The organism is Rhodothalassium salexigens DSM 2132 (assembly GCF_004341375.1).
In the GTDB taxonomy this organism is placed as follows: domain Bacteria; phylum Pseudomonadota; class Alphaproteobacteria; order Sphingomonadales; family Rhodothalassiaceae; genus Rhodothalassium; species Rhodothalassium salexigens.
This window is the reverse complement of record NZ_SLXO01000002.1, coordinates 400,806-489,660: the sequence shown is the minus strand read 5'-3', so window position 1 is coordinate 489,660 and position 88,855 is coordinate 400,806. Positions and strand designations below refer to the sequence as shown.

Here is an 88,855-nt window from a genome sequence, read left to right as displayed (position 1 = left end):
GCCACGCGCTATGACAAGAAACCCGAGAACTTCCTCGCCGCCGTGAAACTCGCTTCAACGCGGATATGGCTGCGAAATTATGAGTCTACGGCCTAGCCTTTTTCGCCCGCGCATCGGGGCGACGGTCGAGGCTCGGACGGCGCCGCCGCCGGCGCCCGGCCGCCGCGGCAGGACTGGGCAAGGGCCGCTGATCCGAGCCTTTTTGTGCGCTGCACAAAACGCGTCTTGACAGCGGTTGTGCGGCGCAACATATTAGGCTCATGAGAGCGCGGTGGGCCGGCGCCGTCGGGGCATGAAAAAGCTGCCCCCAAAGACCGGATGAAACCGAACCGAAAATCACCGGGCGCGGCGGCGCCACGGCCCTTTCGGGTCAACCAGACCGCAAGGAGACGGACGATGAGCACGACCAAGTCGACCAACGGCGGCACCACGGCCGCGACCGATTTCTTCAGCGACATGTTCAAGACCACCATGGACATGGACAAGATGATCGAAGCTCAGCGCAAGAACGTGGAAGCGCTGGTCGAAGCGCAGCGCGTGGCTTTCGAAGGCTATAAGACCGCCATGGAGCGGCAGGTGGCCCTGATGAAGGAAGCCATGAACGAATATTCCAACATGACCGGTGATCTGTTCTCCGGCAAGACGCCCGAGGCCAATGCCTCGAAGCAGGCGGAACTGGCCCAGAACGCCTTCCGGAACGCGTTCGAGAACAGCCGCGAGATCGCCGAGATCACCACCAAGACCAACCAGGATGCCTTTGCGGTGCTGCAAAAGCGCTTCACCGAGGGTGTCGAGGAAATGAAGTCGGCGACCACCGCAGCCAAGAAGTAAGGCCGGTCTGCCGATTGCCCCCGGTCCTGCGGGGCCGGTAGCGGTCCGATCATCGAAGCCCGTCGCGCGACCCGTGCGGCGGGCTTCGGTGCGTTAAAGCCGGGGACGACATCCGGCCCAGCGTGTTCGCCGCCCGTGTCCACCGCCCGTGGTCGCCGGCCCGGCGCGATGCCGGCGGCCGGCGTGCGTCTCCGGCTGCGGACAAGGCCGATCCGGTCGGCCGTCGTCCCGGTCCCGCACCGCGGGCGTTTCGGTTCCGGTCAGGCGCCCCGGTCGCCGCCCGGGCACCAGTGGGGCGACGCCAGTTCGAACCCGTCGAACTGGAACGCCGGCGTCAGACTGCAGCCCACCAGCACCCACCCATCGAGAGCCTCGGCGCTTTGCCAACGCCCGGCGGGCACGACGATCTGCGGGCGCTCGCCGGCCACCACGTCGGGGCCCAGCCGGTGCCAGGCCGGCGGCGTCCGGTCATCCGGGCTGATCCCGAGGCGGAGCGGGGCGCCGGCGTAGAAGTGCCAGATCTCGGTGGTGTCCAGGCGATGCCAATGGCTGCGCTGGCCCCGTTCCAGCAGATAATAGATCGCCGACCCGAGCCCGCGCGGGTCGGTCTCGGTCTCCTGCGGCGGCGCCTCGCGCCAGTGTTCGGCAAACCAGCCGCCTTCGGGGTGGGGTTGCATGTTCAGGGCGTCGATCACGGCGTTGGGGTCCATCGCTCTCCTCTTTGCGCATGCACAAACGCGGCGGTACCGGTCAGGGCGTCCCGTTGGGTCGAGTGTGGTCTGATGTCCCCAGGCTGTCCAGAATCTGCGTCACGGTCGCTTCGAGCCGCGGCCAGCCGCCCAAGCGCAGGCCAAGCGCCTCGATCCGGTCGGTGGCCAAGACCACCTGGGGCAGCGTCGCAGGGGTATCCGGCAGCGGTCCGGCGGCCCCGGTCAGGCGCTGGACGATCCGCGCCACGTCGCGGCTGGTCACATAAAGGTCGCTCAGGTTGAACACCCGGCCGGCCACCTGCGCCGCCGGCGCGCTCAACAACAGCCGCACCGCCTCGCCCAGGTCGGCGCCGTGCACCTCGGTGCCGCCGCGCACCAGCGGCCATGGCTGGCCCTGGGCGATGGCGGCGATGCCGTCGCGCCACTTGGTGCGCCGGGCCGGGTGGACCAGGCCGTAGACGCCGGTAGCCCGCAGGCCGGCCACGCACCAAGGCTTCCCCGCCGCGCCCTGACCCCACGCCTGGACGAACGCTTCGAGGGCCGCCTTGACGGCGCCATAGCGGGTGTCGGGGTTGGTCGGATGGTCTTCGTCCACGGTGCCGCCGGCGGACCGGCCGGGCACGCGCCGGGCGATTACCGCCCGGCTCGACAGCACCACCGCGCGTGCCACCCCGGCGGCCCGGGCGCGTTCCAGAAGCGCCAGCGACGCGCCCAGATTGGTGTCGATGAAGCCCAACGGGTCGTCGCCCTCGCCGCCGCGATAGCGCCCGGGCAGATGGGCGAAACCGGCGTGCACCAGCGCCTGCGCGCCGTCGATCAGCGCGGCTTGGGCGGCGGGGTCGTCGAACGAGCCCTCGATCCAGTGGACCGGGCCGGCGAAGCCGGTGCGGTCGCTGGCCGGCCGGGCGAGCGCGCGCACCCGCCAGCCCTCAGCCGCCGCCATCGCCTCGACGAACCGGCCGACGATGCCGGTCGCTCCGGTCAGCGCCAGGGTGTCGCCGGGCCGCAGCGGTGGGGCGGCGACGGTCATCGGCTCACGCCTCGGCGGGCTCGGCGAACGGCGTGTCGACCCGCTCGGGCAGGGTGCCGTGGTCGTTGACCTGGTGCCACAGGTCGATCAGCGGTTGCAGCTTGTCGCGCTTGGGGTGGTCCGCCTGCCAGGGCTTTTCATACTGGTAATGAACCAGCCGGATCTGCCGCCAGTCCCACAGATGGGGCAGATTGAAGAAGATGTATTGCAGGGTGTTGAAGCACCAGGGCAGGCCGTACCAGTCGGGGAAGAAATCCTGCAGAAAGGTCTGGTCGGTGCGCGGCCAGAAGTGATCCGGCCGGTCCAGGTGGCGCAGCATGGCGGCATAGGTGTCGCGGTCGGGCCGGGCCACGAAGACGCCCGAATTCATGCGGTGAAAGTCGGTCAGGCTTTCATAGACATTGGGCGCGGCGGAAAACTCGGGATAGCCCATCAGCTTGTCGATCGGCTTGACCACCAGCGTGTCGGCGTCGAGGAACACCACCCGGTCATAGCCGTCCAGTTGCCACAGCCGCAGCTTGCAGAAATTGTCCAGCGGATCGTGGAACTTGGGTTTCGAGCCCTTGAGGAACGGTTGGGCGGCGTGTTGCTTTTCGCGGGTGTGGCGGCTGCGGAAATCGTCTGACAGCGCGGGTTGTTCCACCGGCACGATGCGCGCGCCTTCGGCCGCCAGGGCGTCGAGGGCGCCGGCGCGCTCGGTGGCCAGAACCACCAGCGGAAAGGCGGTGCCGACCATCTTCAGCGAGCGGGCCAGCGCCAGCGCACCGCGCCCATACTCGGCATTGGTCACCAGCGTGACATAGGCACCGCGGCTCATGGGCGCACCAGTCTTTGGGGCTGGGATGGTTTGCAGAACTGCACCTGATGCCTCCGTGAAACGATCGGGCGGCCGGGCCGCGTGCGCCCTGAGCACTGCCCCAGGGCGCCGCCCAATGCAAGGGCCGTCCGGCGAAAACCGGTGCGCAATGATGCGTTGCGGCAAGAGGGACGAAAGATTGTCCAGCCTAGGGCGAGCATAGGGGGCGGCGACTGAAGGTCTGGGTTGCGAGCGTGGGGCGTTACGAGCGTCCGGTCAGGCGTTCGATCTCGTGAAGAATCGTCTCCAGGTGCAGCGGCTTCACCAACATGCCGTCGACCCCGGACGGGTCGCGATCGATCTGGGCGGCGTGTGTCTTGTCGGCGGTGATGGCCAGGATCGGCACCCGGCCCGCCGCGCCGGGCAGGGCACGAATGGCGCGCGCCGCCTCGCTGCCGCTCAGGCCCGGCATACGCTCGTCCATCAGAATCAGGTCGAACGAATGGCGGCGGGCGGCTTCCACCGCCCCCGCACCATCGTCGACCACGGTGTAGCGCCAGCCGGCCTGGTCCAGAAGAGCGGCGATCATACGCTGGTTGAGCATATTGTCCTCGGCCACCAGAATCCGGCCCTTGAGCGGCAGGGCGTCGACCGCGGTCGGGCTGGTCAGCGCGGCGCACGGCGGTGCCGGTTCGGACCCGGTGTCGAGATCGGCGGCGTCGGCGGCCGATGCGACGCGCCGTGCCGGGACCCGTACCCAGAACCGCGCGCCTTGGCCGGGCGTGCTGTCGACGCCGATCGTGCCGTCCATATGGCTGGCCAGTTGCTGGCAGATATGCAGGCCGAGCCCGGTACCCTCGCCGGTCTGGCTCGCTCGGGTGTAGGCGTCGAAGACCTGCGCCTGATCTTCGGCGGACAGCCCGGGGCCGGTGTCGGTCACGCTCAGCGTCAGGTCGACCGTGTCGCTATCGCCGGCGCCATCGGTGTCCGGTGCGGCATTTGGGGCATCGGCGGGGACGCAGGACGCGCTCAAGGTGACGTCGCTACCCGGCGCGTAGCGGATGGCATTGCCCAGAAGGTTGCCGAGGATTTGCTGGATCCGCTGCGCGTCGGCTTCCAACGCCTCGGGCAGGTCGTCGAGGCCCGCCAGATGCAGCCGCACCCGGCCCTCAAGGGCGCGCAGGCGCCACAGGTCCTTTTGACGTTCCAGCAAGACGCGCGGCGAAAACCGCTGCGGTTTGATCGAGAACCGGTCCGTCGCGACCAGCGTCTCCACATGCAGGTCGTTCAGTTGCCGGGCCAGACTTTGGCCGGCGGCGGTCAGGGTTGCCAGATAGCGCTGCTGGTCGGCCGACAGCGGCGTGCGGCCGAGCATTTCGGCCATGCCCATGATGCCGTTGAGCGGGGTGCGCAGATCGTGCGCCACCATCGCCAGCAGATCGTCGCGGCTGCGGGTCCGGTGCGCCAGATCGGCCAGCGCGGCTTCGGCGTCGGCGCTTTCGCGGCGGGCGAGGCGACGATCACCGCGCAGCCCGGCCCGGACGTGCCACAGCGCTCCCAAACTGCCCGCTGCGACGGCGCCGCCAAGCCATATCAGCCAGTCAACCAGTCCCACCGCAATCGCCTTTCCGCGCCGGACGGCGTGGGTATCGATCAAACCGGCTGGGGCTGCCCGCGGCAGCACGACCGCCCCGGCGAGAGCCGGGACGATCGTGTCCATCAAAACCAATCCCATCCGGCACCACGGTCGAGTGACCGTGTGACGACCCGCCAAAAACCACGCTGTTACACTACTCAATCGTCGCTACCACTGCGCAGCAGACTAGCGTCGGCGGCTGAAAGATCGGTTAATCGCGCGGCGGTGTCGGGTCGCGGTTCGGGGCGCCGGCGACGGCGTCGAAATCGGCTTGGCGTCCGGCCTCGCACGCGGCGATAGCGCGGTCCAGGCGCGCCAGCCAAATCGGGTCGTATCGCTCGGCAAACCAGGTGCGCATACCGGCGGCGCGGGCGCGAAAGGCGGCACGGGCCTCGGGACTCAACTCGTGCACGGTGCCGCCGGCCGCCTCGAAGGCGCGATAGGCGTCCACCTCGGCGCGGATCGGCAGCGCGCGGGTCACCAGTTCGAGTTGCTGGAAGCCGTCATGGACGATCCGCCGCACCGGCTCGGGCAGCATCTGCCAGCGTTGTTCCGAGACCCACCACAGCGCCCCCATATAGCTGTGCCGGTCGAGCGCGATGTGCTTGAGGTGCTCGTGAAAGCGCATGCCCACCAGGTCCTGCACACCGTTCTTGGTGCCGTCCACCACCCCTGTGGCCAGCGCCGTGTAAAGCTCCGACCAGGTGACCGGCGTCGGTCGGGCGCCCAAACGGCGGACCAACTCTTGCTGGAGCGGTGCGGGCGTGGTGCGGATCTTCAGGCCCTCGAGATCGTCGGGGTGGCGCACCGGGGTTGCGCGGGTGGCGAAGTTGCGCCAGCCGCCGGTGTTCGATGCGGCCATCAATCGCATGCCCAGGCCGGCGTCCAGCACCGCGTCGCGCAGTTGGTCGATCAACGGGCCGTCGAACACGCACTGTGCGACGCCATCGTCGGCGAAGGCATAGGGCAGGTCGAGCACCTGAGCCGGGCCGAACAACAGTCCCAGGCCGCCGACGGTGGTCATGTGAATGTCCAGTGTGCCGGTCTGCAGGCCCTCGATGCACTCGCGGCCATTGCCGCAAAACTGGCCCGAGGGGAAGATCTCTACGGCGATCCGGCCGGCGCTCTTCCGTTCCACATAGTGCTTGAATACCAGCGCGCCGTCATAGTCCTCGTCGTCGGGCGAGGCCAGGAAGCCGATGCGCAAGGTGTGCGCGGCACTCTGGGCCTGGGCCATCCACACGCCCATGGCGCAGACGGCGGCGATCGCGGCGAAGATCAGGTTGAGCAGGGCGTTGCGGCGCATCGGGGCTCCGGCGGCGGGGCTATGGGGTCGGTCAAGCAAAGCCGAGCAGGCGCGGCAGGGTCAAGGACAGCGCCGGCACGAAGGTGACCAGCGCGATGACCGCGATCTCGGCGGCCAGGAACGGCAGCAATTCGCGCGCCAACGCCTCGACCCGCTCGCCCGACACCGACGCGGCGACGAACAGCACCAGCCCCATGGGCGGGGTCGCCAGGCCGATGGTCACGTTGACGCACATGACGACGGCGAAATGCAGCGGATCGACGCCCAACTCGGTGAAGACCGGGCCGAGCACGGGACCCAGGATCAGGATGGCCGGGCCGGCGTCGAGCACCATGCCCACCAGCAGCAGGAACAGGTTCACCAACAGAAGCAGCAGCAGCACATTGTCGGTGCTGGCACGGATCGCGGTCGTCACGTCGGTGGCCAGGCCCGAGACGCTGACCATCCAGGCAAAGCTGACCGCCGCGCCGACCAATAGCAGAATCACCCCCGATTGCACCGCGGCGGTGGTGAACACGCGCGCCAGATCGCCGGGCTTGAGGCTGCGCCGGACGATCAGCCCCAGGGCCAGCGCATAGGCGGCGGCGACGGCGGCGGCCTCGGTCGGGGTCATCACGCCGCCGAGGATTCCGCCCAGCAGAATCACCGGGGTCAGCAGCGCCGGCAGGCTCCGGCGCACGGCACGGGCGCGGGCGGGCCAGCCGGCCGGCGCCGCATCGCGGGCGAAGCCGCGCCGGCGCGCCAGCCCGGCTACCACGGCGAACAGGGCGAGCGTGATCAGCAGCCCCGGTACGATGCCGGCGGCGAACAACCCGGCCACCGACACGTTCATGACGAACGCGTAGAGGATCATGATGCCCGAGGGCGGGATGATCGGCCCGATCACCGACGATGCGGCGGTCACCGCGGCGGCGAAGCGCGCGCTGTACCCCGCCTGGACCATGGCCGGCACGAACATCTTGCCCAGCGCCGAGGTGTCGGCCACCGCCGACCCCGACAGGCCGGCGAACAGGATCGAGGACAGCACGTTCATCTGCGCCAGCCCGCCGCGCACATGGCCGATCAGTGTGCGGCTCAGGTCCACCAGCGTGCGGGTGACGCCGCTGGCGTTCATCACTTCGCCGGCCAGAATGAAGAACGGCACCGCCATCAGCGGGAAGCTGTCGAGCCCGTTGTAGAGCCGCGACAACAGTGCGCGGTGGAACGCTCCCTGGCCATCGAGCGCCAGGCTCAGCCCCGGCCCGACCAGCAGCGCGAACACCACCGGCATACCGGCGCACAACAGAAACACGAAGATCCAGAAATAGGCCAACGACATGCGGCGCCCCTCAGCGGGCGGCCGGTCGACGGCGGAGCGCGTCGAGCGCGGCGGCGGCTTGGCTCAACCAACGCTCGACGCCGACCAGCGCCATCAGCGCGAAGCTCGCCGGCAGGATCGTATAGATCGGCGCCATGGCCAGGCCGAGGCTGGCGGTCTGCAGCGACCGCCCGTCGGCCATCAGGTCGAGGCTTTCGACCAGCAGACGCCACAAAACCCAGACCACCAGACTGGTCAGCACCAGGCGCAGGGTGTGGGCGGCGGCACCGGGTAGGGCGTCGAAAAACAGGGTCACGCTCACATGGGCGCCGGTGCGATAGGCCCAGGGGGCGACCAGGAACACCGCCCAGATCATCAACACCCGGGACAATTCCTCGCTCCACGCCAGCGCCTGGCCAAACCCATAGCGCCATCCCACCTGGGCCAGCACCACGCCCACCATCACCGCCAGCAGCAACGCCGCCAGGTTGCGCCCGGCGACGCTCAGCGGTCGGGTGATCGCGGCGATGGCGCCCGACAGGCGCCGGCAAACGGCGGCGATGGTCATGACCGAGCCTTCCCGTAACCTGCGGCGCCCCCCCACTGTGGCCGGCAGACCTGCGGTCCGCTGAGCCGTGGCGCGCCGAACGGCGGCCCTCGGAAACGACGCCGGCGGCGTCGAGCAGCCGTCCCGTCCCCCCGCGAGGGTCGGTACAGACTAGCGACGCCGCCGGCTTGGGCGGAACATCTTTTTGCGCCCCGGTTTCACCACCCCGGTCGATCGAGACCGGCCGGGGCTTGGACTCAGCGTGCGCGGCGTGCGCGGCGCAGCCCGGCGACGCCGGCCGCGCCCAGCCCCAGACCGAAGAAAGCCAGCGCGCCCGGCATCGGCACGGTGCGAATGTCGATCGAGGTGGCGGCCACGGAATCGCCGTTCAGAAACGCTTCCAGTTGGATGGTATAGGTGCCGATGGCCTGCGGGTCGAAGCTGGCCAACTGGATCAATGCGGCGGGGCCGTCGTTGAAGAACTCATAGTTCCAGGAATTCTGCGCCACATTGTTCTGGGCGATCAGCGCGGCGTAGTCGGCGCTGTCGCTGGCGACGGTGCCGCCGCCGTTACCGGTGGCGTTGGTGCCGATGGCGTGATCGTTGAAGGCGGCGTTGATCAGGTCGAAGCTGTCGGTGAAGTCGGTGCCCGCGGTCGGGTCGCCGTCCAGGCGCAATTCATAGGTCAGGCCGTCGAGCGCCAGACCGGTCGTTCCGGTCACGTCGGTGTTGATCGACCATTCGAAGTTCCACACCGGGGTGGTCGGGCTGTTGGCCGCGAAGCCGAAGCCCGTGGGCGGGGTGCCGCGGTCGAAGCTGTAGGTGTCGACACCGTCATAGTTGAAGGTGTTTTCCGGCAGGTTGCTCTCGTTGAAGCGCAACTTGCCGCGCAGGCCCAATTCGATGCCGCCGTTCAAGCCGGTGCCGATGGTGAAGGCGCCATTGGCATTGCCGCTGCCGAAAATCACGTCGGGGGTGACGGTGGACGCCGACGCGCCGGCGCTGGCGAGGCCCAGGCAGGCCGTGGCAGCAAGCCCCAGGCCCAAAGTGGAACGCACGGTCATGTTTCTCTCCTGTATCGGTTGGCTTGTATCGGGTGACCGCCGCGTGCCAAGCAAGCCATGTGCCTTCTGGAAATAAGTAATAAAATCATATGTTTAATGTGCGGATAGGCGTTGTTGTCAGGATTGTTTACGGTTTTGACCGAGGCCGAGACGGGGTGTCACCGGCGCTGACACCATGGCGCGACCGGGCCACCAGGGCCGCCACGCCCCGCCGCGGCAGGGTGTCAACGGGGGATGCTCGGCGCTCGGATAGGCCCGCGATCACCGCGCGCGGGGGCTTCGGTCGACGGGTCCACGGCGGCTTGTCAGTGGTTTTGACAGTCCTTCCAGTTTCTGCCCGGGGCTGTTAGTGAGACTGACAGGTTCCAAAAGGCGAAAGTATTCATTGTACAGATATTCATGGTTTTTGTGGGGTTTGGAAATCTGGCCCGAGACTTGCTGAGCCGTAACCGGGTCTATTCTCGGAGAGAGTCAATGAAAAATCTTATGAAACCTCTGGTTGGTGGCGCTTTTTTGGCACTGAGCGGGACAGCGCAGGCCAGTATCATCACCGATCAGACGTTTGACAGCGATCCGGTTCTGGCCGACAGCCGCACCGACGGCGCCTGGTTTGTCGACCGCTCGAAGCCGGCCGGCTTCTCATCCGTGGACTTCATGGGCGACAAACGCCTGGCGCTGACCATTTCGTCCGACCACACCGAAACCGACCTGTTCCGCTTCACCCAGGGACGGCAGTTCCTGACCCCGGGCGCGCGCATGATTTCCATCGACTGGTATCTGGACCCGGCGTTCCAGAACACCACCGGGCGCGTCGGCGGGCTGTGGGGCGTCGGTTTCGGCGGCGATCCGTCCGGCGTTCTGTCCTATCCGATCATCGAGTTCTTCGAGGACCAGTTCCATGTCTGGGATTCGGTCCAAGGCGACGATGACGGCAGCGGCTTCCGCCCGGCCGGTCTGCCCGACGGCGTCGCCTTCGGCGAGTTCGTCAACATGGAAATCCAACTGGACCCGACCGCCGATCTGTTCCGCTTTTTCCTCAACGACACCCTGCTGGGCACCGAGGAAGCCGGCGGCACCACCGAGATCGGCAGCGTGATCCTGCAAGCGGTGAACACCGCCGACGGTATCGACCGGACGCTCTATTTCGACAATTTCGTCGCCCGTTCGTCGATCCCGGTGCCGGCGACCGGCTTGATGCTGCTGATCGGCGTGGCCGGTGCCGCCGCCCTTGGCCGGCGCGCGCGCCAAGCATAAGCAACGGGCCGCCCCGGCGGCCTTTCAGTCCGGCGCAACGAACCGGCGGGTCCTTCGGGGTCCGCCGGTCGCGTTTATCCCGCCATCCAGGTTTCAGCGACCACGGGGCCTTGGGGCAAGACGGCGGTGGTCTCCACTTCGGGGCCCAGCGGGATCGCCCGGCCTTCGGGCACGAACACCGCCATCTGGTCGAGCGCCAGGGTCAACCGATGCACGCGCCCGCCCTCATAGGGTGTGTTGCTCGGAAACTGACGCCAGCGGCCTTCGGGCAGATAGATATCGACCCGGCCGTCGGGGCGCAGACACGGGGCGACCAGCATGTGATCGCCGAACAGGAACTGGGTGTCGAAGCGCCAGGCTTCGCTTTCTTGGGGATAGGCGAGCGCCATGGCGCGTTGCACCGGCAGGCCGGTTGCCGCCGCCGTGGCCATGGCATCCCACAGATAGGGGATCAACCGATAGCGCAAGCGCAGGGCGGCGATCGACAGCCGCTCGGCCTCGGGGCCATAGGACCAGGGCTCGCGTTCGCCCAGCCCGTGCAGGCGCAAGTGGGCGGCAAACACCGCCGCCTGGGTCCAGCGCACATAGAGCACCGGGTCGCGGTCGTCGCCATAGAAACCGCCCACGTCGGTGGCATAGAAGGGCGCCCCCGACAGGCCCCAGCTCAACGCCCCGCGGATGCTGGCGGCCAGACCTTCCCAGTCGGCCTGAGGGTCACCACCCCATTGCGCAGGATAGCGCTGCGAGCCGGCCCACGCGGCACGGCTGAACAGAAAGGCGCCGTCGGGCGCGTAGCGCTCGGCCGCTTCATAGACGCAGCGATTGTAGAGCAGAGCATAGACATTGTGCAGCGCGTGGCCGCCTTCACCATTATGGGCCACACAGGGCTCTTCCACTTGTTCGCCGAAGTCGGGCTTGATCATGTGGACGCCGGTGGCGAACAGCTCGGCGTGGCGGTCGCGCCAATAGGCGTAGGCGTCGGGGTGGGTGAAGTCCACCAGGCCCGAGTCGGGCAACGGGGTGAGCACCTCGCCGAACGGCTCAGGGTCGAACCGGTAGCGATAGGGCAGGCCGGTGCGCCCGTCGGTCAGCAGCCAGCCGCGCGCCGCCATGGTCTCGAACAGCGGATTGTGCACCGAGACCAGCGGATACTCCCACAGGCAGACCTTGAAATCGAGCGCCCGCAAGGCCTTGATCACGGCGGCGGGGTCGGGATAGCGCGCGCCATCCCACTCGAAGGCGAAGCGGGTTTCGGTGTGCTGCCAGGTGCGCCCGTCCAGCGTGATCACATCGCACGGCATGGCGCGCGCGCGCACCTCGGCGGCGGCGTCGAGCACCGCTTGAGCGTCGCGGTAATAGGCCCGCGACAGGATCACCCCCAGGCTCCACAAGGGCGGCACCGGCGCGCGGCCGGTCAAGCGGGTGTAGGTGGCGATCAGGTCGCCGCCGTCGGCGCCGGCGAACAGGAACAGGTCGAGGCTCGGGTCTTCGACCAGCAGGCCATAGGCGCGGTGTGACCAGGTGGCGAAGCCGACCGCGTGGGCCACCGGAGCGGGGGTGTGGGCGAACAGGCCCCAGCCCGCCGGGCTCCAGGCGAACGGCGTGTTCTTGTACGACCATTCGGAATTGACGCCCAGGGCATCGTGGTTGCACGAGCGGATGAACTGGCCGCGCTTGTCGAGCGGTCCCCATTTCTCGCCCAGACCATAGACCGGCCAGCCCGACGGCAGGTCGAAGCCCACCAACCAACCCTCGGCCAGACGCGCCAGCGGCGGCATGCGGAAGCGGCGGCGGAAATGGCCGTCGGTGGGCGACCGTTGGACCAACTCGCCGGCGCGTTCGAGCGTGAAGCTCAGCGGCGCGTGTTCGACCGTCAGCCGCAGATCGCCGGCTTCGAGGATGCTGGCGCCGTCGGTTTCGCTGAGCGCGAGGGGCAGAGCTGCTGGCGGGTCGGTCAGGATGGCGTAGTCGTCGCGGCGCTCGGGACCGAGCCAGAGGCGCAGTCCCTGGTCCCACAGCGCCAGGCGCAGCGGCCCGGCGTCGGTGGCGATGACCGCCAGGCGGTCGGTGGCCAGGGTCGCCCGCCCGGTGGCATGGAGCGCCGGTACCGCCGACCAGTTCGGCGACAGGCGATCCAGGGTCACCGGCGGCGACGATAGCGGGCTGCCCAAAGGCTCAACTCCAGCGCGGGCGGGGTGGCGGCGCGTGGACCGGGCCGCTGCCCCGCGCGCGGCCGTCGATCAAGCCCCGTGATACTGGCAGAGCGAGATCACGTCTACGCCACGATCGCGCAGGCGTTGGGCGCCGCCCAGGTCGGGCAGGTCGATCACGAAACAGGCGGCGACCACCTTGCCACCGGCCTTCTCGATCAACTCGACCGCCGCGTCGGCGGTGCCGCCGGTGGCCAGCAGGTCGTCGACCAGCAACACCAGGTCGCCGTGGGCGATGGCGTCTTCGTGGATTTCCAGCGTGTCGGTGCCATATTCCAGGTCATAGCTTTGCCCGATGGTGGCGTGCGGCAGCTTGCCCTTCTTGCGCATCGGCACGAAGCCGCTGGTCAACTGGTGCGCCACCGCGCCGCCGACGATGAAGCCGCGCGCCTCGATCCCGGCGACCTTGTCGATGGCGACGCCCACATAGGGCTGGACCAACTCGTCAACCGCCTTGCGAAAGCCGCGGGCGTCGTTGAGCAGCGTGGTGATGTCCCGGAACTTGATGCCAGGCTTGGGAAAGTCGGGAATGGTGCGGATGCGCGACAGGATCCACGGCTCGCCGATGCCCTCTTTGGGCTCGTCGATCAGGGGCGCTTTGGTCATGGGGCTGATCCTCGAACTGGAACCGTAAGTCAGGACTTAAGCACGCGGCCGGCGACCGCGTCCAGCCGCGCCAGGGCGTCACCGCCGCGCGCTTCGGGCGGCGTGATGATCGCGGTGTCGAGCACCCGGTCGCAGCCATGGGGGCAGGTGGCGGCCCGGGCTGCGGCGATGCGCGGCGCGGCGTGCGCCACCAGGGCGCGGGCACGGTCGGCATTGTCCTTGAGCACGCGGATCACCGCCGACACCTCGACCGCCTCTTCTTCCTCGTGCCAGCAGTCATAGTCGGTGACCATGGCGACGGTCTGGTAGCAGATCTCGGCCTCGCGGGCGAGCCGCGCCTCGGGCATGTTGGTCATGCCGATCACCTGAGCGCCCCATTGGCGGTAGAGGTGCGACTCCGCCTTGGTGGAGAATTGCGGCCCCTCGATGGTCACATAGGTGCCGCCGTCGCGCACCGGCGTGCCGGTTTCGCCGCCCGCTGCCACCACCGCGGCGCGCAGCCGGGCGCAGGTGGGCTCGGCCATGGACACATGCGCGACCATGCCGTGGCTGAAGAAGCTGCGCGCGCGGGCATGGGTGCGGTCGATGAACTGGTCGACGGCGACGAAGCTGCCCGGCGGCAGGTCTTCGGCCAGCGAGCCGCAGGCGGACATGGACAGAATGTCGGTGACGCCCAGGCGCTTCAGCGCGTCGATATTGGCGCGGTAGTTGATCTCGGAGGGATTGACGCCGTGGCCGCGGCCGTGGCGGGGCAGAAACGCCAGATCGGTGTCGCCGAGGCGGGCGCGGAAGATCTGGTCGGATGGCGTGCCGAACGGGGTCTCCACCGTTTCCCAATGCCCATCCGTGAGCCCCGGCAGGTCATAAAGACCGCTGCCGCCAATAATGCCGATACAGGTCATACCCTAAGCCTCCTTAAACAAACGAAACCCCCCGGCCGGGGCCGGAGGGTTGCGATGACTTTAGCGATCGGCGGGGAGCGGTCAAGCGCGCCGCCCCGCCGTCGGCTGGGCGCCGATCAGGCGTCCTGTCTGTTGGCCTGATCGCGCTCGATTATGTCCTTCCAGGGCGTGGCGCCTTCCTTGACCGGCTTCCACACCTTTTGGGTGGTCATGTAGAGCAGCACCGACAGGATGAACAGGAAGCCCAGGACATTGATGCCCATGCGCTTGCGATCGATCATCTCGGGCTGTGCGGCCCACACCAGGAAGTTGGCGATGTCGCGGGACATTTGTTCGACGGTGGCCTCGGTACCGTCGTCGTACATCACCATCATCGGGTAGAGCTGACGCGGCATGGAGATCTTATGGCCGTCCATATACTCGTTATAGTACTGGCCGGGCGCCAGATTGACGCCTTCGGGGATCTCCGAGTCTTCTACATAGCCCTGCATGAGCGAGTAGACATACTCGGGCCCGTGCTCGCGCGCCTTGGTGATCAGCGACAGGTTCGGCGGATAGGCATTGTTGTTGGCCGCTTTGGCCGCCTGTTCGTTGGGGAACGGCGCCGGGAACTCGTCATTGGTGGCGGCGGGCTTTTGCTCCACCTCGCCATAGTCGTTGATCGTGTCGACCTGGTACTGTTCCGCGATCGCCTTCACTTCGTCTTCCGAGAAGCCGATCTGGGTCAGGGTGCGGAACGGCACATTCTCCAGCTTGTGGCAGGAGCTGCAAATCTGCCGATAGACCTGGAGGCCCCGCTGGATCGACGGGTAGTTCCAGGTGCCGAACGGGCCTTCGAACTGGAAGTCCACGTCCATCGGCTCTTTCGCGCCGCCGGCGGCCTGGGCCGGCAGGGCGGCGCCCAGGCCCATGGTCAGGGCCAGGACACCGGCGCGCACTGTCTTCGAACAAGAACGCATGGATTGTCGATCCTTCATTATTCTGCGGGCGCGGCCTGCGGCGTGGACGGGCCGGACTTTCCTTCCATCACCGCCTCGAAGATGCTGTTGGGCAGCGGTTCGGGCTTTTCGATGCGCGGCAGGATGAACGGCAGCAGCACCAGGAAGTGGAAGAAATAGTAGATGGTCCCAATCAACGCCAAGGTCGGCCAGATGCCTTCCGCCGGCATGCCGCCCACATAGGTCAGCAACACGCAGTCGACCATCAAGACCCAGAAGAAGATCCGGTAGACCGGACGGAACTTGCACGACCGCACGGGCGACCGGTCAAGCCAGGGCAGCGCGAACAGGATCAAGATCGACGCGAACATCGCCAGCACGCCCAGCAGCTTGGCGCTCATCAGCGTGATACCGGTGAACGGAATCGCGATGTCGAAGGTGATCGAGCGCAGGATCGCATAGAACGGCAGGAAGTACCATTCGGGCACGATGTGCGGCGGCGTCACCAGCGGGTCGGCCGGGATATAGTTGTCCGGGTGACCGAGCGAGTTGGGCGCGAAGAACACGAACAGGGCAAAGAACATGAAGAACACGACGATGCCCAGGCCGTCCTTGACCGTGTAGTAGGGGTGGAACGGGATCTGGTCCTGCGGCCCCTTCACGTCAATGCCGAGCGGGTTGTTCGAGCCCGGAATGTGCAGCGCCCAGACGTGCAGGATGACCACGCCCAGGATCACGAACGGCAACAGATAGTGCAGCGAGAAGAACCGGTTGAGCGCCGGGTCGCCGACCGAGAAACCGCCGAGCAGCAGCGTCTGGATCTGTTCGCCGACCACGGGAATGGCGCTGAACAGGCCGGTGATCACGGTCGCGCCCCAGAAGCTCATCTGGCCCCAAGGCAGGACATAGCCCATGAACGCGGTCGCCATCATCAGCAGCAGGATGACCACGCCGAGCATCCACAGAACCTCACGCGGGGCCTTGTACGACCCGTAGTAGAGGCCGCGGAAGATATGGATGTAGACGACGATGAAGAACATCGACGCGCCGTTGGCGTGGACATAGCGCAGCAGCCAACCGTAATTGACGTTGCGCATGATATGCTCGACGCTCTGGAACGCCATCGTCGCGTCGGGTACATAATGCATCGCCAACACGATCCCGGTGGCGATCTGCACCACCAAGCAAACCCCGGCCAGGAAGCCGAAGTTCCACAGATAGGTCAGATTGCGCGGCGTGGGATAGCCCTTGCCGACCGCGCTGTAGACGAAGCCGACCAGCGGCAGCCGGCTCTCCATCCACTGCATGAACCCGCTTTGCGGGCGGTATTGCACACCAGCCATTTGTCCTAACTCTCTTAGCCGACGATAATCGTGGTGTCGTCGGTGTATTTGTACGGCGGAAGATCCAGATTACGCGGTGCCGGGCCCTTCCGGATGCGTCCCGCAATGTCGTAGTGGGAGCCGTGGCACGGGCAGAACCACCCGCCATAGTCGCCGGACTCGGCGTTGGGAATGCAGCCCAGGTGCGTGCAAACGCCGATCATGACCAGGTATTCCGGCTTGATGGCGCGGTCGGAATCGGGTTCGGGGTCGGGCAGCTCGGACAAATCGACCGACCGGGCCTGCTCGATTTCCTCGGCGGTCCGGTGGCGGATGAACAGCGGCTTGCCCTGCCACATCACCTTGATTTCGCTGCCTTCAGGGATCCGGCTCAGGTCGACCTCAACCGTTGCCATTGCCTTGACATCCGCCGACGGCGCCATCTGCGCGATGAACGGCCAGACCGCGAAGGCCGTGCCGACAGCGGCCCAGCCAGCGGTGGCTACGTACAAAAAGTCGCGGCGGTTGACGCCTTCGGCATTGTCCACTGTGAGTTCTTCGCTACTCATAATGCCTCTCACCTGCTATTGCCTTGATTGACGCAGTTTACGCCCTCGTCACCCTCTATTTGGTGAGGAGGCGTCCTCGCTTCGAGTGTGGCCCTCGGCCACAGTCAACGGGTCTTGGGATGACCTGTCGGCTCCTGCGCGGCTAGGGTGATACCGTGTGCTCACCGCCTTTGCAATGGCCGTCCCGATCACAGCGCTGTCATAAATCGTCGCGCATCGACCGTTTACGGAGAGTTTATGAGACTGGGTTGCACGAAAAGGATGGCGATCGATCGGGTCGACCCGGGGGCTCGATGACTGCTAAACTGCGCTTGGGTTTGGCCTTGTATCAGCCTGATATCGCCCAGAATGTGGGCACGACCTTGCGCACCGGCGCCTGCTTCGGCGTGCCCGTCCACATCATCCACCCGTGCGGGTTCGCATTTTCCGGCAAAGCCTTGCGGCGTTCGGGCATGGACTATCTCGATCACGTTTCAGTCATCGAGCATGACGATTGGGACGCGTTCGCCGGTTGGGTGCGCGCGGGCGGGCGGCGGCTGGTGTTGCTGAGCGCCCGGGGGGGCGTGGCGCATGTGGATTTCGCGTTCGCGCCCGGCGACATTGTCTTGCTGGGGCGCGAGTCGGCCGGGGTGCCGGCGACGGTGCACGAGGCCGTCGACGCGCGGCTGCGGATTCCGCTCCGGCCCGGCATGCGCTCGCTCAACGTGGCGGTGGCCGGCGCCATGGTGCTTGGCGAGGCCTTGCGTCAGACGAGTGGCTTTCCTTTGATTGAAGGGTAAAGTATTGGCTGGAGCGCGGTCGGGCCGGCCGGTCCCAGGCAAGGGGGGCGGCGCTGGCCCGCCGCCGGCACAGTCTCAGGAGGCCCGCGATGGACAGCATCTCCCCCAGCCCGGTCGGCTTGGACGCGCGCAAACAGGCGGCGCGCCACTGGTTTCGCCAGTTGCGCGACGATATCTGCGCGGCGTTCGAGGCGATCGAGGACGCCTATGACGGCCCCATGGCCGCCGACCGGCCCGCCGGCCGGTTCGAGCGCAAGCCCTGGGACCGCACCACCGACGATGGCAGCCCCGGCGGCGGCGGCGAAATGTCGGTGATGAAGGGCCGGGTGTTCGAGAAGGTGGGGGTCAATGTCTCCACCGTGTTCGGCGAGTTTTCGCCCGACTTTCGCGGCCAGATCCCCGGCGCCGAGGACGACCCGCGGTTCTGGGCCTCGGGCATCTCGCTGGTCGCCCATCTGCACAATCCGCACGCCCCGGCGGCGCACATGAACACGCGCATGCTGGCGACCACGCGGACCTGGTTCGGCGGCGGCGGCGACTTGAACCCTGCCTTGCCGATCGACCAGGATACCGCCGATTTTCATGCCGCCTTCAAGGCCGCCTGCGACGCCCACGACGCCGACTATTATCCTCGCTTCAAGGCGTGGGCGGACGAGTACTTCTTCAACAAGCATCGCGGCGAGCCGCGCGGCGTCGGCGGCATCTTCTACGACTATCTGGACAGCGGCGACTGGCAGGCCGATTTCGCCTTCACCCAGGATGTGGGCCGCGCCTTTCGCGACATTTATCCCGCCCTGGTGCGCCGGCGCATGGACCGCCCGTGGACCGAGGCGGAGCGCGACGAATTGCTCTATCACCGTGGTCGCTATGCCGAATTCAACCTGGTGCACGACCGCGGGACCTTGTTCGGGCTGAAGACCGGCGGCAATATCGAGGCCATCCTGATGTCGCTGCCCCCGATGGCCAAATGGCCCTGACGGCGGGGCGGCGGCCTTTCCCGACGTCGCCCTGAGGGGTTGGGCCGGCTGGCAAGCCGCCCGCCCGGCGGCGGCGTTTGTCTCTAGCGAAGGAGTTCCGCATGCGCCTTGCCGCTGCTTGCCTCGCCTTCCTGGCTGTGGGCTGCGCCATGGAGCCGCTCGCCGCCGAGGATGCGTCCAAACGTCCGATGACGCTGGTCGACCTGGTCGCCATGCCGAGCCTGTCCGGGCCCGATCTGAGCCCCGACGGCACCCAGGTGCTCTACACCCTGACCGACCCCAATTGGGACCGCGACCGCCATATCCCGCATGTCTGGCGGGCCGATGTGGCGACCGGCGCGGCGCGGCGCATGACCGCCGGCGTCGAGGGCCAGACCGACCCCGAATGGGCGCCCGACGGCAGCGCCATCGCCTTCCTGGCCGAGCGCGACGGCGACGAGCATAAGCAACTCTATCTGCTGCCCAGCGACGGCGGCGAGGCGCGCCGGATCAGCGACCATGAGACCGCCATCGCGGCCTATGAGTGGGCGCCCGACGGCGCGACCATCTATTTCCTGGCCGACGACCCGGCGACCGCCGAACAAGAGGCGCGCGAGAAACGCGGCGACCATCTCAACCGGTTCGAGGAAAAGCCGTTTCGCCATGTCTGGTGGCTGGATGTGGCGCCCGATGCCGGCGCCATCGGCGAAGCCTACCGGCTGACCGAGGGCGCGTTCACCGTGCGCTCGCTGCACGTGTCGGCCGACGGGCGGCGCATCCTGCACGACCGGTTCGCCAGTTCGCTGCTCGACGACCTGCCGACCGCCGAGTTGTGGACCATGGCCGCCGACGGCAGCGACGCCCGGCAGATCACCCGCGACAACCAGGTGTTCGAGACCGGCGCGCGGCTGTCGCCCGACGGTGCGTCGGTGCTGTTCGTCGCCGGTGCCAATGCGGCCGGTGAAAGCTACCACAACGACAATCTGTTCGTGGTGCCCGCCGACGGCAGCGCCGCGCCGCGCCTGTTGCTCGAAGACATGCCCTATGACGTGCGCGCGGCGCGCTGGACCGCCGACGGCCGGTCGATCGTGTTCCGCGCCAACACCGGCGTGCGCGACGCGCTGTTCCGGGTCGACCTGGCGAGCGAGCGGCTGACCCCGTTGACCGACCGCGCCGAGACCGTGTCGGGCTGGGATTATGACGCCGCGAGCGACACCCATGTGGTCGCGCTCGACGGGCCGACCAACGCCGGCGACCTGTGGCGGCTGGCCGCCGACGGCTCCATGACGCCGATCACCGACCATTACGGCTATCTGGCCCGGACGTTCGAGCTGCCGCGCCAGGAGGTGATCACCTGGACCGGCGAGGACGGCGTCGAGGTCGAGGGCATCTTGACCTATCCCTTGGGCGGGCGCGACGCCTTGCCCGCCCCGTTGATCGTCAACACCCATGGCGGCCCGGCGTCCACCGACCAGGTGGCCGGCTTCTCGGCCTGGGAATATCTGCCGGTCGCCGCCGCCCACGGCTATGCGGTGCTGCGGCCCAATTATCGCGGCTCCACCGGCTATGGCGACGAATTCCTGCGCGACATGGTCGGCAGCTATTTCAACCAGGCGCACAAGGACGTGATGGCCGGCGTCGACGCGCTGATCGCGCGCGGCATCGCCGACCCCGACCGGCTGGTCAAGATGGGCTGGTCGGCCGGTGGTCACATGACCAACAAGATCATCACCTACACCGACCGCTTCGCCGCCGCCTCGTCGGGGGCCGGCGCGGTCAACTGGATCAGCATGTACGGTCAGAGCGACATCCGCATCTACCGCACGCCCTGGTTCGGCGACACGCCCTGGGTCGAGGACGCGCCGATTGAAACCTATTGGGAGCATTCGCCGCTCAGCGACATCCACAAGGTGACCACGCCGACGCTGATCCTGGTGGGCGAGAACGACGTGCGCGTGCCCATGGCGCAGTCGGTGGAGCTCTATTACGCGCTCAGCCGCAACGGCGTGACCACCCGGCTGATCACCGCGCCGGGCGAACCCCATGGCTGGCGCAAGTTGTCGAACCGGCTGTTCAAGGGCAATCTGGAGCTCGACTGGTTCGCCACCCATGCGCTGGGCCAGGACTACACGTTCGAGCCGGTGCCGACCGCCGAAGCCGCGCAAGCGGACGACGCCGCCGACGCGGACTAAGCCACACGATCCCGCCGGCCGGTCACACGGGCCGGCGGGGCCGCGCCACGCCCGCCCCCGCGCCGGTGCCTCGTCCGAGCGAGACGGGGGCGGGGCAGGGCGGCGGCCTTGGCGCCTGTGCGGCCAGGGTCGCCGACCCGGCGCTTACCCGACCCGCCCCCTCACCCTTTCCAACAACGGACCGTCCCCCATGACCGAGACCATGCCCACCGGCGCTGAGATCCTGGTGGAAACGCTGATCGCCCACGGGGTCGAGCAGGGCTTCTGCGTGCCCGGCGAAAGCTATCTGGCGGTGCTCGACGCGCTTTATGACGCGCGCGACCGGTTCCGCCTGGTCACCTGCCGCCACGAGGCTGGCGCTGCCAACATGGCCGAGGCGTGGGGCAAGTTCACCGGCGCGCCGGCCGCCTGTTTCGTCACCCGCGGGCCCGGCGCCACCCACGCCGCCATCGGTGTGCACACGGCGTTTCAGGATTCGACGCCGATGATCCTGTTCGTGGGCCAGGTGGCCAGCGACCAGCGCGACCGCGAGGCGTTCCAGGAGGTGGACTATCGCCAGATGTTTGCACCGCTGGCCAAATGGGTGGCCGAGGTCGACCGCGCCGACCGGGTGGGCGAATATGTGGCCCGCGCCGTCGCCACCGCCACCGCCGGCCGGCCGGGGCCGGTGGTCCTGGCGCTGCCCGAAGACATGCTGACCCAAGCCGCCGCCCGCCCCGCCCAGCGCCCGCACGCGCCGATCCAGGCTCGCCCGGCGGCGGCTGACCTGGACGCGGTGGTGGCGCGGCTCAACCAGGCCCGGCGCCCGCTGGCGATCCTTGGCGGGTTCGGCTGGACCGCCGAGGCGGTGGCCGCCTATGCGGGCTTCGCCGAGCGCCACAGCCTGCCCACCGCCGTGGCGTTCCGCTTTCAGGACCTGATCGACAACGACCACCCGGCCTATGCCGGCGATCTGGGGCTTGGCGCCAATCCCGATCTGGTGGAGCGCCTGGCGCGCGCCGACCTGGTGCTGGCCATCGGTCCGCGCCTCGGCGAGGTGACCACCGGCGGCTACACCCGGCTGGTGCCGCCGGTGGCCGAGCAGGCGCTGATCCATGTCCATGCCGGTGCCGAGGAACTGGGCCGGGTCTATCAGGCCGACCTGCGGGTTCACGCCAACCCCGGCGCCTTCGCCGCCGCCCTGGCCGCGTGCTCGCTCGACCGTCAGTGGCCGGACGAGGCGCGGGCGGCGGTGCGCGCGCGCGATGCCTGGCGCCAGCCGGTGGCCGCCCCCGGCGCGGTCAACCCGGCCGAGATCTGGGCGGCGATGGCCGAGCGCGCCGGGCCCGACGCCATCGTCACCAACGGCGCGGGCAATTTCGCCGCCTGGGTGCATCGTTTCCACCGCTACCGCCGGTTCCGCAGCCAGTTGGCGCCGACCTCGGGGGCCATGGGCTATGGCGTGCCGGCCGCCGTCGCTGCCAAGCTGGCCGCGCCGCAGCGCCCGGTGATCTGTGCGGCCGGCGACGGCGACTTTCTGATGAGCGCGTCGGAACTGGCCACCGCTGCGCAATACCGGGCCGGGGTGGTGTTCCTGGTGTTCGACAACGCCATGTACGGCACCATCCGCATGCACCAGGAAAAGCACTATCCGGGCCGGGTCAGCGCCACCGGCATCGACAATCCCGATTTCGTCATGCTGGCCCGCGCCCACGGCGCCCATGCCGAACGCGTCGACAGCACCGCAGCCTTCGCCCCCGCCTTCGACACCGCGCTCGCCGTCGCCGAGCGCGAGCAGCGCCCGGCGCTTCTGCACATCCTGTTGGACCCGCGCTGCATCGGGCCCACCTTCACCTTGAAGAAGCTCTGAGCCGATCGGCCGAGCACCAGACGGCGCGCGGCCCGCTCGTGCGCCGGGAAAGACGGAGGCTCATGACCCAGACCGACGACCAGTCGCGCGCCATCGCCTTTCTGAGCGATCCGGCGACCCACGGCCTCGACGGCGCCCACGCCCGGGTCGAGCGCATCGACACCCACATGTCGCACATCTTCCTGACGCCCGACCGCGCCTACAAGCTGATGCGCGCGGTGCGCTATCCGATGATCGTCGATTTCTCCGCCCGCGCCGCGCGCCAGGCCGCCTGCGCCGCCGAGATCAAGGTCAATCGCGCCATGGCCGGGCCGCTCTATCGCGGCGTGCGCGCGCTGACCGAGGCGCCGGGCGGCGGCCTGGCGTGGGACGGCGACGGCGCGGCGGTCGACCATGTGGTCGAGATGGCGCGCTTCGACGAGGCGACCCGCTTCGACCGGCTGGCCGAGGCCGGCGGGCTTGAGCGCTGGATGCTCGACCAGATCGCCGACTTGGCGGCCGCTGCCCATGGCGCCGCCCCGGTGCGCTTCCACGCCTTCGGTGCAGCCGAGTTGGACGGGCTGTTGGCCGAATTGACCCGCAATCTGCGCGGCGAGGCGGCGCCGGCGTTGGACGGCCAGAAGGTCGAGCGCTATCTGTCGGCGCTGGGCGAGGCGGTGGCGGCGGCGCGGCCGGTGGCCGACTATCGCCGTGCCGCCGGCCATGTGGTGCGCGCCCATGGCGATCTGCACCTGGCCAATATGTGCCTCTATGACGGCCGGGCGATGCCGTTCGACGCGGTGGTGTTCAACGACGCGTTCAGCGACATCGACGCGCTCTACGACCTGGCGTTCGCGGTGATGGACCTGATCCGCGTCGGCCGGCGCGACCTGGCCGCAGCCATGACCGCGCGCTACATGACCGCGCGGCGCGACTATGCGGGGCTTGGCGTCTGGCCGCTCTATCTGTCGCTGCGCGCGGCGATCCGGGCCATGGTCACCGCCATGGCGCCCGACAGCCCCGACCGCAGCCCCCGCGCCGGCCGTTTCCTCGACCTGGCGCTCGACCTGGTGGCCCAGCGCCCGGCGCCGCGTCTGGTGGCGGTGGGCGGTCGCTCGGGCACCGGCAAGTCGACGCTGGCCGCCAGCCTCGCGCCGCATCTGGGCGGGGCGGCCGGCGCGGTGGTGATCAAGAGCGACGAGATCCGCAAGCGGCTCTATGGCATCACGCCCGAGGACCGGCTGCCCGACGAGGCCTATGCCGCGCCGGTCAGCGCCCGGGTCTATGACCGGCTGATCCACGACGCCCAGTCGGCGCTGGCCGCCGGGGCGACGGTGATCGCCGATGCGACCTTCCTCAAGGCCGAGGGGCGCGACCGGCTGGCCGAGGCGGCCGGGCGTTTGGGCGTGGCGTTCACCGGCCTGATGCTCGAAGCCGGCACCGACACCCTGGGCCGCCGGCTCGACGCCCGCACCCACGACGTGTCCGATGCCGACACGGCGGTGCTGGCGCTGCAACGGCTCGAAGGCCCGTGTGGCTGGCACCGGCTCGACAGCGACCAGCCGCTCGACCGGTCGACGCAGGCCGCCCTCGACCGGGTCAGGGCGACCCCGGCACCCGACTAAGCGGGCTTGTCAGCGCCGCCCGCTCGCGCCATCCTGGAGCCCATGAGACAGATCATCGCAACCCTGCTTCTTGTGGCCGTCCTGGCGCTCGCCGGGCCGCCGGCCGGGGCACAGCAAACCGAGCCGGTCGCGGGCGAGACGGCCGAGGCGCCGGCGTCTGAGCAGCCCGAACCGGCCGGGCCGCCGACGTCTGCGGCGCCGGTCGAGGCCCCGGCCGCCGCCGGGCCGGCCACCGTGGCGCCGGGGACGGTTTTGCTGGGCCGCTGGCGGGTCACCGGCACGCCGGTGGACGACCTGCCGCTGGCCCAGATCCGCCGCACCCGGGTGCTCGACGACCGCCATATCCTGTTCGAGACCGTCGGCCGCGACCGCTATCTCAACCGGCTCGACGACCCGTGTCCCGGGCTCGGCGTCTATCGCAGCTTCGCCTACGACACCCGGCAGACCCGGCTGACCGACCTGGACATCATCGACGTGCTGCAACCCATCGGCGGCGGCCTGCAACGGGTGGCGTCGTGCCGGTTGGGCGTGTTCCACCCGGTGGACCGCCTCGACGATCCGGCGCGCCAAGACCGCTGACCCCTTGGGCGCGCGCGCCGGCGTCATGGGCGCGCGCAGCGACGCGACCCCGTCGCCGTCCGCAACGCAAGCAGCGCCCAGGGTCTCGCGCCCGACCGGTCGTCGCGGCTCAGCCACCATCCGTCGCAATTCTATTTTCCTCGACCGGGGCGCTCGGCATGACCGGGAATGCCGGCGTCCCTGATCGCCCTGTGCGTGCCTTTTTGGGCTTTCATGGGCTTTAAGGTGCCGGCACAGTGGGGAGCCGGGACGCCGGGCCGCCAGGGGGGTGGGGCCGGTTGAGCCCGTGGACAGGGGGCTGACGGATGGGGCTGACCACCCAGGGCTTGAAGAATCCGGCCGCGGTGGCGGTGATCGTGGTGATCGCCATGCTGCTGGGGCTGTTGTCGCTGACCCGGCTGCCGGTGCAGTTGTTCCCCAATATCGAGCGGCCGACGCTGACCGTCAGTGCCGGCTGGCGCGCGGCCAGCCCGCGCGAGATCGAGTCCGAGATCGTCCAGCCGATCGAAGAGGTGCTGCAAGGTCTGCCCGGGCTGATCGAGATGTCGTCTTCGGCCAATTCCGGGCGCGGCTCGGTGCGGCTGGAATTCGCCCTGGCCACCGACATGGACCAGGCGTTCACCGAGGTGACCAGCCGCCTGCAACAGGTCAACAATCTGCCCGCCGACGCCGACCGGCCGCGCGTGCGCCAGGGCGGCGGCCGCGAGGGCGACAATGAATCGCTCATTCAACTGTTCGTGCAGCGCCTGCCCGGCAGCACCCTGTCGCTGGCCGAACTGACCCAGTTGATCGAGGACCAGGTGGCGCCGGCGTTCGAGGCGGTGGCGGGCGTCGCCAGCGTGTCGGTGCGCAGCGCCACCGGCAGCGAGGCGCTGCGCGTGGTCTTCGACCCCTATCGTCTGGCGCAACTGGGCCTGAGCGTCAGCGAGGTGGCGCAGCGCGTCGGCCGCTCCAACGACGTCTCGGGCGGCCAGGTGGAGGTGGGCCGGCGCAGTTTCGCCCTGCGCTTCGAGGGCCGCTATTCGCCCGACGAGTTGAGCGAGTTGATCCTCGACTGGCGCGGCGACACGCCGATCCGGCTCGGCGACGTGGCCGAGGTGTCGGTGGGGCCGATCTACAGCCGGTCGGTGGTGTTCCAGGACGGCAACCGGGCGATCAGCCTCGACCTGGCCAAGGAGACCGGCGCCAATGTGCTGGGCGCCATCTCGGCGGTGACCGAGATCATGGACCGGCTCAACGCCACCGTGCTGGCCGATGCCGGGGCACGGATGCAGAAATCGTTCGACCCGTCGGTGTTCATCAACCGCGCGGTCGCGCTGGTCACCAACAATCTGCTGGTCGGCATGGGGCTGGCGGTGGTCGCCTTGTGGTGGTTCCTGCGCCGGGCGCGGGCGACCCTGTTGATCGCCACCACGATCCCGATCTGCATCATGACCACCTTTTTGGTGCTCGACCTGTTCGGCCGCTCGGTCAACATCATCTCGCTGGCCGGGCTGGCGTTCGCCACCGGCATGGTGATGGACGCCGCCATCGTGGTGCTGGAGAACATCGTCCGGCTGCGCGAGCAGGGCCGCGACGCCTTCGAGGCGGCGGACACCGGCGCGCGCCAGGTCTGGGGGGCGTTGCTCGCCTCGACCGCCACCACGGTGGCGATCTTCTTGCCGATCATCTTCCTCAAGGACGTGGAAGGCCAGTTGTTCGCCGACCTGGCGCTGACCATCGCCATCGCGGTCAGCATCTCGCTGGTGGTGGCGGTGACCGTGTTGCCGGCGGCGGCGCGGCTGTTCCTGCGCATCGACCCGCGGGGCCAGGGCGCTGACCGGGCGGCTGGCCGGGCTGTTGAACGGGGGCGCGAGCCGGGCCCGGGCGCCGAGGCCGAGCGCGAGCCCTCGGCATGGTGGGACCGGCTGGCCCATGGGTTGATGGCCCTGACCGCCACGCGCCGGCGCCGGATTGCCTGGGTGGCGGTCTTGTTGGTCGGGCCGTTGTCGCTGTCTTATCTGCTGTGGCCGCAGACCAACTATCTGCCGCCGGTCAAGCGCGACGCGGTCGACGCCTTCATCAGCTTCCCCTCGGGCTACAATGCCGAGACCATCGAGCGCGAATTCGCCGATGTGGTGATCGAGCGGCTGGAGCCCTATGTGTCGGGGGCGCGCGAACCGGCGCTTCAGGATTATTTCCTGGTCTCGGGCAGTTGGGGCAGCTTCATGGGCGTGCGGCCGCGCGACCAGGGCGACGTGGATGCGGTGGTCGCACTGTTGCGCAGCGAGGTGCTGGCGGGCTTTCCCGACGTGGTCACCTATCCCCAGCAGGGCAATCTGTTCGGCGGCTTTGGCGGCGCAGGCTCGATCAGCCTGTATCTGCAATCGGCCGACTTTCCGGCGCTGTCGGACGCGGTGGTCGCCGGCGCCGACGTGGTGCGCGAGGTCTTGCCCGGCGCGCGGGTGCGGCCCACCCCCGACCCGCAGACGGTGGCGCCCGAGATCCGCCTGACGCCCGACGACCGGCGCATCGCCGAGGTCGGGCTGACCCGCGACGGCGTCGCCCAGACCATGCGCGCCATGGGCGACGGCATCTGGCTTGGCGAGTATTTCGACGGCGACAAGCGCATGGACATCATCCTGCGCGCCGCCGCCTGGTCGCGGCCGGAGTTTCTGGAAGACGTGCCGATTGCCACGCCCAATGCCGGCGTGCTGCCCCTGGGCGACCTGGTGTCGATCCGCCGCGACGTGGGGCCGTCGCGCATCCAGCGCGTCGACGGCCGCCGCACCATCACGCTGACCGTGGTGCCGCCGCCCGGCGTGTCGCTCGAAGCCGCCGTGCGCACCCTGCGCGAGCAGGCCGAGCCGCGCCTGCGCGCGCTGCTGCCCGCCGACGCCAGCCTGGCCTATGGCGGCGACGCCGACAGCCTGGACAAGGCGGTGGCCACGCTCGGCGGCAATTTCGGCATCGCCGTGGTGTTGCTGTTCCTGATCATGGCGGCGCTGTTCAAGTCGGTGAAGGACGCCGCCCTGGTGATCGTGTCGCTGCCCATGGCGACGGTCGGCGGGGTGGTCGCTTTATGGCTATTGAACAGGGTCACCTTCGCGCCCTTGGATCTGCTGGGCATGATCGGCTTCATCATTCTCCTGGGGCTGGTGGTCAACAACGCGATTCTGCTGGTGGTCGAGACGCGTCGGTCGGAAGACGAGGGGCTCGACCGGCGCGCGGCGGTGCACCAGGCGTTGCGGCTGCGGCTGCGGCCGATCTTCATGTCCACGCTGACCTCGATCGCCGGCATGTTGCCGCTGGTGCTGATCCCCGGTGCCGGCAGCCGGATCTATCAGGGCATGGCGACGGTGATCGTCGGCGGCATGAGCGTGTCGACGCTGTTCACCCTGATCCTGCTGCCGAGTTTGTTGCAACTGGGCCGGTCGCGGCGCCGTGTCGCCCCCGACGGCTCAAGCGACCGACCGGGCGACCCGGCGGCCGCCGGCCTGGCCGCGCCATGACCGCGCCATGACCGCAGCTTTCGTCCACCGGCTGCCGGCGCCGCAGCCCCGACCTCTCACGGCCCCGATGGCCCGACCAGCGAGGATGTTCATGTGGTATCTGTTTAACCGTCGCCTGTGGGCCGTGCTGCTGACCGGTCTGGCGACCCTGGTCGCTCTGGCCCCGGCGGCAAACGCCCAGCGCCCCGGCGGCCGGCCGCCGGCACCGGTGGACGCGGTGGCGGCCGAGACGGTGCGCATGGCGGCGGTGACGCGCATGCCGGGCACGGTGATCAGCCGCAACGACAGCACCATCGCCGCGGCGGTCGCCGGCCGGGTCGACTGGATCGCCGAGGTCGGCAGCGAGGTGGCCAAGGGCGACGTGCTGGCGCGCATCGACGACCGCGACTGGCGCCTTCAGGAGCGCGAGAGCGTGGCGCAGATCAAGCGGCTTGAAGCGCGGCTCGGCTATGAAGAGGCCGAGGTGGCGCGGATCGCCAAGCTGGCCGACCAGGGCAATGCGCCGCAAGCGCGGCTGGAAGAGGTGATGACCACCCGCGACGCCACGGTGCAGGAACTGGCCCAGGCGCGCGTGGCGTTGGAGCGCGCGCGCGTCGGCCTCGACCGGGCGGCGGTGCGGGCGCCGTTTCCGGGGCGGGTGGTGGCGCGGCTGGCGGCGCCGGGCGAATATGCGAGCCCCGGCGGCCAGCTTCTGCGCCTGGTCGACACCACCCATCTGGAGGTGCGCGCGCAGATCCCGGTCAGCCTGACCGGGCAGTTGGCCGCCGGGACCATCGTCGGCATCGAGGCCGACGCCACCCGGGTCGACGCGCCGGTGCGCACCATCGTGCCGGTGGGCGACGAGGTCAGCCGCACGGTGGAGTTGCGGGTGACGCTCGACGGCGCGCCGTGGATCGTCGGCACCGCGGTCAGGGTGGCGATCCCCAAGGGCGCCGCGCGCCAGGTGGTGGCGGTGCCGCGCGACGCCTTGATCCTGCGCGCCGACGGCAGCTTCGTGTTCGTGGTCGAAGACGGCCGGGCGCGCCGGGTGGCGGTGCGCACCGGTACCGCCGAGGGCGACCGTATCGCCGTCGACGGCGCGGTCGGCGCCGGCGATCTGGTGATCGTGCGCGGCGCCGAGCGCTTGACGCCCGGTCAGCCGGTGCGTATCCGCGAAGGCGATGCGGCGGCCGCCGGCGCCGCTGCCGTGGACGGCGGGGCCGGCGGTCGCGCCTTCTGAAGGGGTCGAGTGACGGTGGTGGAGACGAAGACGCACGGCGCAGCGCCCACCTGGTTCGGGCCGGTCGGCGGGCGCGTTGGCTGGCGCCCGGTCCGATGAGCCGCCTGTTCGGCAATCGCGAGGCGACGTTTTGGTTGTTTCAGGTCCTCGCCTGGAGCGGCTTCGGCGTGGTGCGCCTGTTGCAAGGCTACAGCCTCTACGGCCAGGTGGGGCCCTATATGGATACCACCTTGGTGGCCGCGGTGACCGGTTTCGTGCTGTCGTCGATCATGCGCCAGATCTACCAGCGCGTGTTCGGTGCCGGTCTCATCTGGGTGGCGGTGGCGGCCATCGGTGTCTCCGGCGCCTTTGCGGTCGCGTTCTCGGCGGTGGAGATCACCACCGTGCGCCTGTCCGACCCGGCCAATGCGGCGAGCTATTCGCTGTTCGACAATCTGATGCTCGACGGCTTCGTGCTGCTGGCCTGGAGCGCCATCTATTTCGGCGTCAAGTTCTACCGCCAATTGCTCGAACAGCAGGCGGCGACCGCGCGCGCCACCGCCATGGCGCACGAGGCGCAACTGGCGATGCTGCGCTACCAATTGAACCCGCACTTTCTGTTCAATACCCTGAATGCCATTTCAACCCTGGTGCTGGAAGGCGATGCCCGGGGCGCCAATGCCATGTTGACCAAATTATCGAGCTTTTTGCGCTACTCGCTGGTCAATCAGCCGACCCAGAGGGTGACGCTGGCCCAGGAGGTGGAGGCGCTGAAGCTCTATCTGGATATCGAGCGGGTGCGCTTTGGCGACCGGCTGACCTTCAGCGTCGACCTCGATGAGAGCGCGCGTGATGCCATGGTGCCGAGCCTGTTGTTGCAGCCGATGATCGAGAACGCCATCAAGTACGCCATCGCGCCGAGCGAGGCCGGCGGTGCCATCGCGCTGATCGCCCGCGCCGAGGCCGGGCGCCTTTGCCTGCGCGTGCGCGACGACGGGCCGGGCATCCAGGGCACGCCCCGGGTGCCGGTGGCGCCGACATCGTCGGGGGTCGGTTTGGCCAATACCCGCGCGCGCCTGCGCGAGGTCTATGGCGACGATTATCGCTTCGAACTGGCCAATCGCAGCCCGCGCGGGCTCGACGTGGTGATCCACATCCCGGTGCAATATGAGCCGCGGTCGGTGAGCGGGCGCCGCGGCCGGCCGGTGGCGCGCTCGCAGGAGGCCGCATCAGGATGACCGAGGAGGATACAGCGCCCATGACCGCGTCCCGGACGATCCGCTGCCTGCTGGTGGACGACGAACCGCTGGCGTTGCGGGGCCTGCGCGCCCGGCTGGCCGCGGCCGACGACCTCGACATCGTCGACGAGGCCCAGAACGGGCGCGAGGCGATCAAGCTGATCCGCCAGCATCGCCCGGATCTGGTGTTTCTGGACATCCAGATGCCGGGCTTGGGCGGTTTCGACGTGATCCGCGCTCTGGTCGGCGAGGATATGTTGCCGCTGGTTGTGTTCGTCACCGCCTATGACCGTTTCGCGCTCGAAGCGTTCGAGGCCCATGCGCTGGATTATCTCTTGAAGCCGGTGGAGGAGGAGCGCCTGGCCCAGACCCTGCACCGGGTCCGCGAGGCCATGGCCCAGCGCACGGCGGTGGAGCAGAACGCCCGTCTGGTCGACCTGATCGAGGGGCTCGACGACCCGCCGCAGACCGCGCTGACCGCGATCCTGGAAGCCCGGCCGACAACCCAGGCGCGCTATGACAGCCAGTTGCACATCAAGGATCGCGGCGTGATCACCCGGGTGGCGGTTGCCGATATCGACTATATCGACGCCGCCGGCGATTACATGTGCATCCATGTGGGCGACACCACGCATATCCTGCGCGAGACCATGAAGCACATGGAGGCACGCCTCGACCCGGCCAAGTTCCAGCGCATCCACCGCTCGACCATCGTCAATCTGGATCAGGTGCGCGAGGTCCACCCTTATGCCAATGGCGAGTGTTTCCTGACCCTGCAATCGGGTCGCGAATTGAAGGTCAGTCGCAGCTACAAGAGCGTGGTGGCGCGGTTTACCTGATTTGGCAACCCAGCCGGCGGCGTCGACTGACACAGGAACGCAACCGTTTTCCCCATTGCATCAAGCGGGCCCATGTGGTCAATCGCGGGAAACAGGGCGTGTAACGATGGAGAAGAGCATGCGGATTTTGGTGCTGGGTGGTGATGGTTTCTGCGGCTGGCCTACGGCGCTGCATCTGTCGAACCGGGGCCACGAGGTGGCCATCGTGGACGACCTGTCGCGGCGTAAGATCGATGTGGAACTGGAAGTGGAGTCGCTGACCCCGATCCGGCCCATGAGCGAGCGCCTGCGGGTCTGGAAAGAGGTCTCCGGCCGCACCATCGACTTCCACAGCTTCCGGGTCGGCGAGCACTACCATCGCTTGGTGACGCTGCTGAAGGAGTGGCGCCCCGAAGCCATCGTGCACTTCGCCGAACAACGCGCCGCGCCTTATTCCATGAAGTCGCCGGCGCACAAGCGCTATACCGTCGACAACAATCTCAACGCCACCAACGACGTGCTGGCGGCGATGGTGGAATCGGGCATCGACTCGCACCTGGTGCATCTGGGCACCATGGGCGTCTACGGCTACGGCACCGCCGGCATGAAGATCCCCGAGGGCTATCTGAACGTCAAGGTGGACACCGACCAGGGCCAGGTGGAGCAGGAAATCCTCTATCCGGTGAACCCGGGCTCGATCTACCACCTGACCAAGACGCAGGATCAGCTTTTCTTCTATTTCTACAACAAAAACGACGGCGTGAAGGTGACCGACCTGCACCAGGGTATCGTCTGGGGCACCCAGACCGCCGAGACGGTGAAGGACGAGCGGTTGATCAACCGCTTCGACTATGACGGCGACTATGGCACGGTGCTCAACCGGTTCCTGATGCAGGCGGCGGTGGGCTATCCGTTGACCGTGCACGGCACCGGCGGTCAGACCCGCGCCTTCATCCACATTCAGGACACCGTGCGCTGCATCGAACTGGCGATCGAAAACCCGCCCCAGCGTGGCGACCGGGTCAACATCCTCAATCAGATGACCGAGACCCACCGCGTGCGCGATCTGGCCAAGATGGTCGCCGAGATGACCGGCGCCGAAGTTCAGTATGTGGACAATCCGCGCAACGAGGCCGACGAAAACGAGTTGCATGTGGCCAATGACCGGTTCCTGCGCCTGGGTCTTGAGCCGATCACGCTCGAAGCCGGGCTGCTCGACGAGGTGACCGACATCGCGCGCAAATATGCCGAGCGCTGCGACACCACCAAGATCCCGTGCGTATCCTATTGGAGCGAACGCCGCCCGGCCGAGGCGGTGGCCGACGTACAGGAAGCCTGACCCCATGGCGGGGCGCGACCGAACCGGGCCGGACACCGACCCGCCGTCGATCCCCGGCAGCCTGTGGCGCACGCACCAGTCGTTGGAGCGTGAGGCCTGGGCGGCGGCTTTGTCCGATCAGTTGGCCGGGGCCAGCCCGGACCGGGTGATCGGGTTCGCCCATGACACGCTGTTCCCCGGGCGGCTGGCGCTGGTGTCGTCGTTCGGCGCGGAGAGCGCGGCCTTGCTGGCCTTCGCCGCCGACGTGGACCGATCGCTGCCGGTGGTGTTCCTCGACACCCACAAGCTGTTCGACGAGACGCTGGCCTATCGCGACCGGATCGTCGATTTGCTGGGCTTGACCGACGTGCGGGTAATCCACCCCAAGCCCGAGGATCTGGCCGCCGACGACCCCGACGGCACGTTGCACGAGCGCCGGCCTGACCTGTGCTGCCATATTCGCAAGACGCTGCCGCTGGTGCGCGCACTCAAGGGCTTCGACGCCTGGCTGACCGGGCGCAAGCAATACCAGTCGACGGTGCGCGCCAGGCTGCCGCGGGTCGAGATTCAAGATGGCCGGGTCAAGATCAATCCGCTGGCCAATTGGAACGCCGAGGATGTGCGCGCCGAGATGGACCGCCGCGGCCTGCCGCCCCATCCGCTGGTGGCGAAGGGCTATCCCTCGATCGGCTGCGCGCCGTGCACCAGCCGGGTCGAGGACGGCGAGGACCTGCGTGCCGGGCGCTGGCGCGGCCAGGAAAAGACCGAATGCGGCATCCATCTGGGCGCCGACGGGCGCTGGGTGCGCTCGGGTGGCGCGGACTGATCGCCGCGCTCCAAGCCCGCGCACCCGCTGAAAATCCGGAAACGTATCGGCGCCGTTGGGAGGCCCCTGCCGTTTACACAATGCAGGGGCCTCCCGGCGCGATCGCCGTACGGGGCTGACGGTATGGCGCTCGGCGCCGCCGGGTCAGTCGCCGGTCGACCGGCGCACGCTCGCGACCAGCGCGACCACGTCGCTGGACAGGGTCTTCGCCTGGCTTTGCAGGCTGTTGCTGGCGTCGTCCACCTGGCGCGCCGCGTCGGTCAGGCCATCGGCTTCCTGTTGAATGGCGGCAACGCTGTTGGTCACCGTATCGGTCCGGTCGGCGGCCTCGGCGATGTTGCGGGCGATTTCCTGGCTTGATTGGCTTTGCTGCTGCACCGCCGCACTCACGGCCGTGGTCAATTCGCTGACCTGGCCGATCAGCCCGGCGACCGTCTCGATCTGGCTCACCGAACTGCCGGTGGCGTCGCGCATGACCGACAGCTTCTCGGCGATTTCGTCGGCGGCCTTGGCGCTTTGCTGGGCAAGCGACTTGACTTCCGAGGCCACCACCGAAAAGCCGCGCCCGGCCTCGCCGGCGCGGGCCGCCTCGATGGTGGCGTTGAGGGCGAGCAGGTTGGTCTGGTCGGCGATCTGCTTGATCACTTCGAGCGTCTTGGCCACTTCCTCGGCCGCCGCCGCCAGTTCGGTCACCCGCTCTCGGGCCTGTTGCGAGGTGCTGTCGGCTTCGCTGGTGCGTGTCTGGGTCTCGTTCGCCTGAGTGGCCACTTCCTGGATCGAGGTGGACATTTCCTCGGCGGCCGAGGCGACGGTTTCCAGGTTGCTGGTGCTCTTCTGCAACTCGTCGCTGGCTTGCGCGCACTGGTCGCGGACGGTCTTGGCGGTGCTGGTCAACTGGTCGGCGGTGGCGGACAACTCGTGCGCGCGACCGGCGATCTCGTCGGCCTGGCCCTTGATCTGGCTTTCGCAATCGTCGGCATAGGTTTCGAGCCGGGCGAGCGCATCCTTTTCCGGTTGGATGTCGGTCAACGAGCCGGAGACCCGTAGCGGCCGGCCGTTACTGTCCCGCGTGGCGCTGCCCGACGCCCGGAACCAGCGATACTCGCCCGACTTCAGCTTCAGCCGATACTCAACCTCATAAGGGGTGGCGCCGGTCGGGTCTTGCAGATGGTCGTTGAAAACCTTGGTTGTGGCCGCCACGTCGTCGGGGTGCAACTTGTCGGACCAAGCCTCGACCCGATTGGGAAAATCGGCTTCGGAACTGAAGCCGCACAGCCGCCGGAACTCGTTGGACCAGGTCCATTGGCTCTGCTCGTGGAACGGGTCGCCATTGTGTAGAACCGCGTCCCATAGCGCGGCACCGGCATGGTTCTCGAACAGGTCCATGCGCTCCTTCAGATCCTCAAACGCCGAGGTGGCGTCGGCGGCCTCGGTCACATGGTCGGCGGCTCGGTCGACCAGGGCGCGTAACTCCGGGTCCAGATTCTGAGTGTTGGGCCGGTTGCCGTCGGCCAGGTCTTCGAGCGCCTGGCGTAGGAACGGGTCGAGCCCCTCGGTGTCGTTCGCGGCCTCGGCGCCGAACGCAAAAAAATTTCGGTTCCGCTGTACTTGCGCCATGTTCCATGTCCCAAAAAGTGCATTACCATCCGATGCTCGATTTGATACTCGAATTGTTAAAAGTAAAGTTAATGATTCGATTAAATTCGCTGTCGCACCCAACCATCGGACGCAGGTATGAGCGGTTGCCAGTCCGGTCGCACGGCCGGTTCGGGGCATGCGAGCCAGCGCTGCGATAAATCGGAAAAGGGGGCGATCGGTGGCGGCCGGCGTGGCCGCCTCTGGCGTCGGTGCGCCGCTGCGGGCTCCGTCACGCCTGGGACTCGGCGCCGGCCGCCCGCCCCGGCCTGGAGCGGGACGACCTGGCGGAGGGCGACGCCGGGACGTATGGTCCGGGAAGGATCGGTCAAGGCCCGATCGCTGGAGGCAGGAGCGGTCCCGGGCACGACCGGTGGCGAAACCGGTTTGGGCCGGTCAGCGCACCCGGGGGCGGGGCGCTGGCCGGGATCGGCTGGCCCGTTGCGTCAGACCTTGCTTTGCCGGCGGATGTTGGAAACCAGGGTATCGACTTCGCCTGCGAGGCTGTCGGCCTGGTCTTGCAGGGTCTTGGCGGCGTCGCTGACGTGTCGGCCGGCGCGGTTCAATCCGTCGGTGCCGTCCTGGATCGCGGTCACGGTGCCGGTAACGGTGTCGGTGCTGGCCGCCGCCTCGGCGATGTTGCGGGCGATTTCCTGGCTGGAGGCGCTCTGCTCCTGAACCGCTGCGCTGACCGACGTGGTCAATTCCCGGACCTGGGCGATCAACTCGGCCACATTCTGCATTTGGCTCACCGAGCTGCCCGAGGCATCGCGCATCGCCGCCAGCTTCTCGGCGATCTCGTCGGCGGCCTTGGCGCTTTGCTGGGCCAGCGACTTGACTTCCGAGGCGACCACCGCGAAGCCCTTGCCGGCCTCGCCGGCGCGCGCCGCCTCGATGGTGGCGTTGAGGGCGAGCAGGTTGGTCTGGTCGGCGATCTGCTTGATCACTTCGAGCGTCTTGGCCACGTCCTCGGCCGCTGTTGCCAGTTCGCCGACCCGTTCGCGCGCTTCCTGGCTGCTGCGGTCGGCATCGCTGGTGCGTGCCTGGGTTTCCGAGGCTTGCTGGGCGACCTCCTGGATCGACCCCGACATCTGTTCGGCGGCCGAAGCGACCGCGTCCAGATTGGCGCTGCCCTTGTGCAGTTCGTCGCTGGCGGTCTCGCAGCGGCCATGGGTCGAGGTGGCGTTGTCGGCGAGCTCGTCGCCGGTGCTGCCCAGGCTGCGCGCGGCGGTGGCGATTTCTCCCGACAGGCCCTTGAGTTTGGTCTCGCAGGTGTCGGCATAGGCCAGCAGGTTCGACCGCGCCGTCTTGGCGTCGTGAATATCGATCAGCGAGCCCGAGGCACGGATCGCCATGCCCTGGGCATTGCGCAGGGCGCTGCCGGCGGCCCGGAACCAGCGATAGTCGCCGGTGCGGGTCTTGAGGCGATACGCCACATCATAGGGCGTTTTGCCGCTGCGATCGGCCAGATGGGCCTGGAACGCCTGCGCCGTGGGTTCGGCGTCGTCTGGGTGTAGGCTGTCCGCCCAGGCGCCGACCACATTGGGAAAGTCCTGCTCGGATGCGTAGCCCAGCAGATTGCGGAACTCGTTCGACCAGGTCCAGCGGCTTTGGGCGTGGAACGGGTCGCCGTCACACAGCACCGCGTCCCACAGCCCGACGCCGGCGTGGTTCTCGAACAGCGACAGCCGCTCGGCCATATCGTCGGCTCGACCTTGCAGGGCCGCGTGGTCGTCGGCTTGGCTCAAAAGCCGCTCGACGGCGGCGCGCTCGGCCGGCGTGAGGGCCGCAGTGTCCGGGCGGGCGCCGGCCGCGATCGCCTCGATGGCCTCGCGAAACGGGTCTTGGCCGGTGGCGGAGTCGGGGCGGGCCGCGGCATTGCCGCGTCTTTCTCTTACGCTGAGGAACATGGGTGACATCCTTGTTTCGGGTTCAGAGGCCTTTTTTGGCCTTCTTAGGGTCGGAAGAGCGCAGGGTATTACGCTCGGTGTTACCAAAAGTTTATAGTTAAAATGAAACCGGCTGCGGGCGCGCAGCGCCGATATTGCCAGAGGCTCGGACGGCGTCAGCGCGGACAGGGCGACCGGGCTGCGGGGCGGCGTCGGTCAGCCGCCCCGGTCGAGGCCCGGTCAGCGCGATCCTTGATGGCGGATGTTGGCGATCAATGTGTCGACCTCGCTGGCCAGGGCGCTGGCCTGATCCTGCAGGGTCCCGCTGGCTTCGCCCACTTGCCGGCCGGCGTCGGTCAGGCCCTGGGCGTCGTGCTGGATCGCCGCCACATTGCCGGTGACGCTGTCGGTGCTGGCGGCCGCCTCGGAGATGTTGCGGGCGATCTCCTGGCTGGCGGCGCTCTGCTCCTGCACCGCCGCGCTGACCGAAGTGACCAACTCGCTGACCTGGCCGATCAGTTTGGTGACGCCTTCCATGCGCCCGACCGAGCTTTCGGTGGCATCGCGCATGACCGTGAGCTTGCCGGCGATTTCGTCGGCGGCCTTGGCGCTTTGCTGGGCCAGCGACTTGACTTCCGAGGCGACCACCGCGAAGCCCTTGCCGGCCTCGCCGGCGCGCGCCGCCTCGATGGTGGCGTTGAGGGCGAGCAGGTTGGTCTGGTCGGCGATCTGCTTGATCACCTCAAGCGTTTTGGCCACGTCTTCGGCGGCGGCGGCCAGTTCGCTGACCCGCTGGCGGGCATCCTGCGAGGCGGTGTCGGCCTCGTTGGTGCGTGCCTGGGTGTCGCCCGCCTGATGGGCCACTTCCTGGATCGAGCCGGACATCTCCTCGGCGGCCGAGGCGACGGTTTCCAGGTTGCTGCTGCTCTTGGACAACTCATCGCTGGCGCTGACGCAACTGTCGCGCGTGGTGTCGGCCGTGTGGACCAGATTGGTCGCGGTGTCGGACAGGCCGCGCGACTCATGGGCAATGGTATCGGCCATGGCCTTCAGCCGGGTCTCGCAGATATCGGCATATTCGGCCAGGCGATCCTGGGCGGTCTTGATTTCGTGAATGTCGTTGAGCGAGCCCGACGCGCGGGTCGCCACGCCGTTGGCGTCGCGCTTGGCATTGCCGGCGTCGCGGAACCAGCGGTATTCGCCCGAGCGCACCTTTAGCCGATAGGTCACGTCATAGGGCGTCTTGCCGGTGCGGTCGGCCAGATGGGCCACGAACGCGTCTTCGGCCGCCTGGGCGTCGTCGGGGTGCAGCTTCTCCGACCAGGCTTCGACGGTGTTGGGAAAGTCCCGCTCCGAGGTATAGCCCAACTGCCGGCGAATCTCGTTCGACCAGGCCCAACTGCTGCGTTCGTCGAAGGCATCGCCATTGTACAACACGGCATCCCACAACCCGACACCGCTATGGTTCTCGTAAAGGTCTAGTCGTTCGGCCATGCCCTCGGCATCAACCTTGATGTCGGTGAGCGACTGCAGCCGGTCGAGCAGGGGGGCCACCAGCGCCCGGTCTTCGGCGTCGAGCATCGATACATCGGGGGTGCCGCCGGCCAGGATCACCTGGAGGGTTTGGCGCAGCGCCCCTTGGTTGGGGCCGTGGCGGGCGTCCTCCGACCGCGCGCGACTGCGCTCTTTGATACTCGTGAGCATGGGTGACATGTTCCACTTGTCAGGAATTGGCATGGCCTTTGATTTCTTATTTTTGTGTGCTTTATCAGAAAACAGATTAACAGTTGTTTGACGTGTCGGAGCGGATCGGCCAAAGCGGCGCGCGTGGCGGGTTTTTTCGCGGCGGCCGGGCACGGCGAGAGGGGTTAACAGGGGGGTGTCCAGGCACTAGGTGTCCTGAGGGTCGGTCGGTCGGAGTCAAAGGAGCCTCTTCATGCCATCGCCATCGCTTATGCCGTTCGCCCACCTCGCCGCCGGGAGGCGACTGTGAGCCGCGCTGTCGAGGCCGGCTGTTCGGCCGACGGGGGGGTGTCGGTTCGCGCGCTGGAGGCCCGGCTGATGGCGCGGCTTGCCGACTATCGCGACCGGCGCAGCGAAGACCCGGCGTTCAACCCGATCTGGCGGCTGGCGTGCGATCTGTCATTCCAGGTCGAGGCGGGCGGGCTTGGCCGCGGCGATCTGTGCCGGCTGGCCGACCAGTTGCTGGCCCGCGCGCTCGACGAGCGCGGCGCCTGGATGGGCCATATGCTCGGCAGCCTGGATGCCGACGAGCAGCGGCGCGCGCTGGCGGCGCTGATGGAGCGCGAGACGGCGGTGTGCGACGCCGACAGCTTCGCCGCGCGCTGGGGCCGCCCCTGGCTGGGGTTGGTGCTGACCGCGCACCCGACCTTTTTGCTCAACGACAGCGAACGCGCGCGGGTGCTCGAGGCGCTCGCCCGCGTGCCCGAAGCCGAGCGCACGGCCCCGGCAGCCGGTGCCGAGGACATCACCCTGGACCAGGAACACGCCCGCGCGGTCGACGCCATGGCGCAGATGCGCCAGGCGAGCGCCACGCTGGTCGGGGCGATTCTGGACGCCGCGCGCACCGCCTATCCCGACCGCTGGCGTGCGCTGCGGCCCCAGCCGGTCGATACCGGCACCTGGGTCGGCTACGACATGGACGGGCGTACCGACATTGGCTGGGCCGACTGCGTGCGCTTCCGGCTGGCCGAAAAGGCAATCCAGCTTGGCTGGTACCTGGACGATATCGACGCACTGCGGCCGCGGCTTGACGCCGAGGCCCGGGGTGAGGTGGGCGCTGAGCTGGACGCCATCGCCGAGACGCTCGCTGCGGCCAAGGCCCATGCCGAGACCGGGCGCGACCTGTTCGCCGACGATCTGAGCGCCGAGAATGCGCTGGCGCGGGCGGCCGACTGGCTGACCGAGGACCGGCCCGGTCGGTTGGTCAGTCTCGACCCGCTGCTCGACCGGCTCGACGCGCTGGTCGAGGCCGTCGAAGACAGCCGCGTCGCTCGCGATCTGGCGGTGCTGCGCGCGCAGATGGCCAGTTTTCGGCTTGGTATCGGGCGCATCCACTTCCGCATCAACGCCACCCAACTCAACAACGCCATCCGCCGCCGGATCGAGCGCGGCGAGGCGGTCGATCTGGCCAGCCGCTCGGTGCTGGCGCAGATCAACGAGATGGCCGAGACGGTGACGCCGTTGCGGGTCAATTTCGCCGCCCTTGCGGTCGAGCCGACCACCGCGGTGCGCCAGATCCTGACCATCGCCCAGATCGTCAAGCATATCGACGCCGACAGCGATATCCGCCTGTTGATCGCCGAGTGCGAACGCCCGGCGACCGTGATGGCGGCGCTCTACTTCGTGCGTGCCTTCGGTGTCGCCGACCGGGTGGACATCTCGCCCCTGTTCGAGACCGCCACGGCGCTTGAAGGGGCGGAACGGATGCTTGGCGTGCTGTTCGCCCAGTCGAGCTTTCGCCAGACCGTGCTCGCTCGCGGCCGGATCGCCATCGAAAGCGGCTTTTCCGACGCCGGGCGGTTCATCGGCCAGATCCCGGCGGCGCTGGCCATCGAACGGTTGCACGCCAATCTGGCCCGCCAGGTCGCCGCCCACGACCTGGGCGCGGTGGAATGCCTGGTGTTCGACACCCATGGCGAATCCATGGGCCGGGGCGCCCATCCCGGCTCGCTTGGCGCCCGGCTCGATCATGTGATGTCGCCCTGGGCGCGGGCGCAGTTCGCGCGGCGCGGCCTGGCGTTGCGCCAAGAGGTGAGCTTCCAGGGCGGCGACGGCTATCTGTGGTTCGCGCGGCCCGATACCGCGCTCGGCTTTTTGGTCGGTGCGCTCGCCCACCTGCAGGGGCTGCCAGGGCCCGATACGGCCGAGGCCGACCCGTTCTACGGCGCGCCCGACCTGACCCTCGACATGTATCGGCGGATCATGCGCTATCAGGAAGCGGTCATGGAGATGCCCGCCTATCACCGCACCCTGACCGCGTTTGCCCCGGCGCTGCTGAAGTCCACCGGCTCGCGCAAGTCGCGCCGCCAATTCGAGACCGGGCGCGGCGAACGGCCCGACCTGTCGCGGTTGCGCGCGATCCCGCACAATGCGGTGCTCCAGCAACTGGGCTTTCCGCTCAACGTGATCGCCGGGCTCGGCGAGGCGACCCGACCGGCGCGCGAGGTCTGGGCCGACTGGCGGACCCGTAGCGCGCGCTTCGCCACCCTGATGGACCTGGTGGTCGAGGCGCGCGAACGCGCCAGCCTGCGCACCATGACCGCCTATCTGTCGGTGTTCGACGCCGGCTACTGGGCGTCGCGTCCGCACAGCGCCACCCAGGCCCATCTGACCGACGCCTGCCTCTATCTGGCCGAGCGTCTCGACGGCGACGACCGCACCGAAGCGGGGCGGGCGCTGACCGGCCATCTGCGCATCGACGAGTTGCTGTTGCACCAGTTCCTCGGCCGCACCGGCGAGGACAAGGCGGTGATGGACGCTACCGCGCGCGATACGCTGGCGCTGTTGCACAGCCTGCGCATTGCGCTGATCCAGCATCTGTTCCTGATGGCCGCGCGGATTCCGCGCTTCTCGGCGCGCAACGACATCTCGCGCGCCGATATCATGGAATTGATCTTCGCCCTGCGCGTGCCCGAGGCGGTGGCCCTGCTGCGCCAGGCGTTCCCGGGCCAGGCGCCGGGCGTCGACGATTTCGTGATCGCCGAGCCTGCCGACTATCCCGACGCCGACGCGCCCAACTACACGTCGCTCAACCGGACGCTGATCGACCCCATGGAACAGATCCACCGCTGTCTGCTGACCATCTCGGTGGCGGTGGCCAATTGCTACCGCGCCCACGGCTGAGCCCGGCGGCCGCCAGGTGCGGCTGATCGCCGCTCGACACCCGCCCGACCGCCGCCGCCGCGCCCGGCCCGATACGCCGACGGCGTGGCGGACCGCGGGTTTGAGGCCGGTGGCGAGCGGCGACTGTCAATCCTGCTTGTCAGTAAAAACTGTCTAGCAAAGTTGACAAATGCTTTTTTCAGGCTTGGCGCTGCGTTATACTGGCGATGCCCGTTCGGTCCGAGGGTGTGCAGCCCCTCGGCCCGCTTATCCGTCCGCCAAGAACCCGATGATGCATGATGACCTATACCGATCTGAAAGCGCCCTTCTGGCAGACCGCCCCTCTCCAGGGCGGGACGTTGGGTAAATGCGCGCGCTGTGCCGTCCGCACGACCGGCCTGTGCGGCGCGCTCCGCGACTCGGAACTGGCCGATATCCAGCCCTATATGACGACCGTCGAGCGTCATGCCGACACCGTGCTGTTCGACGAGAACGATCCCAGCGATTTCGTCTATAATCTGGTCAGTGGGGCGGCACGGTCGTTCAAGCTGCTGCCCGACGGTCGCCGCCAGATCACCGGCTTTTTACGGCCGGGCGACTTTCTGGGTATCCTGGAGAACGACCAGTATGCCTTTTCCGCCGATCTGATCACCGACTCCCGGCTGTGCCGGTTCCGTCGCAATGATTTCGAGAAGCTGGTCGATCACTTTCCCGCGCTCCAAAAATCTCTGCTGAGCGGCGCCTTTCGCGAGGTTGCCAACGCCCATGAGCGGTTCTTGATGCTCGGCCGCAAGACCGCCCAGGAGAAGGTGGCGGGCTTCTTGATGTCGCTGCGTCCGGCGTGCGCGCGCGGCGAGGATGAGGCGGCGGTGGAATTGTTCATGTCGCGCGGCGATATCGCCGACTATCTCGGCCTGACCATCGAGACGATCAGCCGAGAGTTGACCAAGCTAGACCGCCGCGGCCTGATTACCTTCCAGGGCGACCGTCGGCATTTAATGCTCGACGTGCCCGGACTTGAAGATCTTTTGTCTTCTTGAGAGAAGGTGTGGTCGACCAAGTGTGAATAGCGTATTCGACTTTGGTTGCTCGAATATTACAGTTCGTGTCGCTATTGTTACACTTTTTTTAAGAGCAAATTCGACGTTGACTTGAAAGTCGCTTTCGGCATTGTGCGCCCTGGGATTGCCGAAATTGATTTAGGGACCTGTCCATGACCCGGCGCACGTCTTTTCGTTTGCTGTCTTCCGCTTCGCTTCTGTCCGCCGCATTGGGCCTGGTCTGGGCGCCTGCTGCCGCTGCGCAAGCCGGCGCGGACCCGGTGCCTGAGCTCGATGCGCCGATCGACCTGGACGTGTCGCTGCGCCTGATCGGCGACGACCGGATCATCGGCGAGAAGCTCGACCGCATTTACAATTTTCTCAGCGAGCCCGGCGATCGGTTTCGCCAGGATGTGAGCATCATCGCCGACGCCGGCGCCGATGCCATCCCGGCCCTGTCGCCCGAGTTCTATGATGCCTTCGTCAAGGCCGCGCTGGTGGTCGGTGACCGCCATATGGAGCAGGTGCACCAACGCCTGACCGCGCCGGGCCGCGACCGCACCGGCGTGTGGGGCTCGGTCTATTACGAGGATTTCGACAAGGACGCCAACGCCACCCGGCAGTTCTCCGAGCAGTACGACTTTCAGACCTGGGGCTTCACCGGCGGGGTCGATTTCGCGTTGGTGCCGTGGCTGACCGCCGGCGTGTCGCTCAATTATGCGACGGTGGACGTGGACGTGCAGGGCCCGATCGGGGTCGGCGACGACGGTAGCCTGGATAGCTGGGGCGCGTCGGTCTATTTCGGTACCCGCAACGACAGGGGTTTCAACGCCACCGCTTCGGTCGGCTACCAGTTCAATGACGCCAGCGCGGTGCGGCCGGTCGACATCCAGGCGTCCATCGGCTCGATCGCCCGCGCCTATGAGGCCGACTTCGACCCCGGCGCGCTGATCGCCGAGGTGCGGGCCGACTATACCCTGCACGCCGCCGGCTTTCACGTGCGCCCGGGCGTCGGGGTGGATTTCGTGATCACCGAGAGCCAGACCTTCGAGGAACAGGGCGGGGCGGAAAGCCTGGCGCTCAACGTGGCCGCCCAAGGCTATGAGGAGATCGGCGGCACCGCGCGGCTGGATATCTTCCGCCCGGTGGGCGACGACGGCCTGTTCTACCCTTATGCCGGTGGATACTATCGGCACAATTTCCAGGACGATGGCCGCGAATTCGCCGCCAACTTCCAGGCCGGCACCGAGTTGTTCCGGGTCGTCGGTCAGACCGAGCGCGACGAGTGGGGGGGACGTGCGGGGCTTCTGATCAATCTGGGACCGGTGCGTCTCGACGCCGCCTTCGACGCCCGTTTCGGCTCCGATTTCGACAGCCTCGGCGGCAGTCTGAGCGCCCAGTTGCGGTTCTGAGCCGCAGACGCGCGCTTTACGCCGCCCGGACAAGACAAGACGGCCCGGCATCCACGGAATGCCGGGCCGTTGGGCGTTTGGCGGGCTGGGCGCGCTGGCTGTTCGGTTCCATTGTCGAAGACGATCTCGGCGGCCGTGCCACCGACGCCGCATCGTCCGGCTGTGATCGCGTGGGCTGTTGTCGCGCGGCAGGTGAGGGGTAAAAGGCAAAAAAGCGCCGGCGCAGCCCGAAAGGCGGCGTCGGCGCTAAAGATGCGACAGGATTTCGTGTACGGATCAGGCGAACGGCTTGACCACGCCCATCCAGGCGGCGGCGGCCAAGACCACCAAGAGCGCGACGATGCCGGTGCCGGCCTGGCTTGCGGCCTTGGCGATCAGCGCGGGGTCGCTGGGCACGCCGGCCTTGGCCTCCTTGCCCTGCTGGCGCGGATAGAATTGCGCCACGGCGAGATCGATCAGGATCATGATCACCAGCGCCAAACCGAACAGGGTGAATTTGCCGGCCAGCCAGGGCAGGGCGATGGGCCCGCCGGTCACCAACGACAACAGCCCGGCGCCGCCGACCACCGCGCCGAAACCCGAGGCCAGGACCCGGAACACCACGCGCGCCGCCTGGGCCGCCGGGCCGAAGCTTTGGCGCGCGCCGCGCCAGTCGATCGCCAGCCAGACCAACGCCACGACCCACACGCCCAAGGTGTTGCCGGTGGAAAAGGCGATATAGCCCAGATTGTGCGAGAGTTGCAGGCCCATGGGCAGCATCAGGATGAACGCGGTCCGCGGCACCCGTTCGATCAGTCGTACGCTCTTGAGCAAGGTCTCGACCGCCTGGGGCTGGTCGCCGATCAGACGCAGCCGGCCGATCAGGACCAGCAGGGCAGCATAGGGGCCAAGCCAGAGGCCGAACAGCACCACGTGAAAGAAGATATGGGTCGTATGGCTCATATGCAGCTCCTTGTGTGCCCGGGGCGGTGGTCGAGGCGGACGGGACGGTCTCGTTTCGGGGGACGACACCGCGATTTCGCGCCCTCTTGTATGGTCTGGACCCAAGGTGAGGCAAGGGGCGAATGCGCACGCGGCCGGGGACACAGATGCTATCGCCTCATCGGGGCAAGCGTTTCTTTCCGATATGGATTTTTCCTGTTGGACCGGCCACGGTCGATTCTATGGAAGACCAATGACCGGCGGCGGGGCAGTGCGGCCGGCCTGAACGCGTCAGGGAGAAAGGGGAAAGCCATGGCGTCGGACGTTTTGAACACCTTGGTGGCGGCGCTGGCCAGCGGCGGCGTGCGGGTGGTCGACCTGACCCGGCCGTTGGAGCCGGCCACGCCGGTGCTGCACCTGCCGCCCCAGTTCGCCCAATCGCCGCCGTTCTCGATCGAGGAGATTTCGCGCTATGACGCGCGCGGACCGGCCTGGTACTGGAACAAGTTCGCCTGCGGCGAGCACACCGGCACCCATTTCGACGCGCCCGTGCACTGGATCACCGGCAAGGACCACGCCGACAACGCCACCGACACGATCCCGCCCGAGCGCTTCGTGGGCCCGGCGTGCGTGATCGACGTGGTCGACCAGGTGGCCGCCGACGCCGACTTTCTGCTGACCCCCGACCATGTGCTGGCCTGGGAGGCGGCCCATGGGCGCATCCCGCGCGACAGTTGGGTGTTGATCCGCACCGGCTGGAGCGCGCGCACCGAGCCCGAGGCGTTCCTGAACATGGCCGAGGACGGTCCGCACACCCCGGGCCTGGCGCCCGAGACGCCGCGTTTTCTGGCCGAGGCGCGCGATATCCTCGGCGTCGGGGTCGAAACCGTGGGCACCGACGCGGGCCAGGCCGCCGCCATGGAGCCGCCGTTTCCCTGTCACGCGCTGATGCACGGCGCCAACAAGTTCGGGCTTGCCAGCTTGGCCAATCTGGACCAACTGCCGGCCACGGGGGCGGTGGTGATCGCGCCGCCGCTCAAGATCGTCGGCGGCTCGGGCTCGCCCCTGCGGGTGCTGGCCCTGGTGCCCGGCGGCTGACCCGGCACCCGGGCCAGGCGCGCCGGTCATCCGTCGGCACGGGTATCGGCGAACCAGAACGGGCCTTTGGGGCCGCAGCAAGCAGCGGGGCGAGCACGGGAGACAGGCCATGGCCGAACGGTCGTTCACACAGGAAGCGGACAAGCTGCGCCTGGGCGCGGGCGAGACCTTTCGCGGCGAGGCCATTCTGGCGGTCGCCAAGGCGCTGTTGCAGTCGGGCATCGCCTATGTGGGCGGCTATCAGGGCGCGCCGGTGTCGCACCTGATGGACGTGCTGGCCGACGCCGAGCCGGTGCTCGACGAGTTGGGCGTCCATTTCGAGGCCAGCGCCAGCGAGGCCACCGCCGGCGCCATGCTCGCCGCGTCGGTCAACTATCCGCTGCGCGGCGCGGTCACCTGGAAGTCGACCGTCGGCACCAATGTGGCGTCCGACGCTCTGGCCAATGTGGCCTCGGGCGGCGTGACCGGCGGCGCGCTGGTGATCGTCGGCGAGGACTATGGCGAGGGCTCGTCGATCATGCAGGAGCGCACCCACGCCTTCGCCATGAAGTCGCAGATGTGGCTGCTCGACCCGCGGCCCAACCTGACCGCCATCGTCCACATGGTGGAGAAGGGCTTCGAGCTGTCGGAGGCCAGCCACACGCCGGTGATGCTGGAACTGCGCATCCGCGCCTGCCATGTCTATGGCCGGTTCGAGGCCCGGGACAATCGCCGCCCGCCCCTGGGGCTGGCGCAAGCGATGGCGAACCCGGTGCGCGATACCGGGCGGATCGTCCTGCCGCCGGCCAATTTCGCCCATGAACACGAAAAGATCGCCGAGCGCCTGCCCGCCGCCGTCGCGTTCATCAAACGCCACCGGCTGAACGAGTTTCTGGGCGGTGCGGTGGGGCCGTGCGGCATCGTCGTCCAGGGCGGGCTCTACAACACGCTGATCCGGGCGCTCGAACTGCTCGGCCGGTCGGACGCCTTCGGCAACACCGACCTGCCGATCTATGTGCTCAACGTGGCCTACCCGCTGATCGACGACGAGATCGTCGGCTTCTGCGCCGACAAGAGCTCGGTGCTGCTGCTGGAGGAGGGTCAGCCCAACTATATCGAGCAGGCGTTCAACCATATCCTGCGCCGCCGCGGTCTCGGCACCCGGGTGGTGGGTAAGGATCTGTTGCCGATGGCGGGCGAGTATACCGGCGCGGTGGTGCGCGACGCGCTGGCGCGCTATCTGGCCCAGGATGCAGGCCATAGTGCGGAACAGGCGGAGGGCCAGGGCGCGGACACGGGCACCGAAAAGAGCGCGGGCCAGGGCACGGACAAGGCCGCCCCGGTGGCGCCCGGCCATAACGCCGCCGGGCTCGATCCGTCGGTGGCCGACAGCCTGGCCGCCACGGTGCCGGCGCGCCCGGCGGGGTTCTGCACCGGCTGCCCCGAACGGCCGGTGTTCTCGGCCATGAAGCTGTTGGAGGCCGAAATGGGGCCGTTCCATATCTCGTGCGATATCGGCTGCCACCTGTTTTCGATCCTGCCGCCCTTTAACCTGGGCAACACCACCATGGGCTACGGCCTCGGCTGGGCCGGCGCCTCGGCGTTCAATGTCCCGGCCGACCGGCGCACCATCTCGGTCATGGGCGATGGCGGCTTCTGGCACAACGGGCTGGCGTCGGGGGTCGGCAACGCGGTGTTCAACCGCAACGACAATGTGCTGGTGATCATCGACAACAGCTATTCCGCCGCCACCGGGGGCCAGGACCTTCTGTCGTCGCGCGGCGACAATCCCCGGCGCTCGACCCGCCACACCATCCAGGATGCCTTGAAGGGCGTCGGCGTCGACTGGGTGCGCACCGTCGACACCTACAAGGTCTCGACGGTCAAGGCGACGCTGCGCGAGGCGCTGACCACCCGACACAAGGGCCCCAAGGTGATCGTCGCCGAAAACGAATGCATGTTGACCAAGCAGCGCCGGGAAAAGCCGCTGGTCAAGCAACGCCTGGCGGCGGGCGAGCGGGTGGTGCGCGAGCGCTTCGGCGTCGACGCCGACACCTGCACCGGCGACCATAGCTGCATCCGGCTGTCGGGCTGCCCGTCGCTGACCGTCAAGCCCAACCCCGATCCGTTGCGCGACAGCCCGGTGGCCCATGTGACCGACGATTGCGTGGCCTGTGGCCTGTGCGGCGAGGTCGCCCATGCCGCCCGGCTGTGTCCCAGCTTCTACCGCGCCGACGTGATCCAGAACCCCGGCCCCTGGGACCGGCGGCTGGCGCGCTGGCGCGGGCGGGTGATCGGCTTCCTCCAGGCCCGCGCCGACAAGGCGCGCGCCCGGGTGGCGTTCTGAGGGCCCGCGCGATGACCGACCGGCGCACCTCGACCCCGACCGACGCGGCAGCCACCGTCGCGGGCGATGGCGACGTCCCCCTGCGCGCGTTCTCCATCGCCATCGCGGCCCTGGGCGGACAGGGCGGCGGGGTGCTCGCCGGCTGGATCGTCGAGACCGCCGAGGCCGCCGGCTACATCGCCCAGGCCACCTCGGTGCCCGGCGTCGCCCAGCGCACCGGGGCGACGATCTATTGCGTCGAGATATTCCCCCAGGCGGCGGCCGAGCGCGCCGGCGCCGAGCCCGTGCTGTCGCTGATGCCGGTCCCCGGCGACGTGGACGTGGTGTTGGCCGCGGAGTGGATGGAGGCCGGCCGGGCGATCGCGCGCGGCTTCGTCACCCCCGACCGGACCACGCTGGTCGCCTCGACCCATCGCGACTATGCGATCTCGGAAAAATCGGCGCTCGCCGACGGCATCGCCGACGCCGACGCCGTGCAGCGCGCCGCTGCGGTGCAGGCGCGCCACCTGGTGGCCTTCGATATGCAGGCACTCGCCGGCGCCGAGGGCGGGGTGATCAGTGCCGCGCTGTTCGGCGCGCTCGCGGGCTCGGGCGCGCTGGCGATCCCGGTGGCCGAGTTCGAAGAGACGATCCGGCGCGGCGGTCGGGCGGTGGCGACCAATCTGGCCGTGTTCCGCGCCGCCCATGACCGGGCGGTGCGGGGCGCGGACCCGGCCGCCGCCTCGCTGGCGTCACCGCCGCCGTCACCGCCCGGTCATCGGCGGCCGTCGGTGTCGGCGGGGCTCGGCCGGGCGCGCACGCCCAAGGCGCAGCGGTTGCTCGACCGGGTGGCCGAAAGCTTTCCCACCGCCACCCACGCGACGGTGGTCGAAGGCGTCAAGCGTGCGGTGGATTATCAGGACCCGCGCTACGCCCATGCCTATCTGGATCGCCTGGCGCCGGTGCTGGCGGCCGAGCGCGCGGCGTCGACGGGCGCGCGAGGCGGGGCGGGCGGCGACCGGACCTATCCGTTGACCCGGACGGTGGCGCGCCATCTGGCGCTGTGGATGACCTATGAGGACACCATCCGGGTCGCCGATCTGAAGACCCGGGCGGCGCGGTTCGAGCGGACGGCGGCGGAGGTCCAGGCGGGCGCCGACGATATCGTCTATGTGACCGAGTTCATGCACCCGCGCGTCGAGGAGCTGGCCGACACGCTGCCGGCGCCGCTGGGCCGCTGGGTTTGGGCGACCCCTTGGGTGCGCGGCGTGCTCGGCCGGCTGGTGGCGCGCGGCCGGCACATCCACACCGCCAAGCTGCGCGGATTTTTGCCGCTTTATGCCTTGGCGCGGCTGCGCTGGATGCGGCGCTGGACGCTGCGCTACCAGAGAGAGACCGCCGAGATCCGTGCCTGGCTCGTCGCGATCACCCAGGTCGCCGGCAACGACACCGCCTTGGCGGAGGAAATCGCCCGCTGTCAGACGCTGGTGCGCGGCTATGGCGACACCCACGCGCGCGGCATGGCGCGTTTCGCCACCCTGATGGCGGCGGCGCGCCAGGTGCAGGGGCGGTGCGATGCGGCCACCACCCTGGCGGCCCTGCGCCAGGCGGCGCTTGAAGACGAAGCGGGCCAGGCGCTCGACACGGCGCTGAGCGCCCAAGGCCTGGCAACGGCAGAGCCGCGCACGCCCGCGGCCAAACCGGTCAAGCCGGCCGAGGCGGCGGAATAGCGCCGTTGCGGCGGCACCCGCCGGCTAAAACCCGTAGGTCCAGCGCAGTTCGAAGGCGCCGTCGATGGGGCTGCGGCCGGGGGTGTTGGGCTTGTCGTCGAACAGCCGCGCTTCGAGGGTCAGGCGGCCGTACTGGGTCGGCGGCAGGGTGACGCCGGCGGCGATGCTGTTGATCCGCTCGGGGTTGCGCGACAGTCGGTTGGCGAACTGGATGCGGTCGAGGGGCTCCTGACCGGCGGTGCGCGGTTCGAGCCCGGTGCCGTTCAGCACGATGTGGCGATAGCGCAGATAATAGAACCGGCTGTCCAGGTCGACCACCGACAGCTCGCCGGTGAACAGCCGCCCGTCGCCGCCGATCGACGGCCCCATATAGCGGTCGCGATAGGTATAGCCCTCGGTGAACACGAAATTGTTGTAGGCGACGCCGAAGCGGTCGTTCTTGCCGATGCCGAAGAAGCGGTTGGTCTGGGTCTCGCTGACCTCGCCGCGCAGCTTCCACGACAGGCCGCGCCCGGTCCAGTAGCCCGACAGATGGCCGCCCAGGGTCAAGGTGGCGGCGCCGAACATCACCGGCCCGGCGCTGTCCTCGGCGGCCGATTCCAGATAGAGCTTATAGTCGTAATCGCCCCAGGTGTCGGCATAGGCCATGTCGATGCCGAAGATCTGGTTGCCGGGCTCGTCGGGGTCGAACACGTCGCCGGTATTGTCCAGGTCGTCGGTGAAGGGGGTGATCGCGCCGAGCGCCTTGGCGATGGTCGAGAACGAACAGCGCCGGCCCTCGCCGCACAGTTGCAGGCCGCGCGACAGGCCGAGGGTGAAGCCGTCCACCGGCTCGATCGACAGCCGGGTGTGGAACATCAGCGGGTGGTCGAAGTCGTCGCGGTCGTCCTCGGCACGGCTGGCCGAGAAGGTGAATTGCAGCGGCCCGAGCCAGCGCAGCACCGGCAGGTCGATGGCCTTGGGGTCGAGCCGCTGGAAGCCCACGCGCGGCGACGGCCGGGCGTTGGTCGACAGCACCAGCGCGCTGTCCATGCCCGGCCCGTACCACTGGTTGACCGTGCCGCCGTAGAACAGCCAGTTGCCGAGCGCCACGGCGCCGACGCTGTCGTCGAAGTGCCAGTCGCGGCCGGTGGGGTTGTCGGTGCGATAGCCCGCCGAGGCGCGCAGGAAGAAGCGCCCGGCCATGCCCTCGATGCCGACCCGCAGGTCGGCGTCGGAGCGCGCGCCGCCGCCGAAATCGCGCACCAGGCGCTGCTGGTTGGTGAAACCGGCCGAGGCGATGGCGTCGAAGCTGCGATAGTCCTGCACCTGGGGCATCTGAAGCTTGACCCGCTCCACCGCCATGCGCACATGCGCCGGCACGTCGGGCCGGTCGAGCCGCTCTTCGGCCTGCGACAGGCTGCGCTGGATCTGTTTCCACGACAGCGGCCAGGTGGCGATCGGTCCGTCGACGATCCCGTGTGCCTTGAGCAGTTCGATATCCCGGCGCAGCAGGCGGTCGCCGGGGTCGATCCACGGGCTGGCGGCGTCGGCGGTCGGCACCGCGGCGGCGACGAACAACAGGGCGGTCAGGCAACAGGCCGCAAGGCGCCGGGCGAACGAGGCTTGGGTCATGGTCTATCGGTTATCCAGGCTGGGCGATCGTCCGGCCGGCGCCCGGTCGCGGCAGGCCGGCAGGCGGTGCGGCGTCGGACGCCGTACAACCGGCAGGCGCCTTGTGTAGCCGAGCCCGGCGGGCCCGGTCAAACACCCCGTCGCCAGCCGGTTCGATCCCGAAAAGGCTTAATCGACGCAAATCTTTACCCGATCTTGAGGATCGCGGCCTAGCGTCCGTGACAGCCCAGGGCGTTCGGCGATCCCACCGGCCGCTGTTACACGCTCATCCAGCGGACTGAGTGGCGTTTCGCGGCCGGTCCGGATCGCAGCCGGCGATCCAGGTTGATCGGAACAGCTCTGGCAACGCCGGGAGAGAGACCGTGAAGCTGTCGGAAGGGATCTATTTTTGCCTTGGCCTGCTGGTCGGCATCGTGGCCACCTTCGTCGCCTACCAGCTCTATAGCCAGAATGTGCTCGGCCGCGAACGTCTGGCCACCTACAAGCTGTTCCTGCGGGATTATTCCGACCGCGACAGTTGTCTGTCGTTGAGCCCGGAAAACCATCGCGACAATGAGGAGTTGCTGGCCGTGGTCAAGCTGGTCGGCCCCGCCCCGGTGGGCGAGCAGGCCGAGGAGCATTATCTGACCTGTTCGCGCGTTCGTGCCGACGCGCGCAACGCCAATGTGCCGGTCGACTGGTTTTCGCGCACCGGCCACAGTTGGACCCAGTTCGACCGCTCGCGCGCACAATTGGTGGCGCGCATGGCTGCCGGCTTGCCCCAGGACTTCAAGCGCTCGTTCCAGCCCGGCGGCGGTCAACCCGACCGCCAGCGCGGCGCCCCCGCCGACACCCGAACCCGCTGAGCGACCCGAGCCGCAGGTCCAGCCGGGCTGCCCGGCCCGGCCGGACCTGCGCGCGCCCGCGCACAACTGTGTTGACGGTGGTGCTTGACCGGCGGCCGGGGCCGCTCGTTATGCTGGGCGGGTCGCACAGGCGCATGTCTACGGGAGACCCCTGCCGTCATGAAGGCAATGACGTTCACGCGCGCCGGCGCGCCGCTGGCGCTGGTCGACCGGCCGGTGCCCGAGCCCGGCCCGGGCCAGGTGTTGCTGCGGGTCCGCGCCTGTGCTGTCTGCCGCACCGACCTGCATCTGATCGACGGCGACCTGCCCGAGCCCAAGCCCGGGGTGATACCGGGCCACGAGATCGTCGCCACGGTGCTGGAGGCCGGCCCCGGCGTCAGCCGTTTTCGCGCCGGCGACCGGGTCGGCGTGCCGTGGCTGGGCTGGACCTGCGGCGCCTGCCGCTTCTGTCACCGGGGCGAAGAAAATCTGTGCGCCGAGGCGCGCTTTACCGGCTACACGCTCGACGGCGGTTTCGCCGACTACACGGTCGCCGATGCGCGCTATTGCTTCCCGATCCCGCTGGCCTATGACGACCGCCACGCCGCACCGCTGTTGTGCGCCGGGCTGATCGGCTGGCGCACGGCGCGCAAGGCCGGCGACGATGCCGAGCGCATCGGCCTCTATGGTTTTGGCGCGGCGGCGCACATCTTGGCGCAGATCCTGGTCGCCCAAGGTCGAACGGTGTTCGCCTTCACCCGACCCGGCGACACGGCCGCGCAGAGCTTCGCCCGGCGTCTGGGGGTGGCGTGGGCCGGCGGTTCGGACGCGCCGGCGCCCGAGCCCCTGGACGCGGCCTTGGTGTTCGCGCCGGTGGGGGCGCTGGTGCCAAAGGCGCTGCGCGACGTGCGCCCGGGCGGCCGGGTGGTCTGCGGCGGCATCCACATGTCCGAGATCCCGGCCTTCGCCTATGCCGACCTGTGGCAGGAACGCCGGCTGGAGTCGGTCGCCAACCTGACCCGCGCCGACGGCGACGACTTCTTCCGCACCATCGCCAAATGGCCGGTGACCACCGACGTGCGGACCTATGCGCTCGAAGACGCCAACCAGGCGCTCGACGACCTGCGCCACGGCCGGTTCACCGGCGCGGCGGTGCTGACCCCCGACGCCGGCGGCTGACCCGGGGCCGGGCTCGCCGGTCGGGGCCGGGTCGGCCGGGGGCGGCGCGGTCGGGGCTGGTCGGTCGCGGTCGGGGCGGCTCAGAGCCCGTCGAGACCCTGGGCCTTGGCACCGCGCAGCATGTCGGTCAGCGGTCGGATGTCGAAGCCGGCCTGACCGGCGGCGGCGACCAGCGCCTCGGGCTCCTGGTGGCCCTGGGCGGCGCGGGCCAGCGCCCACAGCACCGCCGAGCGCCCGCCGGTCTTGCAGAACACCAGCAGCTTGCCGTCGTCGCCGGTCTCGTCCAGTGCCCGGGCCATCTGTTTGACATTGTCGGCGGTGATCTGGCCGGGCACCACGGGGATGTGGTGGAAGCGCAGCCCCTCGGCCTCCGCCCAGCCCTGGACCTGGGCCGCCGCCGGGGCGCCCGGTTCTTCACCGTCGACCCGGTTGGAGACGATGGTCGTGACGCCCATCGCGCGGGCCGCCTTGATTTCCTCGGCGGTGAGCTGCGGCGCGGCGTAGACGCCGTCTTCCAGGGCTGCGAAATCTGTCATCGCTCCGACTCCTCGTCCTTTGCGGGTCTCTTTGCGCATATCTTGGTTCGTGATGGGGCGCAAGCCAGGGCGTATCGGCTCGGAAAGCCCTTGCCACACCCTGCGCCCAAGGCCCATAAAACGCGGCCAATGAGGGGGTTCGCCGGCGCCCGAACCGCTTGGGGCGTGGGCTGTTAAGAGAGAGAGGCGACGCGATGGCTTGGGATGTGAACGACGCGGCGGTGGCGGTGGTCGGGCTCGGCTATGTGGGTCTGCCGCTCGCGGTCGCTTTCGGCAGCCAGCGCGACACCGTGGGCTTCGATATCGACGCCGACCGGATCGCCGAGTTGCGCGCCGGCCGCGACAGCACCCGCGAGGTGCCGGCCGACGAACTGGCCGCCGCCGAGCGCTTGACGCTGACCGCCGATATGGCCGATCTGGCGGCGTGCAGCGTCTATATCGTGACCGTGCCGACGCCCATCGACGGCTATAAGCGACCCGACCTGACGCCGCTGCGCTCGGCGAGCCGGACCATCGGCCGGGTGCTCAAGCCGGGCGACCTGGTGATCTATGAAAGCACCGTGTTCCCCGGCGCCACCGAAGAGGTCTGCGTGCCGATCCTGGCCGAGGAATCGGGCCTGGTGTTCAACCGCGACTTCTTCGCCGGCTACAGCCCCGAACGGATCAACCCCGGCGACCGCACCCACCGGCTCGCCACCATCACCAAGGTGACGTCGGGGTCGACGCCCGAGGTGGCCGATTTCGTCGACGCGCTCTACAACACCATCGTCACCGCCGGCACCCATCGGGCGTCGTCGATCAAGGTGGCCGAGGCCGCCAAGGTGATCGAGAACACCCAGCGCGACCTCAACATCGCGCTGATCAACGAACTGGCGATCCTGTTCGCGCGTCTGGGCATCGATACCAGCGAGGTGCTGGCCGCCGCCGGGTCGAAGTGGAACTTCCTACCGTTTCGCCCCGGGCTGGTGGGCGGCCACTGCATCGGCGTCGACCCCTATTACCTGACCCACAAGGCCGAGGAAGTGGGCTATCACCCGGAGGTGATCCTGGCCGGCCGGCGCATCAACGACGCCATGGGGCCGCATATCGCCGGCGAGGTGATGCGGCTGATGAACCGGCGGCGGCTGTTGCTGGCCGACGCGCGGGTGTTGGTGTTGGGGCTGACGTTCAAGGAAAACTGCCCCGACCTGCGCAACAGCAAGGTGTTCGACCTGGTGCGCGCGCTCGAAGCCTATGACGCCCGGGTCGATGTGCACGACCCGTGGGTCGACCCCGGCGCCGCGGCCGCCGATCTGGACGGCGTCAGCCTGGTCGAGCGCCCGGAGCCCGGTGCCTATGACGCGCTGATCCTGGCGGTCGCCCATGACAGCTTCCGCGACCTGGGCGCTGCGGGCGTGCGCGCCTTTGGCCGGCCCCACGCGGTGCTCTACGACATCAAGTCGGTGTTCGACCAAAGCGCCGTCGACGCCCGGCTTTAAGCGGCGCATCGGCGGCGACCGGGGCGGGTCCGAGCGGCCCCGGAGCGTCCGGGCGTATCCGGGGCAGGCGATACGCCCCCGGGGCAGCACGCCGGCGCAGCCGTCGGGCAGCGCGCCGGACATCGGGGCGACCGCGCGGCGCAGGACGCCTTCGCGCTGGTCTCGCAGCAGCGTACCGCCGCCGCGCAGGCCGCGGGCCGGCTCGACGACGAGATCGTGCCCCTGACCATCACCAAGGCGGTTCGCGACCGCGCTACGGGGGCGGTGCGCCACGAGACCGTCACGCTTGCCGCCGACGAGGGCAACCGGCCCGATACCACCGCCGAGGCGCTGGCCGGGCTGGCGCCGGTGATCGACGGTGGGACGGTCACCGCCGGCAATGCCAGCCAGTTGTCGGATGGCGCGTCGGCCTGCGTGGTGATGGACGTGCGGACCGCCGAGGCGCGGGGGCTGCGCCCTCTGGGGCTGTATCGCGGCATGGCGGTGGCCGGCCTGGCGCCCGAGGAAATGGGCATTGGGCCGGTGCTGGCGGTGCCCAAGCTGTTGGCGAACCACGGCTTGTCCGTCGACGACATCGACCTGTGGGAGTTGAACGAGGCGTTCGCGGTCCAGGCGCTGTATTGCCGCGACCGGTTGGGCCTCGACCCCGACAGGGTCAACGTCAATGGCGGTGCCATCTCTATCGGTCACCCTTATGGCATGACCGGGGCGCGGCTGACCGGTCATGCGCTGATTGAGGGCCGGCGGCGCTGTTCGAGGTGCTCTGAGACGACAGCGCGGCTCAACCGGCGCCGGTGGGGCTTGTGGCAGCCCCGGTGCCTCTCTATCTTTGCACCATCTGTTTTTCCATACAGACGCCGGCTCGCCGGCGCCGAGTTTTGAGGGTCGTGGCCGACGGGCCAAAGACCTAGGCTCTTTGTTCAAGGGCTGTTTTCACAAGACCTTTTTTGACGACCATAGGGGAGCGATCCCATGTTGAACTGGAAATCGGCGATGGCCGCGACCGTCGCGGCCGCGTGTCTCGCCATGCCCGCGACCGCCCAGAACGCCCAGGGTGGCATGTCCATGCAGGGGCAACAGACTGAGCAATCCTTCTCCGATGCGAAGATCGAGGCCTTTGTCGCCGCCGCAGCGTCGGTGACGCCGATTATCGCCAAGGCGCAGAAGCAAATGGCCGGCACCGAGGACCAGGCCGAACGCCGCAAGGTCATGGAGACCATGCGCGGCGAGATGGAAACCGCGGTCGCCGACGCGCCCAACATCTCCATGAAGGAATATATGGCGATCACCCAGAAGGCGCGCCAGGATCCGGCGTTCCGCGCCAAGGTGCAGGAAATGCTGCGCGCCGAGATCGACGGCGGCGAAGGCGCTTCCCAGGGCTCCTAGGCACGCCGTGCGCCGCGCCGTCGGACCCGGTCCGGTGGCGGCAAACGCGACCACCAACCGGCAGGGCCAAACGGGCCTGCCGGTTTTTTGTTTCCGGGCGCAACGGGTTGGCGCAATTTTTTGTCAGGCGCCCCGTTTTCATGATAGGATTTGTCCCTGCAGCCGGTCCGGTGTGGCCGGCCCTGAGAGGACGGAGGCGATCATGAGAGACGGGAGCGGAGCATGGGCCGCGCGCCGATTGCGCCGGCCGATCGCGGCGTTTTGGGTGGCGGGGTTGGTCGTGGCGGCGGCCCTTGGCGGGCTCAGCCCGGGCAGCATCGGGACGGGCGGGGCGGCACAGGCCCAACGCCTGGACGAGCGGGTGATGCCCAAGGTGATCCTCCGCCTTGCCGAGCCGGGCGAACTGGCGGAGATCCGGGAAGCGGTCGCGGCCGGCGATGCGGCGCGGGCGGGCGACCTTATCTTGTCGTTGACCGAGGACGACTCTTCGCCGCAGATGCGCTATACGGCCCAGAACGCGTTGTGCGTGCTGCATACCCGGCTGGCGGCGTTCGATGCTGCTGAAGCGGCGTGTCAGGCGGCGATCGCCATCCGCCCGGAAGTCTGGATGGCCCATAACAGTCTCGCCACTGCCTATCTTCAAAAAGGCGAGTACGACGCGGCCGCGGCGGCCTATGCGCGCGCCGCCGACCTGGCACCTTCGGGCGCTCCGGCCGAGATCGTCGCCCACAACCAGGCGCTGTTGGCCGAACGTCGCGCCGCGACGGCGGACCGCGGCGACGGCTGAGCCGGCTGCCCACGGCCCGCAGCGGGCCAAGGGGAGGGGTGTCATGGCGGGCGGAGCGTGGCAGCCAGCGCCGGCTGGCGCCGACGCCCGACCGCATCGGGCGCGCGCCGGCGACGGCTGGTCCGCCCGGGCTCGTGCCCCCATTGACTATGCCCGCGGCCGCGGGGCCCGGTTTGGCCGTCGTGAAGCGGCGGGTGCCCCGACGCGGGCGATGTCGGGCTCAGGCCCGATAGGGCATGACCACGGTCGGGTCCACCGATAGCGCGTCGTCGTCCTTTTCCGGATAGGTCAGACGGCTCAAGAGATCGGCGATCAGGTTCAGCCGCGCGGCTTTCTTGTTGTTGCCATTGACGATCAACCAGCGCCCGTGAGGGTGGTCGGTGGCCGCCAGCATGCGGTCGCGCGCCCGGGTGAAGGCGTCGTAATGGGCTTGGGCCGCGTCGTCCACCGGGCTGATCTTCCACTGGCGTAGCGGGTCCTGACGGCGGCGCTCCAAGCGCTTGGCCTGTTCCTCGCGGCTGACCTCGATCCAGTATTTGAACAGCTTCAGCCCGCCGCGCTGGATCATCGCCTCGAACTTGGGCGCATCTTCCAGAAAGGCGTCGGCCTGGGCCGGGCTGCAGAACCCCATGACCGGTTCGACCACGCCGCGATTGTACCAGGAGCGGTTGAACAGCACCATTTCGCTCGACGTGGGCAGATGGGCGGCATAGCGCTGGAAGTACCATTGATGGCGTTCGGTCTCGGTGGGTTTGCCGAGCGCCACCGACTTGACCACGCGTGGCGCCATGTGGCGGACGATGCGGCGGATCATGCCGTCCTTGCCGGCGGCGTCGCGGCCTTCGATTAGCACGCAGACGCGCAGATCCTGTTTGACGATGGCGCGTTGCAGCTTGACCAGTTCCACCTGCAAGCGGTGCAGCCGGTCTCCATAGGCTTTCGGCGCCTTCACCTTGGGCGGCACGCCGTGCAACAGCGTCGGGGTCATATCATCCATGGCCAGACCGGTGTCCCCTAAACGACCCCGGCGGTCAAGGGGCCGGGAGGCGGCAACGGCTGATGACGGTGGCCGGGCCGCCCCGTTTCCGGGCGTCGAGCGCTCAGCGTTGCCGGCGTGGGCCGGCGGTATCGTCGCGGTGCGGTCCGCCATGGTCCTGGTCCTGAGCGTCGGGGGAGGGGGCGGCGCGGCCCGGGGAGACCGCAGCCGAAGGCTCTGGCGGGTTGGCGGTGTCGAGCGCGAACACCAGCACCATGCGCCGGACCCGTTGGCCCTCGGGCGGCGTGTCGTAGGGCAGGCCCACCAGGGTCAGGCGCCGATCGTCGCGGGTGAAGCGCACGATATGGCCGCGCCCTTCCTGATGGCGCCAGCCGTGCCGCGACAGGGCGTCGGCGTAGAAGCGGAACACCCGGTTGGCCACCGTGGACGGAAACACCTGACAGGCAGTGGGCAGGTCGAACAATGCGCTGAGCGCATCGCCATGGCGGGTCCGCTCGGGGAAATGGCAGTCGGTAAGCGGCTCGGTTTCGGGCGAGGTGGGCAGGGCGACGCCGTCGAGGGTGGTCGGTGCGCGATCGTCGCGGTCATCGCCGCAACCGCCGAGCGCCAGAAGCATCGCCAGCGCCGCGCCCGCAGACCGTTGGTGCCGTCTTGTCGTCAGGTCGAGCGTTGCCGGTCGGTGTTGCGTCATCGCCTCCCTCCCTGGATCCGCCAACACGCATGACGTCAGTGTATCACGCCGTTTCGGGCACCAACAGCGGGCAGGAATTGCCGCATGGCGGCGGTTGGAGGCCGGCTCAGCGACTGCCGCCGTCGCGTCCGGATTGCCGGCGGGCGGCGGCCTCGCACACCTCGCTTGCGGTGGCCGAGGCGGCGCGCAGCCGCTCGACCATCGCCTGTTCGCGCTCGGCGGTCAGGTCGAAGCGCTGGCGGACCCGGTCGACCGCCTTGGCGTCGCCGGAGAAGGTGGCGGCCACATAGGCCACCGTGGCCTCGTAGAGCTCTGGCCCCGCCTCGGCCTTGATGACGCCCAGATAACAGCGACAGCGCCCGGCGTCGCCATGGTCGCGGATGCAGGTTTCGAGCACGGTCTTTTCGTCCATCAGCACGTTTTGCGCCGCCGCGCCGGGCCAACCGCCGGCGGTCGCGATCACCAGGGCAAGCGCCCCGGCGCTGGCCGCCGCCGGGGCCGCCGGGCGTGCGGCCGGACGGCGCCCCAGCCGCCGTCGCCGGGCCGGGGTTGCAGGCATCTTGCGGGCCATCAGCCGGCCTCCGCGGTGGCGGCTTCGGTCGGGCGGCGGCGGAAAAAGCCGGTGGTATGCAGGCTCATCACCATCTCGTCCTTCTGGTTGTAGACCCGGTAGGTGCTGGTCACGCTGCCCATTTGCGGTTTGCTTTGCGAGGCGCGCTTGTCGACCACTTCGCCCTCCACGTGCAACACGTCGCCGGGGAACACCGGCCGGCGCCACTGGATCTGTTCGACCCCGGGCGAGCCCAGCGAGGCCATGCCGCGGGCCGAGAAATGGTCCACCAACATGCGCATGAACATGGCGCAGGTGTGCCAGCCCGACGCGCACAGGCCGCCGAAGATCGACCGCGCTGCGGCGTCGGCGTCCAGGTGGAAGGGCTGGGGGTCGTACTTGCCGGCGAACTCGACCACTTCTTCCGCGGTCACCGCGTATTGGCCGAAGCGGTCGGTGTGGCCGACGGGAATATCATCCCAGAAAAGGCGTTCCTGGCTCACGGGGCGGATCCTTTCGATGCGGGTCGAGGGTGGCCGGGGGCGCGTTAACGCCGGATGAAGCGGGCCGGCGCCGCCGTCGCCGGTAGGGCGGTGGCGATGGCGCCGGTCCCGGGCATTAAGCGGCAGCGTCCCGGCCACTTCAAGCCCTTGCGAACCGCTCAAGGGGCGTGGGCGTCCCCGTCCCCGGTATCGATGGCGGCGGCCAGCGTCATGTCCACCGGCTGCACGCTGTCGGCGGGATAGCAGCCGAGCACCTTCATGCGCCGGGTGTGGCTGCGCATCTGGTCGAGCGCCCGGTCGAGGCGCGGGTCGTTGAGATTGCCGGCCACGTCCAGATAGAAGCGCTCGGCCCACGGCTTGCCGGGGATCGGCCGCGATTCCAGCTTGACCATGTTGATACGGTTGTCGCGCATGGCGGCGAGCGCGTTGACCAGCGCGCCGGCTTCCTGGCCGGTGACGAAGATCACCGAGGTCTTGGCGTCCACCTGGCCCGGCACCTGGGTCGGCTTGGGCCCGACGACGATGAACCGGGTGTGGTTCTGCTTCTGATTGGCCAGGTCGCTGACGATGGCGTGCAGGTCGAAGAGCGCGCCCGAATTGCCGCTGCCGATGGCCGCCGCGTGCGGGTCGTCGCCCTGGACCACGCGGCCCATGGCGTCGGCGGTGCTGTCGCAATAGACGATGCGCGCGTCACCCAGGCGGGCCAGGAAGTGGCTGCACTGGGCATAGACCTGCGGGTGGACGTAGAGCACGCTGATCGCTTCGGGCGTCAAGCCGGCGTCCTTGGCCAGCAGCGCATGGTCGATGCGGTGGGTGATCTCGCCGATGATGTGCAGGTCGGTGTCGTAGAGCAGGTCGTAGACCTCGTTGATGCTGCCCGAGGTGGTGTTCTCGATCGGCAGCAGGGCATAGTCGGCGGCACCGTCGCCGACCGCGCGGGCGACATCGGCGAAGCTGCGTCCCGACACCGGCACCAGCGTGCCGCCGCGCCGGGCCACATATTTCTCGGCCGCCTGGTGGCTGTAGGAGCCCGGCCCGCCGAGCACCGCCACCCGGTGTTCCGAGCGCCCGGCCTCGGCATTGCGCGCGGCGTGCAGGGTGGCGGTCTGAAGCTGCACCGAATCCTCGATGACGGTCTGGAACAGCCGGGTGATGAACGGCGCCTCCAGGCCCAACTCGCGGCCGCGACGGATCAGGGCGGCCAGGCCCTCGCGCTCGACGCGCGTGTTGCGCACCGCGGTGCCGGTGGCCAGCTTGTGCTCGGCGATGCGGCGGCTCATGGCGCGGCGCTCGGCGAGGAGGTCGAGCAGGGTGCGGTCGATCTCGGCGATGCGGGTGCGCGCGGCGACCAGGGCCGGGTCGTCGGCCGGCGCGGTGTCCGCCCCTTGGCCGGTGGCGTCGGTGGGGGCCGGGTCGCGGTGGCTCGGCGGCGCTTGGGTGGGCGATGTCACGGCGGGTCTCCTGGCTGACGAAACAATGGGGTGATGCGGGGTGGTGGACGGCACAGGCAACAAAAAACCCTCCGGGCGCGGGGCCGGGAGGGTTCGGAAATCGGGGTCGTTTTGCGACTTGGCACACAGCGCCCCTATCCGGCCCCTCCCTGGGGAAAGCCGGTAAAGAAGGCAAAAAAGCCCAAACGCGCGCTGGTCATCTTCACGTCCATGGGGCAAGGCTGCCGTGCGGCCATGGTGCCTGTCAAGGCCGTTCGTGCGCGACCGGGGGGGAGGCGGATGGCGCCCGGGTTGCCGGCCCGGGTGTGGCCTGGGGCCGGCTCGGGTCCGGCCCGGGTCCGGTTCGGGTTCGGCCTGGGGCCATCGGCTTTCCCGACCGGGCCAGGGCCGGCCGTTGCGATCAGGCGCTGGCGGTCTTGCCGGCGGTCTTCAGGGTCTTGAGCAGGGCGCGGTGGATGCCCTCGGTGCCGCAGACCACGCTGGCGCCGTCCATGGCCCGGTCGCGGCCCTCGGCGTCGGTGACGAAGCCGCCGGCTTCCTTGACCAGCAGCACCCCCGCCGCCACGTCCCACGGATTGAGGTTGCGCTCCCAATAGCCGTCATAGCGCCCGGCGGCCACATAGGCGAGGTCGAGGGCGGCCGAGCCGAAGCGGCGGATGCCGGCCACCTGGCCCATCAGCAGGGCTGCCTCTTCCAGCCATTGCCGGTGGCCCTTGCGGCCGCGAAACGGGATGCCGGTGGCGAGCACCGCGTCGTCGAGCGCCGAGCGCGACGACACCCGCAGCCGGGTGTCGTTGACATAAGCGCCGCGGCCCTTCTCGGCCCAGAACAGCTCGTCCTTGACCGGGTCGTAGACCACCGCGGCGGTCAGTTGGCCGCGCTCCTCGGCGGCGATCGAAATGGCGAAGTGCGGCAGGCCGTGGAGGAAATTGAGCGTGCCGTCGAGCGGGTCGACGATCCAGCGCCCGGGCGGCGTGCCCGGCGCCCCGCTGGCTGCGTCCACCGCGCCGCGTTCCTCCATCAAAAACGACCAGTCCGGCCGCGCCCGGCTCAGTTCCTCATAGAGGATCTTTTCGGTGCGGTGGTCGGCGGTCGACACGAAGTCGGCCGGCCCTTTGCGCGAGACCTGAAGCTGTTCGACCTCGCCGAAATCGCGGCGCAGGCCCCGCGCGGCCTTGGTGGCGGCACCCACCATGACATTGGTGACGGCGGATCGTCTGGACATTCACGGTCTCCTGGTTACGCGCAACAGACAGACCCGGGCGGCGGCGCGGCGCAGCCCGGGTTGGGGCGGCCCGGGGTGGGGCCGGAAACGGGCGCCGCTTAGCTTTCGGCGCGGGTCTTATAGGCGCCGTCGGCGGTGGTCACCACGATCCGGTCGCCGGTATTGATGAACGGCGGCACCATCACGCGCATACCGTTGTCGGTGGTCGCCGGCTTGTAGGACGAGGTCGCCGTCTGGCCCTTGACCACGGGTTCGGTCTCGGTGACGTCGAGTTCGACCGTCTCGGGCAGGGCGACGCCAAGCGGCCTGTCTTCGTGGAATTCGATCTGCACGCCCATGCCGTCTTGCAGATAGACCGCATCGTCGCCCATCAATTCGCGCGGCACGGTGATCTGGTCGAAGGTTTCCTGGTCCATGAAGGTGATCGTGTCGTCGTCGGCGAACAGGTACTGGAAGTCGCGCTGTTCAAGCCGCACGCGCTCCACCTTCTCCGAACTGCGAAAGCGCTCGTTGAGCTTGGTGTTGTCGATCAGGTTCTTCAATTCGACCTGAAGATAGGCGCCGCCCTTGCCGGGCTGGGTGTGTTGGATCTTGGTGGCGCGCCACAGGCCGCCCTTGTGCTCGATCACATTGCCGGGGCGGATTTCGTTGCCGTCGATTTTCATGGGGTCCTCTTGACCGCGTTTTGCGAAGCCGCAAGGGCGGAAGGCCGGTGGTCGTTGCACACCGGGCCGGGCCGCCACGTTCGCGGGCGCCTATAGCAGCTTCCCCCGCCCACGGCAATGGCGTGGCGGCGGCCGGGCGCCGCAGGGGGTCAGGGGACCGGGCGGGCCATCAGCAGGTCGTCATAATAGGTGCCGTCGGGGGTCTTCATGGCGCGCGGCTCAACGCCATAGGCTTCAAAGCCCATGCGCTCATAAAGCGCGATCGCCGGCGCGTTGCCGGTCACCACGGTCAACAGCACCAGTTCCACGTCGACCTCGCCGGCCGCATGGCTCAGCGCGGCCTGCACCAGCGCCTGGCCGACGCCGCGACCGCGCGCCTCGGGGGCGACGAACAGGCCGTAGAGCCACGCCTTGTGGCGGGCCTTGGCGGTCGGGTAGCGGCGCACGCCGACCATGCCCTGCGGCTGCGTGCGGCCGCCGGCGGCGAACACGCCGTCTTCGGCCAGGCGCTCGGCATACCAGGCGTCGGGTTTGGCCAGTTCTTCGCCATAGGTGGAGTTGAAGGCGTCGGGCGAGCGGGTCATGGCGGCCAGGCGCAAGGCGCGGAACACCGCCACGTCGTCGACGCCCAGCCGCACCACCTCGACGGGGCCGCAAGACCCGGCGTCGGGCGCGGCGGCGGGGGGTGCGCCGGGGCTCGTTTGGTGCCCGGTTTGGGGGTCGATGCCGGCGGCTGGGTTGGCGTCGTCGGCCCCGGGCGTGGGCGCTGCCGCGCTCATTCGCTCGCTGCCTCGATGGCGTGGGTGAGCAGGTGCACCGCCGAGGCCGGGCCGTCGGGCAGCGTCCAGACATAGCTCGACACCGCCAGCAGGTCGGCGCCGGCCTCGACCAACACGCCGCAATTGTCCGCGGTGATGCCGCCGATGGCGACGCACGGCAGTTCCGAGATCATCGTCCAGTCGGTCAGGATGTCGGGCACGGCGCGCGCCTTGGGGTCTTTGGTCTCTGTGGGGAAGAAGGCGCCGAAGGCGACATAATCGGCGCCGGCGTCGCCGGCCTCGAACGCGCGGTCCTTCGAGGCATAGCAGCTGATGCCGATATCCTTGTCATAGCCCAGGATCTCGCGCGCCGACGCCACGTCCATGTCGTCCTCGCCCAGGTGCACGCCGTCGGCGCCGGCCAGCTTGGCCAGGTCGGGGCGGTCGTTGACGATGAACGCCGCGTCATGGGCGTGGGCGATGGGCATGAGCCGTTCGGCCGCCGCCAGCACCTCGGCGTCGGTGGCGTCTTTCAGGCGCAACTGCACCGCCGCCACCGGCCCGCCCTCGAACGCCGCCTCGAAGCGGGGCAGGAAGGCAGCCAGGTCGATACGCGGCGGCGTCAACAGATAGAGGCCGCAGGAGGCGGTTACGGGCTCGTCGGTCATGGGCAGTGTCCATACTGATCCCGCAGGCCGGGCGCAAGCGGGGAATGGCCGCCGGCCGCGCCCGAAAGCCGGGTGCTGTCGGGGCGGCGATGTGGGGGCATAAGGCGCGCCGAGGGAGGGGCTCGTCGGCCGTCCTCACCCGGTGGCCGGGCGCCCATGGCTCCGGGTGCCCATGGCTCTGGGGGCATCGGGCGCTCTTCATGGGCTTTTCGGGCGCGCGTCAGGCGCTTTGGCGGACCTCGCCGATGCGGCTGACGTCGGTGGCGGGGGCGGCCTTGGGGCTCATCGCCAGCATCCGGTCGAGCGGCTTGAGCGCCGCCGCGCGGGTGTCGGCGTCGACCTGGATCTGCGGGTCGAGATCGCGCAGGCAGGTGTAGAGCTTGTCGACCGTGTTCATGGCCATGAACGGGCAGTCGTTGCAGTTACAATTGCCGTCGGCCCCGGGCACGCCGATGAACGTCTTGTCCGGGTTGGCCTTTTCCATCTGGTGGATGATGTGCGGTTCGGTGGCCACCAGGATGGTCGCGGCGTCGGTGCGGCCGGCGAAGGCCAGGATCGAGCTGGTCGAGCCCACATGGTCGGCATGGTCGAGGATGTGGCCCGGGCATTCGGGGTGTGCGGCCACCGGGGCATCCGGGTGCTCGGTCTTCAGGCGGATCAACTCCTTCTCGCTGAACCGCTCGTGGACGATGCAGGTGCCCTCCCACAACAGCATGTCGCGGCCGGTCTTGGCCGACAGATAGGCGCCAAGGTGGCGATCCGGGGCGAACAGGATCGGCTGGTCCGCGGGGATCTGTCGGATGATGTGTTCGGCATTGGACGAGGTGACGATGATGTCGCTGTGCGCCTTCACCGCCGCCGAGCAATTGATGTAGGTGAGCGAGATATGGTCGGGGTGCGCGGCGCGGAAGCGCGCGAAGGCGTCGGGCGGGCAGCTGTCTTCCAGGCTGCACCCGGCCTTCATGTCGGGCAGCACCACGGTCTTTTCCGGGCTCAGGATCTTGGCCACCTCGGCCATGAAGCGCACGCCGCAGAACACGATCACGTCGGCCTCGGTGGCGGCCGCCTTGCGGCTCAGGTCCAGGCTGTCGCCGACAAAGTCGGCCAGGTCCTGGATTTCGCCGTCCTGATAGTAGTGCGCCAGAATGACCGCGTTGCGCTCGCGGCGCAGGCGCGCGATCTCGGCGCGCACATCGGTGCCCGGCGCGATCGCCGGCGTGGGCGACGGTGTGAAATGATCCAAGCCGAGCGCACCGGGGGCGCGTGTCGCCTGTGTCATGGAACCCTACTCCTGCTGATGGGACGGTTGGCCGGCGTCCGGTCGCCACGGCCCTGGCGTCCAGGCCTCGGGCAGGCTGTGCGTCGGGCGGCGCAACCATCCGTCTTTCCCCCATATGGGGTATTGGCCGCAAAGATCAAATCAAGGGATTGTATGGGCCGGTCCCTCGGGCCGTTGCCCGTCAGAACGCTCACCGGCCACCATCGGGCCAATGGCGCGGCGCGTCAAGACGGCGAAACGGTTCGGCTTGGGCACCCGGGTGCGGCGCCTGTGCAGAACCGGGGGGAGACGGAGTGGCCGCCGCTGATCGTTGGCGCCAGCCCGCCGATGACGGTGGCGCGGTGCGACCCCTGGGCGGCGCGATGCGGCGCTCAGAAATCCAGGTGCAGGGAGACGCCGCCGCCCATGCCGCCGACCATCTGGCCATAGCTGCCGACCATCATGTCGAGGCGCGGACGCAGCGACACGCCGCGGCCGAGCGGCACATCGTTGGCGACCCGCAGGCCCACGCCATCGGGGGCGTCGGCGGCCATTTGCCAGGCGTCGCCGGCCCACAGCATGGCCGAACTGCCGGCGATGGCGCGCGGGTCGGTGCCGCGGTCGGTGCGCAAGCCGCCGATCAGCGGCTGGCCGGTGAAGCGGCCCAGGGTCTGCAGCTTGGCCTCTTCCAGTTCGAGGCCCATCTTGTCCAGGTCGAACCGGTAGCGCTGGTGCAGGCCGAGCGCGCTCCACGCCTGTTCTTCCTTGCTTTCCACCGAGCGATCCGGCGTTGCCAGGGCGTAGCGCGCCCGTCGGGCGTCGAGCCATGGACGCGCGGGTTGTGCTGCAGGTGCCGCTTGGGCGGGCGCCGGCGGCGGTCCGGCCGTTGCCGTCTGCGCCGCTGCCGTCGGCGCTGTTGCGGTGTGGGGCGGGCTCGGCCAGGGTGCCGGCTGTTGAGCCCGCGCCGCCGGCGACCAAAGGCCGCCAAGACCGGCCACGATCACCGCCGCACAAGCCATGCGGGCGGTCAGGGTGCCGTGTCGAGCGTCGGGGCCGCATGCGGCGCCGGTGCATACCATGATGGGTGATCCTGTGTGCGAAACGCGCTCCCCTTCAGCGCGTGGCCGAGAATGTCACCCTTATGTTAGGATATGTCAACAGCTTGCGTTCGGGGGAAAGAAACGAGCATCGGCGACCGGGGCGGGGTCGGCGACCAAGCGGCGCTCGTCGACCAGCTTGATCAGGTGCGCCAGAAGCGACCGGGCGGCGGCCGGGTGCATCGCCGGCGGCACGTCGCGATAGACCTGGGGGACCAGGGCGTCGAGCGTCTCGGCGCCCGCGGTCACAGCGGCTAACACCTTGGCCTCACGGTCTTTTCGGTGCGCGATCAGGGCGTCGAGGAAGGCTTGCGGCGCGTCGATCGGCACCCCGTGGGTGGGGTAGAGCCGCTTGGCCGACAGCGCCTTCACCTTGTGCAGGCTTTGCATATAGGCGGCCATGTCGCCGTCGGGCGGGCTGACGATGCTGCTCGACCAACTCATCACCAGGTCGCCGGTGAACACCGCGCCGCAACTGGGGTCGGCGAAACACAGGTGATTCGAACAATGGCCGGGGGTGTGGTGGGCGACCAGCCGGCGCCGGCCCACGTCCACGGCAGCCCCCTGGTCTAGTCGCACGTCGGGCTCGAACGCCCAGTCGGCGGCCTCGAACGCCTGGCTCGGATCGACACCACCGTGGCGGCCCGAGCCGTGCGGACCATAGCCATAGACGCGCGCGCCGGTGGCGGCGGCCAGCGGCCGGGCGGCGGGCGAATGGTCTTCGTGGGTATGGGTGACCAGGATGTGGGTGATCCGCTCGCCCGGGGCGAGGGCGGCCTGGATGCGCGCGATATGGCCCGGGCGGTCGGGGCCGGGGTCGATCACCGCGACGGTGCCCTGGCCGACCAGATAGGTGCTGGTGCCGGTATAGGTGAACGGGCCGGGATTGCGCGCCACGATCCGCCGGATGCCGGGGGCAATGACCTGGGCGACCTCATAAGGCGGGGCCGGGTCGTCGAGCACGGGCAGGGGCGTGGGCGCCGGGGTCGGCGCGCCGTCGGGCGGCAGCGAAGGCGATGTTGCGGTCATGAACACACGGTACTCCGCGTCCGCCCGGGGCTCAAGCGGCGGTTTCGGGCGCCCGGGGGCGAAACGGACGCGGGACGGGCGCGGTGGTCCGGGCCGGTCTGGGCGGCCGGGCCGGTCAGTTAAGGTCGGGTTCCACATAGTCGGCGAGCGTCAGGCCCTCGATATGGTCCTGCTGCCAGGTTTCGAGCGCGCTTTCGACGCCGGCGGAATCGTTGAACCGGGCGATGTGGTAGAGCGCGTCGCCTTCATTGACCACCGGCAGGTTGGTGCGGCCGACGACGATGCCGGTATAGGGCGAGGTCACGGTGGTGTCTGCCTCGCCGAAGGCGTCGCCGACCAGGCCGAGCGCGCCGCCTTTCTCGACCCGCGCACCGAGGGCGACCGACGAGTGCAGCAGCCCCGAACAGGGCGCGCGCACCCAGGCCGAGGCCACCGCCTCGATCACCTCGGGCGTCTTGCGCTTCTTCTCCGGCGGCAGCATGGCGAGCGCGCGCATGACGCCCAGAACCCCGCGCACGCCGGCGCGGCTCGCCAGCGGGTCGAAACGCAGCGCCTCGCCCGCCTCGTAGAGCAGGATCGGCACGCCCAGGTCGCGCGCCGCCTGGCGCAGCGAGCCGTCGCGCAGATTGGCGTTGATGGCGATCGGCGTGCCGAAGGCGCGTGCCAGGCGCTCGGTCTCGGGGTCGTCCAGGTCGGCGCGGATATGGGGCAGGTTGGTGCGGTTGTTGGCGCCCGAATGCAGGTCGATGCCGTGGCTGGCCCGGCGCACCACCTCGGTGATGAACACATGGGCCACGCGCGCCGCCAGCGAGCCGGTGGCCGAGCCTGGGAACGAGCGGTTGAGGTCGCGCCGGTCGGGCAGATAGCGGGTGTGGTTGGAATAGCCGAACACATTGACGATCGGCGCACAGATCAAGGTGCCGCGCATCCGCGCCAGCGCCTTGGTGCGCAACACCCGGCGGATCACGTCGATGCCGGTGATCTCGTCGCCATGGATCGCCGCCGACAGGAACAGCGTCGGTCCGGCGGTCCGGCCGTGGACCACATAGATGGGCATGGACAGCGGCGTGTAGGCGGACTGCCCCGGCAGGTCGAGCGTCAGCGCCCGGCGCGTGCCGGCGGGCACGGTCTCGCCGGCGATCTCGAACGGCGCTTGACGGTCCGGCATCAGCCGCGCCCACGGGTGCGCACCCGGCTCGGCCGCGCATCCTTTTCCATGAACGCGATGATCCGGTCGGCCACGTCGATGCCGGTGGCCCGCTCGACGCCTTCAAGCCCGGGCGAGGAATTGACCTCCATGACCACCGGGCCGTGGTTGGCGCGCAGCATGTCGACGCCGGCCACGTTGAGCCCCATGGCGCGGGCGGCGCGCACCGCGGTCGAGCGTTCTTCGGGCGTGATCTTGACCTTCAGCGCGGTGCCGCCGCGGTGCAGGTTGGAGCGGAAATCGTCGTCGCCGCCACGGCGCATCATCGAGGCGACCACCTTGTCGCCGACCACCAGACAGCGGATGTCCTCGGCATTGGCTTCCTTGATGAACTCCTGGACCAGGATGTTCGCCTTCAGCCCGCCGAACGCCTCGATCATCGACTTGGCGGCGTTGCGGGTGTCGGCCAGGACGACGCCGATGCCCTGGGTGCCCTCCAACAGCTTGATGACCACCGGCGGGCCGCCGACCATGTCGAGCAATTCGTCGGCGCGGCCGGTGGAGTGGGCGGCGAACACGGTCACCGGCAGGCCGATGCCCTTGCGCGCCAGCAATTGCAGCGAGCGCAGCTTGTCGCGCGAACGCGAGATCGCCACCGATTCGTTCAACGGATAGACGCCGCGCATCTCGAACTGGCGCAGCACCGCGGTGCCGAAGAAGGTGATCGACGCGCCGATGCGCGGGATCACCGCCTCATAGCCTTCGAGCTTGCGGCCCTTGTAGCGCATCTCGGGCCGGTGCGAGGCGATGTTGATATTGACCCGCAGGGTGTCGATCACATCGACCTCGTGGCCACGGGCCTCGGCCGCCTCGACCAGGCGGCGGTGCGAATAGAGCTCGGCATTCCGGGCGAGCAGGGCGATCTTCAACGGCGCGCTCCATGGTCCGGCGGGGCGGGGACAGGGCCTTGGGACGATCGCGGGCGCGGGCCTGACGCCGAGCTGGCCAGATAGGATCGGCCCGGGTCCACCAGGCAGCGTCGGCGCAGCGCCCGGCGCCCCAACAACAACCGAAATCCCATCTCATCGCGGTTGGTCAAGGTCAACTCGATCATCCATGTGCGGCCGTCGAGGATCAGCGGCGTGCGGATCACCGGGCGCTCATCCACCGCGCCGTTGGACGAGCGCACCGGCCGGCGGTCGGCGAGCGGTGCGGTGCAGATCAGGCTGGGCTGGGCGTGACGCTGGACCGGGTGAACCACGAAGCGCAGCCAGGGTTGGCCGTCGCGGGTTTCCTCGCGGATGTCGAAGGCGTGCAGCGCCGAGGTGCGCGCGCCGGTGTCCACCTTGGCCTTGATGGCGTCGACGCCGAGCCCGGGCAGGGCGACCCATTCGCGCCAGCCGACGGTGATCATGGCGCCGGCACCTTGACGGCGACGCCGTGCCGGGTGAGGGCGTCGACCAGCGGGCCCAGATGGCGGGCATAGCGCCGCGCGCGGCCCGCTGAACTGGTGTAGAGCGGCTGGCGCACCTGCCAGCGGCTGGCGGTGTGGACGGCGCGGTCGGTGGTGTGGAAGGCGAGCATCTGCGGGTCCCAATTGACGCCGATGAAGCCGGCGAGCGCGCGGGCGGTGGCCTCGGGGTCGGCCACCAGTTGGTCATAGTCGACCCGGTGGACGGGCCCGGCGACCGATGTCCAGTGGCGCATCAGGCGCTCGTGCCAGGCATAGACCAGCGCCAGGTCGTCCAGGTCGAAGCTGTAGTCCTGGCCCGACCGGAAATTCTGCTGAAAACAGGACAGGCAGGTGTCGAGCGGGTCGCGCCGCGCCCAGACGATGCGCGCCCGGGGCAGGAGCGCGCGGATCAGCCCCACATGGCGAAAGTTGAGCGGGTGTTTGTCGACGATCACCGGCGCGTCGGGGGCGGCGGCGCGCAGCGTGCGCGCATAGGCGGCGCCGAAGCCCTTGGCCAGTGCCGGCGTCAGCTGCGCCACATAGTCGGGGTGCGGGCGTCCGGTGCGCTGCGCTAGGGCTTCGGCGATGGCGTGGATGTCGGCGCGCTCGCCGAGCCCGGTCACGCGGCGGTGCGAGGCGAGCATCTGTTCGATCAGGCTGGTGCCCGAGCGCGGCATGCCGACCACGAACACCAGGCCGGCATCGTCATGGCCGTGGCCGGCCAGGCGGCTGAGCAAGGCCCGGTCGATGGCGGCGAGGGTGCGTTCGCCCTGCTGGGTCCAGGCGTCGCGATCGAAGCCGCCGTCGTGGAGCGCGTTGCCGGCCTGATAGTGCGGCCAGGCGCGGTCGGGCGCGCCCGCGTCATGCCAGAACTTGCCCGCCGCGAAGTGCAAGAAGCGCCGGTCGGTGCGCGCCAGGCCCGGCGTCTTCAGCCGGGTTTCGACCGCTTCGGCCCAGGGGCTGCCATCGGTGCTGAACGCCCGGCTTTGGGCATAGTTGAAATACGCCTCGCAATAGCCGGGGTTGAGGCGCAGGGCCTCGCGATAATGGGTCTCGGCCTCGGCCAGACGGCCAAGCGCGGTCTTGCAGCCGGCCAGATTGTGATGGTGTTCGGCGCGCAGTCCACCGGCGGCGATGGCGCGTTCGAAATGGACGATGGCGTCGGCCGGCCGCCCATCCTGCGCCGCCACCACGCCAAGCCCGAACCAGCCGCGCGGGTCGCCCGGATCGTCGGCGACCATCGCGTCATAGATCCGTGCCGCTTCGACGCGGCGGCCCGCCTTGTGATGGGCTACCGCTTGCGCGTGGCGGGCGCTGGCATCGGTCGCCGTCGTCGGGGCCGGGCCGGATTTGGCGACTTGGGCGGTCATCGACACTCCGTGGCCCGTTACACCTTCGGCCAGTTTAGGCGCCCCGGGGCCGGTTGTCATGCCCCGGCGCGCGGCCGTCGGTCGAATCGGCCGAATCGGTCGGTCCGGTGAGGATCGCTGGCACAGATCGCGTAAAACGGGTGTGAGCCAGGGCGGCGGAGCGGCCACCGCCGGCCTGTGAGGCCCTGGCGCTTGCGCGTCTCGTGCTAGACGGGGCCGGCATCGCCGCGGTCCAAGAGCGGGCGACACGCCCGCGAACGGATGCAGGATGGGTGACAAAAATCTTGCGCCGCACAATGAAGTGTGCACTAAAATTTCGATCTAGAGCATTAGTTTAGATTTCCCGGTCTAGATGGCGGCAGTGTGAGCAACTTTGCGTGGAGGGAGCAAGGGGGCGTCGTCAACCGGAAGACTTTGGGCGAAGCGGCCCTGAGGTGGGTTCGCGGGCGATCCGGCGGAGAGGCAATCAGAACGAGACCGGTCTTCGCTTCGGTCCTGTGGGGAGGTGTTTCTATCCTACGATAAAGGGGAAACGTCTCATGGTTTATATGTTGAGAGTATTCGTGGTCGTGCTGGGCGGCGGTGCTTGTGTTACTGCGGCGGCATGGGGGCAAAGCGGGTCGGCGGGGGAAGACCGGGCACCGCCGGCGACGGTCGCCGACAATGGCATGACGGTCGAGGAATTGGTGATCACCGGCAGCGCCAGTCAGCCGCGATCGGTGCTCGAAAGCCCGGTGCCCATCGACGTGTTTTCGGCCCAGGACATTCAAGACATTTCGTTCGCGGACACCACCAATATCCTGCAAACCCTGGTGCCGTCGTTCAATGTGGACCGAGCACCGATCTCTGACGGCGCCACCTTCGTGCGTCAGGCGACGCTGCGCGGTCTACCGTCGGACAAGACGCTGGTGCTGATCAACTCCAAGCGCCGGCACCGCGCGGCGCTGGTGACCATCGGCGGCAGCGGCACCCAGGGCCCCGATATCGCCACCATCCCGGCGATCGCGCTTAAGAATGTGGAGGTGTTGCGCGACGGTGCCTCGGCGCAATACGGCTCCGACGCCATCGCTGGGGTGCTCAACTTCATCCTGCGTGACAATGCCGAAGGCGGCATGGTCACCGCCCAGGCCGGGCAATTCTACGCCGGCGACGGCGGCCAATTGCGCGGTGCGGCCAATCTGGGTCTGCCATTGGGCGACCGCGGCTTCGTGAATGTGTCGGTCGAGGCGGTGACCTCCGAGGCGACCAGCCGCAGCCAGCAATATGTCTCGGGCTCGTTCAGCGTTGCCGATTTCCTGGCCGAAGCCGGGCCCGACAGCGCCTTTGCGATCAATCTGCGCGAGGTGCACGCGTTCGACGACAAGGACGTGGTCCAGCCCTGGGGCCAGCCGGGTGCCGAGGCGCTGCGCAGCTTCGTCAATGCCGGTTTCACCGTTTCCGACGCCCTGGAGCTTTATCTGTTCGGCAATTATTCCAAGAGCAAATCGGCCGGGGCGTTCTTCTATCGCTTCCCCGGTAACCCGGTGCTCGGCCCCGAGGTGCGCCTGGAGGACGGCGAGCCCTATAGCTTTATCCAGCGGTTTCCGGCCGGTTTCACGCCCACCTTCATGGGCCGGGTGCAGGACTTCAGCGTGACCGGCGGCGTGCGCGGCACGCTGACCGATTGGCTGAGCTACGACATCACCGGGCGCCACGGCGAAAACCGTATCGCCTACCAGATCAACAACACGGTCAACCCGTCGCTCGGCCCGGCCTCGCCGACCGAATTTTCGCCGGGCAACCTGGTGTCCGCCGAAAGCGGCGTCAACGGCGCCTTCACCGGCGAGTTCGATATCGGGCTGGCCGGCCCCCTGTTCGTCAATGTGGGCGGCAATTATCGCCTGGAGAGCTACGAGATCCAGCCGGGATCGGTGTCGTCGTTCGAGGCCGGGCCGTTCAGCCAGCCCGACCCGTTCAACTTCTGCAATGCCGACGGCACGCCCAGTTCGGCCGGGCTCGGCATCGACGGGCTCGACTGTGCCGACCCGTCGGACCCGGTCTATTCGGTGCTGCCTGTGGGCGCCAACGGCTTTCCCGGCTATTCGCCGGAATTCAGCAGCGACAATGACCGCGATTCCTATGGCTTCTTCATCGAGGGCGAGGTCAATCCGCTGGCGCGCTGGCTGGTCGGGGCGGCGTTTCGCTGGGAGGATTTCTCCGACTTCGGCTCCGAGGCGGTCTACAAGATCACCTCGCGCTTCGAGGTCACCGACGGCATCGCCCTGCGCGGGTCGGTGGGTACCGGCTTTCGCGCGCCGACGCCGGGGCAGTTGTTCACCACCAATGTGTCGACCCGGGTCGGCCCGACCGGCGAGCCGATCGCGTCCGGCCTGTTCCCGGCCACCAATCCGGTGTCGCAGTTTCTGGGCGCCGAGCCGCTCGACCCGGAAAAGAGCTTCCAAATCTCGGCCGGCTTCACAGCCCGCCTGTTTCGGTCGCTCGACCTGTCGGTGGACTATTACCGCATCGCCATCGACGACCAGTTCTTCGCCGCCTCGCCGATCACCATCACCGACGAGATCCGCGCCGAATTGGTTGCCAACAACGTCCCCGGTGCGCTGACCATCGGCCAGGTGCAGTTCTTCACCAACGCGTTCGATTCGATCACCCAAGGCGTCGATGTGGTGTTGACCTATGACCAAAGCTGGGGCGCCTATGGCGACACGCAGGTCACTGCCAGCTTCAACTATAACGACTTCCAGATCGATCGCCTGTTGCAGCCCGATCTGTTCGATGCCGAGGGCCGGTTCGATTTCGAAAACGGCCTGCCCGATTGGCGCAGCGTCATCAACGTCACCCACACACTCGGCGATTGGCGGTTCCTGGCGCGTGCCAGCCTGTTCTCGGGCTACGAACAGTCGCAAGTGGGCGACACGCCCGACACCCTGGCGGCGGTCCAAAAATTCGGTGCTGAGGTGCTGTTCGACTTCGAAGCCAGCTATGCGGTGACCGAGCGTCTGCGGCTGGCCGCCGGGGCGCGTAACCTGTTCGACACCTATCCCGACCCGGGCTCCGATGCGGTGGGCGAGACCTGTTGCGGGCGTATCTATCGCTCGGACTCGATCGTCGATTGGCAGGGCGGCTTCTATTATTTCCGCATGGAATACATGTTCTAAGGTTCTAAACTGATCCGGGCCGCACGCGCCCGATACCAGCGACGCACGCAAGCCAGGCGGGCGGGGCCTCTGTCCTCGCCCGCTTGCACCAACGACAACGAGATCAGCCGGCGCCACACGGTGGCGCATTTCAGGGAGGCAACTCACATGACCCAATGCAAGCGCATGACGGCCCGGCGCCTGGTCGCGGCCCTCGCTCTGACCTTGCTGGCCGGCGGTGCTGCGACCGCCCAAGGCGTGACCCGCCACAAGATCCCCGGGTCCGATTTTCCCATCGCCCAATCGGTGGAGGTCAAGGCGGGCACCGATCTGGTGTTCGTCAGCGGCGCGGTGCCGCGCCCGGCGGTCGAAGGCGGCGACCCGGCCGACCCCGCCACCTGGGGCGATACCGAGGTGCAGACGATCAGCGTGCTGGCCGAGATCCAGTCGCGCCTGCGCCGCCTGGAATTGGACATGGGTGATGTGGTGATGATGCGCGCCTATCTGGTCGGTACCGACACCACCGGCGGACGTATGGACTTCGCCGGCTTCATGCGCGGCTACACGCGCTTTTTCGGCACCGAAGACCAGCCCAACCTGCCTGCGCGCACCGCCATGCAGGTGGCCGGCCTGGCGCGTCCGGCTTGGCTGGTGGAGATCGACGTGGTCGCCGCCCGGCCCGCCGCCGGTGCCGGGGACGACGCCGACTGAGCCTTGCCCGGTCGAACCGCCGCGCCGCCCGCACCGGAGGGCGGCCGACTGCGCACCGCCCGCGAGAGCCAGCCTCTCGCGGGCGCTTGTATGACCGCTCGGCCGTGGCTCAAGGGGTGGCGGCGGCGCTGAGCGTGTTGATATAGGCGATCAGGTCGGCGAGGGCGTCGTCGTCGCTGAACGGGGCGGCGAACGGCGCCATGGTCCGCCCGGCGGTGTCGGCGTCATGGGCGCCGCGCAGGCCATCGCGGAACAGTTCCATCTGCCGTTTGAGATACCAGTCGTTCTGACCGGCCAGCGCGGGCCCGCCCACCTCGCGCACGCCCGCGCCATCGGGCCCGTGACAGGCGACGCAGGGGTCGTAGAGGGCGGCGCCGCGCACCGGGTCGCCGCCGTCGAGGGTCGGCGCTGCCGGCGGTGCCGACATCCCGGTCACCAGCGCCGCCGCCGCCGATATCGCCTCGTCGTCGGCCAGCATGGTGGCCACCGACGCCATCTCCAAGCCGCCCGGGTCGTCGTCCAGGGCGGTGCCCGGATGGTCGCTGGTTCGAGCGCCGCGCCAGCCGGCCTGAAAGGCGACGATCTGGCGTTCCACGTACCAACGCGACAGGCCGGCCAGCCGTGGCGCTCGGGTCGCTGGATTGCCGCGCGCGCCGGCACCGTGACAGGTGGTGCAATACCGATAGTCGTCGGCCACGAAGGCGCTGTCGTCGGCGGTATTGAGGGCCGTATTGGGGGCGGTATTGGCGGCGCTATTGGCCAGCAGGGCAGGGCGTGCGCTGGGCCCTTGGCCGCCGAGGATCAGCGCTGCCGATGCCATGCCGGCGCAGGCCAGTGCCCAGGCCATGCGCCGGCGGACCGGCCGAGCGCTTGTTGGTTGCTCGCCTGCCGGGTGCTGGCGGGCGGCCTGGGCCGGGCGGGCCGCCTGTGCGGAGCGGGCGGCGGTCGGGGTCGGTCGGGTCATGGCCGGGCCCTCCCCACATGAACCAGGCCGCCGGTTTGGGCCTCGCGTTCGGCGATGTGGTTGAGCGCCTGCTGGGTCGACGCCAGCGCGCCTTCCTGCCAGCCGGGGTGCAGGCTCACCTGGTCGCCGATCAGATAGTGGCGGCCATGGGGCTGGTACAGCCGCTCAAGCGCCGCCTGGTCGTCGCGGACGCCGCCGGCGCAGCCCAGCAGATGGTTCATGCGATGCCAGCAGATGGTCACGCCGGTTTCGACGTTGCGGCGATACTGGCCGGGGTGCAGCTTTTCGCCGGCGGCCAGCGCCATCTCCAGCCGCTCGGCCTGGCTCATCCGGGCGACGCGCGCATTGACTTCGTCGAAGAAGATATAGGCGCCGAGCAGGATGCCCTTTTGTTCATGGGCGCCGTGGCTTGGGTACCAAATCTGCAAGACATCGTCGTTGGTCCACGAGATGCCGCCATAGATGCCCTCGTCCTCCCAGAAGCGGGTGCGCATCTGGAGCCCGATCTTGGACAGCTTGCCGCGCGTGATGCGCGCGATATCGGCGCGATAGGCGGCGTCGAAATTGGTGTCGAGTCCCTGGACCAGGTGGCCGGGGATGGCGTTCAGGCAATAGTCGGCGCTGACCAGCCGGTCGCCATCGGGCTCCGAGACCCGGATCTCGACGCCTTGGGCGGTGTTGTGGATCGCCTGGACGATGGCGCGGGTCCGGATCGGCGTGCGGATCGCCCGGACGAAGGCGGTGACGATCCGGTCCATGCCGCCCACCGGCTGCATCAGCGACGGCGCCTGAAACTCGCCTTGTGAAAATACCATGCCGAAAAAGGAGAATTGCGATTGCAGCAGGTCGCGAAAGTCGAGCGTGTCCTTCTTGACGCCGGGCGCCAGCATACCGCCGCGCGCATAGCCGGCGCGGTCGCTGCCGCGATAGTGCAGCGCCTCGTCCAGGTCGCCATAGCGGCGCAGATAGGCGTGCAGACGCTCCAGGTCGGCCTCGGTCAGCGGTGTGTCGATGCGCGCGGGCTCGATCGCCTTGGCCATCAATTCGGCCATGAAGCCGCGCGCGTCGGCGATGAATTCGCGCTGCATCACCGGCCGGCCGCCGTTGAGCGCGCTGTCCTGGACCAGGGCGTTGTAGTTCACATTGATGAACGGTTCGAGCGCCACCCCAAGCGTGCGGCAATAGTGCAGCAGGCGGCGGTGGGCGCCCGGGATCCGCGCCGGCCCGGCGTTGAAGTAAAGATGCGGCGCGTCGTCGAAGGCGCAGACCTGGCGGTTGCCCAGTTCGTCGATGACGGTGCCGTGGCGCACCGTGAAGTTGCGGCCGCCGATCCGGTGCGACGCTTCCAAGACCTCGACCGCATAGCCCGCGCGTTCGAGCTCATAGGCCGCGCACAGCCCGCCGATGCCGGCGCCCAGGATCGCCACCTTGGGCCGGCGGTTGGCCGGCGCCGGCGGCATGGCGAACGGACGTGCCAGGGCCGGCGCGGCCAGCAGCCCCATGGCGGTGGCGGCGTGAAACACCGCCGCCGACCCGCCGGCGGCGCCGATGCGGGCAAGCACGGCCCGGCGGGTCAGGGCGGCCGGGCGGCCGGCCCCTGGTGTCGATGATAAACGCATGTCCCCCTCTCCCTGGTTTCGGCGACCGTTCAAGCGGCCGCGCGTTCGGTTCCCCAAAGGATTGGCGACATGGCGCGCTTTTTGGTGCTCTCCGCCCTCCCGCGGATGCCCTGCGCGCTTATTTTTTCCGGTTCGAGTTTAGGCGGAAAGTAATCGTCACTGCAATGGCTGTGACAAAAAATGACGCCCATTGGGGGTCGGGGGCATGATTATGCGGAGTGGGGTGCCTATGGAGGCATTGGCGGGCATGCGCGGTCGCCAAGCGTGGCGGACCGGCAGTGGCGGCGACCCTTGGGGCGGACCGCCTGTCGACCGATCGGCTTGAACGCGAACTAGGGGAAAGTGGCTGCGACGCCCGAATAGGGGGGGCTTGATGCCCGGCGTCGCCCGCGCACGGACCGGCCTAACCCTTTGGTTTGGCTGGTCGGGGAGAGAGGATTCGAACCTCCGGCCCCTGCCTCCCGAAGACAGTGCTCTACCAGGCTGAGCTACTCCCCGTGCGCAGCGGGCTTATAGCGGGGGTGTTCGGGCGGTGCAAGGGCAGATTGTCGGGTCGCGGCAGATTTTGGCCCGGTGCTAGGCTTGGACCGAGCCGCGCGCCCGGGCCAAGGCCAGTCCGGCGAGCACCGAGGCCGCCGCCAGATAGAGGGCGCAGCCGGTGGCGATGGCCGCGAAGCCCACGCCGGCGTCGAGCAGGGTGCCCAGCAGGCCGGGCGCGATGGCGGTCGAGACCACCATGATCGCGGTCGCCATGGCGCGGATGCTGCCCAGATGGGTGACACCGTAGGTCTCGGCCCACATGGCGGTGACCGTGGTGGCCGCCGCCCCCTGGCTGATCCCGGCCAGGGCCATGAAGGCAAAGGCACTCCACCGGGCGTCAAGAAACGCAATCATCAGGCAGGCGGCGGCCCATGGCAGCAGATAGCCGCGCATCATAACGCGCGCGCCGAAGCGATCCACCAGCGCGCCCGAGCCGATCATCGACACCGATACGCCAATGGCGAAGGCCACGAACGCCGAGGCGTAGAGGCTGAGCGGCCAGCCCTTTTCCTGGATCAGCGGCAATTGGTGAAAGAAGATGCCGGTGGACACGAAGCCCGGCCCCATGAGCGCCGGCAGCAGCAGGTAGAAGCGCCGGTCGCGCAGCACCTCGCCGCGGCTCCAGTCGCGGGCCAGCGCACGGGCCTGGGCGCGGCCTGCGTCCGGCGTTTGCGCCGGTTGCTTCGACGGATCGTCGGCGGACGAAGCCGGGCCAGCGGCCGATGGGGGCATCGCCTCGGTGTGGTGGTCGCGCAGGCCGGCGGGCACCATGCGGGCATAGACCAAGGCCACCGCCAGGGCGGTCACGGCGATGCCGAGCCACAGGTTTTGCCAGCCGGTCACCGCCACCAGCGCCACGGCGATGGCGGGGAAGGCCGCTTCGCCCGCCGGGTGACCCAGATTGGCGAGCCCGAGGGCGCGTCCGCGGGCGCCCGAAAACGCGCGGGCGACGCCCACCTGGGCGGCATGGCTCATCATGCCCTGGCCGCCGAGCCGAAGCCCGAAAATCGCCAGCGCCAGAACCAGCACATGGCCTGCGGTGGCGAACAGGGCGGCCGCGACCGCCAGGATCAGCGCGGCGGCGATGCTGTAGCGGCGGAACGACACCCGGTCGACCACCGCGCCGACCCAGATCATCAAAACACCGCTGGCCAGCGTGGCGGCCGAATAGATCATGCCGAAACCGCCGTCGCTGAGGTCGAAGCACGCGCGGATGTCGTCGCCGAACAGGGCAATGAAAAAGGTCTGGCCGAAGCCCGAGACCAGGGTGAGCGAAAAACAGATGGCGGCGATCAGGGCCGCGCGGCGCTCGGGCGAGGCGGGCATGACGGTCTCCGGCTGGCGGGTGGGGGGGGGCGGACGGGCGTTCGGGCTGGCCGACAAGAGCCGGACCGGGCCGGTCGGTCAAGGGGTGTTTCGCCCCTGGCGGGCGCCGGCTGGCTTGGGCCTTGAGCCGGCTCGGGCCAGCGCCTAATCAGACCGCGTGGGGCCTTCGTCCCGCATGACGAGCGACAGGAGAGGCAGGATGACAGCGCAGCAACAACAAGATGTCGTGGCCAAGCGGTTGCAGATCACCGGCCAGGTACAAGGCGTCGGCTTTCGTGCCTGGGCGCAGGGCCAGGCCGGCGACCTGGGCGTGACGGGCTGGGTGCGCAACCGCGAGGATGGCAGTGTCGAGGTGCTGGCCAAGGCGGCGGCCGGCACCATCGACCGGTTCATCGACCTGTGCCGCCAGGGGCCGCCGGCGGCCCGGGTGGAGGCCGTGACCGTCGAGGGCGCCCAGGGCATCGTCCCCGACCGGTTCGACGTCAAGCCGACGGTCTGACCGCTAAGCGCCTGGGCCGCCTGCAGGAACACGGTGCCGCCGCGGCGTTGGCCGTTCAGCCGTCGCCCGTCGCGTCCAGGTCCTGGAGCTTGCGGTACAGGGTCGACCGGCCGATGCCGAGCCGACGCGCTACCTCGGTCATGCGGCCGTCATAAAGGTCGAGGGCGCAGCGGATCACATCCGCTTCGATATCGGCCAGCGGCCGCACATGGCCGTCGCCGCGGACCAGGTGCACATCGGTCGCGGCGCCGTTGGCGGCCGGGTCGGTGGCGGGTGCCGGGCTGGTCGCCACCGGCCACGCGGCCCGGTCGGTGGTGTTCCCCAGGTCGACCGCGGCGCCGGCCGTATGCGCCAGATGCGGAAAGTCGTCGATGCGCAGCGTGTCGCCCTCGCACAGCACCACGGCGCGGTAGATGGTATTCTGCAATTGGCGCACATTGCCGGGCCAGTGATAGGCTTCCATCAGCGCCATGGCATCCGCCGACACCCGTTTGGTCGCCATGTTTTCGCTTCGGCAGACCCGGGCGATACAATCTTCGACCAGGGATGGAATGTCGCCGGTTCGCTCGCGCAACGGCGGCAGGGTCAGCGGAAAGACGTTGAGCCGGTAATACAGGTCTTCGCGAAACCGCCCGTCCGCCACCATCGCCTCAAGCGATCGGTTGGTCGCCGAGATCAGCCGGATATCGACCTTGATCGGGCGTCGTGCGCCGACCGGTTCGACCTCGCGCTCCTGCAACGCACGCAGCAATTTGACCTGGATATCCGGTGGCAGTTCGCCCACTTCATCCAGGAACAGGGTACCGCTGTCGGCCTCTTGAAACTTACCGGTGTGGCGGTCGGTGGCGCCGGTGAAGGCGCCGCGTTCATGGCCGAACAGGATGCTCTCGACCAATCGTTCGGGGATCGCGCCGCAATTGACCGCGATGAACGGGCGCTGGGCGCGTTCGGACACCGAGTGGATCGCCTTGGCGAACAATTCCTTGCCGACGCCGCTCTCGCCGTCGATCAACACCGGCAGCGACACCGACGCCGCCTTGCGCGCCAGGCGCATCGACTGGCGGATCGCCGGGCTTTGGCCGACGATGGCGGTGAAGTCGCTGTCGGGCTCGCCGGCCAGAGGTTCGAACGGCGCGTCAAACGCCGCCGCCGCCCCGCCCGCCGCCTTGGCCGCCTCGACGATGCGGTCTTCGGCCGCCGGCTTGACCAGAAAGTCGCTGGCGCCGGCGCGCATGGCTTCGACCGCGGTGTTGACGCCGCCATGGGCGGTCAGCACCACGATCGACAGATCGGGGGCTTTGGGCCGCACCGCGCGGATAACCGCCAGGCCGTCGGTGCCCGGCATGGACAGGTCCAGGAACACGCAGTCGATCCGGCCGGCGCCGGTGCCGGTCAGGCGCGCGATCGCCGCGTCGCCACTGCTCGCCGTTTCGACCGTGAAACCCGCCCGTTCCAGCACCGCCTGCAACAACAGCCGCTGTGTCGGTTCGTCGTCGACCACCAATATATGTGTCATGGTGCCTGAGATGGTTCGTCGCGTATCGCGTTCTGTGACTATCGTACCATAATGGCACAACATAAAAGAGTGAAGAAATCGGAAAAGCCATGGAACCAAGCGCCGCGACCGGTCGTATTGTCGTTCGGGTAAGGAGTGATTGATGTCTGATAAGGCGTATGACGACCGAAACAATTTGGGCGGCCGGGTGCGCCGCTATGCGCGGGTCGGCGGCTCCGTGGGCGGGCTGGCGGCGCGGCTGGCCGGCGACCGATTGTTCGGCATGAAGATCGATCGCGACGATCACGCGATGGAACTGGCCCAGGCGCTCGGCAATCTCAAAGGGCCGGTGATGAAGGTGGCGCAGATCCTGTCCACCATCCCCGACGCCCTGCCCAAGGAATATGCCCAGGAGCTGGCCCAGTTGCAGGCCGCCGCGCCGTCCATGGGCTGGACCTTCGTCAAGCGCCGGATGCGGACGGAATTGGGCGAGGGCTGGCGCGACCGGTTCGCCTCGTTCGACCGCGAGGCGTCGGCGGCGGCGTCGCTCGGCCAGGTGCACAAGGCCACCGATACCGCGGGCCACGCGCTGGCGGTCAAGCTGCAATACCCCGACATGGGCGCAGCGGTGGAGGCCGACCTCAACCAGCTGGATTGGATGCTGAGCCTGTTTCGCCGCTACGACAAGTCGGTGGACACCAGCCAGATCCGCGAGGAACTGGCCGAACGGCTGCGCGAGGAACTGGACTATGCGCTCGAAGCGCGGCACATCGCGCTGTATCGCCATATGCTGGCCGACGAGCCCACGGTGCACGTGCCGGCGGTCTATCCCGATCTGTCCGCGGGCCGGTTGCTGACCATGGAATGGCTCGACGGCACGCCGTTGATGCGCTTCACCGACGCCGACCAGGAAACCCGCAACACCATCGCGCGCAACCTGTTCCGCGCCTGGTACGTGCCGTTTCACCGCTATGGCGTGATCCACGGCGACCCGCATCTGGGCAACTATGCGGCGCGTGACGACCTGTCGATCAACCTGCTGGACTTTGGTTGCGTGCGGGTGTTCCCGCCGCGTTTCTGCGGCGGCGTGATCGACCTGTACAAGGCGCTGCGCGACGGCGACGAGGCGTTGGCGGTGGCGGCTTATGAGGCGTGGGGCTTCCACAATCTGTCGCGCGAACTCGTCGAGACGCTGAACATCTGGGCGTCGTTCCTCTATTCGCCGCTGATGGAGGACAAGCCGCGGCTGATCAACCCGGCCGACAATCCCGGCCAGTACGGCGCCGAGACCGCCACCAAGGTGCACAAGAAGCTCAAGGAACTGGGGCCGGTGACGCCGCCGCGCGAATTCGTGTTCATGGACCGGGCGGCCCTGGGGCTTGGCGGCGTGTTCCTGCGGCTCGGCGCGACGCTCAACTGGCACCAATTGTTCCACGACATCGTCGGCGATTTCAGCGTCGAGGCGTTGGCGGCGCGTCAGAACCAGGCGCTGGCGGCGGCCGGCATGGAAGGCACGGTGGACGGGCGCTGAACCGGGCTGAGCGCGGCCGTCGGTGCCGGACCGGCCAGAGGCTTTGGCTGTGGTTCTGGCTGGGTTTGGGCGCCGGCCTTGCGGCTGGTGTGTTGCCGGGTCTGGTGTCCAGACTTGCGCTTGTCGGTAAAATCGGCGGCCGGGCGCGCGCATGGACTTTTTCCGGCCGCGTCGTTCGTGTGCATCCGCCGGCCTTGACTTCCGCGGCGTCACCACAAAGCTTGAACACTTGTGTTCCATCCGGGCCGGGGCCACACTCCGCCCACTCTGACTAACCGACGGGAGCCAAAATGCGGGTAGCTGTTGTCAAGGAACGGCTGGACGGCGAAAAACGTGTCGCTGCCACGCCGGAAACGGTGAAGAAACTGGCCGGCCGGGAGATCGAGGTGGTGGTCGAGGCCGGCGCCGGCTTCGCCGCGGGCTTTCGCGACCAGGCGTATAAGGACGCCGGTGCCACCGTGGCCGAGGACCGCGAGCAGACGCTCAAGGGCGCTCATGTGATCCTGACCGTGCGCGGTCTGGCCAAGGACGAGTTGGAGCCGGTGGACAAGGGCGCGCTCTTGGTCGGGCTCATCAACCCCTACCAGAACGGCGCTCTGGTCAAGGCGTATGCCGACAAGGGCGTGCTGGCCTGCGCCATGGAATTCGTGCCGCGGATCACCCGGGCGCAGGCGATGGACGTGCTGTCGTCGCAGTCCAACCTGGCCGGCTACAAGGCGGTGCTCGACGCGACCGAGCATTTCCCGCGCGCCATGCCGATGATGATGACCGCAGCCGGCACCATCGCGCCGGCCAAGGTGTTCGTCATGGGCGCCGGCGTCGCCGGCTTGCAGGCGATCGCCACCGCGCGCCGCCTGGGGGCGGTGGTGTCGGCCACCGACGTGCGCCCGGCGGCCAAGGAACAGGTGGAAAGCCTGGGCGGCAAGTTCGTCATGGTCGACAGCGAAGAGACCCGCGAGGCCGAGACCGCCGGCGGCTATGCCAAGGAAATGAGCGACGACTTCAAGCAGAAGCAGGCCGAACTGGTCGCCGAGACCATCAAGAAGCAGGAAATCGTCATCACCACCGCGCTGATCCCGGGCAAGAAGGCGCCGACGCTGATCAACGCCGAAATGGTGCGGTCGATGAAGCCGGGCTCGGTGATCGTCGACCTGGCGGTGGAGCAGGGCGGCAACTGCACGCTGTCCAAGGCCGGTGAGGTGGTGCTGGATGACAAGAGCGGCGTGACCATCGTCGGCCACACCAATGTGGCGAGCCGGCTGCCCGCCGACGCGTCGTCGCTGTACGCCAAGAACCTGTTGAACTTCCTCGACCTGCTGACCGCCAAAGGCAAGGACTTGGAGATCGACTTCGAGGATGACATCGTCCAGGGCGTCCTGCTCACCAAGGACGGCGGTGTGGTCCACCCCAATCTGGCCAAGGCGGCCTGATCCCCGGGGATATGGGGACACCGGGATACCGGGATACCGTAAGGGCGCCGGCGCGCCGGTCTGCGGGCCTTGAGCGGCGGCGGTTGGTGCTGCTTCGACGGCTCCGCGTCCTGGTCCCGGCGCCGGCTTCCGGTGTCCCGTGCGATCCGACTTTCATGCGCTGACATCCAAGGAAACGATTATGACGTCTACCCTGTTGATGGCGGCCCAGGCCGCGGGCGAGCATGCCGCCACCGCCAGCCCGGTGGTGCAGCAGCTGTCCATTTTCGTGCTGGCGATCTTCGTCGGCTATTATGTGGTGTGGTCGGTGACCCCGGCCTTGCACACGCCGCTGATGAGCGTGACCAACGCGGTCAGCTCGGTGATCATCGTCGGCGCGCTGCTCGCCGCCGGCCCCGCCGGTGGCATGACCACCGCCAAGGTCCTCGGTCTGATCGCCGTGGCGCTGGCGGCGGTGAACATCTTCGGTGGCTTCGCCGTCACCCAGCGCATGCTCGCCATGTACAAAAAGAAGCCCAAATAGGCGCAGGGGAACCAGACAATGTCGCAATATGTTATCGACGCGACCGCGATCGCCTATTTGGTCGCCGCGGTCCTGTTCATCATGGCCCTGCGTGGTCTGTCGCACCCCGAGACCAGTCGGCGCGGCAATCTCTATGGCATGATCGGCATGACCATCGCCGTGGCCACCACGGTGCTCAACCCCGAGGTGATGAGCTATACCGAAATCCTGGTCGCCCTGGTGCTGGGCGGCGGGGTCGGGTTGGTGATCGCCCGGCGGGTGCCGATGACCGCCATGCCCGAACTGGTCGCCGCCTTCCACTCGCTGGTCGGCCTGGCCGCCGTGCTGGTTGCCGCCGGGGCGCTGGAAAACCCGGTGTCTTATGGCATCGCCGACAGCACCGGCGCGATCTTCACGTCGAGCCGGATCGAGATGAGCATCGGCGCGGCGATCGGCGCGATCACCTTCTCGGGCTCGATCATCGCCTTTCTCAAGCTGCGCGGCACCATGTCGGGCAAGCCGATCCTTCTGCCGGCGCGCCATCTGATCAACCTGGCCATCGGCGCGGCGATCGTCGCCGGCGTGGTCTTGTTCGTCCAGGATCAGAACGCCACCATCGCCGGGGTGCCGGTATTCTATGCGCTGACCCTGCTGGCGTTCATCATCGGCTTCTTGCTGATCGTGCCGATCGGCGGCGCGGATATGCCGGTGGTGGTGTCGATGCTGAACAGCTATTCGGGCTGGGCTGCGGCCGGTATCGGCTTTACCTTGCAGAACAACGCGCTGATCGTCACCGGCGCGCTGGTCGGCTCGTCGGGCGCGATTCTCAGCTACATCATGTGTAAGGGCATGAACCGCAGCTTCATCAGCGTCATCGCCGGCGGCTTCGGCGGCGACGAGGCGGCGGGCCCGGCGGCGGCCGCCGGCGACAAGAGCGTGCGCCAGGGCTCGGCCGAGGACGCCAGCTTCATCCTGTCCAATGCGTCCAAGGTGATCATCGTGCCGGGCTATGGCCTGGCGGTGGCGCAGGCCCAGCACGCGCTGCGCGAGATGGCCGACAAGCTGAAGGAGGAAGGCGTCGAGGTGAAGTATGCCATTCACCCGGTCGCCGGCCGCATGCCCGGCCACATGAACGTGCTGCTGGCCGAGGCCAATGTGCCCTATGACGAGGTGTTCGAGCTGGAAGACATCAACAGCGAGTTCCAGACCGCTGATGCCGCCTTCGTGATCGGCGCCAACGACGTCACCAACCCGGTGGCCAAGTCGGACCCGTCGAGCCCGATCTACGGCATGCCGGTGCTCGACGTGGAAAACGCCAAGACGGTGTTGTTCGTCAAGCGCTCGCTGAGCCCGGGCTATGCCGGCGTCGACAACGAGCTGTTCTACCGCGACAACACCATGATGCTGTTCGGCGACGCCAAGGCGATGGTCGAAGGCGTGGTCAAGGCGCTCGAATAGGCGCGGGGCCGGACCCTGCGACCGGCCGACACAACAAGGCCCGCCTCGGCGACCCCGGGGCGGGCCTTTTGCGTCTGGAACAGATCGTGGTGGGATCAGCTTGCGCGCCTGTCCCGGTTGCCGACGGGACGCTCACGCCGCGCCTGGCGCCGGGGTCCAGGGCCGGCCGCGCCGATGTACGGCCGCCGGCGCGGTCAGCGGCCTTCGAGCAGGTGGTCGACCTGGGTGTGGAGCAACAG

The 88,855-nt window shown here is 68.7% G+C and carries 73 protein-coding genes, 1 tRNA gene and 2 pseudogenes (1 of these 76 running past the window's edge); 34 read left to right on the top strand and 42 right to left on the bottom strand.

What is annotated here, in order from left to right:
- Positions 1-96, top strand: a pseudogene (locus tag EV659_RS04555) (IS5/IS1182 family transposase); the annotation flags it as partial.
- Positions 97-396: 300 nt separating this feature from the next.
- Positions 397-831, top strand: a complete 435-nt coding sequence (locus EV659_RS04550; RefSeq protein WP_165878725.1) for a phasin family protein — start codon at positions 397-399, stop codon at positions 829-831.
- Between the two features lie 260 nt (positions 832-1,091).
- Here the strand turns inward: EV659_RS04550 and EV659_RS04545 are convergent, their stop codons facing one another.
- The 8 genes from EV659_RS04545 to EV659_RS04510 all read right to left on the bottom strand — a co-directional run bounded on the left by EV659_RS04545 (position 1,092) and on the right by EV659_RS04510 (position 9,217).
- Entirely contained in the window at positions 1,092-1,541 is a 450-nt protein-coding gene (locus EV659_RS04545) for a cupin domain-containing protein (RefSeq protein ID WP_132707656.1), read from the bottom strand.
- A 40-nt stretch (positions 1,542-1,581) separates the two neighbouring features.
- Complete coding sequence (locus tag EV659_RS04540; RefSeq protein ID WP_132707655.1) at positions 1,582-2,571, bottom strand: NAD-dependent epimerase/dehydratase family protein; 990 nt, start codon at positions 2,569-2,571, stop codon at positions 1,582-1,584.
- A 4-nt stretch (positions 2,572-2,575) separates the two neighbouring features.
- Positions 2,576-3,388 (bottom strand): glycosyltransferase, encoded by an 813-nt coding sequence (locus EV659_RS04535; RefSeq protein WP_132707654.1) that lies wholly within the window; start codon positions 3,386-3,388, stop codon positions 2,576-2,578.
- A gap of 241 nt (positions 3,389-3,629) precedes the next feature.
- The gene (locus EV659_RS04530; RefSeq protein WP_165878724.1) at positions 3,630-4,982 is read right to left on the bottom strand and encodes a hybrid sensor histidine kinase/response regulator; all 1,353 of its coding nucleotides are present in this window, start codon (positions 4,980-4,982) and stop codon (positions 3,630-3,632) included.
- A gap of 232 nt (positions 4,983-5,214) precedes the next feature.
- The gene (dctP, locus tag EV659_RS04525; RefSeq protein ID WP_132707652.1) at positions 5,215-6,309 is read right to left on the bottom strand and encodes a TRAP transporter substrate-binding protein DctP; all 1,095 of its coding nucleotides are present in this window, start codon (positions 6,307-6,309) and stop codon (positions 5,215-5,217) included.
- A 31-nt stretch (positions 6,310-6,340) separates the two neighbouring features.
- Positions 6,341-7,627, bottom strand: coding sequence for a TRAP transporter large permease (locus EV659_RS04520; protein ID WP_132707651.1), 1,287 nt, complete (start codon positions 7,625-7,627; stop codon positions 6,341-6,343).
- Positions 7,628-7,637: 10 nt separating this feature from the next.
- The gene (locus tag EV659_RS04515) at positions 7,638-8,174 is read right to left on the bottom strand and encodes a TRAP transporter small permease (RefSeq protein WP_132707650.1); all 537 of its coding nucleotides are present in this window, start codon (positions 8,172-8,174) and stop codon (positions 7,638-7,640) included.
- Between the two features lie 236 nt (positions 8,175-8,410).
- Positions 8,411-9,217, bottom strand: coding sequence for a PEP-CTERM sorting domain-containing protein (locus EV659_RS04510; protein WP_132707649.1), 807 nt, complete (start codon positions 9,215-9,217; stop codon positions 8,411-8,413).
- 486 nt (positions 9,218-9,703) lie between these two features.
- Here EV659_RS04510 and EV659_RS04505 point away from each other — a divergent pair, with 486 nt between their 5' ends.
- A complete protein-coding gene (locus tag EV659_RS04505; RefSeq protein ID WP_132707648.1) occupies positions 9,704-10,471 on the top strand; it encodes a hypothetical protein in 768 nt (255 codons plus the stop codon).
- A 74-nt stretch (positions 10,472-10,545) separates the two neighbouring features.
- Here the strand turns inward: EV659_RS04505 and EV659_RS04500 are convergent, their stop codons facing one another.
- The 6 genes from EV659_RS04500 to petA all read right to left on the bottom strand — a co-directional run bounded on the left by EV659_RS04500 (position 10,546) and on the right by petA (position 17,018).
- Complete coding sequence (locus EV659_RS04500; RefSeq protein WP_200287480.1) at positions 10,546-12,642, bottom strand: glycoside hydrolase family 31 protein; 2,097 nt, start codon at positions 12,640-12,642, stop codon at positions 10,546-10,548.
- 69 nt (positions 12,643-12,711) lie between these two features.
- Positions 12,712-13,287 carry an adenine phosphoribosyltransferase gene (locus EV659_RS04495; protein WP_132707647.1) on the bottom strand — a complete coding sequence of 192 codons (576 nt, stop codon included), beginning with the start codon at positions 13,285-13,287 and terminating at the stop codon, positions 12,712-12,714.
- A gap of 29 nt (positions 13,288-13,316) precedes the next feature.
- Complete coding sequence (locus EV659_RS04490) at positions 13,317-14,189, bottom strand: S-methyl-5'-thioadenosine phosphorylase (protein ID WP_132707646.1); 873 nt, start codon at positions 14,187-14,189, stop codon at positions 13,317-13,319.
- 116 nt (positions 14,190-14,305) lie between these two features.
- Positions 14,306-15,148, bottom strand: a complete 843-nt coding sequence (locus EV659_RS04485) for a cytochrome c1 (protein WP_132707645.1) — start codon at positions 15,146-15,148, stop codon at positions 14,306-14,308.
- 17 nt (positions 15,149-15,165) lie between these two features.
- Positions 15,166-16,470, bottom strand: a complete 1,305-nt coding sequence (locus EV659_RS04480) for a cytochrome b (protein WP_132707644.1) — start codon at positions 16,468-16,470, stop codon at positions 15,166-15,168.
- A gap of 14 nt (positions 16,471-16,484) precedes the next feature.
- Positions 16,485-17,018 carry a ubiquinol-cytochrome c reductase iron-sulfur subunit gene (gene petA, locus EV659_RS04475; RefSeq protein ID WP_132707643.1) on the bottom strand — a complete coding sequence of 178 codons (534 nt, stop codon included), beginning with the start codon at positions 17,016-17,018 and terminating at the stop codon, positions 16,485-16,487.
- Positions 17,019-17,311: 293 nt separating this feature from the next.
- Here petA and EV659_RS04470 point away from each other — a divergent pair, with 293 nt between their 5' ends.
- The 12 genes from EV659_RS04470 to EV659_RS04415 all read left to right on the top strand — a co-directional run bounded on the left by EV659_RS04470 (position 17,312) and on the right by EV659_RS04415 (position 33,866).
- Positions 17,312-17,797, top strand: a complete 486-nt coding sequence (locus EV659_RS04470; RefSeq protein WP_132707688.1) for a tRNA (cytidine(34)-2'-O)-methyltransferase — start codon at positions 17,312-17,314, stop codon at positions 17,795-17,797.
- An 89-nt stretch (positions 17,798-17,886) separates the two neighbouring features.
- Positions 17,887-18,774: an oxygen-dependent coproporphyrinogen oxidase gene (gene hemF, locus EV659_RS04465; RefSeq protein ID WP_132707642.1), complete on the top strand. Its 888-nt coding sequence runs from the start codon at positions 17,887-17,889 to the stop codon at positions 18,772-18,774.
- Positions 18,775-18,875: 101 nt separating this feature from the next.
- The gene (locus EV659_RS04460; RefSeq protein ID WP_132707641.1) at positions 18,876-20,945 is read left to right on the top strand and encodes a S9 family peptidase; all 2,070 of its coding nucleotides are present in this window, start codon (positions 18,876-18,878) and stop codon (positions 20,943-20,945) included.
- Between the two features lie 190 nt (positions 20,946-21,135).
- Complete coding sequence (locus tag EV659_RS04455) at positions 21,136-22,794, top strand: thiamine pyrophosphate-dependent enzyme (protein WP_132707640.1); 1,659 nt, start codon at positions 21,136-21,138, stop codon at positions 22,792-22,794.
- Positions 22,795-22,856: 62 nt separating this feature from the next.
- Positions 22,857-24,398: a bifunctional aminoglycoside phosphotransferase/ATP-binding protein gene (locus EV659_RS04450; protein WP_132707639.1), complete on the top strand. Its 1,542-nt coding sequence runs from the start codon at positions 22,857-22,859 to the stop codon at positions 24,396-24,398.
- A 42-nt stretch (positions 24,399-24,440) separates the two neighbouring features.
- On the top strand, positions 24,441-24,977 hold the full coding sequence (locus EV659_RS04445) for a hypothetical protein (RefSeq protein ID WP_132707638.1): 537 nt from the start codon (positions 24,441-24,443) through the stop codon (positions 24,975-24,977).
- 305 nt (positions 24,978-25,282) lie between these two features.
- Positions 25,283-28,468: an efflux RND transporter permease subunit gene (locus tag EV659_RS04440; protein WP_132707637.1), complete on the top strand. Its 3,186-nt coding sequence runs from the start codon at positions 25,283-25,285 to the stop codon at positions 28,466-28,468.
- 91 nt (positions 28,469-28,559) lie between these two features.
- Positions 28,560-29,687, top strand: a complete 1,128-nt coding sequence (locus EV659_RS04435) for an efflux RND transporter periplasmic adaptor subunit (RefSeq protein ID WP_165878723.1) — start codon at positions 28,560-28,562, stop codon at positions 29,685-29,687.
- Between the two features lie 95 nt (positions 29,688-29,782).
- Positions 29,783-30,904: a sensor histidine kinase gene (locus tag EV659_RS04430; protein WP_132707635.1), complete on the top strand. Its 1,122-nt coding sequence runs from the start codon at positions 29,783-29,785 to the stop codon at positions 30,902-30,904.
- Between the two features lie 20 nt (positions 30,905-30,924).
- Positions 30,925-31,743 carry a LytR/AlgR family response regulator transcription factor gene (locus tag EV659_RS04425; protein WP_132707634.1) on the top strand — a complete coding sequence of 273 codons (819 nt, stop codon included), beginning with the start codon at positions 30,925-30,927 and terminating at the stop codon, positions 31,741-31,743.
- A 118-nt stretch (positions 31,744-31,861) separates the two neighbouring features.
- A complete protein-coding gene (locus EV659_RS04420) occupies positions 31,862-33,061 on the top strand; it encodes an NAD-dependent epimerase/dehydratase family protein (RefSeq protein ID WP_132707633.1) in 1,200 nt (399 codons plus the stop codon).
- 4 nt (positions 33,062-33,065) lie between these two features.
- Positions 33,066-33,866, top strand: coding sequence for a phosphoadenylyl-sulfate reductase (locus EV659_RS04415; protein WP_132707632.1), 801 nt, complete (start codon positions 33,066-33,068; stop codon positions 33,864-33,866).
- Between the two features lie 144 nt (positions 33,867-34,010).
- On the opposite strand, the gene EV659_RS04410 is transcribed toward EV659_RS04415, so the two are convergent.
- The 3 genes from EV659_RS04410 to EV659_RS04400 all read right to left on the bottom strand — a co-directional run bounded on the left by EV659_RS04410 (position 34,011) and on the right by EV659_RS04400 (position 39,094).
- The gene (locus EV659_RS04410; RefSeq protein ID WP_165878722.1) at positions 34,011-35,483 is read right to left on the bottom strand and encodes a methyl-accepting chemotaxis protein; all 1,473 of its coding nucleotides are present in this window, start codon (positions 35,481-35,483) and stop codon (positions 34,011-34,013) included.
- 464 nt (positions 35,484-35,947) lie between these two features.
- A complete protein-coding gene (locus tag EV659_RS15000) occupies positions 35,948-37,411 on the bottom strand; it encodes a methyl-accepting chemotaxis protein (RefSeq protein ID WP_132707630.1) in 1,464 nt (487 codons plus the stop codon).
- Positions 37,412-37,630: 219 nt separating this feature from the next.
- Entirely contained in the window at positions 37,631-39,094 is a 1,464-nt protein-coding gene (locus EV659_RS04400; RefSeq protein WP_165878721.1) for a methyl-accepting chemotaxis protein, read from the bottom strand.
- A gap of 285 nt (positions 39,095-39,379) precedes the next feature.
- Here EV659_RS04400 and EV659_RS04395 point away from each other — a divergent pair, with 285 nt between their 5' ends.
- From EV659_RS04395 to EV659_RS04385, 3 genes are all read left to right on the top strand, one after another.
- Complete coding sequence (locus EV659_RS04395) at positions 39,380-42,256, top strand: phosphoenolpyruvate carboxylase (RefSeq protein ID WP_132707628.1); 2,877 nt, start codon at positions 39,380-39,382, stop codon at positions 42,254-42,256.
- Between the two features lie 278 nt (positions 42,257-42,534).
- Complete coding sequence (locus tag EV659_RS04390; RefSeq protein WP_165878720.1) at positions 42,535-43,275, top strand: Crp/Fnr family transcriptional regulator; 741 nt, start codon at positions 42,535-42,537, stop codon at positions 43,273-43,275.
- A gap of 173 nt (positions 43,276-43,448) precedes the next feature.
- Entirely contained in the window at positions 43,449-44,687 is a 1,239-nt protein-coding gene (locus EV659_RS04385; RefSeq protein ID WP_132707626.1) for an autotransporter outer membrane beta-barrel domain-containing protein, read from the top strand.
- Positions 44,688-44,963: 276 nt separating this feature from the next.
- Here the strand turns inward: EV659_RS04385 and EV659_RS04380 are convergent, their stop codons facing one another.
- A complete protein-coding gene (locus tag EV659_RS04380) occupies positions 44,964-45,629 on the bottom strand; it encodes a hypothetical protein (RefSeq protein WP_132707625.1) in 666 nt (221 codons plus the stop codon).
- Between the two features lie 291 nt (positions 45,630-45,920).
- On the opposite strand from EV659_RS04380, the gene EV659_RS04375 reads away from it, so the two are divergent.
- The 3 genes from EV659_RS04375 to EV659_RS04365 all read left to right on the top strand — a co-directional run bounded on the left by EV659_RS04375 (position 45,921) and on the right by EV659_RS04365 (position 50,741).
- Positions 45,921-46,706 (top strand): cyclase family protein, encoded by a 786-nt coding sequence (locus EV659_RS04375; protein WP_132707624.1) that lies wholly within the window; start codon positions 45,921-45,923, stop codon positions 46,704-46,706.
- A gap of 109 nt (positions 46,707-46,815) precedes the next feature.
- Entirely contained in the window at positions 46,816-49,032 is a 2,217-nt protein-coding gene (locus tag EV659_RS04370; RefSeq protein WP_132707623.1) for an indolepyruvate ferredoxin oxidoreductase subunit alpha, read from the top strand.
- Between the two features lie 11 nt (positions 49,033-49,043).
- Positions 49,044-50,741, top strand: a complete 1,698-nt coding sequence (locus tag EV659_RS04365; protein WP_132707622.1) for an indolepyruvate oxidoreductase subunit beta family protein — start codon at positions 49,044-49,046, stop codon at positions 50,739-50,741.
- A 24-nt stretch (positions 50,742-50,765) separates the two neighbouring features.
- On the opposite strand, the gene EV659_RS04360 is transcribed toward EV659_RS04365, so the two are convergent.
- Positions 50,766-52,355 carry a capsule assembly Wzi family protein gene (locus tag EV659_RS04360; RefSeq protein ID WP_132707621.1) on the bottom strand — a complete coding sequence of 530 codons (1,590 nt, stop codon included), beginning with the start codon at positions 52,353-52,355 and terminating at the stop codon, positions 50,766-50,768.
- Between the two features lie 362 nt (positions 52,356-52,717).
- Here EV659_RS04360 and EV659_RS04355 point away from each other — a divergent pair, with 362 nt between their 5' ends.
- Positions 52,718-53,200: a hypothetical protein gene (locus EV659_RS04355; protein ID WP_132707620.1), complete on the top strand. Its 483-nt coding sequence runs from the start codon at positions 52,718-52,720 to the stop codon at positions 53,198-53,200.
- Positions 53,201-53,359: 159 nt separating this feature from the next.
- Positions 53,360-54,358: a zinc-dependent alcohol dehydrogenase family protein gene (locus tag EV659_RS04350; RefSeq protein ID WP_132707619.1), complete on the top strand. Its 999-nt coding sequence runs from the start codon at positions 53,360-53,362 to the stop codon at positions 54,356-54,358.
- Positions 54,359-54,438: 80 nt separating this feature from the next.
- Here the strand turns inward: EV659_RS04350 and EV659_RS04345 are convergent, their stop codons facing one another.
- Positions 54,439-54,894, bottom strand: coding sequence for a protein tyrosine phosphatase family protein (locus EV659_RS04345; RefSeq protein WP_165878719.1), 456 nt, complete (start codon positions 54,892-54,894; stop codon positions 54,439-54,441).
- Positions 54,895-55,088: 194 nt separating this feature from the next.
- Here EV659_RS04345 and EV659_RS04340 point away from each other — a divergent pair, with 194 nt between their 5' ends.
- The 4 genes and pseudogenes from EV659_RS04340 (at position 55,089) to EV659_RS04325 (ending at position 58,545) form a co-directional block, all read left to right on the top strand.
- Complete coding sequence (locus EV659_RS04340; RefSeq protein ID WP_132707617.1) at positions 55,089-56,372, top strand: nucleotide sugar dehydrogenase; 1,284 nt, start codon at positions 55,089-55,091, stop codon at positions 56,370-56,372.
- A 132-nt stretch (positions 56,373-56,504) separates the two neighbouring features.
- Positions 56,505-57,254 (top strand): annotated as a pseudogene (locus tag EV659_RS04335) (acetyl-CoA C-acyltransferase); the annotation flags it as partial.
- Positions 57,255-57,344: 90 nt separating this feature from the next.
- The gene (locus tag EV659_RS04330; RefSeq protein WP_132707615.1) at positions 57,345-57,758 is read left to right on the top strand and encodes a DUF4168 domain-containing protein; all 414 of its coding nucleotides are present in this window, start codon (positions 57,345-57,347) and stop codon (positions 57,756-57,758) included.
- A 364-nt stretch (positions 57,759-58,122) separates the two neighbouring features.
- Positions 58,123-58,545 (top strand): tetratricopeptide repeat protein, encoded by a 423-nt coding sequence (locus EV659_RS04325; RefSeq protein ID WP_132707614.1) that lies wholly within the window; start codon positions 58,123-58,125, stop codon positions 58,543-58,545.
- Positions 58,546-58,765: 220 nt separating this feature from the next.
- Here the strand turns inward: EV659_RS04325 and ppk2 are convergent, their stop codons facing one another.
- The 16 genes from ppk2 to EV659_RS04245 form a co-directional block, all read right to left on the bottom strand.
- Entirely contained in the window at positions 58,766-59,542 is a 777-nt protein-coding gene (gene ppk2, locus EV659_RS04320) for a polyphosphate kinase 2 (protein ID WP_200287873.1), read from the bottom strand.
- 103 nt (positions 59,543-59,645) lie between these two features.
- Positions 59,646-60,233: a hypothetical protein gene (locus EV659_RS04315; RefSeq protein WP_132707613.1), complete on the bottom strand. Its 588-nt coding sequence runs from the start codon at positions 60,231-60,233 to the stop codon at positions 59,646-59,648.
- A gap of 106 nt (positions 60,234-60,339) precedes the next feature.
- The gene (locus EV659_RS04310) at positions 60,340-60,804 is read right to left on the bottom strand and encodes a hypothetical protein (protein ID WP_132707612.1); all 465 of its coding nucleotides are present in this window, start codon (positions 60,802-60,804) and stop codon (positions 60,340-60,342) included.
- Positions 60,804-61,286, bottom strand: a complete 483-nt coding sequence (locus tag EV659_RS04305) for a MaoC family dehydratase (RefSeq protein WP_132707611.1) — start codon at positions 61,284-61,286, stop codon at positions 60,804-60,806. The genes EV659_RS04310 and EV659_RS04305 overlap by 1 nt, the downstream gene beginning before the upstream one ends.
- Positions 61,287-61,444: 158 nt before the next feature.
- A complete protein-coding gene (locus EV659_RS04300) occupies positions 61,445-62,737 on the bottom strand; it encodes a prephenate dehydratase domain-containing protein (RefSeq protein WP_200287871.1) in 1,293 nt (430 codons plus the stop codon).
- Between the two features lie 400 nt (positions 62,738-63,137).
- The gene (locus EV659_RS04295; RefSeq protein ID WP_132707610.1) at positions 63,138-63,962 is read right to left on the bottom strand and encodes an inositol monophosphatase family protein; all 825 of its coding nucleotides are present in this window, start codon (positions 63,960-63,962) and stop codon (positions 63,138-63,140) included.
- A 98-nt stretch (positions 63,963-64,060) separates the two neighbouring features.
- On the bottom strand, positions 64,061-64,627 hold the full coding sequence (efp, locus tag EV659_RS04290; protein ID WP_132707609.1) for an elongation factor P: 567 nt from the start codon (positions 64,625-64,627) through the stop codon (positions 64,061-64,063).
- A gap of 149 nt (positions 64,628-64,776) precedes the next feature.
- A complete protein-coding gene (locus tag EV659_RS04285; protein ID WP_132707608.1) occupies positions 64,777-65,406 on the bottom strand; it encodes a GNAT family N-acetyltransferase in 630 nt (209 codons plus the stop codon).
- Entirely contained in the window at positions 65,403-66,053 is a 651-nt protein-coding gene (thiE, locus tag EV659_RS04280; protein ID WP_132707607.1) for a thiamine phosphate synthase, read from the bottom strand. The genes EV659_RS04285 and thiE overlap by 4 nt, the downstream gene beginning before the upstream one ends.
- Before the next feature lie 220 nt (positions 66,054-66,273).
- Positions 66,274-67,332, bottom strand: a complete 1,059-nt coding sequence (gene nadA, locus EV659_RS04275; RefSeq protein WP_132707606.1) for a quinolinate synthase NadA — start codon at positions 67,330-67,332, stop codon at positions 66,274-66,276.
- Between the two features lie 371 nt (positions 67,333-67,703).
- Complete coding sequence (locus EV659_RS04270) at positions 67,704-68,087, bottom strand: hypothetical protein (protein ID WP_132707605.1); 384 nt, start codon at positions 68,085-68,087, stop codon at positions 67,704-67,706.
- A gap of 378 nt (positions 68,088-68,465) precedes the next feature.
- Positions 68,466-69,437, bottom strand: coding sequence for an MBL fold metallo-hydrolase (locus tag EV659_RS04265; RefSeq protein WP_132707604.1), 972 nt, complete (start codon positions 69,435-69,437; stop codon positions 68,466-68,468).
- Positions 69,438-69,552: 115 nt separating this feature from the next.
- The gene (locus EV659_RS04260) at positions 69,553-70,605 is read right to left on the bottom strand and encodes a succinylglutamate desuccinylase/aspartoacylase family protein (RefSeq protein ID WP_132707603.1); all 1,053 of its coding nucleotides are present in this window, start codon (positions 70,603-70,605) and stop codon (positions 69,553-69,555) included.
- The gene (gene rimK / locus EV659_RS04255; protein ID WP_132707602.1) at positions 70,605-71,513 is read right to left on the bottom strand and encodes a 30S ribosomal protein S6--L-glutamate ligase; all 909 of its coding nucleotides are present in this window, start codon (positions 71,511-71,513) and stop codon (positions 70,605-70,607) included. The genes EV659_RS04260 and rimK overlap by 1 nt, the downstream gene beginning before the upstream one ends.
- Entirely contained in the window at positions 71,510-71,998 is a 489-nt protein-coding gene (locus tag EV659_RS04250) for an ATP-dependent zinc protease family protein (protein ID WP_132707601.1), read from the bottom strand. The genes rimK and EV659_RS04250 overlap by 4 nt, the downstream gene beginning before the upstream one ends.
- Positions 71,995-73,407 carry a tetratricopeptide repeat-containing sulfotransferase family protein gene (locus tag EV659_RS04245; protein ID WP_165878718.1) on the bottom strand — a complete coding sequence of 471 codons (1,413 nt, stop codon included), beginning with the start codon at positions 73,405-73,407 and terminating at the stop codon, positions 71,995-71,997. Before EV659_RS04245 ends, EV659_RS04250 begins: the two co-directional genes overlap by 4 nt.
- Before the next feature lie 539 nt (positions 73,408-73,946).
- On the opposite strand from EV659_RS04245, the gene EV659_RS04240 reads away from it, so the two are divergent.
- On the top strand, positions 73,947-76,562 hold the full coding sequence (locus EV659_RS04240) for a TonB-dependent receptor plug domain-containing protein (protein WP_132707599.1): 2,616 nt from the start codon (positions 73,947-73,949) through the stop codon (positions 76,560-76,562).
- Positions 76,563-76,709: 147 nt separating this feature from the next.
- Positions 76,710-77,252 (top strand): RidA family protein, encoded by a 543-nt coding sequence (locus EV659_RS04235; protein WP_200287869.1) that lies wholly within the window; start codon positions 76,710-76,712, stop codon positions 77,250-77,252.
- 109 nt (positions 77,253-77,361) lie between these two features.
- Here the strand turns inward: EV659_RS04235 and EV659_RS04230 are convergent, their stop codons facing one another.
- The 4 genes from EV659_RS04230 to EV659_RS04215 form a co-directional block, all read right to left on the bottom strand.
- Positions 77,362-78,099 carry a c-type cytochrome gene (locus EV659_RS04230; RefSeq protein ID WP_165878717.1) on the bottom strand — a complete coding sequence of 246 codons (738 nt, stop codon included), beginning with the start codon at positions 78,097-78,099 and terminating at the stop codon, positions 77,362-77,364.
- A gap of 113 nt (positions 78,100-78,212) precedes the next feature.
- Complete coding sequence (locus tag EV659_RS04225) at positions 78,213-79,835, bottom strand: flavin monoamine oxidase family protein (RefSeq protein WP_274600066.1); 1,623 nt, start codon at positions 79,833-79,835, stop codon at positions 78,213-78,215.
- A gap of 421 nt (positions 79,836-80,256) precedes the next feature.
- Positions 80,257-80,333 (bottom strand) — tRNA-Pro (locus tag EV659_RS04220).
- Positions 80,334-80,411: 78 nt separating this feature from the next.
- On the bottom strand, positions 80,412-81,701 hold the full coding sequence (locus EV659_RS04215; protein ID WP_132707597.1) for an MFS transporter: 1,290 nt from the start codon (positions 81,699-81,701) through the stop codon (positions 80,412-80,414).
- Between the two features lie 199 nt (positions 81,702-81,900).
- Between EV659_RS04215 and EV659_RS04210 the strand changes: the two genes are divergently transcribed.
- Positions 81,901-82,200: an acylphosphatase gene (locus EV659_RS04210; RefSeq protein ID WP_200288015.1), complete on the top strand. Its 300-nt coding sequence runs from the start codon at positions 81,901-81,903 to the stop codon at positions 82,198-82,200.
- 55 nt (positions 82,201-82,255) lie between these two features.
- Here the strand turns inward: EV659_RS04210 and EV659_RS04205 are convergent, their stop codons facing one another.
- Positions 82,256-83,716, bottom strand: a complete 1,461-nt coding sequence (locus tag EV659_RS04205) for a sigma-54-dependent transcriptional regulator (RefSeq protein WP_132707595.1) — start codon at positions 83,714-83,716, stop codon at positions 82,256-82,258.
- A gap of 142 nt (positions 83,717-83,858) precedes the next feature.
- Here EV659_RS04205 and EV659_RS04200 point away from each other — a divergent pair, with 142 nt between their 5' ends.
- The 4 genes from EV659_RS04200 to EV659_RS04185 all read left to right on the top strand — a co-directional run bounded on the left by EV659_RS04200 (position 83,859) and on the right by EV659_RS04185 (position 88,616).
- Positions 83,859-85,226 (top strand): ABC1 kinase family protein, encoded by a 1,368-nt coding sequence (locus tag EV659_RS04200; protein WP_132707594.1) that lies wholly within the window; start codon positions 83,859-83,861, stop codon positions 85,224-85,226.
- A gap of 290 nt (positions 85,227-85,516) precedes the next feature.
- Positions 85,517-86,656: a Re/Si-specific NAD(P)(+) transhydrogenase subunit alpha gene (locus tag EV659_RS04195; RefSeq protein WP_132707593.1), complete on the top strand. Its 1,140-nt coding sequence runs from the start codon at positions 85,517-85,519 to the stop codon at positions 86,654-86,656.
- A 199-nt stretch (positions 86,657-86,855) separates the two neighbouring features.
- A complete protein-coding gene (locus EV659_RS04190; protein ID WP_132707684.1) occupies positions 86,856-87,179 on the top strand; it encodes an NAD(P) transhydrogenase subunit alpha part 2 in 324 nt (107 codons plus the stop codon).
- Between the two features lie 18 nt (positions 87,180-87,197).
- Positions 87,198-88,616 (top strand): NAD(P)(+) transhydrogenase (Re/Si-specific) subunit beta, encoded by a 1,419-nt coding sequence (locus EV659_RS04185; RefSeq protein ID WP_132707592.1) that lies wholly within the window; start codon positions 87,198-87,200, stop codon positions 88,614-88,616.
- A gap of 194 nt (positions 88,617-88,810) precedes the next feature.
- On the opposite strand, the gene EV659_RS04180 is transcribed toward EV659_RS04185, so the two are convergent.
- A protein-coding gene (locus EV659_RS04180) for a hypothetical protein (RefSeq protein WP_132707591.1) crosses the window boundary here: on the bottom strand, positions 88,811-88,855 show its final stretch. 429 nt of this gene lie beyond the right edge of the window; the window shows 45 of its 474 coding nt (coding positions 430-474); its start codon lies off the right edge, out of view; its stop codon occupies positions 88,811-88,813.

Excerpts from the sequence above, each read along its gene's own strand:
- EV659_RS04550 (WP_165878725.1), top strand. The coding sequence starts at position 397 with ATGAGCACGACCAAGTCGACCAACGGCGGCACCACGGCCGCGACCGAT.
- EV659_RS04545 (WP_132707656.1), bottom strand. The coding sequence starts at position 1,541 with ATGGACCCCAACGCCGTGATCGACGCCCTGAACATGCAACCCCACCCC.
- EV659_RS04540 (WP_132707655.1), bottom strand. The coding sequence starts at position 2,571 with ATGACCGTCGCCGCCCCACCGCTGCGGCCCGGCGACACCCTGGCGCTG.
- EV659_RS04535 (WP_132707654.1), bottom strand. The coding sequence starts at position 3,388 with ATGAGCCGCGGTGCCTATGTCACGCTGGTGACCAATGCCGAGTATGGG.
- dctP (WP_132707652.1), bottom strand. The coding sequence starts at position 6,309 with ATGCGCCGCAACGCCCTGCTCAACCTGATCTTCGCCGCGATCGCCGCC.
- EV659_RS04520 (WP_132707651.1), bottom strand. The coding sequence starts at position 7,627 with ATGTCGTTGGCCTATTTCTGGATCTTCGTGTTTCTGTTGTGCGCCGGT.
- EV659_RS04515 (WP_132707650.1), bottom strand. The coding sequence starts at position 8,174 with ATGACCATCGCCGCCGTTTGCCGGCGCCTGTCGGGCGCCATCGCCGCG.
- EV659_RS04510 (WP_132707649.1), bottom strand. The coding sequence starts at position 9,217 with ATGACCGTGCGTTCCACTTTGGGCCTGGGGCTTGCTGCCACGGCCTGC.
- EV659_RS04505 (WP_132707648.1), top strand. The coding sequence starts at position 9,704 with ATGAAACCTCTGGTTGGTGGCGCTTTTTTGGCACTGAGCGGGACAGCG.
- EV659_RS04495 (WP_132707647.1), bottom strand. The coding sequence starts at position 13,287 with ATGACCAAAGCGCCCCTGATCGACGAGCCCAAAGAGGGCATCGGCGAG.
- EV659_RS04490 (WP_132707646.1), bottom strand. The coding sequence starts at position 14,189 with ATGACCTGTATCGGCATTATTGGCGGCAGCGGTCTTTATGACCTGCCG.
- EV659_RS04485 (WP_132707645.1), bottom strand. The coding sequence starts at position 15,148 with ATGCGTTCTTGTTCGAAGACAGTGCGCGCCGGTGTCCTGGCCCTGACC.
- EV659_RS04480 (WP_132707644.1), bottom strand. The coding sequence starts at position 16,470 with ATGGCTGGTGTGCAATACCGCCCGCAAAGCGGGTTCATGCAGTGGATG.
- petA (WP_132707643.1), bottom strand. The coding sequence starts at position 17,018 with ATGAGTAGCGAAGAACTCACAGTGGACAATGCCGAAGGCGTCAACCGC.
- EV659_RS04470 (WP_132707688.1), top strand. The coding sequence starts at position 17,312 with ATGACTGCTAAACTGCGCTTGGGTTTGGCCTTGTATCAGCCTGATATC.
- hemF (WP_132707642.1), top strand. The coding sequence starts at position 17,887 with ATGGACAGCATCTCCCCCAGCCCGGTCGGCTTGGACGCGCGCAAACAG.
- EV659_RS04460 (WP_132707641.1), top strand. The coding sequence starts at position 18,876 with ATGCGCCTTGCCGCTGCTTGCCTCGCCTTCCTGGCTGTGGGCTGCGCC.
- EV659_RS04455 (WP_132707640.1), top strand. The coding sequence starts at position 21,136 with ATGACCGAGACCATGCCCACCGGCGCTGAGATCCTGGTGGAAACGCTG.
- EV659_RS04450 (WP_132707639.1), top strand. The coding sequence starts at position 22,857 with ATGACCCAGACCGACGACCAGTCGCGCGCCATCGCCTTTCTGAGCGAT.
- EV659_RS04445 (WP_132707638.1), top strand. The coding sequence starts at position 24,441 with ATGAGACAGATCATCGCAACCCTGCTTCTTGTGGCCGTCCTGGCGCTC.
- EV659_RS04440 (WP_132707637.1), top strand. The coding sequence starts at position 25,283 with ATGGGGCTGACCACCCAGGGCTTGAAGAATCCGGCCGCGGTGGCGGTG.
- EV659_RS04435 (WP_165878723.1), top strand. The coding sequence starts at position 28,560 with ATGTGGTATCTGTTTAACCGTCGCCTGTGGGCCGTGCTGCTGACCGGT.
- EV659_RS04430 (WP_132707635.1), top strand. The coding sequence starts at position 29,783 with ATGAGCCGCCTGTTCGGCAATCGCGAGGCGACGTTTTGGTTGTTTCAG.
- EV659_RS04425 (WP_132707634.1), top strand. The coding sequence starts at position 30,925 with ATGACCGCGTCCCGGACGATCCGCTGCCTGCTGGTGGACGACGAACCG.
- EV659_RS04420 (WP_132707633.1), top strand. The coding sequence starts at position 31,862 with ATGCGGATTTTGGTGCTGGGTGGTGATGGTTTCTGCGGCTGGCCTACG.
- EV659_RS04415 (WP_132707632.1), top strand. The coding sequence starts at position 33,066 with ATGGCGGGGCGCGACCGAACCGGGCCGGACACCGACCCGCCGTCGATC.
- EV659_RS04410 (WP_165878722.1), bottom strand. The coding sequence starts at position 35,483 with ATGGCGCAAGTACAGCGGAACCGAAATTTTTTTGCGTTCGGCGCCGAG.
- EV659_RS15000 (WP_132707630.1), bottom strand. The coding sequence starts at position 37,411 with ATGTTCCTCAGCGTAAGAGAAAGACGCGGCAATGCCGCGGCCCGCCCC.
- EV659_RS04400 (WP_165878721.1), bottom strand. The coding sequence starts at position 39,094 with ATGCTCACGAGTATCAAAGAGCGCAGTCGCGCGCGGTCGGAGGACGCC.
- EV659_RS04390 (WP_165878720.1), top strand. The coding sequence starts at position 42,535 with ATGACCTATACCGATCTGAAAGCGCCCTTCTGGCAGACCGCCCCTCTC.
- EV659_RS04385 (WP_132707626.1), top strand. The coding sequence starts at position 43,449 with ATGACCCGGCGCACGTCTTTTCGTTTGCTGTCTTCCGCTTCGCTTCTG.
- EV659_RS04380 (WP_132707625.1), bottom strand. The coding sequence starts at position 45,629 with ATGAGCCATACGACCCATATCTTCTTTCACGTGGTGCTGTTCGGCCTC.
- EV659_RS04375 (WP_132707624.1), top strand. The coding sequence starts at position 45,921 with ATGGCGTCGGACGTTTTGAACACCTTGGTGGCGGCGCTGGCCAGCGGC.
- EV659_RS04370 (WP_132707623.1), top strand. The coding sequence starts at position 46,816 with ATGGCCGAACGGTCGTTCACACAGGAAGCGGACAAGCTGCGCCTGGGC.
- EV659_RS04365 (WP_132707622.1), top strand. The coding sequence starts at position 49,044 with ATGACCGACCGGCGCACCTCGACCCCGACCGACGCGGCAGCCACCGTC.
- EV659_RS04360 (WP_132707621.1), bottom strand. The coding sequence starts at position 52,355 with ATGACCCAAGCCTCGTTCGCCCGGCGCCTTGCGGCCTGTTGCCTGACC.
- EV659_RS04350 (WP_132707619.1), top strand. The coding sequence starts at position 53,360 with ATGAAGGCAATGACGTTCACGCGCGCCGGCGCGCCGCTGGCGCTGGTC.
- EV659_RS04345 (WP_165878719.1), bottom strand. The coding sequence starts at position 54,894 with ATGACAGATTTCGCAGCCCTGGAAGACGGCGTCTACGCCGCGCCGCAG.
- EV659_RS04340 (WP_132707617.1), top strand. The coding sequence starts at position 55,089 with ATGGCTTGGGATGTGAACGACGCGGCGGTGGCGGTGGTCGGGCTCGGC.
- EV659_RS04330 (WP_132707615.1), top strand. The coding sequence starts at position 57,345 with ATGTTGAACTGGAAATCGGCGATGGCCGCGACCGTCGCGGCCGCGTGT.
- EV659_RS04325 (WP_132707614.1), top strand. The coding sequence starts at position 58,123 with ATGCCCAAGGTGATCCTCCGCCTTGCCGAGCCGGGCGAACTGGCGGAG.
- ppk2 (WP_200287873.1), bottom strand. The coding sequence starts at position 59,542 with ATGGATGATATGACCCCGACGCTGTTGCACGGCGTGCCGCCCAAGGTG.
- EV659_RS04315 (WP_132707613.1), bottom strand. The coding sequence starts at position 60,233 with ATGACGCAACACCGACCGGCAACGCTCGACCTGACGACAAGACGGCAC.
- EV659_RS04310 (WP_132707612.1), bottom strand. The coding sequence starts at position 60,804 with ATGGCCCGCAAGATGCCTGCAACCCCGGCCCGGCGACGGCGGCTGGGG.
- EV659_RS04295 (WP_132707610.1), bottom strand. The coding sequence starts at position 63,962 with ATGTCCAGACGATCCGCCGTCACCAATGTCATGGTGGGTGCCGCCACC.
- efp (WP_132707609.1), bottom strand. The coding sequence starts at position 64,627 with ATGAAAATCGACGGCAACGAAATCCGCCCCGGCAATGTGATCGAGCAC.
- EV659_RS04285 (WP_132707608.1), bottom strand. The coding sequence starts at position 65,406 with ATGAGCGCGGCAGCGCCCACGCCCGGGGCCGACGACGCCAACCCAGCC.
- thiE (WP_132707607.1), bottom strand. The coding sequence starts at position 66,053 with ATGACCGACGAGCCCGTAACCGCCTCCTGCGGCCTCTATCTGTTGACG.
- nadA (WP_132707606.1), bottom strand. The coding sequence starts at position 67,332 with ATGACACAGGCGACACGCGCCCCCGGTGCGCTCGGCTTGGATCATTTC.
- EV659_RS04265 (WP_132707604.1), bottom strand. The coding sequence starts at position 69,437 with ATGACCGCAACATCGCCTTCGCTGCCGCCCGACGGCGCGCCGACCCCG.
- EV659_RS04260 (WP_132707603.1), bottom strand. The coding sequence starts at position 70,605 with ATGCCGGACCGTCAAGCGCCGTTCGAGATCGCCGGCGAGACCGTGCCC.
- EV659_RS04250 (WP_132707601.1), bottom strand. The coding sequence starts at position 71,998 with ATGATCACCGTCGGCTGGCGCGAATGGGTCGCCCTGCCCGGGCTCGGC.
- EV659_RS04245 (WP_165878718.1), bottom strand. The coding sequence starts at position 73,407 with ATGACCGCCCAAGTCGCCAAATCCGGCCCGGCCCCGACGACGGCGACC.
- EV659_RS04240 (WP_132707599.1), top strand. The coding sequence starts at position 73,947 with ATGGTTTATATGTTGAGAGTATTCGTGGTCGTGCTGGGCGGCGGTGCT.
- EV659_RS04235 (WP_200287869.1), top strand. The coding sequence starts at position 76,710 with ATGACCCAATGCAAGCGCATGACGGCCCGGCGCCTGGTCGCGGCCCTC.
- EV659_RS04230 (WP_165878717.1), bottom strand. The coding sequence starts at position 78,099 with ATGGCCTGGGCACTGGCCTGCGCCGGCATGGCATCGGCAGCGCTGATC.
- EV659_RS04225 (WP_274600066.1), bottom strand. The coding sequence starts at position 79,835 with ATGCGTTTATCATCGACACCAGGGGCCGGCCGCCCGGCCGCCCTGACC.
- EV659_RS04215 (WP_132707597.1), bottom strand. The coding sequence starts at position 81,701 with ATGCCCGCCTCGCCCGAGCGCCGCGCGGCCCTGATCGCCGCCATCTGT.
- EV659_RS04210 (WP_200288015.1), top strand. The coding sequence starts at position 81,901 with ATGACAGCGCAGCAACAACAAGATGTCGTGGCCAAGCGGTTGCAGATC.
- EV659_RS04205 (WP_132707595.1), bottom strand. The coding sequence starts at position 83,716 with ATGACACATATATTGGTGGTCGACGACGAACCGACACAGCGGCTGTTG.
- EV659_RS04200 (WP_132707594.1), top strand. The coding sequence starts at position 83,859 with ATGTCTGATAAGGCGTATGACGACCGAAACAATTTGGGCGGCCGGGTG.
- EV659_RS04195 (WP_132707593.1), top strand. The coding sequence starts at position 85,517 with ATGCGGGTAGCTGTTGTCAAGGAACGGCTGGACGGCGAAAAACGTGTC.
- EV659_RS04190 (WP_132707684.1), top strand. The coding sequence starts at position 86,856 with ATGGCGGCCCAGGCCGCGGGCGAGCATGCCGCCACCGCCAGCCCGGTG.
- EV659_RS04185 (WP_132707592.1), top strand. The coding sequence starts at position 87,198 with ATGTCGCAATATGTTATCGACGCGACCGCGATCGCCTATTTGGTCGCC.